The organism is Nocardia pseudovaccinii NBRC 100343, from assembly GCF_001613225.1.
In the GTDB taxonomy this organism is placed as follows: Bacteria; Actinomycetota; Actinomycetes; order Mycobacteriales; family Mycobacteriaceae; genus Nocardia; species Nocardia pseudovaccinii.
In genome coordinates this window covers 1-82410 of the sequence record NZ_BDBY01000250.1, presented here as the reverse complement: position 1 = coordinate 82410, position 82410 = coordinate 1, and the positions used below count along the sequence as shown (strand labels likewise).

The 82410-nt window shown below is 64.7% G+C and carries 72 protein-coding genes and 3 pseudogenes; 36 read left to right on the top strand and 39 right to left on the bottom strand.

What is annotated here, in order from left to right; genetic code table 11:
* From NP3_RS31285 to NP3_RS31270, 3 genes are all read right to left on the bottom strand, one after another.
* A partial coding sequence (locus NP3_RS31285; RefSeq protein WP_063045212.1) for an alkylmercury lyase family protein occupies positions 1-964 on the bottom strand: 964 nt, incomplete at its 3' end.
* Positions 936-1364, bottom strand: coding sequence for a MerR family transcriptional regulator (locus tag NP3_RS31280; protein ID WP_063045211.1), 429 nt, complete (start codon positions 1362-1364; stop codon positions 936-938). The genes NP3_RS31280 and NP3_RS31285, both read right to left, overlap by 29 nt.
* A 386-nt stretch (positions 1365-1750) precedes the next feature.
* The gene (locus NP3_RS31270; RefSeq protein ID WP_063045208.1) at positions 1751-2344 is read right to left on the bottom strand and encodes a TetR/AcrR family transcriptional regulator; all 594 of its coding nucleotides are present in this window, start codon (positions 2342-2344) and stop codon (positions 1751-1753) included.
* Between the two features lie 61 nt (positions 2345-2405).
* Here NP3_RS31270 and NP3_RS31265 point away from each other — a divergent pair, with 61 nt between their 5' ends.
* The gene (locus tag NP3_RS31265) at positions 2406-2789 is read left to right on the top strand and encodes a hypothetical protein (protein WP_063045206.1); all 384 of its coding nucleotides are present in this window, start codon (positions 2406-2408) and stop codon (positions 2787-2789) included.
* Positions 2780-4132, top strand: coding sequence for a cytochrome P450 (locus NP3_RS31260; RefSeq protein WP_245721186.1), 1353 nt, complete (start codon positions 2780-2782; stop codon positions 4130-4132). The genes NP3_RS31265 and NP3_RS31260 overlap by 10 nt, the downstream gene beginning before the upstream one ends.
* Positions 4133-5599: 1467 nt before the next feature.
* On the opposite strand, the pseudogene NP3_RS31255 reads toward NP3_RS31260, so the two are convergent.
* The 6 genes and pseudogenes from NP3_RS31255 to NP3_RS31230 all read right to left on the bottom strand — a co-directional run.
* Positions 5600-6724, bottom strand: a pseudogene (locus NP3_RS31255) (IS701 family transposase); the annotation flags it as partial.
* 348 nt (positions 6725-7072) lie between these two features.
* Positions 7073-8089, bottom strand: coding sequence for a zinc-dependent alcohol dehydrogenase family protein (locus NP3_RS31250; RefSeq protein WP_063045204.1), 1017 nt, complete (start codon positions 8087-8089; stop codon positions 7073-7075).
* 51 nt (positions 8090-8140) lie between these two features.
* Positions 8141-9130, bottom strand: a complete 990-nt coding sequence (locus NP3_RS31245; protein ID WP_063045202.1) for an aldo/keto reductase — start codon at positions 9128-9130, stop codon at positions 8141-8143.
* 37 nt (positions 9131-9167) lie between these two features.
* On the bottom strand, positions 9168-10115 hold the full coding sequence (locus tag NP3_RS31240) for an alpha/beta hydrolase (RefSeq protein WP_218024972.1): 948 nt from the start codon (positions 10113-10115) through the stop codon (positions 9168-9170).
* Positions 10116-10138: 23 nt separating this feature from the next.
* Positions 10139-10474 carry a MoaF-related domain-containing protein gene (locus NP3_RS31235; RefSeq protein WP_063045200.1) on the bottom strand — a complete coding sequence of 112 codons (336 nt, stop codon included), beginning with the start codon at positions 10472-10474 and terminating at the stop codon, positions 10139-10141.
* Positions 10475-10593: 119 nt separating this feature from the next.
* Entirely contained in the window at positions 10594-11526 is a 933-nt protein-coding gene (locus NP3_RS31230) for an NADP-dependent oxidoreductase (RefSeq protein ID WP_063045198.1), read from the bottom strand.
* A gap of 226 nt (positions 11527-11752) precedes the next feature.
* On the opposite strand from NP3_RS31230, the gene NP3_RS31225 reads away from it, so the two are divergent.
* From NP3_RS31225 to NP3_RS50770, 8 genes and pseudogenes are all read left to right on the top strand, one after another.
* Positions 11753-12622 carry a helix-turn-helix domain-containing protein gene (locus NP3_RS31225; RefSeq protein WP_063045196.1) on the top strand — a complete coding sequence of 290 codons (870 nt, stop codon included), beginning with the start codon at positions 11753-11755 and terminating at the stop codon, positions 12620-12622.
* A gap of 616 nt (positions 12623-13238) precedes the next feature.
* Entirely contained in the window at positions 13239-13631 is a 393-nt protein-coding gene (locus NP3_RS31220) for a nuclear transport factor 2 family protein (protein ID WP_063045194.1), read from the top strand.
* Between the two features lie 37 nt (positions 13632-13668).
* On the top strand, positions 13669-14367 hold the full coding sequence (locus NP3_RS31215; RefSeq protein ID WP_063045192.1) for a type 1 glutamine amidotransferase domain-containing protein: 699 nt from the start codon (positions 13669-13671) through the stop codon (positions 14365-14367).
* Positions 14368-14504: 137 nt separating this feature from the next.
* The gene (locus NP3_RS31210) at positions 14505-15392 is read left to right on the top strand and encodes a helix-turn-helix domain-containing protein (protein ID WP_063045191.1); all 888 of its coding nucleotides are present in this window, start codon (positions 14505-14507) and stop codon (positions 15390-15392) included.
* A gap of 640 nt (positions 15393-16032) precedes the next feature.
* Positions 16033-17223: an ATP-binding protein gene (locus NP3_RS31205; protein WP_218024971.1), complete on the top strand. Its 1191-nt coding sequence runs from the start codon at positions 16033-16035 to the stop codon at positions 17221-17223.
* 910 nt (positions 17224-18133) lie between these two features.
* Positions 18134-18688 (top strand): TetR/AcrR family transcriptional regulator, encoded by a 555-nt coding sequence (locus NP3_RS31200; protein WP_063045189.1) that lies wholly within the window; start codon positions 18134-18136, stop codon positions 18686-18688.
* A complete protein-coding gene (locus NP3_RS31195) occupies positions 18685-20304 on the top strand; it encodes a CocE/NonD family hydrolase (protein WP_063045188.1) in 1620 nt (539 codons plus the stop codon). Before NP3_RS31200 ends, NP3_RS31195 begins: the two co-directional genes overlap by 4 nt.
* Before the next feature lie 557 nt (positions 20305-20861).
* Positions 20862-21172: pseudogene (locus NP3_RS50770) on the top strand (transposase); the annotation flags it as partial.
* Positions 21173-21232: 60 nt separating this feature from the next.
* Here NP3_RS50770 and NP3_RS31190 read toward each other — a convergent pair.
* A complete protein-coding gene (locus NP3_RS31190) occupies positions 21233-21592 on the bottom strand; it encodes a hypothetical protein (protein WP_307679596.1) in 360 nt (119 codons plus the stop codon).
* A gap of 5 nt (positions 21593-21597) precedes the next feature.
* Positions 21598-22515 carry a cupin domain-containing protein gene (locus NP3_RS31185; RefSeq protein WP_218024970.1) on the bottom strand — a complete coding sequence of 306 codons (918 nt, stop codon included), beginning with the start codon at positions 22513-22515 and terminating at the stop codon, positions 21598-21600.
* 209 nt (positions 22516-22724) lie between these two features.
* On the opposite strand from NP3_RS31185, the gene NP3_RS31180 reads away from it, so the two are divergent.
* Entirely contained in the window at positions 22725-23204 is a 480-nt protein-coding gene (locus tag NP3_RS31180) for a cupin domain-containing protein (protein WP_157124674.1), read from the top strand.
* Positions 23205-23290: 86 nt separating this feature from the next.
* On the opposite strand, the gene NP3_RS31175 is transcribed toward NP3_RS31180, so the two are convergent.
* The 3 genes from NP3_RS31175 to NP3_RS31165 all read right to left on the bottom strand — a co-directional run bounded on the left by NP3_RS31175 (position 23291) and on the right by NP3_RS31165 (position 26294).
* Complete coding sequence (locus NP3_RS31175; protein WP_063045181.1) at positions 23291-23668, bottom strand: carboxymuconolactone decarboxylase family protein; 378 nt, start codon at positions 23666-23668, stop codon at positions 23291-23293.
* A gap of 61 nt (positions 23669-23729) precedes the next feature.
* Positions 23730-24932 (bottom strand): CaiB/BaiF CoA transferase family protein, encoded by a 1203-nt coding sequence (locus NP3_RS31170; protein ID WP_063045180.1) that lies wholly within the window; start codon positions 24930-24932, stop codon positions 23730-23732.
* A 9-nt stretch (positions 24933-24941) separates the two neighbouring features.
* Positions 24942-26294: an amidohydrolase family protein gene (locus NP3_RS31165; RefSeq protein ID WP_063045179.1), complete on the bottom strand. Its 1353-nt coding sequence runs from the start codon at positions 26292-26294 to the stop codon at positions 24942-24944.
* Between the two features lie 228 nt (positions 26295-26522).
* On the opposite strand from NP3_RS31165, the gene NP3_RS31160 reads away from it, so the two are divergent.
* A complete protein-coding gene (locus NP3_RS31160) occupies positions 26523-27491 on the top strand; it encodes an alpha/beta hydrolase (RefSeq protein WP_063045178.1) in 969 nt (322 codons plus the stop codon).
* Positions 27492-27506: 15 nt separating this feature from the next.
* On the opposite strand, the gene NP3_RS31155 is transcribed toward NP3_RS31160, so the two are convergent.
* The 5 genes from NP3_RS31155 to NP3_RS31135 all read right to left on the bottom strand — a co-directional run bounded on the left by NP3_RS31155 (position 27507) and on the right by NP3_RS31135 (position 33140).
* Positions 27507-28052, bottom strand: a complete 546-nt coding sequence (locus tag NP3_RS31155) for a MarR family winged helix-turn-helix transcriptional regulator (protein WP_063045177.1) — start codon at positions 28050-28052, stop codon at positions 27507-27509.
* A 220-nt stretch (positions 28053-28272) separates the two neighbouring features.
* On the bottom strand, positions 28273-29709 hold the full coding sequence (locus NP3_RS31150; RefSeq protein ID WP_063045176.1) for an aldehyde dehydrogenase family protein: 1437 nt from the start codon (positions 29707-29709) through the stop codon (positions 28273-28275).
* Between the two features lie 84 nt (positions 29710-29793).
* The gene (locus NP3_RS31145) at positions 29794-31350 is read right to left on the bottom strand and encodes an AMP-binding protein (RefSeq protein WP_063045175.1); all 1557 of its coding nucleotides are present in this window, start codon (positions 31348-31350) and stop codon (positions 29794-29796) included.
* Positions 31347-31946, bottom strand: a complete 600-nt coding sequence (locus NP3_RS31140) for a carboxymuconolactone decarboxylase family protein (RefSeq protein ID WP_063045174.1) — start codon at positions 31944-31946, stop codon at positions 31347-31349. The genes NP3_RS31145 and NP3_RS31140 overlap by 4 nt, the downstream gene beginning before the upstream one ends.
* Before the next feature lie 51 nt (positions 31947-31997).
* Positions 31998-33140, bottom strand: a complete 1143-nt coding sequence (locus NP3_RS31135; protein ID WP_063045173.1) for an amidohydrolase family protein — start codon at positions 33138-33140, stop codon at positions 31998-32000.
* A gap of 300 nt (positions 33141-33440) precedes the next feature.
* On the opposite strand from NP3_RS31135, the gene NP3_RS31130 reads away from it, so the two are divergent.
* The 4 genes from NP3_RS31130 to NP3_RS31115 all read left to right on the top strand — a co-directional run bounded on the left by NP3_RS31130 (position 33441) and on the right by NP3_RS31115 (position 37378).
* Positions 33441-34340, top strand: a complete 900-nt coding sequence (locus NP3_RS31130) for a TauD/TfdA dioxygenase family protein (protein ID WP_063045172.1) — start codon at positions 33441-33443, stop codon at positions 34338-34340.
* A 4-nt stretch (positions 34341-34344) separates the two neighbouring features.
* Entirely contained in the window at positions 34345-35229 is an 885-nt protein-coding gene (locus NP3_RS31125; RefSeq protein ID WP_063824960.1) for a beta-keto acid cleavage family enzyme, read from the top strand.
* 162 nt (positions 35230-35391) lie between these two features.
* Entirely contained in the window at positions 35392-36138 is a 747-nt protein-coding gene (locus tag NP3_RS31120; protein WP_218024969.1) for an SDR family NAD(P)-dependent oxidoreductase, read from the top strand.
* Between the two features lie 40 nt (positions 36139-36178).
* Complete coding sequence (locus NP3_RS31115; protein ID WP_063045169.1) at positions 36179-37378, top strand: amidohydrolase family protein; 1200 nt, start codon at positions 36179-36181, stop codon at positions 37376-37378.
* Positions 37379-37442: 64 nt separating this feature from the next.
* On the opposite strand, the gene NP3_RS31110 is transcribed toward NP3_RS31115, so the two are convergent.
* The 7 genes from NP3_RS31110 to NP3_RS31080 form a co-directional block, all read right to left on the bottom strand.
* Positions 37443-38363, bottom strand: coding sequence for a carboxymuconolactone decarboxylase family protein (locus NP3_RS31110; RefSeq protein WP_218024968.1), 921 nt, complete (start codon positions 38361-38363; stop codon positions 37443-37445).
* Between the two features lie 79 nt (positions 38364-38442).
* On the bottom strand, positions 38443-39633 hold the full coding sequence (locus NP3_RS31105; RefSeq protein ID WP_176582820.1) for a lipid-transfer protein: 1191 nt from the start codon (positions 39631-39633) through the stop codon (positions 38443-38445).
* The gene (locus tag NP3_RS31100) at positions 39630-40070 is read right to left on the bottom strand and encodes a Zn-ribbon domain-containing OB-fold protein (protein ID WP_063045167.1); all 441 of its coding nucleotides are present in this window, start codon (positions 40068-40070) and stop codon (positions 39630-39632) included. The genes NP3_RS31105 and NP3_RS31100 overlap by 4 nt, the downstream gene beginning before the upstream one ends.
* Positions 40067-41023 carry an acyl-CoA dehydrogenase family protein gene (locus NP3_RS31095; protein ID WP_063045166.1) on the bottom strand — a complete coding sequence of 319 codons (957 nt, stop codon included), beginning with the start codon at positions 41021-41023 and terminating at the stop codon, positions 40067-40069. Before NP3_RS31095 ends, NP3_RS31100 begins: the two co-directional genes overlap by 4 nt.
* A complete protein-coding gene (locus tag NP3_RS31090) occupies positions 41020-42177 on the bottom strand; it encodes an acyl-CoA dehydrogenase family protein (RefSeq protein WP_063045165.1) in 1158 nt (385 codons plus the stop codon). The genes NP3_RS31095 and NP3_RS31090 overlap by 4 nt, the downstream gene beginning before the upstream one ends.
* A 180-nt stretch (positions 42178-42357) precedes the next feature.
* Complete coding sequence (locus NP3_RS31085) at positions 42358-43530, bottom strand: thiolase C-terminal domain-containing protein (RefSeq protein WP_063045164.1); 1173 nt, start codon at positions 43528-43530, stop codon at positions 42358-42360.
* Positions 43527-43952, bottom strand: coding sequence for a Zn-ribbon domain-containing OB-fold protein (locus NP3_RS31080; protein WP_063824959.1), 426 nt, complete (start codon positions 43950-43952; stop codon positions 43527-43529). Before NP3_RS31080 ends, NP3_RS31085 begins: the two co-directional genes overlap by 4 nt.
* Before the next feature lie 82 nt (positions 43953-44034).
* Here NP3_RS31080 and NP3_RS31075 point away from each other — a divergent pair, with 82 nt between their 5' ends.
* From NP3_RS31075 to NP3_RS31035, 9 genes are all read left to right on the top strand, one after another.
* Complete coding sequence (locus NP3_RS31075; protein ID WP_063045162.1) at positions 44035-45000, top strand: quinone oxidoreductase family protein; 966 nt, start codon at positions 44035-44037, stop codon at positions 44998-45000.
* A 398-nt stretch (positions 45001-45398) separates the two neighbouring features.
* Positions 45399-46751, top strand: a complete 1353-nt coding sequence (locus NP3_RS31070) for an ABC transporter substrate-binding protein (RefSeq protein ID WP_063045161.1) — start codon at positions 45399-45401, stop codon at positions 46749-46751.
* A 56-nt stretch (positions 46752-46807) separates the two neighbouring features.
* Positions 46808-47653, top strand: coding sequence for an SDR family NAD(P)-dependent oxidoreductase (locus NP3_RS31065; RefSeq protein WP_084509229.1), 846 nt, complete (start codon positions 46808-46810; stop codon positions 47651-47653).
* A 198-nt stretch (positions 47654-47851) separates the two neighbouring features.
* A complete protein-coding gene (locus NP3_RS31060; RefSeq protein WP_157124673.1) occupies positions 47852-48919 on the top strand; it encodes an ABC transporter permease in 1068 nt (355 codons plus the stop codon).
* Positions 48891-49790, top strand: a complete 900-nt coding sequence (locus NP3_RS31055; protein WP_063045159.1) for an ABC transporter permease — start codon at positions 48891-48893, stop codon at positions 49788-49790. The genes NP3_RS31060 and NP3_RS31055 overlap by 29 nt, the downstream gene beginning before the upstream one ends.
* A gap of 1 nt (position 49791) precedes the next feature.
* Positions 49792-50790 carry an ABC transporter ATP-binding protein gene (locus tag NP3_RS31050; RefSeq protein WP_063045158.1) on the top strand — a complete coding sequence of 333 codons (999 nt, stop codon included), beginning with the start codon at positions 49792-49794 and terminating at the stop codon, positions 50788-50790.
* The gene (locus NP3_RS31045; RefSeq protein ID WP_063045157.1) at positions 50780-51667 is read left to right on the top strand and encodes an ATP-binding cassette domain-containing protein; all 888 of its coding nucleotides are present in this window, start codon (positions 50780-50782) and stop codon (positions 51665-51667) included. Before NP3_RS31050 ends, NP3_RS31045 begins: the two co-directional genes overlap by 11 nt.
* A 35-nt stretch (positions 51668-51702) precedes the next feature.
* Entirely contained in the window at positions 51703-52881 is a 1179-nt protein-coding gene (locus NP3_RS31040; RefSeq protein WP_063045214.1) for a Zn-ribbon domain-containing OB-fold protein, read from the top strand.
* 61 nt (positions 52882-52942) lie between these two features.
* Positions 52943-54103 (top strand): thiolase C-terminal domain-containing protein, encoded by a 1161-nt coding sequence (locus NP3_RS31035; RefSeq protein ID WP_063045156.1) that lies wholly within the window; start codon positions 52943-52945, stop codon positions 54101-54103.
* 131 nt (positions 54104-54234) lie between these two features.
* Here NP3_RS31035 and NP3_RS31030 read toward each other — a convergent pair whose 3' ends face one another.
* Positions 54235-57513: a protein kinase domain-containing protein gene (locus NP3_RS31030; protein ID WP_063045155.1), complete on the bottom strand. Its 3279-nt coding sequence runs from the start codon at positions 57511-57513 to the stop codon at positions 54235-54237.
* Positions 57514-58216: 703 nt separating this feature from the next.
* On the opposite strand from NP3_RS31030, the gene NP3_RS31025 reads away from it, so the two are divergent.
* Together NP3_RS31025 and NP3_RS31020 are read left to right on the top strand one after the other, a co-directional pair.
* Complete coding sequence (locus NP3_RS31025; protein ID WP_063045154.1) at positions 58217-58471, top strand: type II toxin-antitoxin system Phd/YefM family antitoxin; 255 nt, start codon at positions 58217-58219, stop codon at positions 58469-58471.
* Positions 58464-58883 carry a type II toxin-antitoxin system VapC family toxin gene (locus tag NP3_RS31020; RefSeq protein ID WP_063045153.1) on the top strand — a complete coding sequence of 140 codons (420 nt, stop codon included), beginning with the start codon at positions 58464-58466 and terminating at the stop codon, positions 58881-58883. The genes NP3_RS31025 and NP3_RS31020 overlap by 8 nt, the downstream gene beginning before the upstream one ends.
* A gap of 578 nt (positions 58884-59461) precedes the next feature.
* On the opposite strand, the gene NP3_RS31015 is transcribed toward NP3_RS31020, so the two are convergent.
* The 7 genes and pseudogenes from NP3_RS31015 to NP3_RS47150 all read right to left on the bottom strand — a co-directional run bounded on the left by NP3_RS31015 (position 59462) and on the right by NP3_RS47150 (position 65822).
* A complete protein-coding gene (locus NP3_RS31015; RefSeq protein ID WP_063045152.1) occupies positions 59462-59806 on the bottom strand; it encodes a DUF2399 domain-containing protein in 345 nt (114 codons plus the stop codon).
* Positions 59807-59856: 50 nt separating this feature from the next.
* A pseudogene (locus tag NP3_RS49350) lies at positions 59857-60574 on the bottom strand (MmyB family transcriptional regulator); the annotation flags it as partial.
* Between the two features lie 366 nt (positions 60575-60940).
* The gene (locus NP3_RS31005) at positions 60941-61771 is read right to left on the bottom strand and encodes a TetR/AcrR family transcriptional regulator (protein WP_157124671.1); all 831 of its coding nucleotides are present in this window, start codon (positions 61769-61771) and stop codon (positions 60941-60943) included.
* Positions 61772-62108: 337 nt separating this feature from the next.
* Positions 62109-63317 carry a hypothetical protein gene (locus NP3_RS31000; protein WP_157124670.1) on the bottom strand — a complete coding sequence of 403 codons (1209 nt, stop codon included), beginning with the start codon at positions 63315-63317 and terminating at the stop codon, positions 62109-62111.
* Between the two features lie 19 nt (positions 63318-63336).
* Positions 63337-64176 (bottom strand): alpha/beta fold hydrolase, encoded by an 840-nt coding sequence (locus NP3_RS51645; RefSeq protein WP_084509213.1) that lies wholly within the window; start codon positions 64174-64176, stop codon positions 63337-63339.
* Between the two features lie 42 nt (positions 64177-64218).
* On the bottom strand, positions 64219-65049 hold the full coding sequence (locus NP3_RS30995; protein ID WP_169814610.1) for an acyl-ACP desaturase: 831 nt from the start codon (positions 65047-65049) through the stop codon (positions 64219-64221).
* An 89-nt stretch (positions 65050-65138) separates the two neighbouring features.
* On the bottom strand, positions 65139-65822 hold the full coding sequence (locus NP3_RS47150; protein ID WP_084509211.1) for a lysophospholipid acyltransferase family protein: 684 nt from the start codon (positions 65820-65822) through the stop codon (positions 65139-65141).
* 406 nt (positions 65823-66228) lie between these two features.
* Between NP3_RS47150 and NP3_RS48340 the strand changes: the two genes are divergently transcribed.
* From NP3_RS48340 to NP3_RS30980, 4 genes are all read left to right on the top strand, one after another.
* Positions 66229-66375, top strand: coding sequence for a hypothetical protein (locus NP3_RS48340; protein ID WP_157124669.1), 147 nt, complete (start codon positions 66229-66231; stop codon positions 66373-66375).
* 921 nt (positions 66376-67296) lie between these two features.
* On the top strand, positions 67297-68211 hold the full coding sequence (locus NP3_RS30990) for a TIGR03619 family F420-dependent LLM class oxidoreductase (protein WP_063045148.1): 915 nt from the start codon (positions 67297-67299) through the stop codon (positions 68209-68211).
* Positions 68208-68537: a hypothetical protein gene (locus NP3_RS30985; protein WP_063045147.1), complete on the top strand. Its 330-nt coding sequence runs from the start codon at positions 68208-68210 to the stop codon at positions 68535-68537. Before NP3_RS30990 ends, NP3_RS30985 begins: the two co-directional genes overlap by 4 nt.
* On the top strand, positions 68537-69106 hold the full coding sequence (locus NP3_RS30980; RefSeq protein ID WP_063045146.1) for a Dabb family protein: 570 nt from the start codon (positions 68537-68539) through the stop codon (positions 69104-69106). The genes NP3_RS30985 and NP3_RS30980 overlap by 1 nt, the downstream gene beginning before the upstream one ends.
* Before the next feature lie 191 nt (positions 69107-69297).
* Here NP3_RS30980 and NP3_RS49345 read toward each other — a convergent pair whose 3' ends face one another.
* Positions 69298-69675 (bottom strand): phage tail protein, encoded by a 378-nt coding sequence (locus NP3_RS49345; protein WP_063045145.1) that lies wholly within the window; start codon positions 69673-69675, stop codon positions 69298-69300.
* Between the two features lie 347 nt (positions 69676-70022).
* Here NP3_RS49345 and NP3_RS30970 point away from each other — a divergent pair, with 347 nt between their 5' ends.
* Entirely contained in the window at positions 70023-71228 is a 1206-nt protein-coding gene (locus NP3_RS30970) for an AI-2E family transporter (RefSeq protein WP_084509207.1), read from the top strand.
* A 53-nt stretch (positions 71229-71281) separates the two neighbouring features.
* Here the strand turns inward: NP3_RS30970 and NP3_RS30965 are convergent, their stop codons facing one another.
* Together NP3_RS30965 and NP3_RS30960 are read right to left on the bottom strand one after the other, a co-directional pair.
* Complete coding sequence (locus tag NP3_RS30965; RefSeq protein ID WP_063045144.1) at positions 71282-71680, bottom strand: hypothetical protein; 399 nt, start codon at positions 71678-71680, stop codon at positions 71282-71284.
* 349 nt (positions 71681-72029) lie between these two features.
* On the bottom strand, positions 72030-72704 hold the full coding sequence (locus NP3_RS30960) for a hemerythrin domain-containing protein (RefSeq protein WP_063045143.1): 675 nt from the start codon (positions 72702-72704) through the stop codon (positions 72030-72032).
* A 56-nt stretch (positions 72705-72760) separates the two neighbouring features.
* Between NP3_RS30960 and NP3_RS30955 the strand changes: the two genes are divergently transcribed.
* From NP3_RS30955 to NP3_RS30940, 4 genes are all read left to right on the top strand, one after another.
* Positions 72761-76066, top strand: coding sequence for an ATP-binding protein (locus tag NP3_RS30955; RefSeq protein WP_063045142.1), 3306 nt, complete (start codon positions 72761-72763; stop codon positions 76064-76066).
* Between the two features lie 35 nt (positions 76067-76101).
* Positions 76102-76557: a nitroreductase/quinone reductase family protein gene (locus tag NP3_RS30950; RefSeq protein ID WP_063045141.1), complete on the top strand. Its 456-nt coding sequence runs from the start codon at positions 76102-76104 to the stop codon at positions 76555-76557.
* Between the two features lie 199 nt (positions 76558-76756).
* Positions 76757-80065: a protein kinase domain-containing protein gene (locus tag NP3_RS30945; protein WP_063045140.1), complete on the top strand. Its 3309-nt coding sequence runs from the start codon at positions 76757-76759 to the stop codon at positions 80063-80065.
* 593 nt (positions 80066-80658) lie between these two features.
* Entirely contained in the window at positions 80659-81093 is a 435-nt protein-coding gene (locus tag NP3_RS30940; protein WP_063824958.1) for a nuclear transport factor 2 family protein, read from the top strand.
* Between the two features lie 234 nt (positions 81094-81327).
* Here the strand turns inward: NP3_RS30940 and NP3_RS30935 are convergent, their stop codons facing one another.
* Both NP3_RS30935 and NP3_RS30930 read right to left on the bottom strand, forming a co-directional pair.
* Positions 81328-81639 (bottom strand): hypothetical protein, encoded by a 312-nt coding sequence (locus tag NP3_RS30935; RefSeq protein WP_063045139.1) that lies wholly within the window; start codon positions 81637-81639, stop codon positions 81328-81330.
* 167 nt (positions 81640-81806) lie between these two features.
* The coding region (locus tag NP3_RS30930) for a zinc-binding dehydrogenase (RefSeq protein WP_157124667.1) at positions 81807-82410 on the bottom strand (604 nt) is incomplete at its 5' end.

Sequence of the window (82410 nt, the reverse complement as noted above, 5' to 3'; positions counted from 1 at the left end):
GGTGCTGCGCCTCGGTGAGATCCAGGATGACGCCACCGATATGCGGGTGCGCGGCCATCCATGCCTGCGCGGTCTGGCGATCGGTGAAGAAGTTCAGATAGTTGCAGCAGGTATCCGCGGACGGCCCTTGCGCCGCCTGCGCCCCGACGAACACGACCGTGGTTTGCGGCTGTGCGGCCGCGACCGAATCTTGGACGGTTACCGTGATCGCTCGGTCGTTCGACGGGTCGACCGACTCGATCACGACGTCGGTGTCGAGCATGGCGGGAATGCCCAGCGCGTCGATAGCACATATCGCGTAAACCGTTGCCCCGCCTGTGATACGGACCCGATGCGGGGTGGGTGAGGCAGAGAACGGGTATGCCGCTGCGATGTTGCCGGACGAGTCGAGACGGATCACATCGGCGTCGTGCAGACGGCCCAGGACCTCATCGACATCGCCATGATATTCGGCGGCGACCCCGGTCAGATCGCTGGTGACCGGTGCCCGGCCCTGGGTGGCGAAGGTCTGCAGAATGGCGTAGTGCAGCGCGCGTTCGGCCGGGTCGGAGGGCCGCGCCGCCTCTCGCGGCGCTTCCGGCATCCATGCCGCTGAATCCGTTCCCGATGCGGGAGCACAGCAGTCAGCGGCAACAGCCGGGGCGGGCGGCGCCTGGGACGTGTCCACGTCCAGCGCCCGGCGCAGTGCAGCGATCGACGGCGCGCCACCGAGGCCGCCTGTGTCCGAGGGGTACAGGCGACACGACAGGCTCGGCTCCTGACCAGGTACTGCGAAGGGATCGCTGCCGTCGACGAGCAGAGTCGGTGAACCAGTCATGCCCGCCGCCGCAGCGTCGGCCGTAGTGTCGAGCACTCGATGGATGACCTCGATGTCGACCAGTTCGCCGGTCAGCGCCTGCCGGATCCGTTCCTCCAGCACCGCAGCGTTGGGACAGTCAGGGACCTGCAGAATTTCCAGTTTCATCGGTGACACCTTCCTCGTGCAGGATATGCAACAGCGGGCAGCGCCGGTCGCGACGTGGTAGTTCACATGTCGTGACGAGCTCGGCCAGCGACAGCTGCATCCGTTGCAGATCAGCGATCCGCTGCGCGAGCTGGGTCATCCGGCGTTCCGCTAATTCACGAGCGGCATTGCAGTCATCGGGTCCGCCGTCGGCAAGATCGAGAAGCTCACCGATCTCCTCGAGTGTGAACCCGTGCTGCTGTGCTCGTTTGACGAACCGGACTGCCGCCACCGCGTCGGCCGGATACGCCCGATACCCCGACGGCAACCTCGGCGGCGGTGCGAGCAGACCCCGGCGTTCGTAGTACCGCAGTGTCTGCACACTCACCCCGGCACGGGTAGCCAGCTCCGTGCTCCGCATACCGCCATTCTCAACCCTGTACCCAAGTACCGAGTCAAGAGCCGATTTGCGCGACGATCGCAGGAATCGAATTCGGCCGCCAGGCGGCTGGCCATGGCAACGCTTGCCCAATGACATCAACATCAGCATCGATGGGCGCCTCGGACACGAAATCCTCACTGCCGCATCGGAAATCGCCGCATCCACCGGTTCCGTCTGCCATACCGGCACCCATACCCCTCGCCCGTGCTCGCCGCGATGGGGCTGCCCGAGCAGCGGGCGATGGCGGCAGTTCGGCCAGCGCTGGGGGTTGGACCACACCCCACGACATCGAGAAGGCCACCGCAGCGCTGGCGAGCGCGGCTGTGAGGTAAGAGGCCCGCTCCGCCCGCCGTGCCATAGCGGTTCTATGTGGCCGCGATGGCACCGAGCGCTGCCAGCGCGTTGGCCACCTCTTCAGCGTTCGGCGTTGTGTCGGGATCGGCGATCCACTGAATCATCAAGCCATCGATGATGGCGAGCACGACGGAGGTCGTGGCGCGCAAGTCGAGGGAGTTGTCGATTCCGTAGGGTGCGATGGCTTGGCGGGTGAGTTCCTGCGCGCGCTCACGAACCCGTTGGTAACCGTCGGCGAGTGCGGCACGCACGGTGTCGGATCGCAATGCGGGAGCGAAAGATTCGACGCAGGCGTGCACCTCGGGCCGGGTGTCGGCGAAGCTGTCGACGGTCGCGCGGAAGATGCTCACCAGCTGTTCGCGCAGACTCGTGGCCGCGCTGCCGGCCGCGAGGGCGGCTTCGAGGCGATCGGTCCAGCCGTAGAAGCATTGGGTGAGGGCCTGTTCGAGCAGCTGCTCCTTGCTGCCGAAGTGATAGCTGATCGACGCGACATTCGCGCCGGACGCACGGGCGATGTCGCGGGAGGTCGTAGCGCCGTAGCCGAGTGTCCGAATGCACTCGAGCGCGCCGAGAAGGAGCTTGTCCCGATTGCCGCCGTATTGCATGGGCTCAACCTAGCATGTAAACATACGTTTAATCTAAACGTTCGTTTACACGGAGGTGCTCATGACGGTCGTGCGTGGTCTGGTCGGGATTTTCAACGGTGACGGAGGGATCCGGGGCGAGCTGGCGTATGCGCTGGGCAAGCTTCGCGGGACAGCCGAATGCGCCCTGTGCGACATCACCCACCGGGGAATTCGCACCAATCCCCAGTGGAAGGACGTGATGTGCAAGCTGGCGGTGCCGTTCGAGTTGGTGCACCGCGACGAACGTTCGGCCGAGATCGCGCAGCTGACCGCGGAGGCCACACCGGCGCTCGTCGCCGCCACCGACGATGGACACCACCTGATCATGGGGCCCGCGGACTTCGCGGGAGTCGACGGTGAAGCGGCCGAGTTCGTGCGCGTGCTGCGGAAGCGCGTCACCGAAGCGGGGCTGCGATGGGCCTGACATCGATGATCGCGACGCTCACCGGACGTGGCTCCCAGACCTACCCGCCAGGGCCGCGGCTGCCGACCTATGTGCAGAGCGTCCTGTATCTGAAATACCGGGAATGGTTCCTACCCAGCCTCGCGCGGAGCTTCGGCGACGTGTTCAGCCTGCGTGTCCCGCCCTACGCCGATGATCTGGTGGTGTTCGCCGCACCCAACGCGATCGGCGAGATCTTCCGCGCCCATCCAAGCAAACTCCATGCGGGAGAGGGCAATCAGATTCTCGGCTTCGTCATGGGCGAGCATTCGGTGCTGCTGGCCGACGAAGACGCCCACCGGCGCGTACGTGGGCTGCTCATGCCCGCATTCAACGGCGCCGCCCTGCGGGGGTACCGGTCGATGATCACCGAACTCGCACACGCCGAAGCCGCGTCCTGGAAGCCTGGACACGACACCAGCATTCTCCAGGCGATGAACCGGCTCACTCTCGACATCATCATCACCGTCGTGTTCGGCGTGACCGATCCGGAGACGAAGGCCGAACTCGTGCGTCGGCTCGACGCCATCATCAACATCCCGCCCGCGATCTTCGTCGGGTTCATATTTCCCCGGCTGCAGCGGATTCCACCATGGAAGGGGTTCGCCGACAATCAGGCGCGCATCGACGCGATCCTGTATCGCGAGATCCGGTCCCGGCGCGCGGCCACCGACCTTCACGATCGCACCGACGTGCTCTCACGCCTGATTCGCGTCGAAGCCGACACCGACGAGCCGCTGACCGACGCAGAATTGCGCGACCAGTTGATCTCGCTGCTGCTGGCCGGGCACGAGACCACCGCCGCTGCCCTCGCCTGGACGCTGTGGGAGCTGGCGCGCAATGCCGAACTGCAGGCCACAGCACGCGCGGCCGCGCTCGACGGCGACGAGAAGTATCTGGAGGCCGTCCTGAAGGAGGGCATGCGCCGCCACACGGTCATCGTCTCGACCGCTCGCAAACTCACCCAACCCACCGTGATCGACGGGCACCGACTGCCAGAGGGAACCGTCGTCAACACCTCGATCCTGTTGGCGCACAACGACCCCCGCAATCACCCGCAACCAGAGGAATTCCGTCCCGATCGGTTCCTCGGCGCCAATCCCGCCCCCAATACCTGGCTACCGTTCGGAGGCGGAGTCCGTCGCTGCCTCGGCGCGGGTTTCGCACTCACCGAAGGAACGATCATCCTGTCCGAGATCCTCACCCGCTGGGAGCTGACCACCACCCGAGACCGCGAACAGCCCTACGTTCGAAATATCACCACTGTCCCCAAACATAACGCGGTGCTACGTCTCACCCCGCTCGAATCACGGAGAAACCAGTGACATCACCGGCCCCCAGCGACGAAGTCGTCGTCTACACGCGACCCGGTTGCCCCTTCTCGATGAAACTTCTGCTGCAGCTACGACTGACCAGGCTGCGGTACATCCAACGAAACATCTAGCGCGACCCCGACGCCGCCGCCTACGTCCGGTCTGTCGCCGACGGCAACGAAACGGTCCCCACGGTCAGCGTGGCCGGACACCCCATGGTGAACCCGAGTCTGCGTGAGCTACTGTCCGCCGTGCGTCTACATGCCCCACACGCACTACCAGACCGATGAGAACGCCCCGGCCCGGGTTCGACAAAGAGGTGCAGAACAGGGTCAGTTTGATGCGGCCACTAACGCCGCCCGCCAATCCGGACGGACCGTTCGCCCCAGCAATCGGCTGAGCGGCGGGCACAACGCGTGGAGAAATTCGCGGCTGCTCCCCCAAACCAGCGATTTCCGTTGGTGAAGCGTGTGTGCGTAGTGGTCAAGTCCCCTCCCGGCGTGAACCCTACAGAAGCCTGGAGCTCCCGGAAATCGTTCACGCGCCCGGCGGTGCGGCCAACCGCACCCTAGCCGTCCACTCGAACGCGTCGGTCACGGAGGCGCCCCTTGACCCACAACGCAATCCAGCATCGCCAAGCCCAACGCTTCGGCGCTGCCAATAGGTGGTGGCCTGCGAGGTGATCGCGCCAGTCATCCGACCACAAACACCCCTGCACGAACTGATCCAGGCGATACGCACCGCCCCACGCCCGGTCCCGAGACCCATCCACGACCGCATCGTCAACAGCATGTGCACGGCCGGTGCCGCCGGACGCATCCACGACCGCGCCGTCCGGCCAACAAATTCGCCCATGCCACAACACGTTTGAAGCAGACAACGAACCGAAGCCGAACCAACCGACCGAACCCGACGCCGGCCTGTCACTCAGCTATTTCCACTGACGTGTCGAAAACCGTTGCAGCTAAATAGAATACAATTCTCACAGCATGATCGCAGATTCTGTGCTACGTTCTAGCGACGCACAATAGAAGTACTCGTGCACACATCTGCACCAATATTGTTGCCTCCGCGTGATCAAGTCCCCTCTCGCGCATTACTCGAGCACCGATTTGCGTCAAATATGATGCAAATCGGTGCTCGACCACTTTCTCGCGCACACTCCCCCTCGCTCGAGCCGTCAGACGTTGGCACAGATGCGACAGCGAGGCCGCTCGCGGCACACAGTTCCGTCACCGGTGACACCGGCGCGTGCGCGAGTAGAAGTTCGTTCACCCCTCTAACACTGCAACGACACTCAGGTGAGTGGGTGGCCGCGGCGCCGGTAGTGGGATAAGCGGGCTTGGTGTTGTCGGCGGCGTCGCCATCTCGACCATGCCCAGATGTGGTCGGCCCGGTGGTGGCGGGTGAGCACGAATGCGATGAGCAGGCGGCGGATTTCCGGTAGCGTAAGAGCGATCGTGTCTTCGCCGGTATCGGCGAGTCCCCCTTTGCGGCAATGGTTTTCGACGCTGCTAGCCAGGCCAGGGCGAGCATGGACAAGGTGATGTGGGCATACCAGGCGCGCCAGGTGCGGACCTGGTAGTGATCGAGGCCTGCCTCGCGCTTGGCCTGCTGGAATGCTTCTTCCACGTGCCAGCGCGACCCTGCTGTCCAGGCCAAGTCCACCAGCCGGGACCGGGCGGGTCCGTAACAGAGGTAGTAGGCGATTTCGTACTCGCCCTTGCGGTTCGGAGTCAGCGAACGGCGGGCGAGTAACCAATGCCCGCGCCCACTGGCCCAGGTCCCATCGATCTGGCGGCGGGCCCAGTCGTATTCGCGGGGCCCGTGGGCGCCCGCACCAACCGACAGTCGCTGCCACCTGGATGCGGGCAGTTCCGCGATCAGCACCTCGGCGCGTTCGGTACGGTCCGCGCGAGTGTTCACCTGCTGGTCGCAGCGGGTGGCCATCACATAGAACACATCGCGGTCGGCTAGCCAATCACGCAGGTAACCGGCTTGACGGTAGGCTTCGTCGGCGGTGAACCACGTGAACGGCACTTCCGCGGCCAGCGCCCGCTCCAGCATGGCTATCACCTGCCGGGGTTTGGTGGCGAACTCCACCTCGTCGGGGATCCCCGCGGCCCGGCAGCGCTCCCGGTCATCGGTCCACGACCGGGGAACATACAGTTCCCGATCGATCAGTGCGTGCCCGTGCCGGGACGCGTACGCCAGAAACACACCGATCTGGCAGTTCTCCGTACGTCCCGCGGTGCCCGAATACTGGCGCTGCACCCCGGCCGATCTCACCCCCTTCTTCAGGAAACCGGTCTCATCGGCGACCACCACCGCCTCGGGGTCGCCGAGGTGGGCGACCACATAGGCGCGTACGTCGTCGCGGACCCCGTCGATATCCCAGTCCGCCTTGCGTAAAAGCCGCTGCATCCCCTCCGGGCCCGCCTCCCCAGCACGCTCCGCCAGTGTCCACCCGTTCTTACGTTCCAGACCCGCCAACAGCCCCGACACGTACTCACGTACCCGAACCCTCGGCTCCGACCGCGCGAACCGGCCCCCGATCCGCGACATCAACGAATCCAACTCCGCCACAACACGATCCAACACCACACATCACATCTACCAGCACCAACTCACGTAGGTGTCGTTGCAGTACTAGCCCTCATCGCCGCTCATCGCGCTGAGGTGCGTGACCGAATTGCCGTGCTGCAGGCCACCGATCAGTTCCTCGAACACCTCACCGTGTGTAGCCACCCGATTATCGCCGAATGCCCGGAATGCTCGGACTTCGCCAAGCAGGGCTACGCGCGCCGGACGGGTCAATTCCCGGATCGGCGATAGCCCGGCTTTACCGCCGTTCAGCAGAAACGGCAGGCGGGTTCAGCCATCCGTGCAGGCGCCTTCGGAATCTGACACGCAGCGCCGGTCAGGCTCGCGCCCACGAGGGGCTCGGAGCGGTCAGGGCCGGAGCAAGGCCTTGACGGCGCGGCGTTCGTCCATGGCCTTGTAGCCTTCGGCGACCTGCTCCAGGGGCAGGGTGAGGTCGAAGACCTTGCCGGGGTTGATGCGGCCGTCCAGGACCCGGTCGATCAGGTCGGGCAGGTAGCCGCGGACCGGCGCCGGGCCGCCGCGCAGGCCGACGTGGGAGAAGAACAGCTCTACGCCGTCGATCGCGACATCGTGCGGGACGCCGACGATGCCGACGTTGCCGCCGGGGCGGGTGGCATGCAGCGCCTGCCGCATCGACTCGGTGGTGCCGACGCACTCCAGCACGCTGTCGGCGCCGATGCCGTTCGTCAGCTCCTTGATGCGCTCGACGCCTTCCTCGCCGCGTTCGGTGACGATGTCGGTGGCGCCGAACTCGGTCGCGAGCTTCTGCCGCGGCTCGTGTCGGCTCATGGCGATGATGCGCTCGGCGCCGAGTTCCTTGGCGGCGATGACGCCGCACAGGCCGACCGCGCCGTCGCCGACGACCACGACGGTGGAGCCGGGCTTGACCTCGGCGGCCTTGGCCGCGTACCAGCCGGTGCCCATCACGTCGGACAGGGTGAGCAGGCTGGGTACGAAGGCGTCGTCCGGCTGACCGGGGGTGGCCACCAGGGTGCCGCCGGCGTTAGGAATACGGATGTACTCGGCCTGGCAGGTGCTCATGAACTCGCGATGCACGCAGTTGGACTGGTAGCCGTTGCGGCAGTTCGGGCACGTGTTGTCGGAGGTGGCGAAGGAGCCGATGACGAACTGGCCGGGCTTGACGGAGGAGACCTCGCTGCCGACCTCTTCGACGACGCCGACGTACTCGTGGCCCATCGGGTGCGGCTCGCCGAGTTCGTCCAGACCGCGGTAGGCCCACAGGTCGGACCCGCACACGCAGCTGGCGACGGTGCGGATGACCGCGTCGGTCGGGTTGATGATCCCGGGTGTGAGGCGGTCCTCCACCCGGATGTCACCGGGGGCGTAGATCATGGTTGCGCGCATGGTGCTTTCACTTTCATCGCGGAGGTGGTCAGGAGTTGGTGCGCATCGTGGCTACCAGGCGTAGGCCTCGGGGGCCTCGCCGCCGGGGCCAGGCCAGATCTCGTCGAGCCTGTCCAGCGTGTCCGGCGACAACGTCACATCCAGGGCACGCCGGCTGGTGGCAAGCTGTTCGGCGGTGCGGGGGCCGACGATGGTGGCGGTGAGGACCGGGTTGTGCAGCAGCCACGCCAGGGCGACATCGGCGGGCTGTTCGCCGAGGTCGGCGCACAGCTTCTCGTACGCCTCCAGTTGCGGGCGGTAGCGCTCGATACTGGCCAGCATCTGCGGCGTGGCACGGCGGCCCTCCTGCACCTTCTGCAGCACGCCGCCGAGCAACCCGCCAGCCAGCGGGCTCCACGGGATCAAGCCCAGGCCGAAGTACCGCAGTGCCGGGATGACTTCGAGTTCAATGGTCCGGGCGGTGAGGTTGTACAGGCTCTGCTCGGAGACCAGGCCGAGGAAGTTGCGGGCGGTCGCGGTGCTCTGAGCGGTGGCGATCTGCCAGCCGGCGAAGTTGCTGCTGCCAACGTAGGTCACCTTGCCTTCGCGGACCAGCTGCTCCATTGCCTGACAGATCTCCTCCCAGGGGGTTTCCCGGTCGATGTGGTGCATCTGGTACAGGTCGATGTGATCGGTCTGCAGGCGGCGCAGGCTGGCCTCGGCTGCCTTGCGGATCCGGTAGGCGGACAGGTACTTGTCGTTCGGGCCGAGTCCCATCGGCTGGTACACCTTGGTGGCCAGCACGATCTGCTCGCGCCGGCCGCCACCTTGGGCGAGCCAGCGTCCGATGATCTCCTCGGACAGGCCGAAGCCCTGCGCCATGTCAGGGGTCTGCGGACCGCCGTAAACGTCGGCGGAGTCGAACAGGTTGATGCCGGATTCCAGGGCGGCGTCCATGATCTGGAAGCTGGCGGCCTCGTCGGTGACGTAGCCGAAGTTCATCGTGCCCAGCGCGATGCGGCTGACCCGCAGGCCGCTGCGGCCCAGATGCGTGTACTGCATGGTTCTCACTCGCCTTTCGTCCGTGGAGTGGGAGATTTCACGCCAGGTGCTTGGTGAAGAACTGCTCGACCTTGTCGAACGGAATGAGATCCGTCCGGTCGTAGAGGTCCACGTGGTTGGCAGCGGGGACGAGCAGTAGTTCCTTCGGCTCCGAAGCGGCCTGGTACACGTCCTCGCTGACGCGCCGGGAGAAGGCCTGCTCGCCGGCGATGAGCAGGATCGGCCGCGGCGAGATCCAGTCCAGGTGGGACAGGAGCGCGAAGTTGGCGAACGCCAGGTCGCTGGTCGCTGTGAACTGGGTGATCGAGTTCGGATGGTAGCCGCGCGGCGTGGAGTAGAACGTGCCGAACTCGCGCCACACCGGCTCGGTGTCGTCGTCGAACCCGATCGCCGCCCCGCGCGGGCCGAGCACCGGCACCGGGTTCAGGAAGTCGGCGTACCGCTGCTCGGCGAGTGCGTCGAGCATGGCGGCGCGCGCCTCGCCGGTGAGATCCCCGGTGGGGCCGTAGGCGGCCAGCTTCGAGATGTCGACCAATGCGGAGGTGACCACCGCCTTGATACGCCGGTCGACCTGGGCGGCGGAGAGCACGAAGCCGCCGCTGCCGCAGAGCCCGATCCCGCCGATGCGCTCCCGGTCTATGAACGGGCGCGTGCCCAGGAAGTCCACGCCGGCGCTGAAGTCCTCCACGAAGATGTCCGGGGACGATGAGTGGCGCGGCTCGCCGCCGCTGTAGCCGTTATAGGAGGGGTCGAAGGCCAGGGCCACGAATCCGCGCTTGGCCATCTGCTGGGCGTAGATGCCGGGTCCCTGTTCCTTCACGCCGCTGTAGGGCGGACCGATGACTAGCGCTGGGTACTGCCGGTTCTCGTCGAATTCCTTCGGCCGGTACAGGTCGGCGGCGAGGGTGATGCCATACCGGTTCTTGTATGACACCGGCGTTCGGGTGACGTTCTCATCGAGCTCGAAGATGTAGTTGTCCATCATCGGTGCTTCTTCCTCATGTCGGTCTAGCGGACGCGGGTCCAGGTGCCGTTGAGCTGGACGAACTGGCCTCTGACGACGGAACTGGCCATGCAGGTCCCTTGGTCGTAGTCCTCGATGTGGGTGACCATGTCGCCGTTCTGCTCGGTCCAGCGCACTGCATACAGACCGTCGCGAAGCTTCACGGCGGTGTAGTCCATGGTTTCGGTCTGGCCCTCGAGGGTGCCGCCGGTGGCCAGGTAGGTGACGCTTGTTGCCGAATTGAAGGTGATCTCGACAGTGAAATGGCCGAGCGGGGTGTCCGGTCCGAGATCCGCCAGCCAGGTCTGCCCGATGCTGGGAAGGGTCGCGTCGATTTCCATGGTTGTTACCTCTTTCAGTGTTTGTCTGTCGAGACTGGGTTAGGACGGGTTCACCCAGGTAGGCGCAGGCCAGCCCGAGGGAATCTCGTCCGTCGGCAGCTTCAGGTCGAGTTCTCAACTCAGAAGATGAGCACTATCCGCCCGCGCAGGCCGCCGGCCGCCATAAGCCGGTGCGCTTCGGGGGCCTGTTCGGCCGGCAGTGTCTGTGCGACGCGCGGCGTGATCCGCCCTTCTTCGGCAAGCTGCCGAAGGCGGTCGAGTTTGGCGTGTTCGCGAGCGTAGTTCGGCACGAAGGTGTGCTGGGTGACGATGCCGCGCTCGCCGCTGCTATCGCCCCCGGCCGAGGTAGCCACCCGGCCGCCGTCGCGCACGGCACCGGCAGCGATCCCGGCCAGTGCAGCGGTGTCGACGAGGCCGTCCACGCCTTGGGGGAAGTGCTGGCGTACCAGCTGCGCGAAGTCGTTCCCGCGCGGCACGATGACGTCGGCGCCCAGTTCCTTGACCAGCTGCTCGTCCCTCGGCGCCGCGTCGGCCACGACCCGGTAGCCGTCGGCTGTGGCCAACTGTACGGCGTAGCCGCCGACCGCGCCGGCCGCGCCGATCACAGCCACGGTCCCGCCCGGGGGAGGCTGAAGTATGTCCAGCGCCATGCGGGCGGTCAGGCCGTTCATCGGCAGCGTGGCGGCCTCCATGTCGGAGAGCGCGGGCGGGATGCGGACCACCGACTCGACGGGGACAACGAGGTGCTCGGCGTAGGCGCCATGCGTGCCGGACACGACCGCCACGGCCATGACCCGTTCGCCGATGGCGAGATCGGTATCGGTGTCCTCGCCGATCTGATCGACCACGCCGGCCGCGTCCATCCCGGGGACGTAGGGCGGCTGGGCGGCGGAGACGAACGCCTCACCGCGGCGCACCATCGCGTCGACTGGGTTGACCCCGGCGGCGTGCACCCGGATCCGAATTTCGCCGGGTCCCGCCTCGGGGACCGGAAGCTCCAGCACGCGCAGCGCCTCGGGGCCGCCGAACTCGGTCACTCCTACGGCTTTCATGGAAAGGACACTCCTTGCTGCGACCATCGTGACCCGGCTCTGGGAAACACCAGCCGGATCGGGATACGGTTCTGCGCCGAATGGCTGACAACCTTTCCTTCAGACCCTTTGATCTGTCACTACATCGACCCTGTCACGCTCCGTCAGGCTCGAAGAAGGGACAACTTCATCCAGGGATAAATCTCTCCCTCTCACAGAGGGGATCACCGATGTGATCCTGGAACGTATGGCCAGCGAACCGAACCTCACCGAACTCGGAGAATTCCTGAAGGCCCGCCGCGCCGAGCTCACCCCCAGCGACATCGGGCTTTCCGAGGGCACACGGCCGCGACGGGTCGCCGGCCTGCGTCGCGATGAGGTCGCCATACTCGCCGCCATCAGCACCGCCCACTACACCCGCCTCGAACAAGGCCGCACCACGGCATCGAGTCCGGTCCTGGGCACTCTGGCGCAGGTGCTCCGACTCGACCAAGAACAGCGGGCCCAGCTGTTCCGGCTCGCCGGGACGGACGCGCACCGAAGCCACTACCGGCGCGCCCGCCAAAAGGTGCAGCCCCAGCTACGGCGCGTGCTCAACGACCTGACCGAGACGCCAGCGATTGTGCTGGGCCGCCGCACCGACATCCTGGCGTGGAACACGCTGGCAGCCGCCCTTGTCACCGACTTCGCGAAAATCCCCGAAAAGCAGCGCACATACATCCGGCTGCTGTTCACCGACCCCACGATGCGTCAGCTCTACCCAGACTGGGAGAACGTCGCCCGCACGGCCGTGGCCCTGCTGCAGGTCGAGGCCGCACGCACCCCTGGCGACCCCCGCATGAGCGCGCTCGTCGGGGAACTATCCACCCGGGACGAGCGGTTCCGGCACTGGTGGGTCGCCGCCCAAGCCGTTGCCGGACGAGGCGTCGGCACCAAGCATCTGAACCATCCGGTCATCGGCACGCTCACCCTCGACTGGGACACCCTCACCTGCGCCGCCGACCCCGAACAGCACCTCATCATTTGGACCGCTGAACCCGGCAGCCCTTCCGACCACGGATTGCGAATACTCGCATCCTGGAGCGCCGACCGTCGCGATCCGGAAAAGAAGGACTGAGCCTCGATCCACCGAACAGATTCTCTTGTGACCGGGTACCGATGACGCGAAGGTCCCGATGCCTTGGGGAGGACTTTCGGGCAGGTCACAGCGCCGGTTGTCCGTTCGGTGGCGGGGTCTCCGGTGTCCTCAGTGAGGCGAACGAAGTGACCGATCTCGGCCTCGGAGACCCAGCGTTCCTCCGCGGCGTCCCCACACGGCCTGCCGGTACTTGATCGGCGTCCACGCGTCCTCGGGGATGCGTTCGATGCCCGCGCGAATCACCTCCCGGTTCGCCAGGATGATGGAGAACTGCACGCCCGGCGCATCGCGGCAGGCATTCACGAGCTTCGCCGAGCAGAGGGCCGAGCCCGCGTGGACAGGATCGTCGCGGTGACCCCGGCCGCGCGCAGGGTCCTGATCGCCTCGGAACCAAGGACGCGGCGCCCCGGCCGGAGCCCGGCGAAGGGCATTTCCTGCTGTCAGCGGACACCTCGGCTCATCTGAGAATCTCATCGGTGGATCGAGGCCCTGAGCCATCCGGGGATGAAACTCTCCCTTCTTTGTCCGGGATCGCTACAGCAATGTCGTCGGCAGCTCTCCTAATACCTCGATTCCAAAATGCAAGGAGCCCTTCATGTCCGCAACCGACAACATCGCCGTCGTCCGCAGGATGTACGAGTCGAAGGCCGCGCCGGACGTCCTGGCCGAAGTCATCGACCCCGACATCCTGTGGGACATCACACCCGGCTTCCCCGGGGGCGGCGTCTACCACGGCTTCGAAAGCGTCGGCCGCGACTTCTTCGGCCCACTGTTCGAACAGGTCGACGCCTTATACCCGGTCGGCGAGAAGTACTACGCCGATGACGCCGACCACGTCTTCGCCCTCGGCCACTACCACTGCGTGACCAAGAAGGGCCAGACCGCGGACATCAGGTTCATCCACATCTGGACCGTCCGCGACGGCAAGCTCGCCGAGCTGCGGCAGGCCGCCGACAGCCTCGTCCTCGACCGGGCGCTCAACGCCTGATGCCACCGGCACACCACCGATCTTCAAGGAGTACCCAATGGCAAAGATCCTTTTCCTCATAACCGCCGCCACCCATTGGACCCTGGCCGACGGATTCCGGCAGCCGGCCGGATTCTGGGCCGAGGAGGCCCTCGGCCCATACGCGGTCTTCAAGCAGGCCGGATACGACATCGACGTGGCCACCCCCGGCGGCATCCCGCCGACCGCGGACGCGCTCAGCCTGACCCCGGAGTTCAACGGCGGCCCCGATGGCGCCGAACGGACGAAGACCGCGTTGCGCGAGGCCACCGAGCTGGCGAACCCGCTGCGCATCGAGGACGTCCACATCGAGGACTACACGGCCGTGTTCGTCCCCGGCGGCTGGGGCCCCATGGAGGACCTGTCCGGCGACGTCGCGTCCGGCAAGCTGCTAAGCCAGTGGCTCGCCTCCGGCAAGCCAGTCTCGCTGGTCTGCCACGGCCCCGCCGCGCTGCTGGCCACCGTCGACGCCGACGGCGACTCCCCATTCCACGGCTACCGCCTGACCGGCCTGTCCAACGCGGAAGAGACCGCGAACGGGCTCGCCGACCGAGCCAAGTGGCTGCTCCAGAGCCGGCTCGAGGCCGAACTGGGCGCCGAGTACCGCGAGGGCCCGATCTTCGAACCACACATCGAGGTGGACCGCACCCTGTTCACCGGCCAGAACCCGGCCTCGGCCGTCCCGCTGGCCGAGGAACTCGTCAAGGCACTCGCCTGACGTCCGACATGGAAGACCCGTCCCGGCAGCCCCTCTCGTACACGTCGGCTGCCGGGATGCCGCACAGTTCCAGACCGCGCAACCAGGGACAAAACTCTCCCAGTGACAACACCGGCACCCGATGCGAGGCTGGAGCCATGAACGCTGGCCCTCACCGCAACGAACTGGGCGAATTCCTCAAGGCACGCCGCGCCGAGCTCGACCCGGGCACCGTCGGCCTGCCCGACATCGGCCGGCGGCGCGTGCCGGGCCTGCGCCGCGAGGAGGTAGCGCTGCTCGCCACCATCAGCACCGACTACTACTCCCGCCTGGAACAAGGCCGCATCCAGGCCTCCCCGGCGGTGCTGGCCTCCCTGTCCCAGGTGCTGCGCTTGGACGACGACCAGCGTGCCTACATGTACGAGCTCGCGGCCAAGGACGACTTCCGCCCGCCAGCCCGCCGTGCGCCACAGCCCAAGGCCCTGCCGCAGCTGCAGCGCATGCTCGACGATATGCCGCACACCCCGGGCTTCGTGATCGGCCCCCGCACCGAGATCGTCGCCTGGAACACCATGGGCACGGCCCTGATCACCGACTTCGGACAGATCCCCGAGAAGCAGCGCTACTTCATCAGGTTGCTCATCACCGACCCCGCGATGCGCGAGTTGTACGCGGACTGGGAAGGCGTCACCCGCCTGGCCATCGCCCAGATGCGGATGCACAACGCCGACAACCCCGGCGACGTGGAACTGGCCGATCTCGTGGGCGAACTCTCGATGCTGGACGCTCAGTTCGCCCAATGGTGGGCCGCCCACGACGTCGCCATCCGCGACACCGGCGTCAAGCACCTGCGCCACCGAATCGTCGGCGATCTTCACCTGGACTGGAACGCCGTCACCTGGGCCGCCGACCCCGACCTGCAGATCATCGTATGGACCGCCGAGCCCGGCACACCCTCCCACGACAACCTGCGTCTGCTGGCCTTCTGGGCCGCCGACCCCGGACGTACGACCGGCGGCCGCCACGACACGGCAACTCGGCGGTGAGGCAACGCGCCGCTCGCCATATTGGATGCACAGAGGCAAAGTCTTGGGTGAGCTGGCCTGGGCCGCGGTGGTGTGTGGCGCAACAGCCATACCCGATGGGGAAGGCCGCTAGAGCACTGGTACTGATTCCAGCGGTGGGCGGCGCGGACGTAGCCGTAGACGACTGAGGGCGTTGGGGACCAACGGCCCTGCTCGGCGATCGCCGAGACTGGGGCACCGCGCTTGGCCGCAGCGGGGTCGGTCCAGAGCGCAGGCCGCAAGCGATGAGCCGCAAGGCCAACGAGATCGCCTCCGAGTTCATTCGAAACAAGATCCGGGCGATCGTCAAGGACCCCGCCACCGCGGAATGCCGCGCCGACACCGCAGCAGCGGCCTCCTGATCGGCGATGCCGCTTGGCACCTGGCCGCCCGCTCCGGCATGGGCGCTTGGGGCCGCATCGCAGGAGGCGAGCTGATCGGCACCGACCGTCACGGAATCAGATGGGAATAAACACGGAACTCATTCAAGGAAAATACGGAAAATAAACTGCGAAAATGCGGAAGATCGTGCCATGATTTCCACATGGGCGCCACTCTGACCGGTATCGCAAACCGACGGCTTACCACGGTTGTTCGATCTCGGATCACCGAGGAGCCTGTCGTGGTCCTGAACGGGCCACGAACGGTCGGAAAGAGCACCCTTCTTACCCACATCGGCGACGCAGTGCAGCGACCGGTGATCGACTGCGACGACCCCGCAACGCGCGCGGCGGTGCGCAACGATCCCGGCCGCTTCGTCGCCGGGAACAATCTCGTGCTGATCGACGAGTACCAGCACGTGCCGGAACTGCTGGATGCGATCAAAGCCGAGTTGAACCGAGACCTGCGCCCGGGGCGATACATCCTGGCGGGATCGACACGCTACGCGACCCTGCCACAAGCCGGACAGGCACTGACCGGCCGCGTCGATATCGTTCAGGTCCTCCCTCTGTCGCAGGGCGAAATCGATGGAACACCAGAATATTTCGTACACAATCTGCTCAACGGCGGGCTGCCGGAGTACACCGGATCCGCTTCTCGAACGCAACGAGACGAATACGCGCGCCGCATCACTGCCGGGGGCATGCCGGTGGCGTTGCGTCGCCCTGCGGGGCGATCACGTTCTCGGTGGTACGCGAACTACCTCGATCTGGTCCTTGAACGGGATGTGATCGAGATCAGTCGAATCCGGCAGCGCGAAATGCTGCCCCGGCTGCTGAACCAACTAGCAGCGCGGACCGGCCAGGTGCTCAACATCTCCGCCGGAGCACAGGTTATCGGCATGGAGAAATCGAGCGCCGAAAACTACCTGCGGCTGCTCGAGGCCGTCTTCCTCGTCTACCGGCTACCCGCCTGGGGAACAACTCTCGGATCCAGAGTGGCGCGCCAGCCGAAACTTCACCTGGTCGACTCAGGCGTCGCCGCCTGGCGCATGGGACTGACCCCAGAGAAGATCGCCCAGGCCGATCCCGCGGCGCTTTCCGAGTACGGCCACCTCACCGAGACCTTCGCCGTCGGGGAGATCCTCAAACAGGTCAGCTGGTGGGACGGCCCGGTCTCCTACGGGCACTTCCGCACCGGATCCGGCGACGAGGTCGACCTCGTCCTGGAAAGCGACGACGGACGCGTCATCGCCTTCGAAGTCAAAGCAGGCAGCCGCATCCACGGCGAAGACCTCCGCGGGATCCGCGCCCTCCGTGACCGCCTCGGCAACCGACTCACCGCAGCCATCATCCTCTACACCGGCGCGCACATGTACCGACACGACGAAGGCGCGTTTGTCGTGCCCCTGGATGCGCTATGGACCGGGTAGTCAAGTCGAAACATCAGGTACCGCAACGTAACCCAGCGCAGGTCACAATGCCGGTCGCCACCAACACGCGACCGGAACCAACCCCTCGACCAACAATTCCGCCCACGCCACAACATGTTCGGAACCAGACAACCCCGAAGCCGAACCAACCGACAGACCCCGACTCGGCCTCCACTCAGCTACTTCCCGTGAAGGAACGAAAACTATTGCAGCTCAATATAATACAAATATCACAGATATGATCGCCGATTCTGTACTAAGCTCTAGCGACGCACAATAGAACCACTCGTGCACACATTTGCACCAATATTGTTGCTCCCGCGTGTTCAAGTCCCGTCTCGCACATTACTCGAGCACGTATTTGTGTCATACGTGACGCAAATCCGTGTTCGAACACCGTCGGGACTGCCCCGGCCACTCAGACCCCCGAGACGTGGCGCAGGCAAGTCAGAAGCGCCGCCCACAGCACGCATTTGCGTTATCGATGACACCGCCGCGTGATCGAGTGGATTTCTTCGCTCCTCAAACACGCGTAATTGGCACAACTGAGACGATCGCTCGCGCCTACGCCGCACCCAGCGGCCACGACGGCACGATCCTCACCCATGTCCGAGCGTCCATCGAAGAAGTCGCATCGACCCTTGCCGCACTCACCGGCGAGACCCATCCCCTCGCGCCTCCAGACGATCAGGACATGCCAACACACCCACCGTCATCGAGATCGGTTGACCGACCTCTGTAGGTAGCAGCTGGGTCTATGCGGCGCCGGATTCGGAGGAGACCACGGGTATTGAATCCGGATCGGTTGGCCACGTCTGCCCGGTCCCAACGCTTTTCTACACTTGTGTATTTTGGAACAGGTGGGTAATTTCGTGGCGTGTCGTCATCGTCGGAAGTTCACGACCGAAGGGTGCAGCGTTCGCGCGCAGCCCTGATGTCGGCTGCGGTGCGGCTGGTGTCCGAACGGGGAACAACGGCAATCGCGGTGACTGAGATCACTCGCGTGGCGGATGTGAGCCGTAAGCTGCTGTATCTGCATTTCGGGGACCGGGATGCGCTGCTGGTGGCGGCGGCGGTCCACTTGGTGGGGCAGGAGTTGATCCCGCGGACTGTGGATGTCGCCGAGGACCTGCCTGCGCAGCTGCTGGCGGTCGCGGAGCACTTCGCAGATCATTCGGAGTTCTACCGCGCCATGCTGAGCGGCTCGTGCGCTTTCGCAATGACCAGGACGTTGAATCACGTGTTCGGCTCCTACAACAAGGAGGTCGTGCGGGAGTTGTTCGGCGTGCTCGACAGCGCTACCGGCAACGACCTGGCGGTGTTCTTCGCCAGCGGCGCGAGCGGGATCGTCAACGACTGGCTGATCGACGGCGCGCATCCACCCGATCCCCGGCAACTGGCGGAGCGTCTGACCCGCCTGGCTTCTGTTTTTGGTTTCACCCACCACGAAGGTCATGCGAAATGAATGTGATAAGTCACCTCACCCAGCGCCTGCAGCACCTCCCGCCGCCGCTTACCAGGGACATCGGTGTCGAACGTGGCCTTCGGGTGCCGATGCGCGACGGCGCGGTCCTGTTGGCCGACCGCTGGGCTCCGAGAACGGGCCGAGCCGGACTGCCGACCGCGCTGGTGCGGTGTCCCTACGGCCGGACAGGGACGGTCGCGGAGCTGGCCGCCCGACCGCTGGCCGAGCGCGGTTTCCAGGTGTTGATGCAGAGCACTCGCGGCACCTTTGGCTCGACCGGATCGTTTGATCCGTTCCGATGTGAACGCGAGGATGGTCTGGACACTCTGGACTGGTTGATCGAGCAGCCCTGGTTCGGCGAGTCGGTCATCCTATTCGGCGGCAGCTATCTCGGATACGCGCAGTGGGCGGTGGCCGACAAGGTGCCGCCGCAGGTGAAGGCGATGATCCCCGGGGTGTCCGAGTCGGCGCTCACATTGGAGTTCCTCCGTAAGGACGGATTCTCCCTGGAAGTGCCGTTCCGTTGGGGTGTGCAGGTCGTAGGCCAAGAACGCGGGTTCGCACTGGCGCGAACACTGCTGGGAGAACGGAAGTTCCGGCGCGCCCTGCGCACACTGCCGCTCGACCGGGCCGATGCGGTCGCCCTCGGCCACCGCAACGACTATCTGCAGAACATTCTCGCCCACGATAGGGACGATCCGTTCTGGGCCGATGCCGACCATCGCGGCCGAGTCACCGACATCACCGTGCCTGCCAGCCTGGTCGGCGGCTGGTACGACATCTTCTTGCCCGGCCAGCTCCGCGACTTCCGGGTGCTACAGGACGCCGGGCGCGCCCCGCGTCTCACGGTGGGGCCGTGGCCGCACTCTTCTCCCCTGGCAAGCGGCGGCGCGGCAATTCGGGAGGCGCTCGAGTTCGGCCTGGCGCACGCCCACGGAACCGAACCACCGCAGGGGGCACCGGTCCGGCTGTTCGTCATGGGAGAGCAGAGATGGCGTGACTTCGAATCCTGGCCGCCGCCGGGCTATGAGGGTCGGCGGTTCCACTTGAAGTCCAGCGGCGCTCTCGCCACAGACCCGCCGGGAGAGTCCGACCCGGACCACTTCCGTTACGACCCGTCGGACCCGACGCCCGCAGTCGGCGGCGTGCGTATGTCCTTCTTCGAGAAGGAGGGCAGCGTCGACAACACCCGCCTCGAAGCCCGGCCCGACGTGCTCACCTACACCACCGACGTGCTCGACCAGGACGTCGAGGTGATCGGCGAGGTCACCGCCGAGATCTGGTTCCGCTCCAGCCTGCGGTACGCGGATGTGTTCGTGCGGCTGTGCGATGTCAACGAAAAAGGTCGCTCACACAACGTGTGCGATGGCCTGATCAGCCTCACCGACGCCGATGAGATCACCTGCGCGACGGTCACGCTGTGGCCGACCGCCCACCGGTTCAAACGCGGCCACCGCATCCGCATCCAAGTCTCCAGCGGAGCCTTCCCCCGCTACAACCGCAACCCCGGCACCGGCGAATCCCGGGGTAGCGCGGTCACCTTGCGAGCCGCGGATCAGCAAGTATTCCACAGCCAGGATCATCCCTCCGCAGTCATCCTGCCCGTCGCCGGATAACTGGGTCGGCCGCCAGCCATGCGGCGGGAGTCGGTAGTCCTGCTCGGCGTTCGCCCCAGGACGGCGATCTCGATTCACCGCGCAGCGACGTCATCCAATCGCACCGGCGATGCGCACCGAGCGCGTGGCTCACGGCACCCATCGGCAAACACAAGGGGCTGATCCAACGGGCCCAAGTATCGGCCTCGGCACACCGTGACCGTGGAGGTCGCGGTCCAGGGTGCGCGGCCTGACGACGCCAGGTCCTGCGGCTTCCTGGGCGTCAGCAGCGGACCTTTCATCTGGAGGCGCCGAACTGCCGGGCACTCAGGATTCGCGGACCTCACCCAACTGCTGGCCGATGCCGGTGACAGCGCTGCAACCCGATCCCTGCCGCGATCGAAACCCCCGCGTGTGCTGACGGTTGCCGCACCGCGGGCGTCTGGACGACCGGTATTCGCTATCAACCCAAGGGCCTTGGCGCGCTACCGGAACGCCACTCCACGGCACCGGCCAAGTCCGACCACGCCGACGCGATCCCCTGGCCGACATCCTGCGCGTCAACGCGCAGCATCTAGAAACTTGTCGAATCCCTCAGTACCACAATGCTTTCCAAGTCTCAGGTCTCAATGATGGCCCACGAACTCGATGCACCGGTCGAGGCGTTCCGAACCCGCCCGCTCGGCCAAGGTCCTACACATTCGTCACGGCCGATGCGGTGGTGTTGAAAAGTCCGGGAAGACGGTCGCGTGGTCAACGTTCACGCCCTGATCGCCGCCAGTGCCAACAACGGCGGCTACCCGAAATCGTCAGTCTGCAAGTCACTTCCCGTGAGGACGGGGCCAGTCGGCTGGCGTTCTTCCGTCACCGTGGCGGGACTGCCCTGGTCCGAACCATCTCACGTGACACGCTGCTCGGTCGAGGTCGCCCCAACCGAAGATCAGCGCGGTCAGTCCGAAGCCGGCAGCGGCTTGGCACCTTTGAGCGGCAGCGGAACACCGTTCAACGCAAGCGTGCCTTGCCCCGCCTTCGTGCACAGCAACTCCACGCCGAGTTCATCATCGGCGTAACGCTTCCCGAGCTGCGAACCGTCCATCTGCCCCGGATCCGGGGTACCGGTGGTCCCGGTCTTCGGCCCCTTCGCATCGACCATCGCCGCGCCACCGCAGGTGATCTCCAGATCATCCTCCGGCCAGCGAACGACGATCACCGTCGTCGCGTCGACCGTGCTGGCGAGCATCTGCCCTACGCTCGGTTTCATCACAACTTCCTCCGCAGCTCTCGTCGCGCCAATGGAGTCGTCCAGCAATTTCCTCAGGTGAACAAGCGCGTTTCCGCGGCCACCGTGCGGCAGAGCTCGAGGAGTTGCGCGCCATCGGATCCCGCCACGGCTTCGGGTACCTCGATGTTCGGTTCGGTGATCACGATGTCGTCGACGTCTAGACGACGTTCGCCCAATGTCAGATCGCCTTCGGTCACAAGAGACCAGCGCCAGTCGCTGAGTTCGTGTGCGGGAATCGTCTCACCTGGCGCCAGCCTGGTGCTCAGGGCAACGCCGCGATCCGGATCGTCACTCGGGCCGAGATCCCAGCGTCCGGCATCGGTCAGGCTGCCCTTGACGAGCCCAGGTGTCCCATCGATCTTCATCGTCTGGTTGCCCTGGTTCTGTTCGGCACCGGGTGGCCGTGAACCGAAGTTGAAGGCGCCTGCCGGACCGTGCTTGAAAATCCCCGGCCGGTACATGAGCCGACCCGGACCGACCAGGGTCGGATGGTCGTGGTACTCGGCGGCGTAGCCGCCGCCCTTCTTGTTCCGTGCGAAGATTTCCAGCAGCTGACAACCTCGGGGACCGTTCACCATCGGCCCGTATTCCACGTACGGCGCGGCGACAAGGGTGTCTCCGCGCTTCATCACCCAGTCGCCGACAAGTACCGAGCCGTCGAGCACGGTGATAAACATCCAGTCGTCGTGCCAGTGCAGTGGCCAGATCTGGTTGGCGGGCATCCTGATGTCGGGGATGCACATCCGGAACTCGTCATCATCGGCCCCCAGATACCACAGGTCCTGCCACGTCAGACCTCCGATGACATCGGAGTGCACGACGTCGTCGGGCCCGTTCGCGCCACCGGGTTCCAGGCGTGTCAGAGTGACGCCGGGCGCTAGAACCTCACCGTGCGCCACCGGGAGTGGTCGACTGGTTTTGCTGGCCGCGCTGCCCATAGTGTTCCCCATTGATCGATATTCGCCGCACCTGGCAATAAGTGTGGCCCAACATGGTATTCCGACTATAGGTATGCATAACAGATGTCGTCAAGATAAAGTTGGCTAACAGATATTTTGATAGCATATCAACTGTCGGACGGCCGAATTCCGCCCCCCGACCTCGGAAGAGGGTGGGGCTGGTCGGCTTCAGCCGTAGCACTGGATCGGGAGGTCAGCACGTGGATGGAGAGCTTGTCGTTCGTCGGGTGATCACCGGAGTCGACGATGTCGGCGACGCATCAATACTCGGCGACGGCGCGGTCACAGAAGTCAGGGCGCTGCCGAACATTGCGGGATGGGCGATCGCGACCGTCTGGCAGAACGATCGCGCTCCGCAAGTTCCGGTTCGTTCGGCCACCGAGGGATTGACGGAGGTAGCAGACCAGAGATTGTTGCCGACGGGCGCGATTCGCTTCCTGATCTGGCAGCTGCCTCCCGAGAGCGCCGGAGAGAACCCGGCCGGCATGCACCAAACCGACACCATCGATTGCATCGCGGTGCTCTCGGGGACGGTGACCCTCGTGCTCGGCAACGGAGACGAAGTCGAACTCGCAACCGGGGATTGTCTCGTGCAGGGCGGCAATCTCCACCACTGGCGGAATAAGACATCGGAGGCGTGTGTCATGGCCATCTTCATGGTCGGCGCGCCTCGGGTGTGATTCCCAGAGGTAGCGCAACGCGACTCGTCACTCGGACAGGTGTACTCAGCGCTGAGCATGGATGTGCTCAGCGCTGAGTTTCACCCCTAGGATTCGGCGACTTCCGCTCGCTCCATCAGATCGGCGATCTTCTCTGCTGCCGACACAACGAGCGGGAAGCCGACATAAGGGATCAATTGGGTCAAGATCTCGCCGATCTCCGTCTTCGTGAGACCGTTGGCCAGACCACGCAGTGTGTGCAGCTTGAGCTCTTCGGCGCAACTGAGCGTGACCAGTGCGGCGATGGTCGCGATGCTGCGGTCTCGCTGCGAGAGCTCCGGCCTGGGCCAGATCTCCCCGTATGCGAAGCTCGCCGCGAACTTGCCGACATCGGGAGCGACACCGGCGACCTTCGGACTGAGGGCCGCGAGAACCTCTGCTCGCAAGGCTCTGATCGAGGCGGTAGATTCGACAGTTTCGGACATTGTCATCCTTCGATCGGGCTGTCTGAGCTCGGGCCGGCACGGCGACCGGAACCAGCGATGGTCACAGGATCGCGCCGAGATCTTTCAGAGCAGCGATGTCGTCCCACGAATAGCCGTGCTCCAGGAGCACCTCTTCGGTCTGCTGGCCGTGCGCAGGCGCGGCGGCGACCGGCCCGAGCGGTGCCCGATCGAACTGCACCGGCGGCGTCACGCTGCGCGCCTCGACCCCGTGACCATCGATGGACGACAGGTAGCCGTTCGCGATGACTTGCGGATCGGACAAGACCTCCGGCACCGTCTGACACACCGACCAGACCCCGCTGAAGGTGGCGAGCCGTTCGCGCCACTCGTCCAACGTGGCCGATGCGAAAGCCTCGTCGAGTTCGCGGATGCACTCGCCGCGATTGCCTGCCCGCGCTTCGAACGTCGCGAAGCGCTCATCGGCCGCCAGCTCAGGCCGGCCGATGTGCTCACAGAAACTGCGCCAGTGCGGGTCGGGCTGCAGCACCACCAACCAGATCCACCGGTCATCCTTGGTCCGGTACGAGTTCACCAGCGGGTTCGGCACCGCGGTCCGGCTGCCCCGCGTCATGTCGACACCGCCGACGCCGCGGTTGGCCTCCATGTTGAGCACCACCGCGAACATCCAGAGACCAGCGTGTAGCAGCGAGGTATCGATTTCGGACGGCACGCCTTTTCGTTCACGCTTGTACAGCGCGGCGGCGACAGCACCGGCGAGACTGATCCCGCCGACACAGTCCCCGGTCCCGCCCGGCTGATGCACGGGTTGGGCGGCACTCGGCAGCGTCAAGTAGTTGGCGATGCCGGAGCGAGCCCACGCCGAGGCGAGGTCGAAGCCGCCTACTTCGGCGTCGGGGCCTCGGGTGCCCTGGCCCGTGGCGCGGGCATAGATGATCTTCGGATTGTCGGCGCGGATGTCATCGAGGTCGATGCGCAGTCGCTTGCGCGATTCGGTGAGCAGGCTCGTCACGAAGACGTCGGCGTCGCGCAGCACTTTCGACAGAACCCCACGGCCCTCCGAAGTCCGCAGGTCCACTGCCAGGCTGCGCTTGCCGTGGTTGGCCAACTCGATCGCGGGAGCGACCGTGCCGGTGGCGAAATATCCGCGATAGGGGTCGCCGCCTTCAACCATTTCGATCTTGAGTACGTCGGCGCCCCAGTCTGCGAGGATTGCGCCGCAACTGGGCGCGAACATCCACGCCGAGACCTCGACAACGCGTACCCCCTCGAGTACGTCATACATTGGGCTCGCCTACCGAGCCGCTTCGGCGGCGGCCTGGCGCTCGTTGTAGCGGGCCACTTCCTTAGCTTGCTCGGACTCGCTGCGGTACCCGGTCGAGATGATGCCGCCGATCGTGGTGACCTTGGGCCCGCGGTGGCGCTCATGGGATACCGCCGACACGTCGCGTCCGGCGACCTCCGCGCGCAGTGCAGCGACGGTGCAGCGTTCCCGCGGCCGGATCTTGAACGGGTCGAACGAGTAGAGATCGAGCACGTTCGCGTGCGTGATCTTGTTGACGACCTCGTCGGAGACACTGTCGTCGAAGTGCGCGGCGAGCGCCTCGGGCGAGCGCGGCCATGTGGAGTCCGAATGCGGGTAATCGCATTCCCACGTCACCATGTCTGTGTTCATTGTGTCGAGACTGGCGATGCCGAAATGGTCGTCGATAAAACAGGTGATGATGTTGGACTTGAAGACATCGCTGGGCATGCGATCGCCGAAGTCGGCTCCGGTCCATGCGCCGTGCTGAGTGTAGGTGTAGTCGACCCGCTCGAGGAAGTAGGGAACCCAGCCGATGCCGCCCTCGGACAGCGAGATCTTCAAGTTGGGGAACTTCTTGAATACATCCGACCAAATCAGGTCGGCCGCGGTGTCGAACAGCGTGATCGCGGTGCCTGTCATCTGCACGGAGTACGGGGCGTCGGGCGCCGTCATCGAGACCGACGACGACGATCCGAGGTGCATGCAGACCACCGTCCCGACCTCCTCACATGCGGCCCAGAACGGATCCCAGCTGGAGCTGTGCAGTGACGGGAGGCCGAGCTTGTACGGGTTGGCAGAGAAGGTCACCGCGTGACAGTCCCGCTCGGCGAGTCGACGCACCTCCTGCGCCTGCAGTTGCGGATCCCACAGCGGGGTAATACCGCAGGGCACGAACCGATCGGGGTACTGACCGGCCCACCCCTCGAGGTGCCAGTCGTTATAGGCCCGGACCATTGCCATCGCCTGATCGGGAGACTTATCGGCGTTCGTCAGGAACGTCTGCCCGGCGAACCGGGCGAAGGTCGGGAAGTTCAGCGCCGCCAGGACGCCGTTCGCGCTCATGTCCTTGACCCGCTCATGGACGTCGAACGTGCCGACGCGCATGTCGTCGAAGGAGTTCGGCTCCATGCCGTACTCCTCTTTCGGACGGCCGGCGACGGCATTCAAGCCGAAGTTGGGTAAAACATTGCCCTCGTAGATCCAGCAGTCGTGGCCGTTCTCGTCGCGCCGCACGAAGGGTGTCTTTTCGGCGAACTTCCGGGGAACCCTCCCCTCGAACATGTCCGGCGGTTCGATCGCATGGTCGTCCACACTGATCAAGATGTAGTCGTCGCTGTTCATACGAAACCCTCCATTGCGCTCGCCACAGCCGTTGACATTGACACCCCGCCGGGCGGAATCTTTCGAAATCCGGTGGAGATTCTGCGGCACCAGCAGATACTAGGCTATGCGACAATCTTATAGCCTGTCAATCGAATCACAGTGCTGAAGGGAGCGCACACGCACAGTCCGATCGGCCATCGAGCTGCGGACAATCGTTGCAAGGCAGCCACGCCACGGAATGGGGATATGACATTGACCGAGATCGATCCGAGCCGGTTCGCCATCCATGACCACTACGGCCGCGGGTTCCGGCAGGCGTTCGTGCGCGAGGGAGTCGGCGGGGTGCCACTGCTCTGCATCCACGGCTGGCCGGAGACCAAGCGCATCTGGTGGCGGGTGATCGAGCCGCTGGCGGCCGCCGGTTTCGAGGTCATCGTGCCCGACCTGCGCGGCTTCGGCGATAGCGAGATCGGGCCCGATGGCTATCACGATGTCGCCGCCCACAGCCTCGACATGCACGACCTTGTCCGCGGGCTGGGGCACGAGCGAGTCGTGGTATGCGCAGGCGACCTGGGCGGGCCGATCGCCCAGGATCTGGCCCTGCGGTTTCCCGACCTGGTCCAGCGGATGGTGCTGTTCAACTGCCCGCTGCCGTACGACCGCGAGACCATGTCGCACCTGCGGACCCGCTCACCCCGTGAGGCGCGCGATTACTACCTCCGACAGGGGACCGACGCCGATGGATTGGCGGCCGAACTCGACACGCCCGCCAAGCGATGCCGCTACATCGCGACCTTTTACACCTCACGCTTCTGGGCACACCCGGGGGCGTTCATCGGGGACGGCGAGAGTGAGCGTGTCGATATCTCGCCGATAGTGCAGTTCCATGCGGCCCCGTTCATGGACGCCGCCAAGTTGCGAGCGAGCTTCGGGCCCTACGAGAGCGTGTTCTCGGCGTCAGCTCGCTCCGCACCCACGCGACTGACGCGCAATCCCGATGTCGAGGTTCTCGTGCTATTCGGAGTCAGCGACCGGGTGGTCGCGCCCGACTTCGACCGCATCGCCGCACTGGTGTTCCCAAGGCATCTCGGTCCGTTCCTCATCCGCGACTGCGGGCACTTCGTGCCATGGGAAGCCCCCCACGTGGTCGTGTCCGCTGCGCGACTGCTGTGCCGTGATCTCCTCGAACCCGGCCGAGCATCGTCAGGTCGGTGATTTGGTTGTCGCGCCCTATTCGCTTGCGGTATCTCGGCGTTCGAGCACGGCAGCGACTCTGTCCAAGCCGTCGAGGAGGCTCTTGGTGGTATCGGAGTCGAGGTCGGCCAAGCCGTACTGGATCGCGGAAAGCTCCCTGTGAGCGCGCTCGTACAGGGCGCGACCCTCTGGTGTCGCGACCGCCAGGATGCCACGCCGATCGTTGGGATCCGCGCGACGCTCGATCAAACCACCACGGACGAGGCGGTCGATCGTGGCGGTCATGGTGGTCGGATGGACCGATGCGCGCGCGGCGATCTCTCGGAGTTGAAGACCTTCGGGCTCCGGGCACACCACGGCGAGCACCTGATACTTGGCGTGCGATGTCCCGAGTGGGCTCAGTACGGTATCGAGCTCGCGCAGCAGCAGCTCACGGGCCCGCAGCAGCAAACCCGCGAGCACTACTCGGTCGGCGGTCGCGGTGTCGAGGTCATACATCCTGTTCACCGAGGTGGTGAGCCGCAGGCTGGTCACCGAGCGTGCGACACCCGTGGCGTCCACCGCGACCGCCGCTGGGGTCACGCGGTCACCGTCTGGTCCTACCGCCTGGTGGCGGACCTGGGGATTTCTCCTTCCCGCGACCCGGGGCTGCCTCCTCCGCATTTCTGGACTCCTGTTCGCTCCGCTGCGCGGACTTTGGACTCGGCCGTAGTTACTGGTTGGTCCGTCCGTCATATATTCATTAAACCGCCCCGGCCTTTGGGTGGTTATTTCGGCGGCCGGGTCACCGGGCAGAGGCTCCTTACTGATAGCCCATCGCCAGGATGCTCATGGGTTCTGTCTCGTTGACGATCAGCGCCTTCTTGCGGAAGTAGCGCAGCAGCCCATTGGGCCCCATACGCGAGCCGCCGAGGCCGGACTGATTGAACGAGTTCTTCTCGGCGTCTCGAACGATCATGATGCTGAGGCCGGCGTCCTGAAGCGCGATCGCGCCCGCGTTCAACTGCTCGCCGAGCCTGCGGGCCTCGGCTACGTCACCCGCGATGACCGCCGCGGACAAGCCGTATTCGGAGTCGTTCGCGAGCGCGAGCGCCTCCTCCTCGGTGGTATACCGCATGACGGGAGTGACAGGCCCGAACGTCTCCTCCGTCATGATCCGCATATCGTGGGTGACATCGACGAGTACGCCCGCCTTCATGAAGTGGCCGCCCCCGAGATTCTGGCTCTTGCCGCCGGCGACCAGCCGTGCGCCCTTGGCGAGGGCATCGTCGATGTGGGCGTCGACGGTGGCAGCCTGCCTGCCGAGGATGAACGGACCAAGGTGCCCTGCGTGCGGGTCGGGGTAGCTCAGCTCGAGCTCGTTCGCCTTGCGCACCAGCGCGGCGACGAACTCGTCGTGTACGGACGCCTCCACATAGACCCGTTCGGTGGAAAAACAGATCTGCCCGGTGCACCAAGCCGATGAACGCAGCACCGAGGTGGCCGCACGGTCGAGGTCCGCGCTCGCGGTCACGATTGCGGCGTCCTTCCCGCCCATCTCGAGGAACGCCGGGATGAATCTGGCCGCGCATGCCTCGGCGACCTTACGTCCGTTCGTGACGCTGCCGGTGAAGCACACGGAGTCGACGCACTGGATCAATTGCTGGCCGGTCCGCCCGTCACCGGTCACATACTGGAATACCGCGGCCAGCTCGGGGACTTGCCGGAGCGACTCGACCACCGGCTCGACGAACCGCGGCGCGATTTCGCTGGGCTTCACAAGGACAGCACAGCCTGCGATGAGCGCCGGGATGGCATCGAGCACCGACGCGTTGAACGGGTGATTCCACGGGCTGATCACCCCGAGCAATGGGTAGGGACTGAGCTGGGTCGTGAAACCCACATTCGGCGCCGTGCTGCTTCTGCCCTCGAGCGACCCTGCGCGCAGGATCGCCGGAGCGATCTTGCACCAGCCCTGGATCGAGGCGGCGACCTGGTGCGGAATCTGATATGAAAGCTCGTGCCGACCGGTGTCCGCGGCCTCGGCGGCACCGATCGCCGTGGCGTGCTCGATGATCACGTTCGCCCATCGCTGCATGATCTCCAGCCGTTCTTCGAGCGGCCGCGCGCTCCACCCGCGCTGCGCTTCGCGCAGACTTGCCGCGATGTCGCGGAGCTCGGCCTCGGTCGGCGGAGTGATCCGGTAGTCGATCTCACCGGATCGAGGGTTGCGGACCTCGATGGTGGCTGGAGTGTCCATGTTTCTCTCCTCATTGAGCGATTACTCGAGCGACGGATCGTGACGACTACTGCTCTCTCGGACAACGCGGCCAAGAGAGATCGGCTAGTTGACCAGGCGGCTTCGGTCACCCCAATGCCTGGCGCGCAGGGCTTTCTTGTCGGGTTTGCCGAGCGGGCTGAGCGGGATCGTGTCGACGAAATCGAGCGACTTCGGGGCGTGGAGCGAACCGAGCCGGTCCTTCACGAAATCGATCAGCGAGTTCTCGGTGACGCCGTCATGGTCGGGCCGACGGACCACGACCGCTTTCACGGCTTCGCCCCATCGCTCGTCGGGAATGCCGATGACCGCCACCTCGCCGACAGCGGGATGGACACCGAGACAGTCCTCGATCTCGCGCGGATAGATGTTGAACCCGCCGGAGACAATCATGTCTTTCTTCCGGTCGACGACATAGAGGAAACCCTCCTCGTCTTCTGTCGCCACATCTCCCGTGTGCAGCCAGCCGCCTTCGAGCGCCGCCGCCGTCTCGGCCGGACGACCCTTGTAGCTCTCGAGCGCGACGAGCGGACCGCGCACGCAGATTTCGCCGGGCTCGCCACGCGGAACGACGTTGCCGTCCTCGCCGAACAAGCTGACCTCGATACCCGGCACCGGTCGCCCGCACGACGACAGCCGCCGCGGCGCGCGCAAGTCGTGCTCCTCTTTGCGCAGCACGCTCATGGTCATCGGCGCCTCGGACTGTCCGTAGAACTGGAAGAAGACCGGTCCGAAGATCCTGATCGCCTCCGCCAGCCGTGTCGGCGAGCACGGCGCGGCACCGTAGAAGATCGTCTCGAGGCTGGTGTGGTCCGTGTGCGCTAAGGACGGCTCGTCCAATATCCGGTAGAGCTGGGTCGGCACGATCAGCGCGGCCGTCGCCCGGTGCTGCTCGACCGCCGCAAGCCACGTGTCCGGGGAGAAGCCCGGCAGCAGGACGACCGAGCCACCCCGGGCGAACGTCGGGGGCAGCACCGTTCCAGCGGCGTGGTTGAGCGGGGTCGACAGCAGGATTCGCACTTCATCCGGCCACTGCCAGTGCTCGAGCATCGCCGCCGCCGCGAACGCCTGAGCGGTCGGCGACATGATGATGCCCTTGGGCCGGCCGGTCGTGCCGCCGGTGTAGACGAGTGCGCGCGGCACCTGCACGGGCCCGGTCTCGGGTGGTTGCGGCGCCTCGGCCGACGCCGCGCCGATCAGGTCGAACCCGATCCCGGCCGGTCCCAGCGAAGCGACAGTCCGCAACGGGACTTCGGTGCCCAGTGTGACGACGATGTCTTCGTAGCGAGGATCGAAGACGATGCCGTCGAGTTCGGCGTCCCGCAGGATGAACGCATGATCGTGGACCGAGCCCAGCGTATGCAGCGAGGTCGTGCGCACGCCGATCAGCTGAGCGGCCGTCCTCACGTAGAACAGCTCAGGGCGATTCCCGGACAAGATGGCCACACCGTCGCCGGGCCCGATGCCGCAGGTCAGCAGTGCCCGGGCAATACGGTGGATCGACTCGAGCACCTCGCGATAGCTGATCGTCGCACCCTCGAAGAAAAAGCACGGCCGGTCGCCGTAGGCGGCGAGGTACTCGAGCACCGGTAGGCGTAACGACGCCGCTGTCTGATCGGTCACTGCGGGGTCACCTCCTCGCAGCGCTCAGGGATGGCGTCGTACTCCAGTTGCAGCGAACGGCACAGCAGTCCGAACATCACGTATTGGGCTGCGATATAGCTGGCCTCGACAATGGCTACCTCGGAGAAATGCGCGCGGAGCCGGTCATAGGTGATGTCCTGCGAGCGTCCACCCCCCAGGGAGATCTCGTCGGTGAGTGCGAGCAGGACACGTTCCTGCGGGGAGAACGCCGTCGAGGTGGTCCACACCGGGATCTCGTCGGCCTTTTCCTCCGGATACCCGGTGGCCCGCAAGAATTTTCGGTGCTGCGAGTACTCGAATCTGCTTTCGACATTGAATGCCGCCCGGACTATCACCAGCTCGCGCTGGGCACGGCTGAGCTCACGCGAGGTGGACCGGACGAAGTCGTCGGCGAACGCCCTGGCGTGGACGATGATCTCGGGTACGTTGGCCAGGACCGTCCAGAAGTCACCCGGCGAGCCCGTCGCCGTGCCGGGCTCGGCGACGGGATCACGACCAGGGGAGAAAATGTCGTCGTAGATCGCCCTGACCTGCGGCGGGGCAGCGCGACGTGCGACCGGTGTCAGGCGCGCCATCAGCTCGGTACCCCCGGTTCTGATCGCCTGCCGGATCCGGCAGGCGATCGCTCAGCCCACGAGGGCATCGGCGTCGGCCATCTTCCAGTTGAAGACACGCTCGGCATTGCCGTGCGTGATCGCATCGATCTCCTCCTGGGTGCAGCCGGCCTCACGGAAGGTCTCGTCGGCCGACTGCTGACTTTCCGGCCAGGTGGTGTCGTTGTGCGGATAGTCGCACTCCCACATGATCCGATCGACGCCGATGTCGTCGCGGTACCGCAGGCAAATCGGCTCCTCGACCATGCACAGATACATGTTCTTACGGAAGATCTCCGACGGAAGGATGTCATCGGTGCCGTTGTAGGCCCCGTGGCGCACCCAGAACCGGTCCGCCCGCTCCAGCGCATTCGGCACCCATCCGATGCCGCCCTCCGAGAACACGAACTTCAGGGCCGGGAACTTCCGGCACACCGGGCTCATCATCAGGTTGACCGATGACATGATCGAACCGACCTGCAGCAGCGAGAAGGTCACCACCTCGGGTGCGTCCGGAGATGGAGTCGGCCGCCAGGTGCTGGTACCGATGTGCAAGCACATCACGATGTCGCGCTCCTCGCAGGCCCGCCAGATCGGATCCCAGTACGAGTTCCAGTAGGACGGCATGCCGATAGGCACGGCGTTCTCGGGAAACGAGATGGCCCGCGCGCCGCGGTCGGCGCAGCGGTGGATCTCGCGGGCCGCGGCCTCCGGATCCCACAACTGGCAGATGATGGTCGGCACGTACATACCGGGCGGCCCGGCCGGGCACCACTCATCGATGACGAAGTCGTTGTACGCCCGCACACACACGTCGGCCAGTTCCTTGTCATCGAATGTCAGGAACAGGGTGCCGGAGAACCGCGGGAGCGTCGGGAACAGCACCGAGGCGAAAATGCCATCGGACATCAGGTCCTTGGCCCGCTCGACCGGGTCATAGCATCCCGCCCGCATGTCTGAGAACCGGATGGGGTCCAGATTGACCTGATCCTTGGGGCGGCCGACGACCGCGTTCAGGCCCATCGTCTCGCCACGCATCCCGGCGTAGATCCAATACTCGCGGCCGTCCTCCTCGATCACGCGCGGCGCGGTCTCGCGGAACTTGGCCGGCACCCGGTCCTGCCACACCCGGGCGTGCTCGATGATGTGATCATCTGCGCTGAAAAGTCTGAGCATGGCGACCCTCCCATGTAGTGAACTCGTGCACTGAATCGCCGCGTTGTCTCGGCAATTCGAATATTAGTCGGTAATACGATTATCGGCAACCATATCACTTGTGGATCGAGCAGCGCCCACCTCTTGACAGGTTAGGCGATCATCGGACAGCCTACTATTTGGGTGGACCTCTCACGGCCGCCCCATTTGTCGAAGGGAGCAGACATTGTTGTCAGCCACGCCCACAGCGCGTGATCTCGAATTGACGATCATGCCGTGGCGCAATCTCGACCCAGCCGAAACCGACTGCGGGGCCAGACCATGACGTCCTTGGAATCGAATCCGACCGCCGCGCCTTCGGCCGCCGCGGCAGTACCGGTGATCACGCCCCAGACCGGCACGGTCGGAGCCACGATCACCGGGATCAACCTTCGCGTTGAGCAATCAGCCGGTACCAAGCGGCTGCTCGATAGAGCTCTGCATGAGCACGGCGTGCTCTTCGTGCACTTCGACGGTTTCATCGAGGACGCGGATCACAAGCGATTCGCGGCAATTTTCGGGGAGCTGCACGAGTCCTATTTCAACCGCGGCACCGGTGACCCATACGTCAGCGTCCTCGACAGTGAGAGAACCGGCAGCCCGTCCTACGGCACGGACCGTTGGCACACCGACGCGTCCGTGGTGGCGCAGCCTCCGCTGGCCGCATCACTGCGGGCCATCACGTTGCCCCGAACCGGTGGGGACACCATGTGGGCGAGTATGTATGCCGCGTACGAGGCCCTGTCGTCGCACTACCAACGGCTGCTCGAGGGGCTCGAGGCCCTGCATTCGAGCGAAGCGCTCTACCGCGCCAGGCCGGCCGCGCGCGAGGCGAACCTGTACGGCGAGCAGCAGACGGCGGTCCATCCCGTTGTCGTCCGCGACCCGGTGACCAATCGTCCGGCGCTCTACGTCAACAGCGGTTATACCGAACGCATCCTCGGGTTGACCGATCACGAAAACGACAGCCTGCTCAGGATGCTGTTCGATCACGTCAATACACCGGATTTCCACGTACGGCTCGAGTGGGATACCCACACCGTCGTGGTCTGGGAAGAGCGCATCACCCAGCATCGCGCCATCAACGACTACACGGGCCACCGGGTCCTGCATCGCATCGTCGTCGATGGTGATCGGCCGGAAGCCTACAACGGAAATCGCAGCGAAGAAGCAGAGCGGTGAATCGATGGAAAAACTGATCATCCAGGTCCGCGTCAACGAAGGAACGATGCGGGAGGTGAGCCCGAACGTCCCCTACAGCCCCGCGGAAATCGCCGATCAGTCCATCGAATGCTGGCGGCAGGGCGCGTCGATCGTGCACTACCACGCCCGCGACCCCGAGACCGGCGCGAAGTCCGCCGATACCGAGCTCTACGCCGACACCGTACGGCGGATCAAGAAGGAATGTGACCTCATCACCTTCCCGACACTCGGCGCCGCCATGCTGCCGACTCCCGCCGAGCGCTTGGCACACATCGTCGAAATGGCGAAAGATCCGGCAACCAAGCCTGATTGCATCCCGGTCGACATGTTGACAACCAACCTCGGTAGCTACGACGCGAACAGCAAGCAGTTCACCGGGAGCGGAGACCAGATCTATCTGAACACTCCGAACATCCTCCGGCAGCTGTGCGAGGAGTCTCGCGCCGTCGGTGTCAAGCCGGTGTCGATGATGTGGAACGTTGCCGGTGTGCGGCTGACCGAGGCGTTTGTCGAGATGGGTTTGTACGACGAGCCGCTGCTCTGCGAGTTGTCGCTGTTCGGCGACCACTTCCGCGGCTACGGGCACCCGGGAACCATCAAGGGGTTGTACGCGTCGCTGGATTTCTTCCCACCTGGCGCGAACTGGATTTGGATGGCGAATCTCGTTGGCGGCAACGCGTTTCCGGTCCTGGCGGCAGCCATCGCGCTCGGGGGCCACGTCGCCATCGGCGTCGCCGACCACGCCTACCCGGAGCTCGGCAACCCCACCAACGCGCAGCTGGTCGGCTACGTCGTCGAGATGGCCCGGTATATGGGACGAGAAGTCGCCACGGCGACCGAAGCTCGAGAAATTCTGGGCCTCACCTGAGTCCGGGGATACCCATGGGAAGGCGCCCGCGCATTCCCATGGGTATCGAAAACCTTCAGTCCCGATGCCGAGTGAGCCGAGTGGTGAACGGTGCGTGGCAGTTGGGAAATCACCGGAACAGGAGTGACAGGTCCGATGGAGTTAGCAGGGAAAGTGGCCATCGTGACGGGCGGAGCCGGCAATCTCGGTTCAGCGTGTGCGCGCCGGATGGCGATCGAGGGGGCAGCAGTAGTCGTCGTCGACCGTCCGAACGCGGGGGTCACCGGCGTCGTCGAGGAGATCATCCGGGCCGGCGGCCGAGCGACCGGTTTCGAAGGCGATATCAGTCACGAGCCGGATGTCGAAGAGATGATCGGCCTCGCGGTTCATGAGTACGGGCGGCTCGACACTCTCGCCAATGTCGCTGCCACGGTCAGGGACAGCGACCGTGTTCTGGACAAGATGGATATCGAGCTCTGGGACCACATCATGGCCGTCAACGTCCGCGGAGCGATGCTGGGCTGCAAGCATGCCATCCCGGCGATGCTGTCACACGGGGGTGGATCGATCATCAACTTCACCTCGACGGCCGCGTTCTTCGGTGACACGACCCGCATCGCGTACGCCACGTCGAAGGCGGCGCTCGTCGGACTCACCCGTGCGGTCGCCACCGCCTACGGCAAGCAGGGAATTCGCTGTAATGCCATCGCCCCCCACGCCGTATGGGCCGAGGCCACCAAGGCAAGGTTCGGTGAGGAATGGCTCGATCTCGTCGAACGCACCCTCGTGACGCCGCGCCTCGGCGTTCCCGATGACATCGCACACATGGTCGTCTTCCTCGCATCGGACAAATCCGCGTTCGTCACCGGGCAGAGCATGTTCGTCGACGGCGGCGGTACCGCCCACCAATCGTGGGTCGGCGTCCGGTAGCGGACCCGGTCCGGGTGCCGCGAACAGAAGTGGAGCGACAATGACGCAGAAATCGTTGGATTGGCTGATTTCGGTTGACGACCATGTGCTCGAACCGCCGGGCGTCTGGCTCGATCGTGTCCCGGCCAGGGATCGTGACCGGGCACCGCACATCGAACGCGACAGCACCTCGGAGTGCTGGGTCTACGAGGGAAAGCGGATCCCCACAACCGGTTTGGCGGCTGTGGCGGGCAAGTCGAAGGAAGAGTTCAACCCCGAACCGGTCACCTATGAGGAAATGCGTCCGGGCTGCTACGACCCACGCGCACGGGCCCAGGACATGGACCAGGCGGGGATCCTCGCGTCACTGTGCTTCCCTTCGGTCACCCGCTTCTGCGGGCAGATCTTCCTCGAAGCCAAGGACCGGGAGTTCGCGTTCGTCTGCCTCCAGGCATACAACGACTGGATGATCGACGACTGGTGCCAGGCGGTGCCCGGGCGGTTCATCCCGCTCGTCCTCATCCCGCTGTGGGATCCCGCGCTGGCGGCACGGGAGCTGGAACGCTGCGCAGCGAAGGGCGCGACGTCATTCGCGTTCACCGAGAACGGGGCACCACTTGGCCTGCCCACCCTCTTCGACACCGCCCGGTACTGGGACCCGATGTTCGCCGCCGCGGCGGACCTCGGGATGGTGGCGTCGATCCATGTCGGATCCTCGTCGCAGGTGCATCGAATCGCCCCGGACTCGCACTTCATCGCCGATGAATCGTGGGGCGCTGTACGCACATCAGCGGCGTTGCTCGCCCTGCTCTTCAGCGGAATCCTCACTCGTTTCCCGGGTTTGCGGGTCGCGCTGTCGGAAGGTGGGATCGGTTGGATCCCCTACTTCCTCGAACGGGCCGAGCAGGTCCTGGACAAGCAGAAACACTGGGTCAAGAAGGGCCTGCACTATCGCAACCACGCGGGCACCGACATCGACCTGGAGAATCTGGATATCCGGGCGCTGTTCAAGGACCACATCTACGGCTGCTTCATCGACGATATCCATGGGATCGCCAGCATCGACGAGATCGGCGTGGACAACGTGATGTGTGAGACGGACTATCCGCATTCCGACTCGACCTGGCCCGACAGCATCGGGTTGATCAAGAACCGCATCGGACATCTCGCCCCGGACGTCCAGTACAAGATTCTGCGGGGCAACGCCGAGCGCCTCTATCGCTTCACACCGGCCGAACCTCCTTTCCTCGCCACGGCCTGACCGCGGCAAGCAGAACACCCCACATCAATAGCCTGATGTGGGGTGTTTTGTGCTGCGGCGTAGTTCAACCGAGCTCGGTCGGCTTCAACAGCCCGCGTTGGAGAAACACGTCGCGAGCCACGTCGGTCGCGGTCTGCCAGCCGGCGATGCCCGAATAGACCCCGGCATGGGCGAACACCTCGTGCAACTCCTCCGGGGTGACGCCGAGGTTCAGCGCAACGTTGATGTGCGCGTGCAACTGGTCGTTCAAGCGCAGGGCCTGAAGCACACCCACAGTGATGAGGATTCGGGTGCGGAAATCGAGACCAGGACGATTCCACACCTCGCCGTATGCGTATTCGGCTTGGATCTGCATTATCTCGGCTTCGATGGCGAGCGTCTCCGACGCGGTGATCGCGGCAGGGGTGCCGGCCAATGGCGCGAGTGCTGGAGCGTCATGACTGGTGCCGATCTTTCCCAGGCATAGGGCACGCTGCACGTGTTCGGCCGCGACGCGGCGCTGCGCACGCGTCGTCGGAGCGATCGGCACCAGTGCGGCGCCCGTACCGGGTTCGAGTACCCCGCGCTCGACGAAGACATAGCGCACGATATTGCTTGCGTTGTGCCAGGTCGAGCCTCCGGTATAGACACCGACATGTAGCAGGATCTCCGAAATCTCCTCGGGGGTGAGGCCGAGATTGAGCGCATTGTTGACATGGATCGCCAGCTGATCCTGCTGACAGGTTCCGGTCAGCACGCCGAGCGTGATGAAGCTGCGCTCTCGGATCTCGAGCCCGGGCCGTCCCCAGATCTCGCCGTAGCCGTAGGACTGGATGCCGTAGATCTCGTCATCGATCGGTAGTTTGGTCGATGCGGTCACGGCGTGCGCGCTGCCCGGGCGTGGCGGCATCCGCGGCGCATCCGGTTGGGTGCCTTTGCGTTGCACACCCAGCAGCGAACGGACGCGTTCGTCGGCTGCTTCGCGCTCCTGTTGGCTCATCGACATTGTTGAACCTCTTTCTGTTGTCGAGCTTTGCTGCTGTCGTTGCGGTCGTGCCGGTTCGACGTCCTGGAGCGAGCCTGGATCAGGTACTCAGGACGACTGCCGAGCCGTGGCCGAAGAGACCCTTGTTGGCGGTGACACCGACGCGAGCACCTTCGACTTGACGCCCGTTCGCCCGGCCCTGGAGCTGCCAGGTGATCTCGCATACCTGGGCGATGGCCTGCGCCGGCACCGCTTCCCCGAGACAGGAGAGCCCACCGCTCGGGTTCACCGGGATCCGCCCGCCGAGTGCGGTCTCACCTGCGCGCAGCAGCTTCTCGGCGGTACCGGGCGCACAGAATCCGAGGTGCTCGTACCAGTCGAGTTCGATCGCGGTCGCGAGGTCGTACACCTCGGCGACATCGACATCGTCTGGGCCGATACCGGCCTGGTCGTACGCCGTGTCGCCGATCGAGTCCATGTACGCGCGTTGCGGAGCGGGCACCACGACCGATGAGTCGGTGGCGATGTTCGGCAGCTCGAGCACGGTGTTCGGGTAGGTCGGCGTGACGCTGGCGACGCCCCGGATGCGCACTGCCGACGCGGCGCCGGCCAGTTGGCGGGCTTTGGACTCGCTCATCAGCACCAGGGCCGCGCCGCCGTCGGACGTCGCGCAGATGTCGAGCAGGTGCAAAGGATCGGAGACAATCGGCGAGGCGAGTACGTCCGCTGCCGTGACCTCCTTGCGGAAGCGCGCGCGTGGATTGGCGAGACCGTGGCGGGCGTTCTTCACCTTGACCGCGGCGAAGTCGTCCACGGTGGCCCCGTAGAGGTCGATGCGCCTACGGGCCGCCAGTGCGAAATACGCCGGGTTCGTCGCGCCGAGCAGGCGGAACCGCAGCCAGTCGGGGTCACTGGGGCGGTCGCCGGCGTTGGGAGCGAGGAAGCCTTTGGGCGTGGTGTCGGCCCCGACGACGAGGGCGATGTCGCACAGTCCGGCGAGGATCCGGGCCCGCGCCACGTCGATCGCCATCGTGCCCGACGCACAGGCGCCGTACGCCGTCGCCAGCTGAGCACCCGACCATCCAAGTGCCTGTGCGATCGACGACCCGGCGACGTAGCCCGCGTACCCGTTGCGGACGGTCTCGCCGGCCGCGACGAACTGCACATCACGCCAGTCGATGCCGGCGTCGGCGAGTGCCGCCGTGGCGGCCTCGACGCCGTACTCGACAAACGAGCGGCCCCACTTGCCCCACGGGGTCATTCCAACGCCGGCAACGATCACGTCATTCACCCCGCCACCTCCATCGGGCGCCACTTCCAGATCGTGTAGTCGTGATCGTCGTCGCTGAACAGGGTGTCGATCACCAGCCGCACGCGCGTACCCACCCGTAGGTCGTCCACCGACACGTCGGCGACGGCCTGGCCGAGGATCACCAGGCCGCTGTCGTCGACCTCCACCGCGAGCAGTGCGCACGGCCGGTACGGCTCCCCTGCCGTGACATACGGGGACGGCGGCTGGTAACGCAAGTCGGTGTAGCTCCACACGGTGCCTGCCGAGCCCAACCTCTCCTGCGCGAACTCGTGTCCGTCGCACCCGGGATTGCCGCAGCGGTAGCTAGCCGCGGGGAACGCCACCGTGCCACAGGTCGTGCATCGGCTGCCGATCAAGGCTGGACCATCCTCGGTGAACCATCCCTCGGCACCGAGCGCCGGCACTCTGGCTCTCATCGCATCTCCTCCAGGGTCCTCGCGACGACATCGGTATGAAATGCCCGGTCGCCCCAGGACCGGGCCAGCGCCCACGCACGTTTCATCAGCAGGTGCAGGTCGTGCTCGACCGTGTAGCCGATGGCGCCGTGACATTGCAGTGCGGCCCTGCTGGTGACGGCGGCGGCATCGGACGCCAGCGCCTTGGCCATCGATACGTCGCGAGCGGCTGTCGGTGCTCGCGATGCGAGCGAGTAGCCGCCCCGTAGCACCGCGGGAGCGGCGAACTCGATCTGCACCAGCGCGTCGGCCAGACGGTGCTTCACCGCCTGGAACGAACCGACCGGCACACCGAACTGATGCCGCGCACTGACATAGGCGACGGTGAGGTCGAGCATCCGCCGACTCAGCCCCACGAGTTGGGCAGCCGTGCCGAGGGCGCCGTGCTGGTGGGCAATGGCGATCTCGGTGGGGTCGTCGGAAACGAGCGTGCCTTCGCCCACCGCTGTCACCGTGGCGGCGCGCCGGGCGCCGTCGACAGTCGCCACGTCGGCGACCACGACCTCGTCGGGGTGGTATGCCCGTACTGTCGAACCAGCCCGAAGCAGCAGAACGTCGGCGTCGGCGGCGCACGGTACGAGCCGACCGCCGAGGTCGGTAGCGACCAGGCCGGACAGGCCGAGCGGTGCTGCCACCATCGCGGTCTCGACGACCGGATGCGGCAGCGCGGACCTGCCGGTCTGTTCCAGAACGGGCACAAGGGCGCATTCGTCGAGGCCGAGACCGCCGCGCGACTCCGGGACGAGCATCGACAACACGCCCATCGCGTCGAGGCGCTGCCAGGCACCCCGGTCGAGCTTGCCGGGCGGTGCTTCCCAGGCCGCCCGCACCACGGGCAGCGGGCATTCCTTGGCCAACAACTCCGCCACCGCATTGCGGAACGCCGACTGCTCGTCGGTCAAGGCGAACCTCATCGCGGCAACCCCAACAGTCGTTCAGCGGCGATATTCCGCTGAATCTCGTTGGTACCGGCATAGATCGGGCCCGACAGCGAAAACTGCCAGCCCTTGCTCCACGAGCCATCGCGCTCGGCCTCTTCGCCGAGCAGGTCCATGGCGACCTCGTGGAGTTCGATATCCAGTTCGCTCCACCACAGTTTGCTCACACTGGCTTCGGCTCCGACCGGCTGACCGGCATCCAGGCGGGTCACCGTTTGCAACGTCTGCAACTGGTAGGCCTCGGCCTTCATCCACGCATCGGCCACCCGCCGACGCAGGTCGAGATCGCCGCCCCGCTGAGCGAGCAGATCGCCCAAGCGGCCCGCGGTCGCCAGAAATCGCCCCGGCGACCGCAACGTCAGACCGCGCTCGGAACCTGCCGTGGCCATCGCCACGGCCCAACCATTTCCCGGCTGCCCCAGCACGACACCACCCGCCACCGCGTCATCGACCAGGAACGCCTCGTCGAAGAAGACCTCCGCGAAACCTTCGTCGCCGTCGAGCCGACCGAACCCGCGCACGGTCACTCCTGGGGTGTCGAGCGGTACGAGCAGGTAGGTGAGGCCGCCGTGGCGTGTCACGTCGGAATCCGTGCGGAACAGGCCGAACAGATGGGTGCAGAACGCCCCTCGCGTCGTCCACGTCTTCTGGCCGTGCAGTACCCAGCCACCGTCGACACGCCGGGCCGTACTGGTTACCGAGGCGAGGTCGCTGCCGGCGTTCGGCTCGCTCCAGCCCTGACACCAGAGGTCCTCGGCACCGGCCATCCGCGGCAGAATGCCGTCGCGCTGGGCAGGAGTGCCGAACTCGTAAATAGACGGGGCCAAGAGGAAGATTCCATTCTGCGTGACACGGGCCGGTGCCCCGGCGCGGTAGTACTCCTCCTCGAAAAGCAGCCACTCCCACAACGATGCGCCACGGCCACCGTGCTCAGGCACCCACGAGATGGCCGCCCATCGGTCGGCGAACAGTCGGCGCTCCCATCGCAGGTGCTGAGCGAAACCCGCTCGGGTGTCACCGGACAGCACCGGACCGCCCAACTCGGCGCGCCACTCGGCCAGGTTTCGTTCCAACCAGGTACGCGCCTCGAGCCGGAAGGCCTTTTCGGCCTCGTTCCAGGTCAGGTCCATCACTCACCCATTCCGAACGACGGCGAGGTCGCGCCGAACCGCACGCCCTCGAGCTCCACGCCGCGCAACAACAATTCGACGCGCGATCCGCGAGATTTAGTATGCTATCCGATTATCGCCTATCCAGTCAAATTATGATGACCGATCTCGGCACCTCACGAACCCGCGCCGATACGCGGTTCAGGCCTCGTTGGTGAGGACGACGGCGGCCGCGCCGTGACTCGGATCGCCAGCGTTGGCGACCGTCACGCGAGCGCCGCCGACCTGATGGAGCGCTCGGCCCTGGAGCTGTCGAACCGCCTCGATCAGCTGCGGTGTGCCGTGCAGCCGTCCTCGGCCGAGCGCGCCACCGTTGGTGTTGATCGGGATACGTTCGCTCGTGCCGCTCGCCAGGTAGTCGAGACCCTCACCTTCCGCACAGAACCCGAGCCACTCGGCCCAGAACGGAACGTAGTAGCTGAAACCGTCGTAAAGGTTCGCTTGATCGACGTCGGACGGATCCAGTCCCGCGTTCTCCCACAGCCGCGCGCCGAGCCGTCGCCCGCTCTCGGCGAGGTGCTCGTACTGCATGATGACGCTGTTGCGGGTGGGCAGCCCCAGGCTCACGTGGCCGGCGACGAAGGCAGGCCGGTGGCGCAGGTCCACGGCGCGATCGGCAGCCGCGACCACGACAGCGCCGCAACCGGTGACCGGCATATCGCAGTCGTAGAGCGACAGCGGCGTCGCGATCATCCGAGCCGCGAGGTATTCGTCGACCGAGAGTGCGCGGCCGGCGAAGACCGAGTCGGGGTCATCGGCGACGTAGTCGCGATTCTTCGACACGAATGCGGCCATATCAGCTCTCGACTTGCCGAATTTCCACAGGTAACGCGCATACGGCAGCGCGAACAGCATCACATTGTGGGCCAGTCCGTACGGGTGCGTGAACTGATTGTTCGCCTCGGCCGTAGTGACCTCGACCCGCCCGAACCGCCCAGGTGGGTTGAACATCGCGCGCCACACCAGGACGTGGCGAGCCGAGCCCGCGAGCACCGCGTTGATCGCCTCGCCGACCGCGCCGATCACCGTCCCCTGTGACACCGAGCATGCCCAGCCGAGATTGTCGAGGCCGAGTGTGCCCGCGACGTAGTTCACGCCGGCCACGTCGATACCGTCGACGATCGCACCGACGGGCCGCGAGGGGTTCGGATAGTTGGCCACCCCGTCGATGTCGTGCACGGATAAACCGCAGTCGTCGATGGCCCGCAAGCATGCCTGAACCACATGCGCGCCGAGCGGCGACGACGAGCTGCGAGCGACGTCGGAGAACCCGGTGCCGACGATCGCCGCGCCCCGACCGCGCCGGCGAATCATGCGATCAGCTCGTCGCGGAACCGGAACTGCGGGAGAGTACCCCCGCCGTCGGGAAGCTCTTCGAAGGCGACTTCGACACGAGCGCCGATCGGCACCTCCGTGCCGCCGAAGTCGACCAGGTTCGACACCACGACCAATCCTTCCTGCTCGTCCAGCTCAACGGCCGCGACGACGAGCGGGATACCCGCCGCGAAGCCGGGCACCAGCGCCTCGGTCATGACGGTGTAGGCGTAAATCGTTCCGAGGCCGCTGACTGGGTCGAAGCGCAGCTTCTCGCAATGACATCGCGAGCACACCGGAACGGGCGGATGGAACCGCTGCCCGCAGTTGCGACATCGCTGAATGCTGAGCACGCGCCGTGCCGCGGCATCCCAGAAACCGCGCGTCAGCTCGGTTGGCACCGGTTGAGGTCGACGAATCATCGCATCTCCTGCTCAATAAACGGCTAGCCTATTATCTGCCATCAAAGTTGTAAATCGGACCGGCAGAGGGAACGGGCGGCAGATGCGAGTCGTAGGAGTGATGCCGGATGCGTACGGCGGGCCCGAGGCGCTGCGCCTCTTCGAACTGCCCGACCGCCATGCCGGACCGGGAAAGGTGCGCATAGCGGTGCACGCCGCCGCGGTGAACCCGACCGACGCGGTCGTGCGCACCGGGCTGGGCCACGAACGTCAGCAAGGCTACGAGCCCCCGTACGTGCCCGGAATGGACGTCGCGGGAATAGTGGACGAAGTCGGCCCGGACACCGGAACCGATCTCGGGGTCGGCGACCGGGTCATGGCGATCGTGATGCCCAAGGGCAACCACGGCGGCTATAGCGACAGCATCGTGACACCGGCCCGTTCCGTGGTGCGTATCCCATCCGGAGCCACACTCCGTGCCGCCGCTACCCTGCCGATGAACGGGCTCACGGCCCGGCTTGCCCTCGATCTCCTGTCGGTCCCGCCGGGTGGCACGATCGCAGTCACCGGCGCAGCCGGCACGCTGGGCGGTTACGTGGTGCAGCTCGCCAAAGCCGATGACCTCAGGGTGATCGCCGTCGCGTCCGAGCGCGACGAGCGGGTCGTCCGCTCATTCGGCGCCGACGCGGTGGTACGCCGCGGCGACGATCTCGCCGCGCGCGTCCGCGAAATCATGCCCGCCGGCGTGGACGGGTTGGTCGACACCGCGGTCCTTGGCGCACTCATCCTGCCGGCCGTCCGCGACCGCGGCGGGCTCGCCGCGGTGCGTCCGTTCGCGGGCACCACCGAGCGCGATATCGCGATCCACCAGGTGTGGGTCCGCGAGTATCGCCGCGAGCGGGAAAAGCTCGACCGGCTGCGCCAACAGGTCGAAGACGGGGTGCTCACCTTACGGGTCGCCGACACTTTCCCGCCCGAACGAGCAAGCGAGGCGCATATCCGGCTCGATCGAGGCGGGACCAGAGGCCGACTCGTCATCGAATTCCGCGCGGAGCCGGATAGGCCATGAGCGGCCCTCGGCTCGCTCTCGGCCGGGCGAACGAGAGGGCGTGAATGCCATTCCGAACGACGCGATCAGCTCCCCATCATCGGCCCGACAGCAATCTAGTTTGCATACCGATCTATTGACATCCGAATATCGGTATATCTACTATTTGATAGCCCAATGACGGGCTCGGTCCCGTCGCGAAGACCCTGCGAGGGGGACCAATGCGTCAGATGATGGTTAAACTCGGCGCGCTGATGGCGGCTGCGGGCGTGCTCGCACTGACAGCGTGTAGCGGATCCAGCGGTAGCGGATCGGTCAGCGGAGGCGGGCAGTTCGATCCCACCCAGCCGGTCCGATATTCCCTCCCTGTAGTCGGGCGGCAATGGGATCCGCATCGCAGCGTGTCACAGGGAGCCGACATGCCGATGATGGTGTTGGTATACGACCGCCTCGTGCGGCTCACCCCCGATAGCGAGGTCGCGCCGCAGCTCGCCACGTCGTACAAGTTCTCCAATGACGGGTTGGACTTGACGTTCCAACTACGTGACGACGTCACATTCCACGACGGTCAACATTTCGATGCGAACGCAGTGGTCGCGAACCTGCGACGAGCAAAGGCTCCAGAATCCACCGTCGCGGCGCAACTGGCCGGTGTGACCGACATGTTCGCGGATGGTCCGTACCAGGTTCGTCTTCACCTGCAAGCCCCGGACCCGACGATTCTGTTGCGACTGGCGACGACAACCGGCGCGATGATCAGCCCGGCAGCGTTGAACTCGCCGAACTTGCAACAAACGCCCGCAGGTTCGGGGCCGTTCATGATGCAACAGTTCGCGACAGACCGTGTCATCCTCGCCAAGAATCCGAATTATTGGGATCACGACCTAGTCGTCCCCGACCGGGTCGAGCTCATCGCCGTTGCCGATGACGCGGCGCGCGTCAACCTGCTCACCTCGGGCGGTGCCGACATCGTGAGCGTCACCCCGGCGACTTGGATGCAGGCGAAGGATATCGGGAGCACCGGCCAGTACCAGCTGCATGTGTACGGAGACTCCATGCAGCAGGTCATGTTTCTCAACGCGGCGACTCCCCCGCTGAACAACCCGCGGGTGCGTCTGGCGTTGAACCTGGCGATCGACCGTGCGGCGATCTCGGCTGCCCTGGAGGGCGCATGCCCGCCCAACAGCGAGGCATTGCCGGCCGCCTACCCCGGCTATGTCGACGGCCTGAACTACGACTACAACGTGGATGAGGCGAAGCGGATTCTTGCCGAAGAGGGCGTGGGGAGATTCACGCTCGACACGCTGGCGTCGAATTTGGAGCCGCCGCGCACGATCGCCCAGATGGTGCAGGGCATGCTCGCCAAAGTCGGCGTGACCCTGAACCTCATTCCGACCGAGCCCGCTCTCGTGCGATCGGTCTTCGGGCAGGGCAAGTACGGCGCGATGGTCCACCAGCAGTCGATTACCTATCCCGACCCCAGCGTGTTGTTCGCGACGCATATCGGCGCCGGGCAACTGAATCCCGGCAATGCCGCCGCAGCACTGGTACCGGCTGCCGATGCTGCTCGTGCACTCGAACTCGGCAGCCCTCAGCGCTCGGCCGCTTATCAGGATCTGACCAGGCGGCTCTTCAAGGAGCCGACACACATCCCGATCTGCAACCAGACCGTCGCCCTGCTCATGCGTTCGAACATGGTCGGGGTCGATCGACTGCCGTTCTCCCAGCTCTCGACCTCCGTGGACATCCGCGGTGTCGGCCTGACCAAGTGATCATGCGGCGGGCCGTATCCCGGCTCGCTCGACCAAGAATGAAGGGAAACAACGAGATGGCTCTGGACGAACTCAAAAGCCGAGGTGCCGTCGTCGTCGGTGGCGGCAGCGGAATCGGACGGGGAATCGCCCTCGCTCTCGCGGATGAAGGTGTGCGCGTGCTTGTCGCCGACATCAATGGCGACAGCGCGGCCGCAGTGCGGGACGAGATCAACAAGAATGGTGGTACGGCGTTCTCGACGCAGGCCGACGCCACCGACGACCAGTCGTTGGCACGCGCCGCGGTCGAGGCGGAAAGCAAGCTCGGCGATGTGCAGCTGCTGATCCATACTGTCGGTGTCATCAGCGATTCACCGGTCACCGACGCCAGTGACGACGACTGGGCATGGCATTTCGACTTCAATGTGATGGCGGCCGTCCGGGTGGTCAGGGCTTTCCTGCCACTGCTGCGGGCGCACGGCCAAGGCGGTCACATCGTCATCACGTCTTCGACCGCGGGCGTGGTGTCGTTCCCATTCGCGGAAACCGGCGGTATCAACATCGGCTGTTACACCGTGCTGAAGCACGCAGTGCTCGGATACGGAGAGGTGCTCGGCCACGAGCTGGAGCAGTTCGGTATCGGAGTGTCGGTGCTGTGTCCGGGCGCGGTGCTCACCAATCTCGACGAAACATCTGCGGCCAATCGGCCAGCCCGATTCGGCGGTCCGCTGCCGACGCCGAAGGAACTCGATCTGCCGGTGCGAATGGATGCGGAGCAGGTGGGGCGGATTGTCGTCCGTGGCATTCGCGCCAACCGCAGGTACATCTTCACCCATCCCGAGCTGGTCGGGGCTATCCGAGCGCGACGAATTCAGCCGATGTTGGACGATCTCGCCTTCTGCGCGGAAAACGCGATCAGCTGAGACCACTCCGGCCGATGACACCGACAGCCCGCACCGGCCACGGGAAGGCCGTCTCGAACCGCGCCCACGGTTCGAGATGCGTGAAAGGACCACTCGTCATGGCGACTCCGACGAAGTTCGATACTCCCCTTCTGAATTATCGGGAACTCCCGCACCGACCAGGTGGCGGCGGGCTCGCGAGCACCGTGGACCAGTGTCGTGTCGACCGCACCCGCCGGTGACATGCCCCGGCATGGGCTGATCGACGTCCATGCCGGGATGGTCCGGCTCGAAGCCGACAGTGCGACCGACGATCATTCCCGCGCCGCGCGCCGGAGCCGGGCGGTGCGCGCCGGACTGTGGCGCTTGCTCAGCACCGTGGTCACGCTCGTGGGCGTCAGCTTCGTCGCCTTCCTGCTGCTCGACCTGGTTCCGGGCGACCCGGCTCAGATCGCGGCCGGCGAGTTCGCTACCCCCGCCGACGTGGCGCGGGTCCGCGAGCACATGGGGCTCGACGAACCGATCATTGTTCGCTGGGCGGAATTCGTCCGGCACGCGGTCCACGGCGACGTCGGGACGTCACTGCAGGTACGCCCTGGCGTTGGGGTGGGTGAATTGATCTGGACGGCGATTCCGGTCACCGCGTCCTTGACCGTCGTCGCGATGGCACTCGCGGCGCTGCTCAGCATCCCGTGTGGTCTGATGGCGGCTCTTCGGCCCCGCTCGCTCTTCGATCGCACCGTGTCGTTCGTCGCGTCGGCCTCGCTCGCGGTGCCACCGCACGTCCTCGGTCTGGTGCTGCTGACCGTATTCGCGGTCAACAGCCACCTGCTGCCTTCCTTGGGATACGTCCCCATCGGGCACGATCCTGTCGAATGGCTCCGGCACATCGCACTGCCGGCTTTGACGCTGGCGGCCGTGCCGCTGGCCGAGATGACCAGGCAGACGCGCGGCGCCTTGATCGACACATTCGACAAGGACTTCATCCGTGCCGCGACGGCCCGTGGGCTGCGCCGGTGGCAAGTTGTCGGAAAACACGCCATGAAGAACTCCGCGACCCCGGTGATCACGGTCGCCGGCCTGCAATTTGCGCGCACGCTGGGGGGCGCGGTCGTCGTCGAACGCATCTTCAACCTCCCCGGGATCGGCTCGCTCACCTACTCGGCGGTCGCTCAACGCGACCTCCCGCTGATCATCGGCATTGTGGTGGTCTCCGCGCTCATCGTTCTCCTCGTCAACCTCCTTGTGGATGTGATCAATGATCGACTCGCCCCCCGCCACGCATAGCGCACTCGCAAGGGTCAACTCCGTCCGCCATACCCATATCCGCAGCCGCACCATGCGGCGTCTGCTCGCAGACCGCACCGCCATCGCCGCGGCGATCTTCCTGGTCCTGATAGTTGTGATCACCTTTATCGGCCCATGGTTCACCCTCGATCCCAACGCGCAAGTACTTGCCGACCGGAATCTCGGCCCGTCCTCGCAGCACTGGCTGGGCACCGACCGCCTCGGCCGTGATCTCCTGGCACGTCTGATCGTCGGCGCACAGGCCTCGGTATTCGGTTCGGCGCTCGCCGTCGGGGTCGGGCTAGCCGTCGGCGTACCTCTCGGATTGATCGCGGGCTACGCGCATCGGCGGATCGACGCCGCCCTGAACGCTGTCTCCGACACGGTGCTGAGCATCCCGCCCTTGCTGCTCGCCATGGTGATCGTCGGGATTCGAGGTCCCGGGCTCGCCAACGCGATGTTCGCGGTCGGCATCCTCCTCGTCCCCCGATTCTTCCGAGTCACTCGTGTGCAAACGCGAATCGTGCGCGAACAGACCTATATCGAGGCCGAACGAGCTGCGGGCTGCCCGCTGCCGCGGCTGCTCTGGCGGCATGTGCTGCCCAATGTCGGCGATCCGATTCTCGTGCAGATCTCCTTTGCACTGGGCATGGCGATCGTGGTGGAGGCGTCCTTGAGCTTTCTCGGCCTGGGCGTCAAAGCGCCGACAGCAAGTTGGGGCTCCATGGCTCAGGATGCCTTCCAGGCAATTCAGTCCTCGACCTGGCAGCTCTATCCGCCGGCGGTCGTGATCTGCCTGACCATCCTGGCGATGTCCATATTCGGAGACGGGCTCCGCGACGCGCTCGGCCGTGGGCACGGGAGGAGCTGATATGAAATCGAATGTTCTGAACGTGACAGATTTGACCGTGGAGCTGCGGTTGGCTGCTGCCGATGTCCCCGTGGTGACCGGTGTCAGCTTCGAGGTCCAACGCGGAGAGACGCTCGGCTTGGTCGGCGAGTCGGGATGCGGCAAGACGATGACATCGCTCGCGGTCATGGGCGTACTCCCACGAGTCGCGAGGGTGGCCGGGGGCTCGATCAAGGTCGATGGCCGAGAGCTCGTCGGTGCCGGGCAACGAGAACTGGAGGATGTGCGCGGTCGGCGGATCGGGATGGTCTTCCAGGACGCGATGCGCTGTCTCGACCCCTCCTTCACAGTCGGTCAGCAGTTGATCGAGGTGGCCCGTCGCCACCTCGGCATCTCGCGGCGGGCGGCGGCTGATCGGGCGGCGGCGGTGTTGAACCTGGTCGGGATCAAGCAGCCGCGCTCGCGCCTCGACGACTATCCCCACCAATTCAGTGGTGGCATGGCCCAGCGCGTGATGATCGCACTGGCCATCATCTGCGAGCCGGTGGTGCTCATCGCGGACGAGCCGACCACGGCCCTCGACGTGACGATCCAGCGTCAGGTCCTGCGGCTGTTGCATGATCTGCAGCAGGAGCTCGGCCTGGCAGTCCTGCTGATCACGCACGACCTCGGTGTCGTGGCTCAGGTCTGTGATCGCGTGGCGGTGATGTACGCCGGTCAGATCGTCGAGCAGGCATCCTCGGTCGAGCTCTTCGATCACGCTCGCCACCCGTATACCGAGGCGTTGGTGAACTCGATCCCCCGTGCGGATCGCGCCAGCCGCCGGCTCCGGACAATCAGCGGGACGGTACCCCCGCCAATGGAATGGTCGCCGGGATGCCGGTTCGCACCGCGCTGCACGTGGTTCGTTCCCGACCGCTGCGATGAGCCGGGGACCAGCCTGATCGACGTCGTGGACGGACATGCCTGCCGTTGTGTCCGCGCGCCGGAACTCGTGCTCAGGGGAAACCATGGCCAGTGATACCACCACCGCGATCCTCACCGTCGAGGGGCTGCGGAAGTCCTTCGAGCATCATCGCGGAAAGGGCACCGGGCGGCCGACCGCAGTTGATGGGGTCGGGTTCTCACTCCGAGCCGGTCAGACGTTGGCCATCGTCGGCGAATCGGGCGCTGGGAAATCGACAACAGGCCGGATGATTCTACGGTTGATCGAACCGGATGCCGGCACAATTCATTTCGACGGCGTCGATATCCGATCATTGCGAGCCCATGAGCTACGCAGGATGCGGGCTCGCATGCAGATGATCTTCCAAGATCCCTACTCGTCGTTGAACCCCAAGGTCACAGTTGGCGCGGCGGTCGCTGAACCGTTGCGGTTCCACACCGACCTCAGCCGGCGGGAACGAGCCGAGGAGGCGTTGCGGCTACTGGAGCGCGTCGGAATCCGGCCGGATCAGATCGATCGGTTCCCCTATGAGATGTCGGGCGGTCAACTCCAACGCATCGCAATCGCACGCGCGTTGGCGACCAAGCCGTATCTGGTCGTCTGTGACGAACCCACCGCGTCACTGGATGTGTCCATCCAGGCACAGGTGATAAACCTCCTGCTCGAACTCCAGGCCGAGCGTGGGATGTCCTACCTGTTCATTTCCCACAACCTGTCGCTGGTACGCACCTTCGCCGATCACATTGCCGTGATGCGCAATGGGCAGATCGTCGAGGCGAAGCCCGCCGACGAACTGTTCGACAATCCGACGCACCCTTACACCCGGCAGTTGCTGAGCGCGGTACCTGTGCCCGATCCCCATGTCCCAGGCCTGCTGGCACCTGATGGCACACATGAGGAAACCCATATGCAGGCAACTGGATCGGTGGCAGCACGAGATCGGGATCGGTGATGACCATTCGTCACCTCGAACATCGGGAGATTCGAATGCCGTTTATCGCTTCGATCGGAACATATCTGCCCTGCTGGGGTGCGGCCGATCAGCGGATGCCCGGTGACGACGAGGACGCCGTCACCCTCGCGGTGGAAGCCGGACGGGCCGCGCTCGATGGTGGTGCCGGCGTGGAACATGTGGTCCTGGTGAGTCGGGATCTGCCGCTGCTGGAGGGCGGTAATGCCGCGGTGCTGCTGGCGGGTTTGGGGTTGGATCCGGAGCTGGAGGTGATCGAGCGGCTAGGTGGTGCGCCCGCGGCACTGGACGCTTTGAGCTCGGCTCGGCCGAGGACCTTGGTCATCGGTGTGGACCTGGAGCCGGCCGGCGCAGCCGCGGCGCTGACGGCCGAGCGCGGGCTGCAAGTGCGGACCGCGGCGCGGATCGCGCGCAGTCTGCCGGTCCGCACACGCCATGCCTCTGGCGTAGTGCACGATTACGGTGATTCCCGGTTGCTGCACGAACGTGGTCTGCTGGGATCGCTGGCGGTCGCATGGTTGGATACTCCGATCGCGGTGGCCGGGGTCGAACACGAGCAAGCGGTCGATCTGTGTGTGGGTACGCCCGCGCCGCTGCCGACACTGGGAGCGAGTGCGGGTTTGTTCGCGCTGGCCGCTATCGCCGAGTCGGAGCAGACCGGCCCGCTGGTGGGTGTCGAGCAGGCCAGCCTGTCCGGTGTCACGGTGGCAGCCGGCGCGGTGGAGGTCCGCCGACGGGAGTCGGCGGCTCGGGACAAGCCCGACAGCACGTTCATCCCGGGCGCCGAGATCCCGATTTCGCTGGCCGCCTATGAGCGGGCGTTCGAGGCCAAGGTGCGTTGGGTGGCCGGAAAGCATACCGACGCAGATGAATTGGATTTCCCGCCGCGCTACCGGGTCGGCCCCGACGGTGCGCTGCACACCGGTTACACCTTGGTGCCGTTGCCGCGTACTGCCGTCGTCTACACCGGTGTAACGGTGCACGTGCCGGTGCCGGGGTTGAAGACGCCGTATTCGCTGGTCATCGTGGAGCTCGACGAGGTGGGGGTGCGCGCGCTGGTGAAGGTCACCGGCGCCGAGCCGGGCGCGGTCGATATCGGTGACCGCGGTCGCATGGTGCTGCGCCGGGTGGCCGTGCGATCAGGCGTGCCGGATTACGGCTATGCCTTCGAACCAGATCTGGAGGTGGCAGCATGAGAAACAATCGTGCGGCGCTCGTGCTGTCGAGGAGACGCGGGAACTCCCGCAGGCTAGCGACATGAGGAGAGTCGCCGTTGTCGGGGCGGGGATGACAGCCTTCGCCGAGCATTTCGCCCTGGGCATCAAAGATTTGGTGCCGATGGCGTTCGCCGAATGCGCGGCCAGCGTCGACAAAGGATTGCGCAAATCCGATATCCAAGCCGCCTGGTTCGGTGAGCTCGGCACCACCGACGGATTCCCCTCCGGCATCCTCGCCGACACCCTTGGCCTAGCGGACATTCCAGTTACCCGCGTCGAAAACGGTTGTGCAACTGGACATGACGCGGTCCGCAACGCAGTCTTCGGTATCGCTTCCGGCGCAGTCGATGTCGCGCTCGTGCTCGGCGCCGACAAGCTGCGCGAATCGGCGTCGAAGGACATGCTGTGGGAGTGGGGCGCGATGACGCGGGATATGGCGTGGGACTATCCCCTCGGCCTGGTCGCACCCGCCGGCTATGCCCTGCACGTCGCGCGGTATCTGCACGAATCGCCTGCCACCCGGGAGCATATGGCGATGGTCGCGGTGAAGAACCACCGTCACGGCGTCCGAAACCGCAAAGCGCGGTTGCGTTTCGAAATCACCATCGAGGAGGCGCTCGCGGCGCCGACCGTGGTGACCCCGTTCGGGCTCTACGACTGCGCTCCGCAGAGCGATGGCGCGGCGGCGCTGGTGCTGGCTGCTGAGGATGTCGTGGACCGCTACACCGATCGTCCGGTGTGGGTCCGCGGAGTCGGGCTCGGCTTGGATTCGGTAATGCACCAACACAAACGGGATATGACAACTTTCCCCGCGACGGTCCGCGCCGCCAAGGCCGCATTCGGTATGGCCGGGCTGACTCCGGCGGATGTGGACGTAGCCGAGGTGCACGACTTCTTCACTGGTGTCGAACTGATCAGCTACGAGGACCTCGGCTTCGCCGACCGATTCGAGGCGCACAAACTACTGGAAGCCGGTGTCACCAGCGTCGACGGCGCGCTGCCGGTAAATCCGAGCGGCGGTTTGAAGGCAAAGGGGCATCCACCGGGGGCCACCGGTGTGGCCCAGTGCGTCGAACTGTTCGAACAGTTGCGCGGCGATGCCGCCAATCAGGTCGATCGGGCGAGAATTGGCTTGGCGCACAACGTCGGCGGCCCTACTGCGGTCGCGGCGGTGACCATTCTGGCGGTGCCGCGAGCCTGAGGTGGATCACGTGGTCACGCGCTGTCGAACAACGCCGGAATAACGCGACGACGGTTCCCAACTCAGCTGCTTGGCTGCAGTGGGCGTTGAATCGCGTCAACCGATTCCTCAGCAGACCGAATGTCATGCGGTCAAGAACTCGCTCGCTGGGCCGCGTCCACAATCCAGGCCGCGATCTGTGCGCGGGAGGTGAATCCGAGTTTGCTCAGGATATGTTCGACATGTCCGTCCGCGGTGCGTTGCGAGATCACCAATTTCGCCGCGATCTGCTTGTTGGTGAGTCCTTGGGCGACGAGGTCTGCGACCTGCTGTTCGCGTTTGGTCAATTGCAGTTCCGAAGCGGCGGGCGTGGCTGCTGGTGCCTCCCCGAGTGCGTAGGCCACCGCGGCGTTCATCCCCATGGCCTGGCCGCGCCGGAATGCCGTTTCGAATCGTCGGTCACCGAGCGCGCGACGGACCGTCCGCTCACATTCGTCGTGCACCCGGGATAGCTCCGGGAAGAAAATCGAAAAACCGGAGGTAGACCGCAACAGATTTTCCACGGTACCCATCAGAACGGCTGTGCGCTCACCATCGCTATCCGCGGCGATCCAGGCCAGTCCCTCGAGATCGAGGGCCGCAAGGAGAGGGCTGCGTGTGGACCGGTTGACTCGCAGCGATTCCCGCAGCAACTGGTGCGCCTGGGACCGCTCGCCTTGCTGCCATACGACAATGCCCTTCGCCCCAAGAGCGGTCGAGCGAAACAGCGATTCACCGCACGCTTCGGTAATGGAAAGAATTTGGTCATGACACTCGATCGCCCGTGGCATGTCGCCTTGGGCTGCGTGTGCCCAACCGAGCAACACCAATGCAGAAACATGGAGGAGTCCTAGCCGGTTCGAGCTGAACACTTCTATGGCCTGCTCGAAGCGGGAGATCGCGCAACCAGATTCTCCTCGAAACAGTGCCAGGGCGCCCTCGGCTCCGACGATCAGTGCCTGGTTCAGGGGAGTCTGATCCTGTTCGGCCAGTGCGCGCCCTTCATCCAGGAAGGCAGCTGACGACTGCAGGTCCCGCTGCATCGCGGCTGCGGTACTACTGGCATTGAGTGCGCGGACCCGGTCGGGTATCGACTGCGCGGCGGGGTGGGCGAGAGCGCGGTCGAGCCAGCGTCGGCCCGCACCGTACAGTCCCCGAAAACCCCAGAACGCAACCAATGCGGTGGCGGTGCGCAGTCCGGCCTCGGCCGACTCCGTGCTGTCGTCGGACAGGCAGAACTCGAGCATCTCCCGCAGATTGGGTTGCTCGCGTTCGAGCCGGGCCAGCCAATAGGGTTGCCGGTCGCTGATCCAACCGGCCTCCGCTTCCAGCACCAGCCGCTGGCACCAGTCACGGTGTGCTCGACGGAGTTCCTCGTATTCGCCGGTCGCTTGCAGTCTGCCCCGACCGTAGTCGCGCATGGTCTCGAGCATCCGGAACCGCACGACGTCATCCAGCGTCTCCCGGTTCACGATCGACTTGTCCACCAGGGAGGACAACGCGTCCAGCAGATTCTCCCGCTCCAGGTCCGCACCGCACACAACTTCGGCTGCGTCGAGTTCGAAGCCGCCGCTGAACACCGACAATCGGGCCCACAGCCGCTGCTCGTCCGGTGTACACAGCTGGTAGCTCCAGTCGATACACCACCGCAGCGTCTGTTGCCGTTTCGGGGCGGTGCGGCTGCTGCGGGTGAGCAGCGCGTATCGGTCGGTGAGCCGCACCAGGATCTGGTCCGGCGACATGGTGCGCATCCGCGCCGCGGCCAGTTCGATCGCCAGCGGCAACCCCTCGAGCCGGAAACAGATCCCGGCCACCGAGGCCTTGTTGCCATCGGTGAGTTCGAAGCCTGGAACCACAGTCGCGGCGCGTTCGGCGAACAACGTCACCGCGTCGTATTTGGGCAGTCCCCGCAGCATCGGTTCACTGTCGCTGCCTGGAACGGTCAGCGGCAGCACCCGCAGCACCGTTTCCCCGGCGATATCGAGCGGCTCGCGGCTCGTGACCAGAATCCGCAGGCCAGGACACGCCTGCAACAATGTTCCGACCAGCTCCGCCAATGCCTCCACAATCTGCTCGCCATTGTCCACGACGAGCAACGTTTCCCGAGAACGCAGGAACTCGACCAGCACGTGCCGCATCGGCCGGGCCGAATCGTCGCGCAGGCCCAGAGCGGCCGCCACGACGTCGATCAGCAATGCCGGATCACGCACGTCGGCCAGCTCGACCACCCATACCCCATCGGCGAAATCACGCCGAGCATTCGACGCCGCCCGCAACGCCAGCCGGGTCTTGCCGACACCACCGATCCCGGTCAACGTCACCAGCCGGTTGGTGGACAACAGATTCTTCACCTCCGCCGTCTCGGTGCGGCGGTCGATGAAACTGGTCAACTCGAGCGGCAGATCGCCGGTGCTGCCGTGACATCCTGTCATCTGCGGCGCAGCCCATATCTGCGGCGGCGTGTGCTCCCGAAGGCCCCGGGCCGCGCCCGCTGTCCCATACACGGCCATCTCACCGACCTGGTATCCGTGGTCCCGTTGTACCTGCCCTATCGCCTCGCCAACCTCCGCCGCCGACGGCCGTTGCCGCAGATCCCGGTTCATCGCCGATTCCACCACCGCCGCCACATCGCCGGGTATACCGCCTTCCCGCAAATCCGGCACCGGCTGACTGGTGATCCGCACAAACTGCGCCACCACCTGCTCACCACTGCGACGCTCGAACGCCGCATGCCCGGTCAGCGCGCAGAACAAGGTCGCGCCCAGCCCATAGACATCCGCGGCCGGTGTCGCGGCCTCGCCACCGAGCACCTCCGGTGCGGTGAACGCCGGGGACGCGGTCAGGATGCCTGTGGCCGTCTCGAACCCAACCGACGTGCGCGCGATACCGAAATCGGTCAACGCCGGCTCACCGTAGTCGGTCAGCAGAATGTTCCCCGGCTTCACATCCCGATGCACGATCCCCAACCGGTGCGCGCTCTCCAGCGCACCAGCCATCTTCACCCCGATCCACAGCACGCTCTCCACCGGCAGCGGGCCCTGCCGACGAACCCAAGCGTCCAGTGAATCCAACGGGTGATACGGCATCACCAGATAGGGATGGCCGCCCGCGGTGACACCCACTTGCAGCACCGTCACGATGTTCGGATGTCCGGTCAGCCGGCCCATCGCTTGCTGCTCGCGAAAGAACCGCGCCTGGTTGTCGGCGTCCAACTCCGCGGTAAGCACCTTCACCGCCACCGTGCGGTCCAGCTCGACCTGCGTGCAGCGATACACCACACCGAAACCACCACGTCCGACCTCTTCGGCATCCTCGAATCCAGACGCGCTCAACTCCACCGCAACGGGCATACTCACGTCACGTTGGGTCCGCAGCCGATCATCCTCGACCATCAGCGGCGGGCAATCCACTCCGTATATGCACGAAACCCGGGCGCCATGCCGCACCTTCCGACAATGCCCAGCGTATCGCCAGCGAAGGTGAACGGTGCCCGTTCGCTTCGCGATTTCCTGGTGCCTGCATCAGGCGCTATCGATCGGAAACGCGGGATCCACCGGCCAGGCCTGCGCCCTCGACTTCCTACAATGACGCGTCAGCTCAGCGCCCGCCGATGTAGTAGGCAAGCTGGCCTCTTCCAGCTATCAGTCGCGGGAGCACGAGACTCGTTGCAGCACAATGAATACCGCCGAACCACGAATACAAACAACCCATTTGGCTGCTACCTGATGGCGATCTAGATTTACGACGCCTCTAACACGAATCTGCGTCATTGGTGACAGAGATTCGCAATCAAGTCCCGTCTCGCACATTACTCGAGCACGTATTTGCGTCAAATCTGACGTAAATACGTGCTCGACTGTCAACCACCCACCCTTACCCTCCGACTCGCTCGCAGCCGCCCCGGCCGTGGCGCACACGCGCTGAAAGCGCCACTCGCCGCACACATTCCCGTCACCGGTGACACACCTGCGTGCGCGAGTGGAAGTTCGCTCGCCCCTCGAACACACGGCAATGGCACAGCTGAGACGATCGTGTGCATGAGCGATCCTTCCAAGACTGATAGCAATCGATAGCATCGGTTGCTATCGTGGAGCCATGACGAGAACGATCACACAGGCCGAGCTACGCAACGGCAGCGCTGGCGTGATGGATGCACTCGAAGCCGGCGAGGACTTCGTCATCACCCGCAACGGTCGCGCCGTCGGCGAACTGCGGCCCATCGCGCCACGACAGGACATGGCGGTCGCCGACCTCAAGGCACGGCTTGCCCGCTTCGCCGATATCAGCAGCGGCACGGCCGAGCGAGCTGAAATCGACGCGGCATTCGGGGAGGACCGCCTCGATGACTGAACCGGAATCGGATAAACGAGTTCCAGTGGGACTGCTGGACACCTGTGTGCTCATCGACATCAGCGTCATCGACGAGGCCGAACTGCCGGTTCGAGCGAGGATCAGCACAATCACACTCGCCGAACTGGGTTTGGGCATCGCGGTCGCCGCCACACCGGAAGCGCTGGCGGTGCGCACCGAGCGACTGCTCGAGGTCGAGCATGGTTTCGATGCGCTGCCTTTCGCTTCCGCGGCGGCCCGGCGGTTTACCTCCATGGCAAAATTGGTGGTCGCATCGGGGCGAAACCCCAAACCACGCAAGATGGACCTGATGATCGCGGCCGTGGCATCGGTGCATGATCTACCGCTGTTCACCCGCAACGCGGACGACTTCAAAGGCCTGGATCCGTTCTTGACCGTGATATCGGTCTGACAACTCGGGCACACCGCACCACACAACGCCGTCTCCGACGTGGACGCGCGATCGTCGCATCCCTGCTGGTTCTGGTCGTCGCGTTGAGCACCATTGCGGTCATCGGCAAAGCAGCGTGGCCAACCATCAACGCGACGTCACGGCCACCCGCGAACTGGTCAGCCCATCGCGAACTCGGACCCTCTCCCTGGAGGCGCCGTTCCGTTGGGGTGTGCACTGCACCGGGCAGCATACGACACACGACTTCGCCCATGCAGCAACGCATTCGCGCCGACAACGGACCCGAAACTGAGCCGATCGACAGGACCACCCGAAGACGCCGGATCCGCTTCTCGAACCGGACGAGACGAATACGCGCGCCGCATCACCGGCCGGCGGCATGCCGGTGGCGTTACGCCGACCCGCGGCGCGATCACGCCCCCGGTGGTACGCAAACTACCTCGATCTGGTCCTGGAACGGGACGTGATCGAGATCAGCCGACTCCGCCAGCGCGAAATGCTCCCCCGACCAAGCCCACGGTGATGGATGCTGTGCGCCGGGCCGCGTACAACTTGATCTTCGGCTCCCCGGCTGCCGGTTACTTTTCCGCAACTCGAAGGCTGAGCCGCTCGAGCGGCGGGGTCGGTGCCAGATCGGTCAGTAGATCGTCGAGCACTGCCTCCTCCTCAACCTGTTTGCCGAGTTCTCGCATCGCATGTCGCAGATCCGGATCCCAGGTCGCGGTAACCGGTTTGCCAGTCAGTCCGGGGGTGTCGGTCACGGCCGCACGGTACTGCTGGTGATCGAATCGCCATGGGGCCCAGTCGAATCGGCCGCGCAGGAAGTTGGCGATGGCGATGCCGTACCAGTCGAAGTCACCGTGGTAGCGCAAGCGGGCACTGTTGCCGCGATCCCTCTCAGACCCCGCGGGACACGTGGTCATTGAACAGTTTCGATGCCCCGGCGGTTTCGTATGTCGATAAACCGAGCGGTTCACGGTTGGCCGGTGGATTCACGGTTCTGGTCGATGGTGGCGGCCCAGGTGGCGAGGAGTTTGAGGGCGTCGGCGGTGGGTGTGTTCGGGGATGCGGTGTAGACGAGCATGGTGAGGCCAGGGTGGGCGGGGAATTCCATGGCCTCGAATTCCAGGTCGAGGCGGCCGACGACGGGGTGGTGGAGTTTCTTGTGTCCGGTGCGGTGGAAGCGCACGTTGTGGGCGGCCCAGCAGGTGCGGAATTCGTCACTGCGCGTGGACAGTTCACCGATCAGCTCGACGAGTTAGCGGTCGTTCGGGTTGCGGCCGGCCTCGGAGCGCAGCATGGCGGCGACATCGTCGGCGGCGCGTTCCCAGTCGAGGAAGAAGTCACGCGAAGCGGGGTCGAGATAGACGAAGCGGGCGGTGTTGGCAGGGCGGCGAGGGTCTGCGAGCAGCGGGGCGTAGAGGGCGCGGGCCAGTGCGTTGGTGGCCAGGTGGTCGTGGCGGGCGTTGCGGATCCAGGCGGGTGCGTCGGTGATCGCGTCGAGCATGTGCTGGATGGCCGCGGTGACGCCGGTACTCGTCTTCGAGCGGCGTTGCCGCACGGGGCGTGGGGACGGCGGCGCGGGCGAGGTCGAACAGATGGGCGCGCTCGGCATCGTCGAGTTGGAGTGCGCGGGCAAGGTTGTCCAGAACGCTGTCGGAGGCGCCTGCGAGGTTCCAGACTGAGATGCGCCAGACCCACCGTGAGGCCCGTCTCCCGCAGCATCACTACGGCGATATTGAGCAGGTGTTCTTTCAGTTCGGCTGCTGACAGTGCCGGGTGCGCTTCCGGCGCGCACCGGTCGCCCATGTGAGCCCGTCGTAAAGTTAGGCCAGGTTCATCGTTAGACACGTTCCTCCTTTGAGTTATGCATAGGAGTCCCCGGCCTTGTTCTACGGCCTGCAGACTGGGATGCCGTCATAGATTCCCATGGCGAGAGCGGTCGGCACGGGGCAGGGATCCGTTCCCAGGCGCAGTGGGAATAGCAGCGAACGGGCCTTGGTCCACCGAAGATCGTCATGAAGCCGCGAAGGCGGCATCCGCGTCGGGAGTTATTCCTATGGCGGCGAGGAGCGGGCCGATTCCTCACCGAACGCTGGGTCTGGCTCTGTCATGCCGTCGACCACGGCGAGGAATCCGACGGCGGCTATATGCCACTCGGCGGCTTCTTCTGTGAGACCGGGCATCATGACCGGCGTACTCACGATGACGGGATTGGTAGACTGGCGGCTGATATAGCCTTCGATGACCGATGAGCCAGTCAATGCGAGGGTCGTCCCGCTGTAGCCCCGCTTAAAGCGCAGACCCAGCTGCGGAATCAGATCCTCGTAATACTTTGCCAGTCGGCCTTTGAACTGTTGTTCAATGCCGCGCAGGACCACCAATATCCGCTCCTGATCGGCACCAACCAGGCTCGGCAGCGTCGCGACTAGCGCGGTGAAGGTGCGATAGGAAAGGGCGGTACTGAGCGCGGCGACGTTACGCGCGACTGCTTGACGTACAGCCTCGCGCAGCACAGCCCGCCTGCCTTCCCGTGTCGCCAGCAGATCCTGGTGTTTCTCGATCACAGCCTCAGCCACCTGGAGCGTCTCCTCGTCAAAAGCACTGTCCTTGGCTGCGGGTTCGATCATCTTTTCCATCAGATCGAGATAGAAGGCTTCTTTGGTCTCCCACTCGCGGTATACGGAACTACGCGGCACGTCAGCAGCACGGATTAGTTCCTCCATATTCAAGTGCGCCAAACTGACGGTCAGCCCCGTCTCCTGAAGCATCTCCACGGCGGTATCGAGGAGGCGTTTACGCAGGTCATCCGACGACAGGCGTCGTCTTTTGCTGGTCCCTTTCGCCCACGAGCGATGTTCCTCCAGATGAGGTCTGGCATGAGACACTGCAGTTCCTTTGCTTGAGACCGACCGTCCAAAGCTTCATATCTCAAACCTGGAACCTTTGGTCTTTAGGTAAGGCTCTCATGCTCTTGAAAGGCGATCAAGCCGGGAAGTCGAGCACAGGGTGATGGCCCTGGGGCTGCCAGCCTCAATCCTCGTGCTCCTGGTGTGATCCGTTACGCCAAGTGAGATGCCGACTGTGCAAAATCGCTGGTCATAGGAGCACTCCGGCTCTCGCCAGTCGGGTTGTGTTCATTGATGCTGCGGACGAGTAACAGATGCCATGGTTATCGTGCATATCCAGATCACCCTGCATCTTGACGTGGAAATATCGAGTCAGTTACAAGATTAGAATCAGCAAAATGGGAGCGACAGCTAAGGAGTCTGCAGTTGACGCGAGTATGAACAGGGATGTATCACGTAGTGATCTGAAGGGCAGCCTCGGTATGTTCCTGATCAGCTCGATCCGCCCTGAAAATGTATCCTCGATCGCGATACGTTCGTGCTCCGGGAGGCTTGGATCAATCGCGAGGATCTGACTATCAAGTCGTGCGATCTCGCGTGTCTTGTAAGCGGCAATTTTGGGCCCAATGAAGAAGAAGGGAAATAGTAGGAAGATCGGTAGTGTGAGAAGCCACTGAAACGCGGCAACCGATAGGGGTCCAATGAATGCTCCAGGAGGAAGGGTGAGGCCGACGGTAATTAATCCGACTCCGTGGATGACAATCTCGGTGTAGGTAGCTGCAAGAAGTGTCCGCATTGGCCGCCAGCCGAAGTAGCCATCTACGTTGGAGGCATCGGCACCAAATTGTATTGAATGTCGCAGGGACCAAAAGGTCCATATTACTCGCAGGCCGACCAAGTTCTGCTGGCTGATGAGATAGAGTCCCCAAGTCCCCATCAGTATGTAAAAGATCGGGCCGATCCAGTTTGTATCGGGTGACGCCCACCATGACGTATATGCACTCTTCGCCCATGCCTCTGATGGGTTCCCGCTCTGGAAGAGATGGAATACGCCGAAACGTGATTCGGTTGTCATTACGGCGAACATTGCAATGGCGATGGTCAACATGATCCACGGGCCGAGACGACCGATCCGCTCGAAGTCACGATTTGCCTTAGAGACTTCGAAAATTAGGACATCTCTGTCTCCTGGCTGCGGAAGGATGATAGTTCCACGTCCGAGCATGTGTGTAATTAGTTCTGCGTACCCGGACCACTGCCTGCGAATCAATATTGGAGTGACGGCCAGGATGAGAGCCGCCAGGACCGAATAGATGTCGCGGGTTATTGGGAACTCGGCACTGTCGTCTAGATAGCACATTCCTGATTCGGCAGGTTCGAGTCCAACTATATGACGAAGATCTGCGCAGATGCGGCCGACGGATTCAACGCCATGGAATTGCAAGATGAAAACAGTGAGCATTCCGATGGCTACTATGGCGAGCGGAACTGTCGCAAACAGCGGCGGGCGACTCGATCTTGACACTGGATACAAAAAAGAGACTTCCCCCGGGTACGGGTTAAAATCTGGGATCGGAGTTGTCATCGTTATCAGCGGTGCGGTGTCATTGCTTACCGATCCAATCCCTGATCAAGAGAGACAGCTCTCTTGGGTGGTCTTCCGGAATCCAATGCGTTCCCCTCTCTAGCGTCTCAAATCGAAATGTGTCCGTCACGTGCTGTCGTGTCAGCCGCGCGGCTCGCTCGCTAATCGCAGAATCGTCGCTTCCCCACACGTAGAGCGTTCGAACATTGATTGATGCGACAAGTCTCCGGTCGAATATTTCATACGGTATAGCGCGGTACCAATTGACAGCCCCCCGCAGGCCGCCTTTGTCTGTTAGATACCGACTAATATACCTGTCGGCAAAGGATGACGTTAGCCCCATACGTTCGAGCCATCGGCGCCCGACCGAGCCATTCTTGGCCAGGATCAACGACTCCGGAACGAGTGGGATCAGAAAAAATATAACATACCAGGAGAGCAATGGTTGCCGACTTGAAACCAACGACTTTACATACGCGGCGGGATGTGGCATCGAAATAATAGTGAGCGAATGCAGCCGATCTGAGCACGTCCCTGCCATAGCCCAACCGACGCTCCCCCCCCAGTCGTGCCCGACGAGGTGCACCTTGGATGCCTGCGCAGCGTCACATAGAGCCAGGATATCGCCAACCAACTCACTCAACCGGTAGTCCTTTACGGGGGTTGGCCTAGCCTTTGGTGCGTAGCCGCGCTGGGTCGGCACAAGTACCCGGTAACCATCGTTTGCGAGAATGCGAGACACCGTATCCCAGGTTTCCGAGCCCCCTGGAAATCCGTGTAGTAATATCACCACCTCCCCGCCGGTTGGCCCTCTTTCGGTGACATCGAATATCAAACCGTCGCGAACAAAAGTCTCCATTGTTCAAGTATACAATTTTAGGCTGAAAACTGCTTTCGTAAGCTAGATGGGAATCGACGACTGCTTCTGGAGCGTAGTTTCGCAGCGCATGAGAAAAGGTTTCATCAACTCGATACCAGACAGGCCAGGTAAGGACCCGCAGAGTTCGTCAAGACGCGTATATCTCTCGATGAGATCGGTACCCATCAAAAGAGGAGAGAATGTTTGGACCCACCGCTCGCATCCGAGCAAGTCGACGCCCGGGGCGCGCCAGTTCTTTTCCATGACAAGTCTCACAAATCGCTGACATCTAGGATCGTCCTTGAGCACCGCCTCGGCTCCAGCACGATAAAATCGCATGTGACGGCCTTCTTGGCGAGCGATCTGCCCGAGGATATCTTTGACAAATGATTCATCAACTAATTTTGATGCTGCGTTGTACGATGACAATGCGACATATTCCTGCACGCTCCCCATGGTGAGATAGGCGGCCAGCATTCCCTTTGGATAGGTTCGGCCAAGCAGGTTAAGTAGCGGTAGTGATGTAACGCGTTGTCGGGCGAGATAGCTTTCACTGTGCCCTCGGAGCAGCTGTCCACTGCCATAGTATTCACCTATCGCAGAAAGCGCCCGCACATGCTCGGACTCCTCAGCAAGCCATATCGCATTGAATTCCTTGATGGCGTTCAGCCGGCTGACGCCGCTGTGTCGTATTTTGACTTGCATATAGAATGAAACGTCTTCGATACCGGCTAGAGATGAAAACATTTGCGCCAACGGCGCATTGTCGATCCCCTCAATATCTTCGAACTGACTATTCCAGCTGACCGGACCCCAGCCCCGCAGGAATGTGCCAAGATTCTCATTGAGAACATCTTCGTAACTGTGTTGCACTAGGAGTCTCCCCATCGAGCTATTCGCGATATTTTGGTGTGTTCATCAACCATCATCAGATCGGGCTATCGGTCAAACCGAGAGCAAAGCTAATTCCGTAGCAGGCCCCTTTGTGTCACTGCGGTGGTAGTGAAGGTGGCGGCGTACTCGTCGACGTAGTGACGGTTGGCGAGAGCGGCGAGGTCCCGCATGAGCTCGTTAGTGGCAACCCGAACAGCATGCTGCTCGTCGGTGTGCGAATAGTGGCGTGGGGCGCCGAAGATGATGTGTACCTTACCGAATCGCCAAGCACGACCCCGTGGATCAACCGTGTCTGTTCCAGACAGGGCAACCGGGATTACCGGCGCGCCAGTCTTCACAGCGACCCGCAACGTACCGGTGCGACCGCGGTAGATTCGGCCGTCAGGAGATCGAGTGCCTTCCGGGTAGATCGCCCAGATGCCTCCCGATTCGAGAATCCTTGTGGCTGCTCTTAGTGCATCCTGGGCGGCAGTGCCACCACAACGGTCTACCGGCACCTGTCCGCAGCTCGTGTAGAACCACCGGTTGAACCGTCCCCGAAGGCCGGTGCCGGTAAAGTACTCTCGCTTCGCCAGGAAAGTAACGCGGCGACGTAACACCACTGCCAGGTACAGCGAGTCGATTGCCGCTAGATGGTTAGCCGCGATTATCACTGGGCCATCCTTCGGAACATGTTGCAAGCCTTCAATTTTCGGACGGCCGAGCAGCCACAGCGGACCGAGCAAGCTATAACGGATCAGCCAGTACCACACGTGAAAGTTCCTCCCCGTGGTGAGAGCGTTGACAAATGTCTATCGCGCATCAGGTCGTGCGGCCAGCGATCGCAGTAAGTCACCTGGCGTCAAACCGTCGGAGTAAGTAAGTGGATGGAATGGGTCCGGCATCGCCGATCGGTTCCCATCGGGATCCGCCTGCTCCCGCTATCGGCTAGCCGATCGTTTCGCGCGTCATCTGTCTGGCGTCGAGATTACGGCCTCCGGATTTGGAGCACAAGACTCGATACTTGCAGTCTCAAACTTGATGAACAGTGTCGCGGACCGACCTACAGCTGTCTACGCGCTACTCATCCCGCGACACTCCAAATCCCCCAGGTCGCAAGCCCATCCGACGACCACCACGCCTCGACAGCTGTTCGTCGCTCATCGTCGGGTAGCAGCGATGTCCTACGGATCCCGCCTCGCCATCTTTCCCACCGCATGCCCGCCCGGCCTCACCACCAACATCCCGCGGAACGCCAGCACAGCCATAAAGATCAACCACCCCACCTATGGGATGGCGGTCAGCAACGGCGGCACCGCACCTTAGCCTCGCCCAGTTCGGCGGCCGGCTGGGGCTTTTCGCCGCAGCAGGTGTTGCACCAGCGATCGGACGCTGGCGGTCACCGCAGCCCGTCCGGTTTGGACGGATCGACACTCGGTGGCATCGGAATCCCGCTGTAACGCAAGCTCGCCCAGCCCAGGGCTGGTCAGCGCGGCGAAAGACGGCGAACCCATCACCGCCCAAGGACCACATCCAACTACTCACAAACGAGCCCCACCCAATCACCCTCTAACCACCACGGTGCCGGTCGCCAACAAAAAGCGACCGGCACCACCCACAGCAGCTCCCACCAACAATTTCACCTACGCCACAACACATTTGAAGCAGACAGCCGAACCAACCGACGGAACCCCACACCAGCCTCCACCGCTCAGCTACTAACACCGAAGTAACGAAAACTATTGCAGATCAATAGAATACAGAATCTCAGAGCACGATCACTGAGCCTGTGCTACGCTGCAGCGACGCACAATAGAAGTACTCGTGCACACACTGCACCAATATTGTTGCGGCTCCGTGATCGATTCCCCTCTCGCGCACCTCTCTAGCACGCATTTGTGTCAATGCCTGACACGAATCCGTGTTCGAACCCCTCTTACACGGCGTTCTCACCGGCGATGCTGCTCGGTGCTGGCCGGATGCGCGGACCGGCGGGATCACCGACCACGTTTGCCTCCAGTGCCTCTGACGACGCCGACGCACAGGAACAGCGCAGGGCTCGCTCGTCACCCCGACCAGCCCGGAAGTTGCGCCATAGTCCCCCGATATCGGCTTCGTATCCCGTTTGACCTGTGGGTCTTGCTCAGCGAGATTGGCCACGTATGCGATGGCCGTCACACTGCAGGCTCGATTCGGCAGCCCGCAGCCGCGGGTTCCGGATAGTTCGAAAAGGATGGAGCCGCGACCATGGTTCGAATCGGCGTATTGGCACCTTATGTCGACGGTCTCATCACCTCTGGTGGATTTCTCCGCGACTTCGCGGGGACGCTGGAGGACTGCGGCGTCGAATCGTTGTGGACCGTCGAGCATGTGGCGGTAGCCGAAAGCTACGAACCGCTGTATCCATATTCGGACGACGGACGAATGCCCGGTCCGGAAACCGGAGTCGTCCCGATGACCGATCCGCTCGAGACCATCGCCTTCGCCGCGGGTTGCACGACCACGCTGCGGTTCGGCACCGCAATGGTCGTCGCGCCCCTGCACAGCCCGGTGGTGCTGGCGAAACGCGCCGCGACCATCGACCTGCACTCCGACGGCCGACTGTTGCTCGGATTGGGCATCGGATGGCAGAAAGAGGAATACGCCGCCGTCGGCGTGCCCTATCGCGCGCGGGGCGCTCGCCTGGACGACTGCATCGGCGCGATGCGGACCCTGTGGGCCGATGCTCCGGCGAGTTTCCACGGTACCCACGTGTCCTTCGACGGACTGCACTGTGTGCCGCAACCGGCTGGCGGCGCGATTCCAATCGTGTTGGGCGGCAATAGCGAACCTGCCGTGCAGCGAGCAGCTCGACTCGCCGACGGTTGGTTCCCCTACACCATCGGTCCCGAGGACTTCGCGCTGCGAGCCGACCTGATCCGCGAGACCGCCGACGCCGTCGGAAGGGCCTCGGATGCAGTCGAATTCACCGCTTGGCCGGGCTCGTGTGACATGACACGCGAGTTCGACCCGGACTTCATCCGGCCGTATGTGACAGCGGGCGCTTCCCGACTGGTGATCAATCCGCCGTTGCTCGGCCCGGAATCGCTACTCGGCCCTCGCGGCCTGGACGGCCTGCGCGACTACCTCGCCCGGTATCAAGACACGCTGGAGAAACTGTGAAACCCCTGATCGACGTCGTCAACGTACTCGATGTAATAGCCCTCCCGGCAGACCACGTCGATTCGTGGCTGCAACGCTGGCATGCCGACTACCTACCTCACGCGCAGGACCAGCGTGGCATGCGCGTCGTGCGCGTATGGCGGTCCTACCCATCACCCGACACCGTCTCGATCCACATTCTGTGGGAGCTCGACGGCGGCTACGCCTTCTACGGTATGCGCAGCGGGGCCGGTGCTGATCCGGGGGTGGACCGATTCTGGGTCGAGACCGACGCCATAGCCATCACCCGCGACCGCCGCACGCTTCAACCACTGGAGGCGAACTGATGACCCGCTGGTTAATTCGTACACCGGTCGATAACGGGGTCGTGTTACCCGAAGCGGGAACATCCTCGGTGCGTGTCTGTTCGGCTGGGCCGGATCTGCCCGGCAGCGTCGGCGGACTGGGCATGACGTGGGACCTGACCGCAGATGTCGAGCCGTGGCAAGCACTGCCCGGCCTGCCTACATCAGCCGATATCGTGGCGCTGACACCGGTTGCGTCGCAGCGGGTCGCGCTATCGGGGCCGCGAGTCAAACGGACCCTGCTACTGCGGGTCCGACCCGGCACACCCAAGCACACCGTCACCAGGTTCGAAGCGGACCTCACAGCGATGCCCCGACACATCCGCACCATTCACTCGTGGGCACTGAGCAGAACCGACGCCGCCGCGGGCTGGACGCACGCGTGGGAGCAAGAGTTCGCCGACACCGACGGTCTCAACGGTGAATACCTGCTGCACCCCTATCACTGGACCTGCGTCGATCGCTGGTTCGACCCGGAGATTCCCGACGCCATCGTCGAGCCCGCCATCGCCCACATTTTCCGTTGGGCCGACAACCCCATCCTCGGGTAGAGCAAGGCTCCGCCTCGGACGCGGCATCCCAGCGACAGCCTCGCCGAGGGACTGGGCGAGATCGTGCGCGTGGGTGCGGCGGCGCCAGCTCGCGGATGATGGACAACTGGGTCGGCCCGCCGCAGACCAGCGCGGGCCGATCCAGCGCCGAAGATCCGGCTAGTCGCGGAAACGACGCCGAGCGAACTGTGCTACTCGATTCTCATCTCTTCGTAGGCGACGGTGACGCTCTCACACTCCGGCTCTGCGTGCTCAGCGTCGAGCGAAGGCTCCGTCCAACTGGTCGGCAGGGCGCGCAGCAAGCGAATTCGCCGACCAGGCTTCTTATCAGAGTCCATCACGGTGATGGTGATGTCCTCTCTGGCGGAATCCATGCCGCCGTCGGCCAATGTTCGCTCGATCCAATCGGTGAACGCTTTGCTCCGATCAAGCCCCCGGGTGATCCGCACCTCCCCCAGCGTGCCCTCCGACGGCGTGCTGATACCCCGCACGTCCTGCACCGTTTCCACCCTGAAATCGCCCAGATCGATGGCGAAGCTACGGCTGTCGGCCTTGTCCTGGATTTGCATGTCGACCTCCTGGATTCGTAACCGGTTGGGTTCTCTCTCATGAGGCAATGCCAATCGAGAATACGGTGTGGCTCGGGCAACCGGAGTGCGAATTCGCCGAGGCACACCATGGCCCTTGCCGTCCTGGGGATCCGACCGTGGTGAGCGGCTGTTTCCGGGACCGGCCTGTGGGTAGGTCGACATGCAGAGGTCGAGTAAAGAGCGGCGGTTGGCGATGAAACCGGTCCAAGTCGAAACAGTCACCCTGGTGCACACGAACATCGCCGCGCTGCGAACGGATTCGAGTCCCGCCCGCACGAGGGGGATGGCCCGGGTGCGGGGCCCATGTGTACGTGGGCGTCGATGCCATGAATGAAGACACCGACCCAGAACCCGAGGAGCGCCGAACCCCGGACGGGACGGAGCAAGGCCACCGGGACTTGGTCGCGCAACCGCACACCCCCGGCGAGGGCGGACCGATCCTTACCGCGGAAGCGGCGGCGGCGCGGGCCAGCACGGCGCAGAATCCGCTGGGCAAGCCGGGGCGACGATTCGATCCGCGATCGCCGTTCATGGTCGGCATGACAGGCGCGGCCGGAGTGGCGGTGACCTACGGCGCGATCCAAGCACTGATGGCCGTAAGTCAAGTGCTGGTCTTGATCACCATTGCGTTGTTCCTGGCAATAGGGTTGGAACCTGTCGTGTCGTGGTTGGTTCGGCCGTGGTTTCCACGATGGGCCGCCGTGACCGCGGTGTTTCTGGTCGCGATCGGCTTGCTGGCCGGGTTCCTCGCCGCCGCGATACCTCCGCTGGTCACCCAAGGTAACGCGCTGGTCCACAACGCTCCGGACTACGTCGACCATCTTGCGCACCGATATCCACTCATCGACACGCTCAACACACGCTTGCATCTGCAGGACCGACTCCAGCAGTGGCTCGGGTCCGATCCCTCGAAGCTGGCCGGTGGTGTCCTGGGCGCGGGCCGCCTCGTATTCAGCATCGTCAGCGGCACGGTGATCGTCGCGGTGCTCACCGGCTACTTCATGGCCAATTTCGCACAGGTTCGAACTTCGATCTACCGGCTGTTTCCGCACTCGCGCCGAGCTCGAGCGATCCTGATCGGCGACGAGATCTTCGTGAAGGTCGGCGGCTACATCCTGGGCAATCTGGTCATTTCGGGGATAACCGCGGTGTTGACATTCATCTGGCTGCTGATCTTCGACGTGCCCTATCCGCTATTGCTGGCCGTCCTGGTCGCCGTCTTGGACTTGATCCCGGTAGTGGGTTCCACGCTGGCCGGAATCATCGTGGCCCTTGTCGCACTCACCGTGTCCCTGCCCGTCACGGTGGCCACCATCGTCTTCTTCATCATCCTGCGGTTGTTCGAGGACTACGTACTTGTGCCCAGAATCATCGGCAGAACGGTGCGGGTGCCTGCGGTCGTGACGGTGGTGTCGGTGCTGCTCGGTGGAGCCTTGCTCGGGATCGTCGGTGCCCTGCTCGCCATCCCGGTCGCTGCCGCGGTGCTGCTGATCATCAGTGAAACGGTGTTGCCGTCTCTGGACGAGCGCTAGCTACCCGCGCTCGGCTGGATGCCGGGGGCGGCGGACCGATTTCCTGGATCAGATCAGGGGTTTTGGGACGGCGCTCCGGGATCGGCCCCCTGCTGCTTCGCACCTGGTTTCGAGTCCGGATCGACCTTATCCGCGCGCTCCCACTCCTTGTCCAACTCGGTTCGCGAATCCGCAGCCGCACTGCGATGCACATGCGCCTGCTGGGCGAGCTGCTCGGCCTGCGCCGCCTTGACCTGGCCTTCTGCCTTTGCCGCCCGGCTTCTGGCGGCAGTCTCCTGCGCCCGCGCTTCGCGCTGACCGACCTCGAATTCCCGTTCGGCCGCGCGGTCACGGATGCCCTGGGCTTCGACCCGCTGCTGTTCGCGCCGTCTGCGCATCAACACCCATGCGCCGACCACAAGCAAAACGACAACAACAACGATCACGATCACGATCACAACGGTGGTGCTCATCTTCCGACTCCTCGCACTCACCCCCCTTTCTTTCCTAACGCCACTCGACTACCCCGGAACTGCGTAAATATGTGATCGGACACCTGAGACCGCTCCGCCGCGTAGGTATCGCCCTGCGGGGAAGGTCTCTGGGCCGACACAGGCCACTCTGATGCTGCTCGAACAACGCATGGTCGAACGCCGCGACCGTCCGGACTGAACAAGACAGCAGCGCCGCTCGCAGCACGCGTTTGGTGTCACCGATGACAGCATGAGGTGTTCGAGTCGCTCCTCTGATAGGACGACTGTGTCGCGGCCGACCCGACATCGACAATGGTCGGATCGGCGCAGGCCGGTCTGCGCCGAGGATCTATTGGGGATCTGTCCCATAGATCGAGCGGTACTCCTTGGCGAAGGCGCGGCGACCGAGCAGGCGCCAGGCGAATCTGGCGGCGAACGGCATGTCGGCGAGGAACTTTCGGCGTTCGGCGTGCGGTACCCCTTGCAGGATAAAGCCGAGGAAGACCAACTGCCGGTCCTTGGGCACGGCGGCGCGTCCCCGTTCGCCGAGCGCCGCCCATTCGCGAGCGGACATGACGCGCCCGGCGAGCGGCAGGACGAGTGCCTCCTCCTCGGCCATATGCTCGTCGAGGGCGGCGGCGAGCGACGACAGCGTGGCCACGAGATGCCCGCGCGCCTCCGGAAGCGCCGATGCGGCGAATTCCTCGGCCTGGCGGTCCGCGCGGGCGATCAGTTCGGCGATCCGCTCATGCTGTTCCTCCATCCGCAGAATCAGTGCGCCATCGGTCTTCGCCCGCCCGAGCAGCAGTGGCCACATCAGCTCGTCCTCGCCGGCGTGGTGGTGGTGCAGGCCGGTATCGAGTTCGGTGAGGAACTCGACGATGCGGCCCGCGCGAGCGGTATCGCCGTCGGCGACATCGCCGACGAGGCCGGGCAGCGCGTTGAAATGGCGGCGAAAGGCGTTGTGGACAAGCACCATGTCAGCCGTATCGGGGTGTTCGGTGGTCTGGGTCGCGGTGTTCATGGTTCTCACTGTGTGTCGATCCGCTTGTAGCGCACTTGCAATAGACTTGGCCGGTCATGGTGCGGATTCAGGTGCTCGGTTCGCTGGCCGCGCAAACGGAGCGCGGCAGCGTCGATCTCGGTGGCCCACGCCAGCGCGGTGTGCTCGCCCTTCTGGTCGTGGCCCGCGGCGCGGTCGTACCGATCGACCGGCTGATCGACGATCTCTGGCGCGGTGAGCCGCCGCCGCGTGCCCTCGCCGCGTTGCAGGTCTACATTTCGCACTTGCGCAAGCTCCTCGAGCCGGGTCGGCTGCCCCGCTCGGCGGCCACCGTGCTGGTGAGCCAAGCACCGGGATACGCGTTACGGCTCGCGCCCGAGGCGGTGGACGCCTGGCAGTTCGAGGCCGAACTACGCAGCGCGCCAACGGATTCCGCAGAACGACGACGGATTCTCGAACAGGCGCTCAGCCGATGGCACGGCCCGGCATTCGCCGAGTTCAGCGACGAATCGTGGGCACAACCCGAAGCGAACCGACTCGAGGAACTACGCCTGGCCGCGCGCGAGCGACTGGCCGCGACACTGGTCGAACTCGGTGACCCGACCGCCGCTGCCGCGGAAGCGGATGCATTGACGAGTACGCATCCGCTGCGCGAGGAGGCGTGGCGTATTTCGGCGCTGGCGCGGTTCCATGCCGGGCGACAAGCGGACGCGCTCGCCGCGCTACGTGCCGCCCGCGACGTACTCGCGGACCAACTCGGCATCGACCCCGGCCCTGCCCTGGTCCAACTCGAGGCCGATCTGCTGGCGCAACGCATCCCCGTCGATCTACCCGCACCGGTTTCATTTCCGTCGCCGACAGCCGAGCCCTCTGCGGCGCATTCCGAATTCGTCGGCCGGACAAGGGAACTGGATGAGCTGCGGCGGGCGGCACGAGCGGGCGACGCTCCTCGTGTCGCGGCCGTGATCGGGGAAGCAGGCAGCGGCAAATCCCGCTTGCTGCAGCGGTTTCGGGCCGAGCTGGCGGCCGACGGCTGGCGTGTGGTCACGGGCCGCTGCCCCGAGGAAGACGGCGCACCACCGGCCTGGGCTTGGTTGGAGGCGCTACGTGAGCTCGCAGGCACGGTCGATCCCGGCCGATACGCCGAGCCACTGGAGCCGTTGCTCGCCGATCGGCGCCGCGAGTTCGGCGCCGATGCCTCGGTCGGGCGGTTCCTACTGCATCGCGCCGTCGGTGCGTACCTGGACGAGGCGGCACGACAGCGACCGCTCGCGGTATTTCTCGACGACCTGCACCGCGGCGACTCCGAGACGGTAACCCTGCTCGCCAGCGTGGCGCAATCGGCCTCGATCCTGATCGTGATCGCCTACCGTCCCGACGAGATCGGGACGCCTCTGGAAGACGCGCTCGCCTCGCTGGCCACCGCGACCGCAGCGCGAATACGCCTGCGTGGCCTGGGTTTCGACGATGCGGCGGTTCTCATCCGGTCGGTATCGGGACACGACCCCGATCGGGCAACGATCGAGGCACTGGCCGAGCGCACCGACGGAAATCCCTTCTACCTCACCGAAAGTGCTCGTCTACTCGCCAGCGAGGGCGCGCTCGTGGCGACTTCGGAGGTACCGGAAGGCGTCCGCGACGTGCTACGCAGGCGCTTCGCACGGCTACCCGAAGTCAGCGTGTCGGTCCTGCGCCTCGCCGCGGTGATCGGACGCGAATTCGACATCGACGTGCTGATCGGCGCGGCCGAAATCGACGAGGACAAGGTCCTCGATGCCGTGGAGGCGGGCGTGCTCGCCGAACTGCTCGAGGAACCGGATCCCGACCACGCACGCTTCACGCACGCGCTCGTCCGTGACACCTTGCTCGGTGATCTGTCCCGCATACGGCGACGCCGCTGGCATCTGCGCATTGCCGAGTCGATCGAGCGGGCCCGACCGGACGACCTGTCGGCGCTCGCGCACCATTTCGGGGAGGCGCTCACCGCAGCGACGGCACGGCGGGCCGCCGACTACGCTCGCGCGGCGGGTGAACAGGCCGAACGCCGATTCGTCCACGATGTCGCGGCCGAAAGCTACGGTCGCGCCGTCATCGCGCTCGAACGGATCACCGGCGCCGACACGACGGCCGAGCGGGTCGCCGTGCTTTCGGCTATGAGCAGGAGCCATCTCGCCGCTGGCGCCGGCCTGCCAGCTCGCGATGCACGCGACCAGGCGGTATCGGCGGCCGACACGCCCGAATTGCTCGTCGAGGCGCTCACCGCATGGGACACGCCGACTCCCTGGTTGAACCGCGCGTACGGGTCCGTCGACCAGCGAGTTGTTGCCGCCATCGACAAGGCGCTGCGGACACCCGGGCTCACGCCGCAGGCGCGCTGCAGACTCCTCGTCGCGCTCGTCCGCGAGATCGGCGGAGAGCTGCACGAACGAGCACGCGAGGCGGCCGAGGAAGCCGAAGCGCTGGCACGTGGGATGAGCGATCCTGGACTGCTCGGGCTGGCCTTGCAGGCGCGAACCTCTTTGTACGACACATCAATTCCGCTCGCGGATCGTGAACGGCTCGCCACCGAGTTGATTCGCCTCGGCGAGGACAACGATCTTCCCGCCTTCGCGCTGATCGGCCGCAACGCCGCATTCCAAGTCGCCGCGGCCGGTGGCGACGTAGACCGCGCGAATACCGAACTCGCGGCCGCGACGCTGCTGGCCGACCGCTACCAGTGGCGTCAGGCCCAAGCCGCGAACACCATGGGCCGCGCGATGATCGCCCACCTGACGGGGAATCTCGAAGCGGCGGAGCTGCATTATCAGCAGGCCCACGAATTGTTCATGCGCCACAAGGTCTTCGATTCGGACGGCAACCAGCTGATCGCCCTCCTCACCATCCGCCTCACGCAAGGCCGGGTCGGTGAATTCGCACCGCTGCTCGCCGAAATGTTCACCCAACTCGGAAGTTCGGGCAACGATCTCGTCGCCGACCCGCTCGCGTTGGCGCTGCTGGCGACCGGTGACCGGCGCGGCGCACGAGCGGCAACGCAGGCTCGCCGCCCGCTGCGTAACGACTTCTTCCGCTCGCTGTTCCTCACCGTGCGCGGCATGGCCGTCGCTGGTCTCGAACAACGCGCCGAAGCGGCGCAGGTGTACCAGCAACTGCGCACCTACACCGGTCAGATCGGCGGCGCGGACACCGGCGCACACGCCGTGGGACCGGTCGACACCGTGCTCGGCGACCTCGCGGCGCTGCTCGGCAAACCCGACCGCGCGGCCGAGCACTACGCCGCCGCGGAACGCATCGCCCGCCGCTGTGGATGCCGAGAGTGGATCACCGCCGCGCACAACCGCGTCGGTTTACAAGTCGACTACAAGTCGCGCCCGGAAGCTGGGTAGCAGATCACGCATCAGCCAGCAGAAGGAGCGCCGCCATGCCGACCGACCGTCAGCTCAAGACCTTGACCACCATCCACCGCACGGTGATAAAGATCAGCGGCGGCATCCTCGGCACAACCTTCAAAGGCATGCCGACCCTCACGCTGACCACCATCGGCCGCAAATCCGGCCGACCGCACACCGTCGTCCTCACCGCACCGATCATCGACGGCGACACAATCGTCATCGTCGCCTCCCGCGGCGGTGATCCCACCAACCCGGCGTGGCTGCACAACCTGCGCGCGAACCCCGCGGTCCAGGTTTCGCTCGAGCACGGCCCGAAGCGACCGATGACCGCTCGCGTCCTGTCACCGGCCGAGCGGGACAAACTCTGGCCCGAGGTCATCGCAGCCCACCCTGGCTACGCCGACTATCAGAAAATGACAACCCGAACAATTCCTCTTGTCACCCTGAAACCACCCGCCGATGAGATCGACGCTCCATCGATCTGATAGCCGTCGCCCGTCACGTCATCGGCGTTGGCCTGGTCGAGGGCGGTGGGCGTTGTCCGGGGACCGCCCGAGGTAGGCCCGTGACTCGCGACGCGGACGGGCGGACCTTTCATCTTTGCCAGCGATACGCTGGGCATTGTCGAAAGGGAGCGCATGGCGCCGATGTTCGCGTACCTGCCGAGTGGATTGCACGCCGCTGATGACAGCCGATGATCCATTTCGGACCCGCCGCGACGCGGTCACACCCGTCGCGGATGATTTGAGCGCGTCCGGTTTCGCCGACGCCGAAGAGGTCGGGCGAGGCGGTTTCGGTGAGGTCTATCGCTGCAGGCAGGTGGCGCTGGATCGCACGGTGGCGGTGAAGGTGCTGACCGCGGAGCTCGACGAGGAGAACCAGGAGCGGTTCTTTCGCGAGCAGCGGGCGATGGGGCGGCTGACCGGACATCCGAATATCGTCACTGTGCTCCAAGTGGGTGTCACCGCAAGTGAACGTCCCTATCTGGTGATGCCGTATCACCCTTTGGATTCGCTGGACGCGTGGATCCGTCGGCAGGGACCGTTGCCGGTGCAGACCGTGTTGTGGATCGGGGTGAAGATCGCGGGTGCGCTCGAGAGCGCCCATCGGCTTGGCATCGTGCACCGTGATGTGAAGCCGGGAAATATTCTGCTCACCGATTACGGCGAGCCAGCGCTGACAGATTTCGGCATCGCGCGCATTGCCGACGGATTCCGAACGACCACGGGCATCGTGACCGCGTCTCCGGCGTTCACCGCGCCCGAGGTGCTCGGTGGCGACGACCCGACGTCGGCCGCGGATATCTACGGGCTCGGTTCGACCCTGTTCTGCGCGCTCACCGGGCATGCCGCCTTCGAACGCCGCCGCGATGAGCAAGTAGTCGCCCAGTTCCTGCGGATCACCAGCCAGCCGGTGCCGGACCTGCGCGAAAGCGGCATACCCGATGACTTGTCGGCGGTGGTGGAATCGGCGATGCAACGGGATCCACAGCAGCGGCCGTCGGCGACTGGAATAGGCGAGGCCCTCCGGCAGGTACAGCTGCGCCACGGATACCCGGTCGGCGAGATGGCGCTGCACGTGAAACCAGCCCCAAAGCCGTTGGACTACGCCTCGGCGATGCGGGAATGGGGCCCGCCGCCGACGGCTGAAGGTCACGGCAGCATCGGCGAGTTGCCATTGGAGCTCACCAGTTTCGTCGACCGACGCACCGAGACGGGCGAGGTGAAAAATCTGTTGTCCACCTGCCGACTCGTGACATTGGCCGGGATCGGTGGCGTCGGCAAGACCCGGCTTGCGCTGCGAGCGGCGGCGAACGCTCGACGCGATTTCACCGATGGGGTCCAGGTTGTCGAACTGGACGATGTGCGCGACCCATCGATGCTCATCGACGTCGTCGCGGCCGCCCTTGGCCTGCGGGACGATTCGGCCCGGTCGACGCAGGAAGTGCTGGTCCAGTTCCTGCAATCCCGGGAAACGCTGCTCGTTCTGGACAATTGCGAGCAAGTGTCGGCGGCTGCCGCGGAGCTGGTCGAGACGTTGCTGATGGCCTGTCCGGATCTCCGGATTCTCGTCACCAGCCGCGAACCGCTCGACATCGCCGGGGAAGCGGTACTGCGGGTGTTGCCGCTGAGCGTGCCGGACCCCGACGGTGAACCGCCGCTGCGCGGACTGCCCAAATACGATGCCGTGACATTGTTCGCCGACCGCGCCGCGGCGGTGGTGCCCGGCTTCGAACTCACCGACGACAACAAGGCCGCCGTGGCCGGAATCTGTTCGCGGCTGGACGGATTGCCGCTGGCGATCGAACTCGCGGCGGCACGGATGCGCGCCATGTCGCCGCACCAGATCCTGCAGCGGCTCACCGACCGATACGCACTGCTCACCCGCAGTAGTCGCACGGCACCCACCCGGCAACAGACACTCCGAGAGTGCATCGACTGGAGCTACCAGCTGTGTACGCCGGTCGAGCAGCGGATGTGGGCTCGGCTAACGGTATTCGCCGGTGGTTTCGAGCTCGACGCCGCCGAATGCGTGTGTGGTGCCGAGTTGGCGCCGGAGAGTGTGCTGGACGCACTGTCCTCCCTGGTGGACAAGTCCATCGTGAATCGGGAGGAACCCGAAGGCGTCGTGCGCTTCCGAATGTTCGAGACCATGCGTGACTACGGTCGGGAGAAGCTGCGAGAGACCGGCGAATACCGGGATCTGCGTCGACGCCACCGCGACTGGTACCAGCGGCTGGCATTGGACGCCGAGGCCGGGTGGATCAGTGACCGGCAGCTCGACGTGCTCGCTCGACTCGATCGCGAACAGTCGAATCTGCGGGACGTGCTCGAGTTCTGTGTATCCGACGACACCGCGGAATCGGCCGAGGCCGGGTTGCGCACCGCCGCCGCGTTATTCGTGTACTGGAGCTTCCGCGGACGGTTCGGGGAAGGCCGACGCTGGCTCGACCGCATCCTCGACCACCCCGCCGCGCACTCGATACCCGATCGCGTCAAAGCACTGCATACGAGCACCTACATGGCTGCGGTACAGGGCAATCTGCAATACGCGGCCAGCCTCGTCGAGCAGGCATGCGCCCTTGCCGAACAGGACCCCGCACCCACCACCGAAGCGCTGGCCACGGCTGCCGACGGCACCCTGGCACTGTTTCGGGGTGAACTCGATCAGGCGATATCCGCACTCGAGCCCACCCTCGCGGTATTCGAATCCAACGCACGAGGCCCCCTGTACATCTCGACGTTGTCCAATCTCGGATGGGCACACGCACTCCGGGGAGACACCGGACGGGCCATCCGGTATCACGAGCAGATACTTTCGATCACCCAGGCGTGCGGCGAATCGCTGTTTCGATCGACCACACTGTGGGGCATCGCCATCACCGTATGGCAGCAAAGCGAGCAGTCCCGCGCACAAGAGTTATTACTGGAATCGCTACGAGCCAACCGGCGCGTCCGCAGCCCTGTCGTCGCGGCGCTGGCAATCGAGGGACTGGCCTGGACCGGCGCCGACGACGATGGCGAACGCGCGGCCGTCCTGATGGGCGCCGCCGAGCACCTGCTGCGCTCCGCCCCAGGTGTCACCACTTTTTTCACGGAGCTATCCCACTATCACGACGAATGCGAGCGCCTCGTGCGTCGCGCACTCGGCGACCGCGCATTCGACGCCGCCTTCCAGCGCGGACAAGCCATGGGGATGAACGCCGCAGTCGCGTACGCCCTGGGAGAACCACCGACCACCGAACCACACGACTCCGGACCGACCCTGACCAAGCGCGAACGCGAGGTCGCCAACCTTGTCGCCCGAGGATTCACCAACAAACAGATCGCCGCAAAACTCGTGCTCTCCCAACGCACCGCACAGCACCACGTCGAACACATCCTGAGCAAACTCGGCTTCACCTCCCGCACCCAGATCGCGGCCTGGGTCATCGACGAGGCCGAGCGAGAGCCGGACTCTGGATCCCACGGCGGTTCCGGCCCGACTCGCTGAACGAGATTCAACCGAACCGGATAAACCGGAATCGCATGCCGCATATTCAATGTCCGCCGCATTTACAGCCGCACAGCATGCGGTATTGCCGCTGCCCCCGCCTCGGTTGCGACTCCCATGGCTCGCTCTGTCAAATCCGCCTCCCGGTGAGCGAGATGAAAGCGCACTGATCTGCTCTCGCGGATCCGATCGAAATTTGCCGTTTCCGCACGAGTTCTATTTCTTCCGCATTTCCTTTTCTGGGTGCTAAAAATGTCACCGGCGCACGGCACAGGTTATACACACCTCCTATTATCCGAGGTAAATCGATTTGAGCTCCTTCGGCTCAGGAACACAGCAATGCACGAAATGAACCACGCGTGCCGCACGCCGAATGGAGGAAATGCTTTCGGATCAAAAACATCACCGATCAGGGTTCCGCACGGACCAAAGCACTGAGCTGCTCGATCCTGCCGACCAACCACTAAAAGTCATTCGAGATATCCCACTCGAAGAGGAGAAAAGATATGTCTGTAGAAAACCATCGTCGATTCCTGGCCAGACCGGGCGAGCGACGTGCATTGCGCGCAGCTATCACGTTGAGTACGGCGACAATGCTCGGCGCCGTCGGCATCTCGATCGCCGACGCCGAGCCGTCGCCACCCCGAGCACCCTCGGGCGCCTTCTCGGCGACCGACACGGTCGCGGACATCGAAGCGATCAAGCAGCTCAAGACCAGCTACTTCGCGGATATCGATGCGAAAAACTGGGACGCCCTGCGCGAACTCCTCGCTCCCGACATTGTGGTGGACACCACGGGCAGCGGCGGCCCCATCCTTGTCGGCAGGGACCCATTCATCGCCTTCCTGAAGCTCACGCTCGGTGCCGCCAATACGCACCATCAGGGCTTCGACCCCGCGATCCAACTGACGTCCGCGACGACCGCCGAGGGCGACTGGAGGTTGGAGGATATTCTTATCTGGGGCGGGACTCTCGGAGTGCACGGCTATGGCAATTACCACGATCGCTATGTGCGGTCCGAGCCCTGACCCCGACCCAGCCGAAGTACCTCCCTACCAACGACAACCGCGCATCTCTCGATGCGGCGACCACCCGCACGAGGGCGTCTTCGCGCAAGTCCCGCGCTATCGATTATTCGATAACATTTGACGAATAATTGAGAGAACTTTAATGCCGCGACGGCGGCGGGTCAAGACCATGTTCCCACTGCGACCGAGCGCGCCCTGTTCCTCAACAGGATTGGATGGCGCCCGGCCTTGTCGTCAGCGCGCTCCACACGTCCCCGTCGGGGTGTACTGACAGGGGTTCTCGGTGCGACCTCGGTACTGATCGTGGCCGTCACTGTTGGAGCGTGCCCCGTAGCCGTAACCACTGTTGCGCTGACTGTGGTCATTACTGTTGGGGCGCGTTCCCGCCCCGTAGCCGTGACCACCCCCGGGACTGTGCGAATCCCGCGGCCCGGCCGAGGCCGCGAAAAGGTGCGGCGAGGCGATCGTCATCAGCACCAGCGCGATGCTGAAAAGCGTCGCAATCACCACACGACGCACCGTCCAGAACTTCGTCGCGATCTCCATGAGACTTCTTCCCCTCAATTAACGTACCGCTATATAACGACACATTAATCGATGGTACGTCGCAGGGGAAGGCTCCGGCCCGGATTCGTGCACATCAAATCGCCCGCCGACGTCTCCGAACAGACCTGATGACCTGCGACGATCGGCAATGCGCCAAACCTGAAGAGTCAGACCGTGAGGACCATCCGGTATCGTGCCCGTCCCTGTTCCATCGCGGTGTATGCCTCGGCGGCTTGATGCAGCGGCCGCTGTTGGATTCGTGTGCGCACGCCGGATTGCACCGCGAATTGCATCGTTTCCTCGATATCGCGCGCGGTGCCGGAGGCGTGGCCGGTGACGCTGAGTCCGCGGGTGATCAGTTGCATCGGGCTGATCGGCAGTGGCTCGGCGGAGACCCCGATGGTGATGAGCTCACCGCGCGGTAGTAGCCCATCGACGGTTTCGCCCATGGCTTTCGCGTTGCCCACGGTCCCCAGGACAACGGACACGCCGCCGAGTCTCCGCAACGCTCGGCTGACCTCGTCGGCGGTCGAGTCGATGTAGTGGTGGGCGCCGAGGGCGCGGGCGTCTTCGGCTTTGTCCGCGCCGCGGGCGATCGCGATGGTTTCGAAGCCCATCGCGTGCGCGAATTGCACGCCGAGGTGGCCCAGTCCGCCGACGCCCAAAATGGCGACGCGGTCGCCGGGTACCGCCCGGGTTTCGCGTAGCGCGTGGTAGGTGGTGACGCCGGCGCAACCCATCGGCGCGGCCTCGGCCAGGGAGAGCGCGTCA

Coding starts and splice junctions, on each gene's coding strand:
- NP3_RS31135 (WP_063045173.1), bottom strand. CDS start 33,140: ATGCTCAGACTTTTCAGCGCAGATGATCACATCATCGAGCACGCCCGG.
- NP3_RS31245 (WP_063045202.1), bottom strand. CDS start 9,130: ATGCAGTACACGCATCTGGGCCGCAGCGGCCTGCGGGTCAGCCGCATC.
- NP3_RS31000 (WP_157124670.1), bottom strand. CDS start 63,317: ATGACAACTCCGATCCCAGATTTTAACCCGTACCCGGGGGAAGTCTCT.
- NP3_RS31210 (WP_063045191.1), top strand. CDS start 14,505: ATGAACGCTGGCCCTCACCGCAACGAACTGGGCGAATTCCTCAAGGCA.
- NP3_RS30950 (WP_063045141.1), top strand. CDS start 76,102: ATGCCGACCGACCGTCAGCTCAAGACCTTGACCACCATCCACCGCACG.
- NP3_RS31170 (WP_063045180.1), bottom strand. CDS start 24,932: ATGTATGACGTACTCGAGGGGGTACGCGTTGTCGAGGTCTCGGCGTGG.
- NP3_RS31040 (WP_063045214.1), top strand. CDS start 51,703: ATGCCGTTTATCGCTTCGATCGGAACATATCTGCCCTGCTGGGGTGCG.
- NP3_RS31140 (WP_063045174.1), bottom strand. CDS start 31,946: ATGGCGCGCCTGACACCGGTCGCACGTCGCGCTGCCCCGCCGCAGGTC.
- NP3_RS31035 (WP_063045156.1), top strand. CDS start 52,943: ATGAGGAGAGTCGCCGTTGTCGGGGCGGGGATGACAGCCTTCGCCGAG.
- NP3_RS30945 (WP_063045140.1), top strand. CDS start 76,757: ATGACAGCCGATGATCCATTTCGGACCCGCCGCGACGCGGTCACACCC.
- NP3_RS31225 (WP_063045196.1), top strand. CDS start 11,753: ATGGCCAGCGAACCGAACCTCACCGAACTCGGAGAATTCCTGAAGGCC.
- NP3_RS31015 (WP_063045152.1), bottom strand. CDS start 59,806: ATGACCACGTGTCCCGCGGGGTCTGAGAGGGATCGCGGCAACAGTGCC.
- NP3_RS30980 (WP_063045146.1), top strand. CDS start 68,537: ATGACCCGCTGGTTAATTCGTACACCGGTCGATAACGGGGTCGTGTTA.
- NP3_RS31215 (WP_063045192.1), top strand. CDS start 13,669: ATGGCAAAGATCCTTTTCCTCATAACCGCCGCCACCCATTGGACCCTG.
- NP3_RS30970 (WP_084509207.1), top strand. CDS start 70,023: ATGAATGAAGACACCGACCCAGAACCCGAGGAGCGCCGAACCCCGGAC.
- NP3_RS31130 (WP_063045172.1), top strand. CDS start 33,441: ATGACGTCCTTGGAATCGAATCCGACCGCCGCGCCTTCGGCCGCCGCG.
- NP3_RS31220 (WP_063045194.1), top strand. CDS start 13,239: ATGTCCGCAACCGACAACATCGCCGTCGTCCGCAGGATGTACGAGTCG.
- NP3_RS30990 (WP_063045148.1), top strand. CDS start 67,297: ATGGTTCGAATCGGCGTATTGGCACCTTATGTCGACGGTCTCATCACC.
- NP3_RS31080 (WP_063824959.1), bottom strand. CDS start 43,952: ATGATTCGTCGACCTCAACCGGTGCCAACCGAGCTGACGCGCGGTTTC.
- NP3_RS31260 (WP_245721186.1), top strand. CDS start 2,780: ATGGGCCTGACATCGATGATCGCGACGCTCACCGGACGTGGCTCCCAG.
- NP3_RS31065 (WP_084509229.1), top strand. CDS start 46,808: ATGGCTCTGGACGAACTCAAAAGCCGAGGTGCCGTCGTCGTCGGTGGC.
- NP3_RS31090 (WP_063045165.1), bottom strand. CDS start 42,177: ATGGACCTGACCTGGAACGAGGCCGAAAAGGCCTTCCGGCTCGAGGCG.
- NP3_RS31270 (WP_063045208.1), bottom strand. CDS start 2,344: ATGCAATACGGCGGCAATCGGGACAAGCTCCTTCTCGGCGCGCTCGAG.
- NP3_RS31070 (WP_063045161.1), top strand. CDS start 45,399: ATGCCGATGATGGTGTTGGTATACGACCGCCTCGTGCGGCTCACCCCC.
- NP3_RS31175 (WP_063045181.1), bottom strand. CDS start 23,668: ATGTCCGAAACTGTCGAATCTACCGCCTCGATCAGAGCCTTGCGAGCA.
- NP3_RS30940 (WP_063824958.1), top strand. CDS start 80,659: ATGCTCGGCGCCGTCGGCATCTCGATCGCCGACGCCGAGCCGTCGCCA.
- NP3_RS31165 (WP_063045179.1), bottom strand. CDS start 26,294: ATGAACAGCGACGACTACATCTTGATCAGTGTGGACGACCATGCGATC.
- NP3_RS31045 (WP_063045157.1), top strand. CDS start 50,780: ATGGCCAGTGATACCACCACCGCGATCCTCACCGTCGAGGGGCTGCGG.
- NP3_RS31095 (WP_063045166.1), bottom strand. CDS start 41,023: ATGAGGTTCGCCTTGACCGACGAGCAGTCGGCGTTCCGCAATGCGGTG.
- NP3_RS31020 (WP_063045153.1), top strand. CDS start 58,464: ATGACTGAACCGGAATCGGATAAACGAGTTCCAGTGGGACTGCTGGAC.
- NP3_RS31280 (WP_063045211.1), bottom strand. CDS start 1,364: ATGCGGAGCACGGAGCTGGCTACCCGTGCCGGGGTGAGTGTGCAGACA.
- NP3_RS31230 (WP_063045198.1), bottom strand. CDS start 11,526: ATGAAAGCCGTAGGAGTGACCGAGTTCGGCGGCCCCGAGGCGCTGCGC.
- NP3_RS31055 (WP_063045159.1), top strand. CDS start 48,891: ATGATCGACTCGCCCCCCGCCACGCATAGCGCACTCGCAAGGGTCAAC.
- NP3_RS31075 (WP_063045162.1), top strand. CDS start 44,035: ATGCGAGTCGTAGGAGTGATGCCGGATGCGTACGGCGGGCCCGAGGCG.
- NP3_RS31050 (WP_063045158.1), top strand. CDS start 49,792: ATGAAATCGAATGTTCTGAACGTGACAGATTTGACCGTGGAGCTGCGG.
- NP3_RS31030 (WP_063045155.1), bottom strand. CDS start 57,513: ATGGTCGAGGATGATCGGCTGCGGACCCAACGTGACGTGAGTATGCCC.
- NP3_RS51645 (WP_084509213.1), bottom strand. CDS start 64,176: ATGGAGACTTTTGTTCGCGACGGTTTGATATTCGATGTCACCGAAAGA.
- NP3_RS31160 (WP_063045178.1), top strand. CDS start 26,523: ATGACATTGACCGAGATCGATCCGAGCCGGTTCGCCATCCATGACCAC.
- NP3_RS31195 (WP_063045188.1), top strand. CDS start 18,685: ATGAATGTGATAAGTCACCTCACCCAGCGCCTGCAGCACCTCCCGCCG.
- NP3_RS31025 (WP_063045154.1), top strand. CDS start 58,217: ATGACGAGAACGATCACACAGGCCGAGCTACGCAACGGCAGCGCTGGC.
- NP3_RS31110 (WP_218024968.1), bottom strand. CDS start 38,363: ATGTCGATGAGCCAACAGGAGCGCGAAGCAGCCGACGAACGCGTCCGT.
- NP3_RS49345 (WP_063045145.1), bottom strand. CDS start 69,675: ATGCAAATCCAGGACAAGGCCGACAGCCGTAGCTTCGCCATCGATCTG.
- NP3_RS48340 (WP_157124669.1), top strand. CDS start 66,229: ATGTCCTACGGATCCCGCCTCGCCATCTTTCCCACCGCATGCCCGCCC.
- NP3_RS31265 (WP_063045206.1), top strand. CDS start 2,406: ATGACGGTCGTGCGTGGTCTGGTCGGGATTTTCAACGGTGACGGAGGG.
- NP3_RS31115 (WP_063045169.1), top strand. CDS start 36,179: ATGACGCAGAAATCGTTGGATTGGCTGATTTCGGTTGACGACCATGTG.
- NP3_RS31085 (WP_063045164.1), bottom strand. CDS start 43,530: ATGATTCGCCGGCGCGGTCGGGGCGCGGCGATCGTCGGCACCGGGTTC.
- NP3_RS31250 (WP_063045204.1), bottom strand. CDS start 8,089: ATGCGCGCAACCATGATCTACGCCCCCGGTGACATCCGGGTGGAGGAC.
- NP3_RS30965 (WP_063045144.1), bottom strand. CDS start 71,680: ATGAGCACCACCGTTGTGATCGTGATCGTGATCGTTGTTGTTGTCGTT.
- NP3_RS31100 (WP_063045167.1), bottom strand. CDS start 40,070: ATGAGAGCCAGAGTGCCGGCGCTCGGTGCCGAGGGATGGTTCACCGAG.
- NP3_RS31185 (WP_218024970.1), bottom strand. CDS start 22,515: ATGGGGAACACTATGGGCAGCGCGGCCAGCAAAACCAGTCGACCACTC.
- NP3_RS30960 (WP_063045143.1), bottom strand. CDS start 72,704: ATGAACACCGCGACCCAGACCACCGAACACCCCGATACGGCTGACATG.
- NP3_RS31240 (WP_218024972.1), bottom strand. CDS start 10,115: ATGATGGACAACTACATCTTCGAGCTCGATGAGAACGTCACCCGAACG.
- NP3_RS30955 (WP_063045142.1), top strand. CDS start 72,761: ATGGTGCGGATTCAGGTGCTCGGTTCGCTGGCCGCGCAAACGGAGCGC.
- NP3_RS31125 (WP_063824960.1), top strand. CDS start 34,345: ATGGAAAAACTGATCATCCAGGTCCGCGTCAACGAAGGAACGATGCGG.
- NP3_RS31150 (WP_063045176.1), bottom strand. CDS start 29,709: ATGGACACTCCAGCCACCATCGAGGTCCGCAACCCTCGATCCGGTGAG.
- NP3_RS30935 (WP_063045139.1), bottom strand. CDS start 81,639: ATGGAGATCGCGACGAAGTTCTGGACGGTGCGTCGTGTGGTGATTGCG.
- NP3_RS31235 (WP_063045200.1), bottom strand. CDS start 10,474: ATGGAAATCGACGCGACCCTTCCCAGCATCGGGCAGACCTGGCTGGCG.